Genomic DNA, 111980 nt, shown 5'->3' with positions numbered 1-111980 from the left:
CTGGCGCGGGAGTACGGTTCCCGGATGTCGATCGTCGCCATCTGCAGCAACGACAGCGTCAACTACCCCGACGACGACGCCACTCACCTGTCCGAGCAGGCGCATCGCGCGGGTTTCCCGTTCCCGTACCTGATGGACGAGACGCAGGAGGTCGCCAGGGCCTACCGGGCGGCCTGCACCCCGGACTTCTTCCTCTACGACGCCGACCTGAACCTCGCCTACCGCGGCCAGTTCGACGGCGCCCGGCCCGGGAACAAGATCCCGGTGACGGGCGAGTCGCTGCGCGCCGCGATCGACGCGGTGCTCGACGAGCGGCCGGTCGAGGGCGACCAGGTGCCGAGCGTGGGCTGCAGCATCAAGTGGAAGCCCGGAGGGTGAGGAGCAGCTCGTGCGGCTCGCCGCCCTGCCACGCCCGGATCAGCGAGAGCCCTGTCTCGCCGGGGTCGAAGGGCTCGTCGCCCAGCGGGCCGAAGCAACCGGCCCGCTCCAGCATGAGCACGAGCGGGTCGTCCTCTGGCAGGCTGCCGGCGTAGGCGGCGGCGTCGAGGAGCGCGAGCGCGCACCTCGCGTTGCGGCCCTCGTCGTTGGGCTCCACGCGGTCGAGACGGCGACGCGCCTGCGCGCGCAGGTAGTCGGCCAGCGATTCGGTCCTACTCACGGCAACCTTCTTCGATCACACACGATGGGCTACGACATCATCACGCAAAGTAATAGGTGATCGTGGGATCTTCGTGAACTCAACCCGCTGTCGGTGACCAAAAACCAATGCGGGATTATCAAGACATGACCGCTTTTGACGACGTACTCTCCGCCAACCTGGAGTACGCCAGCCAGTTTGGCGGCTCCGGCTTGACCGGCAGGGCCGGCCGCGGCCTCGCCGTGGTGACCTGCATGGACTCCCGCATCGACCCGCTCGGGCTGCTCGGGCTCAAGCCCGGCGACGCCAAGATCCTGCGTAACGCGGGTGCGAGAGTCACCGACGACGTCCTGCGCACGCTCGTGCTGGCCGTCTACCTGCTGGGCGTGGAAAGGGTCCTGATCATGCCGCACACCGACTGCGGCATGGCCAAGGTCACCGACTCCCAGGTCCACGACCTGACGTTCGGGAAGGGCGTCGACACCCGCAGCCTCGACTTCCAGACCGTCCCGGACCAGGGCGCCGCCCTGCGCCACGACCTCACCCGCGTCAGGACCTCACCCTTCCTCCCGCAGGGCATGCCCGTGGGCGGAGCCATCTACGACGTGCTCACCGGAAGGCTCGTCCGCGTGGATCTCTGATCGGGTACGGCGTGCCGTAACCAACCATCGGTTGCCCAATGCGATCGAATGGTGATTATGAGTTATATCCCGCACACTCCGGCGCCGGTCATCGTGGCACACCGGGGCGCGTCGGCGATCGCGCCGGAGAACACCATGGCCGCCTTCCGCGCGGCGGACGCGGCCGGCGCCGACCTCTACGAGCTCGACGTGCACCTGACCAAGGACGGCGAGATCGTCGTCCTGCACGACTCGTCGCTGGCCAGGACCACCAACGTCGAGGAGCTCTACCCCGACAGGAAGCCGTGGCGGGTGAGCGACTTCACCCTCGCCGAGATCGGCTCGCTGGACGCCGGGCGCTGGTTCAACGAGAAGTACACCGGCGAGCCGGTGCCGACGCTCTTCGACGTGATGACCGCGATGAAGAACGGGCCGGGGCTGGCGCTGGAGGTGAAGCGGTCCAGCGCCTCGCCCGACATGGCGTCCCGGCTGTCCGCGCTGCTGCCGTCCGCGCCCAGGGGGACGATCGTGCAGAGCTTCGACTCGGCGTTCATCAAGCTCCTGCACGTGCCGACCGACACCGGCGTGCTCGGCCCCACCCCTGCGAAGGCTCTGCCATCCCTGGCGAGGTATGCCGACTACGCCAGCGTCCCGCGGCGCGTGGTGAGCGCCTCCTACGTCAAGCAGGCACACGGCGCCGGGCTCAAGGTGATCACCTACAACGTGGAGAACATCAGGCAGCTCCTGCGCGCCCTGGACGCCGGGGTCGACGGCGTGATGACCAAGCGGCCCAAGGTGCTGCGCCGGTACATGGACATCGTGCTCAACCGCGACCTCCAGCTCGAGTACGCCCTGTCGCTGATGTCCGCTCGAACTGCCAGATGACCATCACCGGGACGTCGTGGTCGGCTGCGTGTACGGCCTCCGGCGCCAGGGCGGCCAGGTTCCACGGCCGCACGTCCCACGGCTCGATCGCCTCGGCGGTCGGCAGTTCCTCGCCGACGCCCGGTGACCGGCTCCCCGGCTCTTCGCACCGCCGTACCTGAAGGCCCGCCGCGAGGGCGGAGCGCACGTAGTGCCCGATGGCGTGCGGGTAGCTGGTGATCCGCCCCGGACGCCCGTCCTCCAGGCGTACCGACGGGTTCAGCCCGCGCGCCACCGAGTCCGGGTGGATGTCGGAGATCACGAGCTGCCCGCCGGGTCGCAGCACCCTGGCGAACTCGGCCATCACCGGCTCCAGAGCCCTGACGTGCGTCAGCGCCAGCGAGCACACGACCAGGTCGGCGACGCCGTCCGGGATCGGCAGGGCGGACAGGTCACCTGCGGTGAACTCCCCCTCGGGCACCCGCTTCCGCGCGAACGCCAGCATCTCCGGCGAGCCGTCCACCCCGATCACCCGATGCCCGCGCGCCGCCAGCAGAGCGGCCATCCGCCCTGTGCCGCAGGCGGCGTCCACGGCGACACCCGCGGGAACGGTGTCCAGGATCTCCCCGACGATCGGCTCGTCGAAGTCGAACGCCGTGTTGGGCAGGTCGTAGGTCCCCGACCAGATCCGGTACCCCTCGGCCGGATCGACGCGGGCGACCTCCACCCCCGACCCGGCCAGCAGGTCGTCGTCGAGCAACCGGCGGATCTCGGCGAGGCGCGCGTCGAAGAACGCCCGGTCGGACTCCCCCGCGTAGGACCGCATCAGCGCGATGCCCTCGATGCCCAGGAGATAGGCCAGCGGGTGCTCGAAACTCATGCCCGCGACGCTAACAACGGCCGCCATCGGGAGGCGATCGAATTTCCCTGTCACATTCCTCGCGCGCCGTACGTCAGGGCAGTGAAGGCAACGCGATGGGAGAGAATCATGAAGAACATCCTGGTCACCGGCGGCACAGGAACGCTCGGCCGCCTCGTCACCCCCCAGCTGCGGGACGCGGGCTGCAACGTGCGCGTGCTCAGCCGTACCAGCAAGCAGCCCCACGACGGCGTCGAGTACGTCAGCGCCGACCTGATCCAGGGCGACGGCCTGGACGCGGCCCTGGAGGGCATCGACGTCGTGCTGCACCTGGCGGGTGGCCCCAAGGGCGACGACGTCGCCGCGCGCAACCTGGTCGCGGCCGCGCAGCGGGCCGGGGTGAAGCACCTCGTCTACATCGGGGTGATCGCGGCGGACAAGATGCCCTTCGGGTACTTCAAGGCCAAGCTGGACGCCGAGCAGACCATCGCGAACTCGGGCATCCCCTACACCACGGTGCGGGTCGCCCAGTTCCACGACTTCGTGCTGAACGTCGCCAGGATGATGACGAAGCTCCCCGTCGTGCCGCTGCCCGGCGGTCTGCGCTTCCAGCCGGTGGACGCCCGCGACGTCGCCGACCGCATGGTCGAGCTCACCCTCGGCGCTCCCGCGGGCCGCGTTCCCGACCTGACCGGCCCCAAGGTGTACGGCATCGCCGAGCTGACCCGCGACTACCTCAAGGCGAACGGCAAGCGCCGCCTCAGCCTGCCGCTGCGGATGCCGGGAAAGGCCGGGCGCCTCTACCGCGCCGGGGAGAACCTGACCCTGGAGGGCGCGACCGTGGGCACCCGCACCTGGGAGGACTTCCTCGCCGCCCGCTAGGGGGCTTGGAGGTTGTCGATGATGCGCGCCGTCATCCGCAGGTAGATGGCGACCTCCGCGTCGGTGAAGCCCTTGGTCGCCGCGTCGTTCACCGCGCGGGCGGCGTTGACCAGGTCGTCCTGGATCGCCCGCGCGCGGTCGGTGAGGAAGACCCGGATCCTGCGCCGGTCGTGCGCGTCGGGAAGGCAGCGGACGAGACCGTCGCGTTCCATCCGTTTCAGGGTGTTGGCCATGGTCGCCTGCTCGATCCGCACCCGGTCGCACAGCTCGCGCTGGGACAGCCCGTCCTGCTCGAACAGGGCGAGGAGCTGCGCGAACTGGCCGGGAACGACGCCGTGCGGTCCGATGCCCGCGGCGAGGGCCTGCGCGAACAGCCGGGCCACGTGGTTGACCTGGTAGCCGAGCGACTCGTAGCGGGGCAGGCCGTCTGCGTGGTTCATGTCACTCAGTGTGGGTCACCCGCCTGCGTGCCCGCCGCCGGATCTTCGGCCACTGCCACATCAGGACCCCGGCGACGACCATGCCGGGCAGGATCACCCAGCGGATCGCCGTCTGGAAGACCGGGCTGGGGACGCCCGGCAGGTAGACGTAGACGATCAGTAGCGCGCCTGTCACCAGGTGGGCCAGGCGCTGCCGGTCTCGGACCTGCTTCCCGCTCATCCCTCGACCTCCCTCGGTTGTATAGCTAGCTATGAGTTTACATAGCAAGCTATGGAAGTCAAGCGCGAGACGCTTTGTTCATCCGGCCATGCATCAAGCTGCACGTGGGATGCAGCGATTACCACTCCTCCGCGATTCAGCACGCCTTTAGCATTTTGAAGCGCAAAGAAAGGAGTGTCCGATGGCGGTCACCACATTTGTCGAGCTGTTCTGGGCCTGGACCACGCTGATCGTTTCAGGTGCCCTCTTCGCCAGGCCGAGCGTCCTGCGCGAGCTGAAGGCGCTGGTAGTGCAGGACAGAGGGTTCGGGATCACCTACGGATTCCTGTCCATCTTCCTGGGGTTGGGCAGCACGCTGGTGCACAACATCTGGGAGCTGAACTGGCGCACGGTCATCACCCTTATCGGATGGTCTGCGCTACTCAAGGGAATCTACGTGATCGTATATCCGGAGCCCTCGAAGAAAACCAACTTCGAAATCCGGGTATTCACTACGAGAATCGCCCTTGCCGTCGTCAGCATTGGCTGCGTCGTGGTCCTCTTCGCCGTCTACGCGTAGACCTACCACCCGATCCGGGCGCCACCGCTGAGGAACACCCCGGTCGGGCCGTCGTCCGGGAGGGTGGCCGCGTTGGCGATGTCGACCGCGGCCTCCTCCGGCGTACGGCTCGCCATGGGCATCATCCTGGTCTTCGTCCGCCCGGGGTTCACCGCGTTGACCAGCACCCCGGTCCCCTTGGTGCAGGTGGCGAGCATGGTGGTCAGCCCGTTGACCGCGGCCTTGGACACGGAGTACGCAGGCGCCCCTGTCCACAGCCCGGAGGTGAACGACCCGGTGCCGCTGGAGACGAAGACCACGCGCCCCCACCCCCGCGACACCATCCCGGGAATGACCGCCTGCGCCACGCGCCACCCGCCGAGGAGGTTGACCGTCAGCGTACGCTCCACCACGTCCAGCGGCACCGACAGCGGGTCGTCGCCCGTGTCCAGCAGCACGCCCGCGTTGCAGACGAGCACGTCCACCTGCCCGAGCCCGGCCGCCGCGCCGACGCTGGCGGGATCGGTGACGTCGAGCCGCTGGGAACGGACGTCCTGGCCGATCCGCGCCGCCGCCTCCGCCGCGTCGTCCGCGTTCCGCGCGGTCACGACGACGCGGAAGCCCCGGCGATGCAGTTCGGCGGCGGTCGCGTACCCCAGCCCGCGGTTGGCGCCGGTGATCAGGGCGGTGCGTGGTTCGCTCACCCTCCAACGATGACGACTCCCGCTAGAGCCTCGATCGAGCCCGTGTCGCGCTGGATCGAGCCTCCAGGACGCGGTGGCATCCTCGTGCCGACGAGCCATCGAGGAGGCATCTATGCGTGTGGTGTTCACGACCTGGGCCTGGCCCTCGCATCTGTACGCGCTGGTCCCCCTGGCGCACGCCTGCCGCGCCGCCGGGCACGAGGTGGTGTTCGCCAGCCAGCCCGGCCTCACCGAGGAGATCATGCGGGCGGGCCTGTCCGCCGCCGTCGTGGGGACGGACGTCGACACGGCGGGCATGGTCAGGGACTACCTCATCCCCCTGAACCCCGTCCCAGCGCCGCAGCCCGGACGCCAGGGGAAGGGCCCCAGGGCGCTGGAGATGTTGCTGGCCCACACGGAGTCGATGGCCCCCGACCTGATCCGGCTGATCGAGGACTGGCGGGCCGACCTCGTGGTCTACGACCAGACCACCCTGGCCGCCCCGCTCGCCGCCGAGGTCACGGGCATCCCGGCCGTGCGCCTGCTCTACGGCGTCGACCTGCTGCAACGCGCCCGCGCCGTGCTCCCTGACGCGCTGGCGCCCCTGGCGGGCCGGTTCGGCGCCGGGACGGTGGATCCGTTCGGTACGGTGACCGTCGACCCGGTGCCGGCGAGCATGCAGATGCCGGGGGACCACCGGTTGATCCCGATGCGCTTCCAGCCCTACAACGGCCCCGAGCGCAAACCCTGGCGGCCTGCCGTACCGCGAAGGCGCCCCCGGCTGTGCGTGAGCTGGGGCCACACGATCGCCAAGGTCGACCCGTCCCGCTTCCTGGCCGGGCGGATCGCCACCGACCTCGCTCTCGCCGAGACGGACGCGGACGTAGTACTGGCGATCTCCGCCGCCCAGAAGGACCTCGTGGACGTGCCCGGCTCCGTGCGCGTCGTGGTGGACACTCCGCTGCGGGACGTATTACGCGACTGCGACGCCTTCATCGGCCATGGTGGGGCAAGCAGCATCCTGACCGCGCTCTCGTACGGCCTGCCCATGGCTCTGGTGCCGCAGCTCCCCGACCACGCAGGACACAGCGAGCGGACCGGCTCCCGGGGCGCGGCGTTGGTGCTCAGCCCGGCGGACCCGGTGCTGGAGGCCGCGGACAGCCTGCTGGCCGACCCGGGCCCCAGGAAGGCCGCCGAGGAGCTGCGCGAGGAGATGTACGGCCAGGCCACACCCGCCGAGGTGGTGGGCGCCCTGGCCGAGCTCTGAGCCTCTCGACCGAGGCTCGACGGGCGGACCAGCGGGTGCCTGCACGATGGACACCGCCTGGACAGGACGCATCGGGAGGCCACATGGACATCGGCGTCGGTTTGCCCACCACCATCCCCGGGACGACGGGGCAGGAGCTGACCGAGTTCGCCCGGCGGGCCGACCGGCTCGGCTTCAGCACGCTGGCCGCACTCGACCGGTTGGTCTACGACAGCTACGACGCCGTGGTGAGCCTGGCGGCTGCCGCGGCCGCGACCGAGCGCATCAAGCTGGCCGCCACGGTATTGCTGGCCGCCTACCAGCCGAGCGCCGCGCTCCTGGCCAAGCAGCTGGCCAGCGTGGACCGCCTGTCGAACGGACGGCTGGTGCTGGGCGTCGCCGCGGGCGGCCGGGAGGACGACTTCGTCGCGACCGGCGTGCCGTACGGCGAGCGGGGGCGTCGGCTGGACGCCATGCTGGACGAGATGCGGCAGGTGTGGGCGGGCGACAGCATCGGCCCCCGCCCCGTCCACGGCCAGATCCCGGTGTGGGTGGGCGGCAACTCGGCTGCCTCACTGAGACGAGCGGCGAAGTACGGCATCGGCTGGATCTCCGGCAGCACCCCTTTGCACATGTACGCCGACGCGGCCGCGTCGGTCCGCAAGGCCTGGACGGACGGGGGCCGCAGAGACCAGCCCAGACTCGGCGCCCTCGCCTACGTGGCCCCCGGTCCGGAACGCAAACAGGCAGGCGGGCGATATGTGCTCGACTATTACTCGTACATAGGCCGGAAGGCCCGCTTCCTGGCCGAAGCCCTGATCTCCGACGACGTACTTTTGCGAGAGACGATCGACGGGTTCGCGGCGGCGGGGTGCGACGAACTCATGCTGATCCCCAGCACCAGCGACCCCGACCAACTCGACCTCCTCGCCAAGGTCGCCTTCGGCTGACCCGTTCCGACGGGAGTGCGTCAGCGCTCCGCCACCGTCTCATCTGCGGGCGGCGGCTGGATATCGACCTTCATCCCCCAGGCCGACACCCGGAGGTCCTGGACGAAGGCCACGCTCTGCGGACGAGCTGATCAGGGCCGAACCTTCCAAGAGGCGTACTCCCCCGTCGGCCGGAAGCCGAGGGCGACGGCCATGTCCGGATTCGCCTTGTAGAGCTGCTCAAAGGTGATGGAACCCTCATAGAGCGAAGTACGCACACCGTCGTAGGCGCCGGCGGGCCGCTTGCGCTCAGTCGTGGCAAGCACGGCTCTGAGCGTCACAGGGTCGGTGAGGCTGACGTAGCCGGACTGCAGAGCGAGTCGGCACGTCCCTTCATAGGTCACCCAGGTCTTGTCCGGCGGGATCGGATCGTCAGGATCGGGCTTGAGATACGACTCGTAGCCCTGCTCGCCGATGCAGATGTTGCGGGTGCCGTTGAGCCCCAGGTTGGGGTTCTTCAGGTCCGTCGCCACGACCTTGCCCTTGCCGAACCCCACGACCCCGTATACCGGCTTGGCAGTGGACCAGCCACCGGACATGTACAGCCGGGCTCGCTGGACGATCTTCACTCCGTGACCCGGAACAAGCTGGCGCTGAATGGCACCGACCGGATCCACCCTCGCGTCGGCCCGCGCTGACGGCCCCACGGTCGCCATGGACGCGATCACACACATTGATGCCGCAGTGACCGGACCGAGACGCGTTACCACGATGATCGGCACGTGAAGGTGTATCCCAGGTTGGCGGCGATGACGGCTCTGATGGTCGTCATGCTCAGCGGAACCGCGCAAGCCGTCCAGACCACCGCATCCGACTCTCTGGATCCCGTGATCAATGCGATCAAGCAGCAGTTCGCGAAGAAACTCGGTGTGCGTTTCACCGCCAAGACGCGCGACAGGACCGTCGGCATCCTCAATACGATGACCAGCCACGGCACGTATCGTTTCTCAGCTTCCGGAGTGCACTCCTCAGACACCACAGAGATCAATCAGGGGGACGGCTCACGCTTCCGCTGGATCAACGTGGGCCGAGCCAGCTACACCCAGGACAGCAAATATGATTCGCTGCCCAAGGGCAAGGAATGGCGTTCGTGGCGCAACGCGACCGGTTTCCTGTGGAGCGACAAGCTCATCGACGGGATGAACCCCGGCTTTCTGACCCTTGCGGCATCTCAGGATCACGTGACGTCGGACGGCGGAATCATTCAAGGGACAACCACCGTCGCCGGACTCGAAGTGACCAAGGCCGGAGTGCGCTTCATCACTGAGAACGACGGCTTCACAGGAGGAACCATCGCATGGCGGCTATGGGTCGGCCCGGACCATTTGCCTCTGCGCTTCAACGCCACAATCACCTGGGACAACGAACCCGGCGGGCGCGATGAGGGCTTCGACTACGTGAAGACCAACAAGTTGTACCGTGAATGGGGATCCACATTCACGATCAAGGCCCCACCCAAGCGAACCACCGTCAACTAGAAGCGGCAGCGTCCGGTCAGGCGAGGATCCACGCAAAGAGGGTGAGCAGGTAGAGCCCGAGAAGCAGAACGCCGAACAAGGCGCGCCACGGCCAAAGGATTCGCGTCGCTGAAAGCAGGGCGGCCAGCGGGTAGGCAAGCGGGCCACTGACCACGATGAGAGCGAAGGCATCAAACCGCGGCACCCATGGAGCCTGAGCGAGTTGCCAGATCGCCGCGAGGAAGAGCGCCGCCAGGAGGGCGACAGGCCAGGCCGGCCGTACTCGCAAGAGGTGCAGCAGAGGCCAGGCGAGAACAACGGCAACCCAGCGCCCCACCTCCCACGCATCCACGAGGAACCCGAGACAACCGGTGTACTCCCCACACCGCGAAGAGTCGGGGAACAAGGTGGCCATCAGAAACGACCACCCCAGAAGGCCAGCGGGAAGAAGAACTCCCACCAGTCCCGCCAGGACCACCCGCCGGAAAGGCTTCTCGATCGGCGGAGGCACGGTCGTCGGTTGGATCACGTGCGAATAGTGACAGAGAACCCCGCTGCTCAGCCATAGCGAGAACAATCACCACGCCACGCGGCAAACGAGAGCATCCATGTCTCAGCCGAAGATCCAGAAGGCCTCTTCCGGGCCAAGGGAGCGGCCTTCTACCCTGCGACCCGACGAGAGAAATCGAACCCCTGACCTTCTGTGTACAAGAGCGCTCCGGCCGTCCACAGGCACTCATACGGGTTTCCGACCCCTGGCCATCGGATCGCCTCCAACGTCGGCCACGCCGACCCGGCGATCACCTTGCGCGTCTACGCCCACGTCATCATCGAGCAGACCGCCGCCGCCGGAATCTTCGCCGAAGCCATCAAAAAAACACAGCCAGAGCCAAGACGAGGAGCTCTCCAAAGCCAGGAGAGGCTTCTCAAGGGGAAGTGCACTCGCTGATGTCTGCCAGGCCCCTGATCTCGGGAGTCGGCACAGTCGTTGCTGAAGGCGCCCATGGGATGGTGCCCCAAATGCAATGAACGGCGGTTTAGGTGAGCGTCAACAGGCCCAAGCGCAGGATCGGATTCGGGGTCGTCCCTGTGGCGTATGCCGTCCTGGTCATCATCGTTGCCGCGGTCAGCTTCCCGACCTTCGTCCAGGCACGAGGTGGAGGCAACGGCCTTGAGTTCCTCTTCATAGGGCCCGCCACGTTCCCGCTTGGGTGGGTCGCCCTGCATTTCGGCGACTCAAGCGGACTCCTCCGCATCGTCCAAGAACCTTCGTGGCTGCAGCTCTCCATGCCGCTGATCGTTATGACAACCGGCGGCCTGTTGCAGGCCTGGATTGTCTGGCTTCTCTACCGACTCTTCCTCGCGCCTTAGAGGCCGAGCAGCGAGGTCGCAATTGCAAGGTCGAAGGGCCTAGCCGACTGGGCAGGGGCCCATCGGGTTGTCACCATGGCGGTCCTTGCGATACCGCTGGGCGCGATCGGCCCCCGCAGGTAGGCTCGCTTCCCCAGGGCAACCGAAGCCTCCTGTTACCAAGGGTGTTTGCAGAACTGCGGCATTCTTCCGACAAGGAAGAAAGCCCTGAACACACCACGTTCACGTGCTTCCCACGAAAGCCGCGAAGGAATCGAAAGCTCACTGCAATCCACGCACGGTCGGACACTGCCAGAGGTCGCACGCCACTGCGGGACCGAGGGCGGGCGGAGGGCGGGAAGCCCCTGAACTCACTGTGTCCAGGGCCCCGGCGTGCGAGAGCCCACGAGGGGAATCGAACCCCTGACCTTGCGCGAAGACGCCGAGGCTCAAGGTCGCCCCGGACGCGGCCCCACACCTTGGGGGGCTGGGCCCCCAAATGAGGGCAGTCTGGAGCTCAATACGCGCGAAGCGCGCCCCACCAGCGAAGGCCCATGCGGTTAAGCGTCGATGTGATCCCGGTCCACCTCAGCCGCACTGCTGACGATGAACTCCCGCCGAGGTGCCACATCGCTCCCCATCAGCAGGTCGAAAATGCGCTCCCCCGCCTCAGCGTCCTCAATGCGTACCCGCCGCAGGATGCGGTGCCGCGGGTCCATGGTCGTCTCGGCCAGCTGGTCAGCGTCCATCTCGCCCAGACCCTTGTACCGCTGCACCGGGTCCTTCCACCGCTTCCCGCGCCGCTCCAAGTCCCGCAGCACCTTGTGGAGCTCGGCGTCCGAGTAGCAGTAGATGTACTTGTCCTGCCCCTTGCCTGGGTTCGTCAGTTCGATGCGGTGCAAAGGGGGCACCGCGGCGAAGACGCGGCCGGCTTCTACCATCGGGCGCATGTAGCGGTGGAAAAGCGTCAGAAGGAGGCAGCGGATGTGGGCGCCGTCCACGTCGGCGTCCGCCATCAGGATGATCTTGCCGTACCGGGCGGCCTCCAGGTCGAAGGAGCGGCCGGATCCGGCCCCCACCACCTGGATGATCGCCGCGCACTCCGCGTTCTTGAGCATGTCGGCGACCGACGCCTTCTGCACGTTCAGGATCTTGCCGCGGATCGGCAGCAACGCCTGGAACTCCGAGTCACGCGCCAGCTTGGCCGTACCCAGAGCCGAGTCTCCCTCGACGATGAACAGCTCGCTGCGGTCCACGTCGTCGCTGCGGCAGTCGACCAGCTTCGCGGGCAGCGCCGAGTTTTCCAGCGCGGTCTTGCGCCGCTGGTTGTCGCGGTGTTCGCGGGCCGCGATGCGCGCCTTGGCGGCGGCGACGATCTTCTCGAGCATCGCGCGCAGCGGCTGCTTCATGCCGCGCGGCGGGGTGGTGAAGATCTCCTTGAGCTCGCGCGAGACCACGTGGGAGACGATGCGGGTGGCCGCCGAGGTGCCGAGGACCTCCTTGGTCTGGCCCTCGAACTGCGGCTCCGGCACGCGTACGGTGACCACGGCGGTCAGGCCTTCGAGGATGTCCTCCTTGGAGACCGGGTCGTCGCCGTTCTTCAGCAGGCGCGTCTCGCGGAGCTGCTCGTTGATGGTCTTCACCAGGGCGCGCTCGAACCCCGTCAGGTGGGTGCCGCCCTTGGGGGTGGCGATCACGTTGACGAAGGAGCGGATGGTGGAGTCGTAGCCCTTGCCCCAGCGCACGGCGACGTCGACGGTGAGCTCGCGCTGCACCTCGGTGGGCGTCATGTGGCCCTGGTCGTCGAGGACGGGCACGGTCTCGTGGAAGTGGCCGACGCCCTGCAGGCGGAGCACGTCGCAGACGGCCTCGTCGCGAGCGAGGAACTCGGTGAACTCCGAGATGCCGCCGTCGAAGCGGAACTCCTCGGTCTGGCCCTCGTGGATGAGCGCGAGGGTGAGGCCGGGCACGAGGAAGGCGGTCTGGCGCAGCCGTACGTGGATCTCGTCGATCGAGACCTCGGCCTCGGCCAGGAAGATCTGGCGGTCGGCCCAGAAGCGCACCCGGGTGCCGGTGACGCGCTTGCGCAGCTTGCCGCCGTCGCGCAGGCCGGACTTCTTCTTGAACTTGGCGTTGGGCCCGTCGCCGTCGAAGACGCCGGGGACGCCGCGGCGGAAGCTGATCAGGTGGATCTGCCCGTCGCGGTCGACCTCGACGTCGAGGCGCGAGGACAGGGCGTTGACCACGGAGGCGCCGACGCCGTGCAGGCCGCCAGAGGCGCCGTAGGAGCCGCCGCCGAACTTCCCGCCCGCGTGCAGCTTGGTGTAGACGAGCTCAACTCCGGCGAGGCCGCTCTTGGGCTCGACGTCGACGGGGATGCCGCGGCCGTCGTCGCGCACCTCGATCGAGCCGTCGTCGTAGAGCTCGACCTCGATGCGGGAGCAGTGGCCGGCCAGCGCCTCGTCCACGCCGTTGTCGACGATTTCCCACAGGCAGTGCATGAGCCCGCGGCTGTCGGTCGAGCCGATATACATGCCGGGGCGTTTGCGGACGGCCTCGAGGCCCTCAAGCACCGACAGGTGCCGAGCTGTGTAACCCGCCTCCACTACCGTCACTCCCGCTCCTCTGATCCGCCATCGAACACGTGTGCGTAGCCTATCGTTCTTCCCCGCTGTCCGCGCACAAGCTTGCCACGACGTTACCCACCGGTTGACCGGCATCACTTTCCGATACATTCTGCTCTCGGCGTAGCGAGGGGGTGATTGGGAACGTCAGCGTCGGGTTAGATGTTGTCTCAAGTGACTGACGCCAGATCCTCGCTTCGGCGGGGGTGACCCGAAAGGCGATACGTGACTGGAGCTCTCGCCCCCGTTAAGCCGCTGACGGCCCTCGACCGCTGCGACCGTTGCGGCGCCCAGGCATACATTCGTGCAACCCTGCCGGTAGGCGGGGAGCTGCTGTTCTGCGCCCACCATGGGCGTCAGCACGTGGCCGCGTTGCGCGATAAGGGCGCCGACATCCTGGACGAGTCCGCCCGTCTCAGCGAAACAACCGCCCAAAGCGACGAGCGCTGACCAGCTCCCGTCGTGTTGAGATAACCACATAGCGTTACCACCGGACGCGGCGCCGCCTGCATGGGGTGCCGCGTCCGCGTTATTTCACCCGGTAGTGATAAGCGCCGACCTCGTCGAAGCCCTCGCTCCGGTAGAAGGCTTGCGCACCCACGTTCTGCCTGGTCACGACCAGGTAGGCGCCGCCGTCCCCTGCCAGCGCACGCAGCACGCTGCGCGCGAGCCCCCTGCGCCGCGCCTGCGGCAGCGTCGCCATGCAGTAGATGCCCGTGACGTCCCCCTGCGGTACGGCCCGGCCCACGGCGAGCGCCACCCCGTCCTCCTCCACGGCCGCATACCTGGCCGGTACGCCGGTGGCGATGCGTCGCGCGGGTTCGTAGTCGTCGCCGAACCGCCCGTCGACGGCCCACCACGACTCCATCCACCCGTCCCAGGGCGCGTCCTCGACCCGCACCCGGTGCTCCGGGACACGGGCGTACGGCCCGGCCTTCATGATCGAGACCTCGTCGACCAGCCGGTATCCACGCTCGCCCAGCACCTCGTCGATCCCCGGCATGGACCGCGAGCCGATCGAGAAGACGCAGGGCAGTCCGCGGTCGGCGTAGAACTTCTCGGCCCGCTCGATCGCGCCCTCGAGGTCCTCGGGCACACCCCACGGCAGCACCGAGTTGGCCCGCTTGGTCACCCCGTCAGCCCAGCGCAGAATCCATCCGTCCGCGTCCTCCCGCTCGTAGGATGGCCACGCCTCGTCAAGCAACTGATCGAAATCCATGGGTTTCACCCTATTAAGATGCTCCGCGTGAGTGCCCCAGCCTGGAAGTGGTTCGCGGCCGCCGGAGCCGCCGTGCTGCTGCCGTTCGCCGTCGCCTGGCCCCTGGGCGGCCTGGAGGACGCGGGCGAGAACGCCGCGAAACCCATCACCATGGGCCAGCGGGTGAAGGGCCACCGGGTGGACGTCGTCCCCAGACGCGCGGGTTTCGTGGCCAAGGAGCGGCTGGTGACGCTCGACCTGGATGTCGCGAACGTGAGCCCGATGCCGGTGGATCTGACGACCGTCTTCCTCTCCTTCGACGTCAAGGTGGACGGCCGCGCGCTCGACCCGGTCATGGACCAGAAGGAAAACGTCATCCTGCGCGACAAGAGCGCGAAGTCCTTCCAGCCTGGCATGCCCGAGCAGGTGCGGTTCACCTGGCAGCTGCCCGAGGGCGTGGCCGACGCGCGGCGCATCAGCGTGGCCGTGCACGACGCGATCTACCAGCCGAGCTGGTCGTTGCTCGGCTACAGCTCGGGCACCTCGCTCTGGTACAAACAGGGCGTCGTGGCGACCCTGGAGACCGGGCTGGAGCGGGCATGAGGCGGGTCCTGGCCGGGGTGGCGCTCGTGGTGGCGATCGGCGTCGCGCAGCGGCTGATTCCCGACGCGGACCGCATCTACCAGCCGATCGCCTCCCATGGCGGGATGAAGGAGGACGTGGCGGCTCCGCCGTACACGTTGCGGGTGGACGGGGTGGAGCTCGGGCGGACGCTGACGGTCGGCGAGGAGCGCAAGACCACGCAGGGGGTCTGGGTCGTGCTGCGGATGACCGGGACGGCCACCCAGGAGGCCGTCCGCATCGGCGACGCCACGCTGGTGACCAGGGACGGCACCCGGTACGGAGCCTCCGACCGGCTGCTCGGCTTCGACTTCGCCCAGCTCGAACCGGGCATTCCGCGCTCGGGCTCGCTCGCCTTCGAGCTGCCCTGGGCGTCGGCTGAGGGCGCGGTGCTGCACGTCGACCAGGGGGTGATGGGCGCCCTCGGGCCCGCAGTCGACATCGACCTGGCCGTGACCGGCCTGCAGCCCAAGGACACCGTGATCGTGGAGCGGTCGGAATGAGGCACCTGAAATACGGGCTGGGGCTGGTGGCGGCCGTGTGCGCGCTGGTGGCCATCCAGGTCGGGCCGAAGCTGGAGCACACCGACTCCCCCGTCGAATCCGGCCGTTTCGCCGGGTCCACGTGGCGGTTGATCAGCCTGGAGCCCGCCACCAGCGACCGGCAGCTTCCGCCGGGAACGAAACCGCTGACCGCGGTGATCGGCGTGACCCCGGGCGACGCCGCGGCGAGCACGTCCATGGCCAAGGGCTGCGACGCCTCGGTGCGCGACGGCCGCGACCGGATCTGGGGCCCGGCCAGCGGGGTCACCGGGCGCGAAGCCGTCTCGACCCTGTGCACGAAGCTGGACAAGAAGTACAAGGCCGTGCTCGCCACGCCTGGCGTGGAGGTGACGTGGCAGGCGTCGTTCGTGGTGCCCGCCGACGCGGTCAGCTCGTTGCTGGTCGAGGTGCGGCTCGACGGCGTCCCCGACTTCGTACGGCTGGCGCCGCCTGCGCCAGCAGCTGGAATGCGGCCGCCAGCAGGCTGATGCGCAGCACCTCGTAGACGGCGGTCACGCCGAACTTGATCGGCCCGTGCCACACCGTCCACCAGTCGGCGTCGTGCGGCCCGGCCAGCCTGGTCACGCCGATGAACGCCCAGTCGCGGGCCACCGTGAGCACGACGTAGCACAGGCAGAAGCCGAGGAAGAAGATCGGCCCCGCGCGCAGCACCAGGCGCACGCCGTTGAGCATCGGCGTGTATTTGCCGCGAAGGTCGCGTGAGACGAACTCGGCGGCGTTCCGCACCGGGGCGGGAACGCCGTTCCACACCCGCTCGGCGCGGGCGCTGGAGACGGCCGCCGCGTCGCTGTCCATCTGCCTGCCGTACACGACCGCCGCGATGGTCAGCCAGATCAGCGGCATCAGCAACGCGTCCTTGGGCTCGGGCAGCACCAGGCCGACGGCGTCGCCGACCGGCCCGAGCACCGCCCCGACCGCGTCGCGCGCGCCCACCCAGGCGGCCCTGGAGGTCACCCAGTCGACGCGCGCGGAGATGAACACCTCCACGCTGACGACGGCGAAGAACATCCACATGGACTCGAACACCGTCGTGAGCAGGCCGAGCAGGGCCTTGCGCGTCCGCTCGTAGGCCTTCTCGAAAGCGACCCTCACTCCGAAGGCCGCGGCGGCGATCGCCGAGGTGACGACGAGCGGATCGAACTCGAGGTTCTTGATCTGCTGCACGCCGAAGAGCTCCTGCGCCAGGATGCTGTATTGCTGCACGTCGCCAGCGAACAGCCCCCACGCGCCGTAGAAGGCGATGAACGGCAGCAGCGTGTGCGCGATCACCGCGCCCAGCCGGTCACGCCCCTGCCCCTCAGCCGCGCCGTCCACGGTCTGCGGGGTGAGCACCCGCAACATCGCGACATAAGCGGCCAGCGTGGCCAGCACGGCCAGGCTCATCACCGCGAAACCGAGGTATTTCCTCGGCCCCGCCACATCTCCCACGTAAACCGCGCAGAGCAGGACGAGATCATGCACGACCCGGCCCGCCGTGTAGAAGAACGCCAGGGGCAACACGTTACGGGCCGCGAGCGAGAGGGTTCGCAACGGCAACATCACCGATGGATGCTACAGGTAGGCTCCGACATCGTGCTGATTCTGCTGCCGCCCTCGGAGGGCAAGGCGTCCGAGGGGAACGGTCCAACGCTCGGCGAGCTGTCCTTCCCCGCGCTGGACCGCTCGCGCAAGCGCACGGTGAGCGCACTGGTGAAGGCCTCGCGCCGGCGCGACGCGCTCGACGTGCTCGGGCTGTCGCCCGGACTGGCCCCCGAGCTGGCCAAGAACGTCGTGCTCAAGACGGCACCCACGCTGACCGCCGCCGAGCTCTACACCGGCGTCCTCTACGACAACCTGGGGTTGGCCACGCTCGACGACGAGGCGCTGAAGCGCGCCGAGGAGCGGCTGCTGATCTTCTCCGGGCTGTGGGGAGTGCTGCGGATCACCGACCGGGTCCCGCCGTACCGGCTGTCCATGGGCGTCACGCTGCCGCCGCTGGGCGGGCTGGCCGCCTTCTGGCGGCCGTCGATCACCAAGGAGCTGGACCGGCTGCCCGGTCTGGTGGTGGACATGCGGTCCGCCACCTATGCGGGGGCATGGAAGCCCGGCGACCGTTCCGTGTCGGTCCGGGTGTTCCAGAACGGCAAGGTCATCAGCCACATGGCCAAGGCGACGCGCGGCGAGCTCGCCCGCGCGCTGCTGGTCAGCGGCGCGACGCCCGCGACGGCTCCCGAACTGGCCGAGGCGCTGGCCGACCTGGGCTTCGCCGTACGGCTGGGCCAGCGGCCCGCGCCGGCGCGGCCGTGGACCCTCGACGTGGAGACCGGCCACTGACATCGTGGTGGCCATGACCACCCTCCAGAACCGGCCGAACACCGCGCTCCTGGTGCTCGACCTGCAGAACGGCGTCGTCGAGGGCGCCTACGAGCGCGACTCCGTGGTCGCCAACGTCGCGACTCTGGTCGAGCGGGCGCGGGGCGAGGGGGTGCCGGTCGTCTGGTTCCAGCACTCCAACGAGCACCTGGTCAAAGGGGGCGACGCCTGGCAGATCGTGCCCGAGCTCGTCCCCGGCGACGCGGAGCCGGTGCTCGGCAAGCTGTACAGCGACGCGTTCGAGGGGACGTCGCTGGAGTCCGTCCTGGCTGGGCTCGGTGTGGGGCGGCTCGTGGTCGTCGGCGCGCAGACCGACGAGTGCGTACGGTCGACGCTGCACGGGGCCATCGTGCGCGGTTACGACGCGACGCTCGTCAGCGACGCGCACACCACGGAGGACCAGACGGAGTGGGGCGGGCCGCCGCCCGCCGTCGTCATCGCGCACACGAACCTCTACTGGACCTACCACACGGCCCCCGGACGGAAGGGCGGCACGGCCGAGACCAAGAACGTCTCCTTCGACGCTTCCTAGTCAGGAATTCTTGTCAAGACGGGCGATGAGCCCGTCGATTCCGTCGAAGATGCGCTCCAGGCCGAACCTGCGGCCGTTGTCGTCGAGCACGTCGCCGGTCTCCGCCATCGCCTTCCTGAGGTGGGGGAAGCGCGCCCCGTGCCTGGCCATGAGGTCGCCGATGGTCGCGGCCACGCTGTCGTCCGCTGACCACGGCTGAGTGCCCGCCGCGGCGGTCGACTGCGTGTTGCGCACGTGCGCGAACACCAGGAACACCGACGCCATCCGCTCACCCCCCGTCAGAGGCGTCTCCGACAGCGCGCTGACGGCCGCGTCGGTCCAGCCGACCTCGTTGGGACCCATCACCCGGTTGCCCACCGTGACCATCGGCAGCCACGGGTGCCGCTCCCACGTCCCGGCCAGCAGCCTGGTGAACTCCTCCAGCTTCGGCCGCCATCCGCCAGAAACGCCGTCCAGTCTGGGCGGCTCCCCCACCGCCGTGTCGATCATCACGGCCATGAGCTCGGCCTTCGTGGCCACGTGGCGGTAGAGCGACATCTTGGTGAAACCGAGGTCGCCCGCGACGCGCTGCATGGACAGGGCGGGGATGCCGTCGGTGTCGGCGACCTCGATGGCGGCACGGGCGATCGCCTCCAAGCTCAGCGCGGGCCGCGCCTTCTTCGCCTGGTGCTCCTCACGGTCCCAGAGCAAACCTTCCGTCGCCATGCCGTCCTCCTCGGGGTTGCCAACCGGATCACGTTGTGTCTACCGTACACCTTGTGTCCGACGGACACTCAAGCGTCCCAGAGAGACAAGGCTGGAAATGGCTACCAAGATCTTCGTGAACCTGCACGTCAGCGACCTCGGCGCGGCCATCGACTTCTTCACCAAGCTGGGCTTCGCCTTCGACACGAACCTGACCGGGGAGGAGGCGGGCTGCATGATCATCGACGACGGCATCTACGCGCTGCTGGTCACGGAGCCCTTCTTCCGTACGGTCACCGGCAGGGAACCCGTCGACACCGCGACGGCGCAGGAGGTGGCGCTCGCGCTGGAGCTCGACAGCAGGGAGCGGGTGGACGAGCTGGCCGACGCCGCCGTCGCCGCCGGCGGGACGGTGGCGGGCGAGACGCAGGACGAGGACTTCATGTACTCGCGCGGCTTCCGCGACCTGGACGGACACCTGTGGAACGTCCTGCACATGCCCCTTTAGGGCACCTTAAACATTCCGTAAGCGCCCTCAGCGAGTCTTACGGCACATCAACGTTCCGAACTTTCCGAAGGAGAACGAAATGCGCAAGCTCAAGCTCCAGGTGCAGGTCAGCATCGACGGCTACATGGCAGGACCGAACGGCGAGATGGACTGGATGGCGTTCCCCTGGACCGACGACATCTCCGCCCACGTGGCCGGGCTCTGGGAGGACGTCGACTGCATCGTGCTGGGACGCAAGCTGGCCGAGGGCTTCATCCCCACGTGGGCGGCCGGGCCGGAGGGCGAGACGCAGGAGTCCATCGACAAGATGAACGGCACGCCCAAGGTCGTGATCTCCAACTCGCTGACCGAGTCGCCTTGGGAGAACACCGTGGTCGCGGGCGGCGACCTCACGGAGACGATCACCAAGTTGAAGGACCAGGAGGGCGGGGACCTCATGGTGTGCGGCGGAGGGACCTTGGTCGCCGACCTGATCGCGCGCGGGCTGATCGACGACCTCCACCTGTTCGTCAACCCGACCGCGATCGGGGCCGGGATGCCGGTGTTCCCCAGCACGGGCGCCAACCACCCGTTCCGCCTGGTCTCCACCACCCCCTTCACCTGCGGCATCACCGCCCTCCACTACACCCCCGCCACCTCCTGACCCCGGTGGGGCCTCAGGGAGCGATGAGCGCCGCGAAGGGGATGGTGAGGCGAATGGGAAGCTCCAGCACGAGCTCCTCCGTGTGCACCTCATGCAACCGGTACTCGGAGGCCACGGCATCCAGGTGAAACTCTCTGACCTCGAGGACCTGGTACTTCTCGTCGAGGATGAAGAGCAGGTAGAGCGGGATCGCGGCGGCGGCGTACTGGGCGCGCTTGTCAGTCAGATCCTCACGTACGGTGCCAGGCGACGAAACCTCGACGACCGCCAGCGTTTGCGAGGCGTCCGGCTTCTGCGCCGGATCGTCCTGGCACTTGTAGACCACCACGTCCGGGCGACGAAAGGTGAATCTGGGAACCCTCCAGAGCACCACGTCGATGTCGGTTTCAACACTCAGACAGGGCCCAGTCCTGGGACGCGCCGCTTCCAAGGCGTTGGCGACGCGTCGAGCGATGCGATGGTGTCGCGGAGCCGGCGACTCGCATTTGATGACATGACCATGTACGACTTCGATGCTTCTACCCACATCTTCTGGCAGCGCCCGGTATTCAGCCTCGCTCATGACGTCCGGGAACGAATCAAACCACGATGGTGTTGCCATGCCCCTCTCCCCGTATGAGTCGGAAGCCGTCTTCGGGCGCGTCAGTGACGGTTAACCCACTATCGGCCACGCCACAGACCCGCTGTACACATTCTCACCGCGCGTGACGCCTCGGGCGCGAAGAGCGCCGAAAGACAGTCCTTGCGGAGCGAGGGCCTCTTCCGAGGCGGAGCCCACGCCAAGAAACACAGCCCGGAGCCTATTCGTGCGGAGCACGTAAGAGCGAAGGCCCATGCGAAAGAGGCCCGCGCCCCGGAACCGGGGTGCGGGCCTCTTTCGTGGAAAACGTCAGTCCAGGTAGTCGCGCAGAACCTGCGACCGCGACGGGTGCCGGAGCTTGGACATCGTCTTCGACTCGATCTGCCGGATGCGCTCGCGCGTCACCCCGTAGACCTTGCCGATCTCGTCCAACGTCTTGGGCTGCCCATCGGTCAGGCCGAACCGCATCGACACGACGCCCGCCTCCCGCTCCGACAACGTGTCGAGAACGGAGTGCAGCTGCTCCTGCAACAACGTGAAGGAGACCGCGTCGGCCGGCACGATGGCCTCGGAGTCCTCGATGAGGTCTCCGAACTCGCTGTCGCCCTCCTCACCCAGCGGGGTGTGGAGAGAGATCGGCTCGCGACCGTACTTCTGGACCTCGACGACCTTCTCGGGCGTCATGTCCAGCTCGCGGGCCAGCTCTTCCGGCGTGGGCTCGCGGCCCAGGTCCTGCAGCATCTGCCGCTGGACGCGGGCCAGCTTGTTGATCACTTCGACCATGTGGACCGGGATGCGGATGGTCCGCGCCTGGTCGGCCATGGCCCGGGTGATCGCCTGCCGGATCCACCACGTGGCGTAGGTGGAGAACTTGTAGCCCTTGGTGTAGTCGAACTTCTCGACGGCGCGGATCAGACCGAGGTTGCCCTCCTGGATGAGGTCCAGGAAGAGCATGCCGCGGCCGGTGTAGCGCTTGGCCAGCGAGACCACCAGGCGGAGGTTGGCCTCCAGCAGGTGGTTCTTGGCCCTGCGGCCGTCCTCGGCGATCCACTCGAGCTCGGCCCGCACGTCGACGGGCAGCGCGTCGGAGTCGCCGCCGAGCTGCTCCTCGGCGAACAGACCCGCCTCGATGCGCTTGGCGAGCTCGACCTCCTGCTCGGCGTTGAGTAGGGGGACCTTGCCGATCTGCTTCAGGTAGTCCTTGACCGGGTCGGCCGTCGCACCGGCGGCGGCGACCTGCGCCACGGGGGCGTCATCGTCGTCGTCGGAGAGGATGAGGACTTCTTCCTCGGCGACCTTGGCGACCGCTTCCGGCTTCGGCTCCTCTTCGGAGTCGTCGTCGGTCTCGGTCTCCTCGACCACGACGTCCTCGACCACGACGTCTTCGACGTCGATGTCCTCGAGGTCTTCCAGCTCGACGTCGCCGTCGAGCTCGATGTCCTCGTCGTCGACCCCTTCAGGGGACTTGGGCTTGGTGTCGGCCGGGCCCGAGTTGTTCTCGGTTCCGGCCTTCTTTGCAGGAGCTGCCGCCTTCTTGGCCGCTGGCGCGGCCTTCTTGGCGGGGGCCGCCTTCTTGGCCGACTGCTCGGCCTCCGCTGCGCCGACGACCGCTGTCACGGTCTCCGGCTGCTGCTCCTTGGCGGCCGCTGCGGTCTTCGTCTTGACGGGGGCAGCGGTACGGCGCTTTGCTGGTCCTCGGGACTTCTTCGGTGCCGCCGAATCCGCGGCGGTCACCACCACGGTCACGCCCTCTTTACTGAGGTTCCGCAAAAATGCGGCGGCGTGCGACATCGGAATGTCCGCCTCCTCGAAGGCCTGGCGGACATCCTCAGACTCGAGGAAACCCTGCGAGCGCCCACGCTCGAGGAGCCGCTGAATGACGGGCTCGTTCAGCTCAGATGGCTTCGAGCGAGTCGAACTTGCAGGCGACACGAACACCTCTCGAACGAACGCGTGGCGACAATGGACCCAGATGCCCCGCTGGGGGGCAGTTGCCTCTCTTGGAGTGTGTGCAGACCGTGTCCAGCATTCTGACACGACCCAGCACTCCGTAAGGCCACCTCCCGGCGGTTGACCTCCACCCTAGGCCGACCCAGACAGTAGTGCGTACGGAAGCGCGGCACTGATACCCGAAAGCAACCCTTATGACTGTTTCATTCAGTCACTCTTCGTGGCAGGAGGAACGTGAATGGCGAGCGCCGTGACGTCGTCATCCTGCTCATATCCCGACAACATGCGGTCAACCAGGAAGTCCAGCAACATGTGCGGACTACTCACCACCTCAGGCGGCGCTTCGGTCACAACCGAGCAAAGTTCCGCGAGTCCGGCATCCAGCCCGCGCTTCCTGTTCTCCACGAGACCGTCGGAGTAGAGCACCGCGGTGTGACCGGGCGGGATCACGAACCGGAACTGCCGCCGCGAGGTCGGCCACCCCAGCGGGGTGCCCGGCTCGGTCTCGGCGAGCACGGCCGTGCCCTGAGGCGACACCAGGACGGGCGGCGGGTGACCGGCCAGCGCCAGCGTGCCCTCGCCGGTGCCCGGCTCGACCACCATGTACGCCAGGGTCGTGACCTGCTCCTCCTCCTCGGTCGCCTCGAAGACCCGGTCGAGACCGGTCAGCACGGCGGCTGGAGGCGGGTTGGTCAGCGCCAGGGCCCGCATGGCGTTGCGGATGCGGCCCATTCCGGCGGCCGCCTTGACGCCCTTGCCCATGACGTCGCCGACGACCGCGGCGACCCGCCCGTCCTGGAGGACGAACGCGTCGTACCAGTCGCCGCCGACCTGCACGTGACGGCTGCCCGAGCGGAAACGCTGGGCCAGCATGAGGCCCTTGACCACCGGCAGGCGGTCGGGCAGCAGGCTCCTCTGGAGCGTCTCCGCGGTCTTGTGCTCGCGCTCGAACAGCGTGGCTCGCTCCACGGCGAGCGCGCACTGCCCGGCCAGCGCCTCCAGGAAGACGCCGTCCTCGGGCGAGATCTTCTGCGGCCTGGTGAACGAGAACCGCAGCGCGCCGAGCGCACGGCCAGCCGCGAGCAGCGGCAGGCCCACCCAGGCCCGCTCGTCGCTGTGCTTGAGGAAGCTGGTGAGCGCCTCCTCGTCGCCGCCCACGTCGAGCAGCTGCGCCTTGAGCGAGTCAGAGGACTCGGCGAAGACCGGCCGCCGGCTGTTGACCGCCATCGTCATCACGCTGGCGTGCGAGAGCGGGATCTCCTCGCCGGACGCGCCGGGAATCTCCGGCATGGCGCCGCCGTTGACCACCTTCAGCGCCGCCCTGTCCTGGTCGAGCAGGGCGACGGCTGAGCGGTCCGCGGCCAGAGCCGTGCGGCCGACGTCGATGATGACCTGGACCACCTGCTCGACCGTCAGCGCCTCGGCCAGCTGGGCCGTGGCGCCCTGCAGGCGAGCCGTACGGAGGGCGGCGGCGCCGAGCTGGTCGGTCAGCCTGCCGCGCATCTCCTCGGCCTCGCGCTGCGGCGTGACGTCGGTGTTGGCGCCCACCCACTCGACCACCCGGCCATGCCTGATGATCGGTACGGCACGCACCTCGAAGTGGCGGTATCCGCTGGCTCTGGTGCGTACCCGGTAGTTCCACTCGAACATGGCGCGGCCGCGCAGCGCCTCGCGCCACACCTCCTCGGTGTGCTGCCGCTCGTCAGGATGGACGGCGTCCAGCCACCCGTGCGCCAGGTATTCCTCCAGCCCCTGGCCGGTGATCGCGCGCCACTGCGGCGCGTCCTCGACCACGGCGCCGGTGGGCGAGGTGATCCACACCAGCTGCGACTGGGCCTCGACCAGCGAGCGGTAACGCTCCTCGCTGCGGCGCAGGTCTTCCTCGGTCTGGCGGCTCTCCGTCACATCAGCACCCACGAGCGCGATCGCCAGCAGCTCGCCCTTGTCGCCATGGATCGGCGAGAACGACATCGACCAGTGCCTCGTGTCGCCCTCGGCGCCGCGCACACGTACGCGCCCCTCGGTGACCGGGCCGTCGCTCTCGATGACGGACTGCACCGCGTGCGTGACGACCTGGCTGAGGTCGGCGCCGAGCACGGCGTTGGGCAGATGCCCGGTGAGCCGTTCGGCGGACACGCCGACGACATCGGTGAAGACCTCGTTGGCCCGCTGGAAGCGGCCCTCCGGGTCGAAGAAAGCGAAGGCGAACTCTGCCTCCGACAACAGGCCCTTGAACAGGCCGGAGTCTGAGATGTCCACACCCGACTCCCGAGGACGGGGGACGGAGGTCTCGGCGCTCATGGTCGGCACCTCCGTCGCGTGCCTGGGTCTCCCACGCGGCACATCTCCATAACTATGTTTCGGCGTAGCGCAGCTCCGGGCGACCGGATTCTGCTGTACATCATCGGCGATGGGCATGCGCGGACGGAAGCCCCGGCCGCCATACGGTCAACGCATCCTGTCAAAATCGCTCCACTGTGCGCAGCAAGATCACGCTACTTGGCCTTCTTGGCCGCCTGTTTCGTCTCACGGACCTTGATCAGACTGCCCGCGTCGACGACGTCGGCGACGGAGCGGAAGGAACCTTCGTCCCCATATGCCCCCGCAGCCTCGCGCCATCCGGGAGGCTGGACACCAAGTTGCTTGCCGAGCAGGGCAACGAAGATCTGCGCCTTCTGCTTGCCGTACCCGGGAAGGTCCTGCAGCCTTTTGAACAGGTCTTTGCCGTCTTTCGCGTCCGACCAGATCTGCTCGGGCCGCCCGCCGTAATGCTCGACGAGGTAGGCGGCCAGTTGCTGCACGCGCCCGGCCATCGACTTCGGATAGCGGTGAACGGCAGGCTTCTCCGCCAGCAGCTCGGCGAACTTCTCCGGGTCGTAGGAGGCGATCTCCTCGGCCGTGAGGTCGTGTCCGAGCCGCTCCGAGATGGTGTAGGGGCCCGTGAACGCCCATTCCATCGGGATCTGCTGATCGAGCAGCATGCCGACGAGCAGGGCGAGCGGACTCCGGTCTAGCAAGTCGTCTGCCTCGGTCCGCTGGGCGAGCTGGATGCGCATGAAACCAGCTTCGCACGAAAGGCCTTCGGAAGAAGCGAACACAGACGGCAAGGAGGGTTGACACTCGCCCGAGAACCGATGGAATGAGAGCGCGAGTCTCCCATGCGTCCATTCCTGGGGGTTTGCCCTGGGTCACCAGAGGAATCTCTTACCTATGCTCGCTCTGGCCACACGCCTCAGCAGGGAGTCCGTCAGCCTCAGGCTGGCCGAGGAGTTCCTGACCGTCTCCGTGGACACGATCGACCGCTGCGTGGCCGACGTGTGCGCGTGCGCCGAGCATCTCGGCATCGATGCCACGCCAGGCATCGTCGAACGCATCGCCCGTGAGCACCTGCTCGCCATCGTGAACTCCGCGCCTCCGCCGCGGATTCCCCGATAACATCGGTCACCAGGCTGCGTTCTACGCACCAGTTTGGCCCCTAGCGCGGCTAAGCGGGCGCGACATCCAGATCAGCATGCGAGAGAGTGAGGGCGTGCGCCGACACCGACGAGATCCCCGGGAGAGCACCCCGCCAGACGACGTGTTCCAGGAAATGGTGCAGGCGGCGCGCGAACTCCTGGCAGTGCGCAGCCCGCTCGACGCCGAGCTGATGGTGTCCGACATGATCGGCGCCTGGTGGGGGCGGCGCGTCAGGGGCGGAGACGTGGAGCAGGTCCTCGGCGAGGGCCTGGTCGACTACGCGGCCAAGGCGGGCACGCCGGCGTCGTTGACGCTGCTCATCGCGCTGGCCTATCTCGGCACGGCCAGACAGGGGGCCAAGGCGGAGGGCGCGGCGCTGGCGCTCATGGAGTCCGGCGTGGCCAGGCCGGGCTGGGCCGACCGGGTGGGCGCGGTCAAGCCGACCGGCTGTTACGTCTCCCGCGACGCCTATGGCGACCAGGACACTGTTGTGTGCACGTTCGCCTATTCGGGGCTCGACCGGCACGCGCTGGTCATGGTGGTCGACTACAACATGCGCGGGATGGCGCGCGACGCCTGGGTGTCCTCGGAGGTCGAGAAGCTGCTGGAGCAGGCGCGCGCCGAGGCCGAGGCCAACCCGATGCTGCTGTTCGAGGAGATCGAGCCGCAGCAGGCCAGGGCGCTGCTGGAGTCGGCGATGAAGGCCACGGGCGAGCCGAAGACGCCGCCGCCGGTGAGCGACAGCTACAGCGCCTACCACGCGTTCGCCCGCTCGCGGCTCAAGGCGCTGCCGCCGGGGCGCAAGCGGCCCGCTCCCCTGCACATCGAGGCCCCCTACAGCCGGGAGCGGCGGGCGATGCTGGCGGCCGAGTTCCTGGCCTCCGACGCGGCCGAGCACCTGTCCGACCCGTCGGCCGCCTCGCGGTGCGCCGACCACATCATCGACTACGGCTGCGAGCAGGACTTCTCCCGGCCGCTGCGGGTCTCCCCCACCAAGTGCGAGACGTTCCTGCTCGACTGGCTGCCGCGCAAGGTCATGTTGTCGGCCGCCGAGCAGGAGGCGATGCCGCACGTGCTGTCGGCGTGGGTGCGGTTCGCTGCCCGCCGTACCGGGCTGCCGGAGCAGGGGCTCAAGGCGACGCTCGACGGGGTCTGGGAGGCTACGGCCAAGTTTCCTGAGGCTTATCACGATCCTGCCTCGCTGGGGCTGGACCAGGGGCTGCTGGACCGGCTGCTGCCGGACGGGGACCTGTCGGCGCTGGCCAGGCGGGTGTTCGCTTTTCCGTATCTGCAGGGGACGCATGGGGACATCGACCTCGATCTGCTGAACCCGGCTGACGAGGCGGACCGGCGGACGTTGCTGGAGATCGACCACGTGGTGGAGCACGGGCGGGCGGACTACGAGGAGCATCTGGCGTGGCATGAGGAGATCGCTTCGCGGTTGTGGGAGGGGGATCCGCCGCAGATGTGGGAGGCGGCGCAGCGGCTGCTCGACCTGGGGCATGATCGGCACGACGTGTTGCATGTGTTGATCGAGATCGCTGAGCGGATCGGGGACGATCCGGACGAGCTGGCGTCGGCGCTGGATGACATCGCTGACATTCCGGACGAGTTTTAGGGGGTACGGCGGGGCCGGGTTTCGCACCACTCGCCGTCGTCACTGCGGTCTGTCCGATCCACGGCATTCGGGCGTGCGGGCTGGGCGCCGTCACATCCCCGTGTCGCCCCTGGAACACCCGCCCTTCCGGCTGGTCGCCGTCCGCGGCCTCGGGCTGGTCGCCGCACACGTTGCGCCGAGCTCCGCCGTACCACCTCTCGCCGACCCGGCGCTTGGAAAAGCTCGGTGATCGAGAGGCTTGTGTTTGAAAGGCCTGTGATCGCTCCGCCGTACAAGGGGAAGTCCTACCCGTCATCATGGGGGGATGCAGATCGACCTCAATGCGGATCTGGGCGAGGGTTTCGGCGTCTGGCGGCTCGGTGACGACATGGCGTTGCTCGACATCGTCACCAGCGCCAACGTCGCCTGCGGGTTCCACGCCGGCGACCCCGTGACGATCCGCCGCACCTGCGCCGCCGCCGTGGACCGCGGGGTGGCGATCGGGGCCCAGGTGTCCTACCGCGACCTGGCGCACTTCGGGCGCAGGGAGATGGACGTCGAGCCCGAGGAGCTCTGCGCCGAGGTGCTCTACCAGCTCGCCGCCGTCGACGGCATCGCGCGCGCCATGGGCGGGCGCGTGGCCTACGTCAAGCCGCACGGCGCGCTCTACAACCGCATCGTCCGCGACCCCCTCCAGGCGCAGGCCGTGGTCGAGGCGGTCGCCGACTACGATCCCGCGCTGCCGCTGCTGACCCTGCCCGGCTCCGCCGTACACGCTGCGGCGGCCAGGGAGGGCGTCGAGACGGTTGCCGAGGCCTTCGCCGACCGCGCCTACACCCCGGCGGGCACGCTGGTCCCGCGGCGCGAGCCGGGCGCGGTGATCCACGATCCCGCCGCCGTGGCGGCGCGCGCGGTGCGCATGGCGGTCGAGGGTACGGTCACCGCCGTCGACGGCACCGAGGTGCCGGTGCGGGCGCGCTCGATCTGCGTGCACGGCGACACCCCTGACGCGGTACGGCTCGCGCAGGGGGTGCGCGACGGGCTCCTGGCCGCCGGCGTGGTCCTGCAGGCCTTCGCATGACCCGAAGCACGACCGGAGGCACGGCTGGGGGCACGACCATTCGGAGGACGGGCGAGCACGGGCTGCTGGTGGAGACCGGCGCCCTGGAGGTGTCGCACCGCCTGGACGCCCTCCTGCGCGCCGCGCGTCCCGAGGGGGTCGTCGAGATCGTCCCAGGCCCTTCGACGGTCCTGGTGGTGGCCCCTGGGGCCGACCCGGGCCGCCTGCGCGCCCACCTGGCCACCGCGCTGGAGTCCGCGATCCACCCGGTGACGTTCCAGGACAGTGCGGCCGCCCTGGTGACCGTGCCTGTGGTCTACGACGGCGCCGACCTGGCCGACGTGGCGGCCGAGACGGGGCTGTCCGTGGACGAGGTGGTCGCCAGGCACACCGGGTCCGAGCTGGTGGTGGGGTGGCTGGGGTTCGCGCCGGGCTTCGCCTACCTGACCGGGCTCGATCCCGTCCTGCACCTGCCGCGCCTCGACACCCCGCGCACGTCGGTGCCGGCGGGTTCCGTGGCGATCGCCGGGCCGCACGCCGCCGTCTACCCGACCGCCTCGCCCGGCGGGTGGCGGCTGCTGGGCCGTACCGACCTGCGGATCTGGGATGTCCGAGCGGATCCGCCGTCCTTGTTCCAGCCGGGCACCCGCGTGCGATTCGAGGTCGCATGATCGAGGTGCTCGCGCCCGGTCCTTACACGACCGTGCAGGATCTGGGCCGTCTCGGCTACGCCCACCTGGGGGTTCCGTGCTCCGGCGCCGCCGACGCGCCGAGCCTGCGGCTGGCCAACCGGCTCGTCGGCAACGCCGAGGGGGCCGCGGGGCTGGAGCTGACGTTCGGCGGCGCTGTGCTGCGCTTCGCGGACGCGGCGTGGGTGGCGCTGGCGGGCGCGGCCTGCCCGGTCTCGCTGGGCGGCATGAACGCGCCGTTCTGGGTGCCCGCCGGGTACGAGCTGCGGTTCGGCAACCCCCCGCACGGCCTGCGCACCTACCTCGCCGTGCGCGGCGGGATCGCGGTGGAGCCGGTGCTGGGCAGCAGGTCGACGGACTCGCTGTCCGGTCTCGGGCCGCCGCCGCTGCGCAAGGGAACGGTCCTTCCCGTGGGGACGGCCTCCCTTCCGATCACCGTGGACGTCGCGCCGGTCGCCGTGCCGGGGCCGCCGGTGCTGCGGGTGCTGGCCGGGCCGCGCGACGACTGGTTCGTCCCGGACGCGCTGGCCGCGCTCTGTGCGCGGCCGTACGAAGTGAGCCAGGACAGCAACCGCGTCGGCGTACGGCTGCGCGGCGCGCCGCTGGCGCGGGCCCGCGAGGACGAGTTGCAGAGCGAGGGCATGGTCGCCGGGGCGATCCAGGTGCCGCCGAGCGGGCAGCCGATCGTGTTCCTCGCCGACCATCCGCCCACGGGTGGCTATCCGGTCATCGCCGTGGTCTCGGTCGCGGACCTGCCGGTGGCCGCCCAGCTCAGGCCTGGGGACGAGGTGCGTTTTCGCCCAGCCTGAGCAGCGCCCTGTCGAGCTCCTTCGTGGGGACGTCCTCGAACAGGTCGAGGTCTCCCTTGGGTTCCCAGACTCCGGCCACGTGGCCGCGGTAGATCACCACGGGTGAGATCCAGCCTGCCGTACGGCTCACCTTGGGGCGGGCCTCGGGGGCGATGAGCGGTTCGAGCTTGCGTGGCGCGCCGAGGATGTACTGGTCGAAGCCGGGCAGCAGGTGGACGCGACCGTCGGGCTCGGCCGCCGCGAGGTCGTCGAGGTGTTCCTTGAGGGCCAGGAGCTTGGTGCCCTGGGCGTCGACCTCGGTGAGCTCGGGGGCCAGGCCGTTGAACCAGGCCTTGAGCACGCTCTTCTTGGCCACGCCGCCGAACAGCCAGGTGTCGAACATCTCCATCGTCGCGGGGCCGTGGGCGGCGAGGAACGCCCTCGCGACGCGGACGCCCGCCTCCTCGTGTGGGGGGAGCTCCTCCGGCCACCGCGGGAGCCAGTCGCGTGGGCTGGCGAAGGTGACCTTGCCGTCCCTCGGGGGGCCGTAGCAGAGCTCGCCGAGGCGGCTGAGGGGTTTGAGGAGGGCGCCCCAGCCCGAGGTGAGGGCGTCGCGCAGGTGCTCGTCGCCGGTGACCTCGACGACGGCGTCGACCAGCTCTTCCCTGGTGAGGTGGTTTTTGGAGAGTGCTTGGGGGACGGCTTCGATGATCGCGCCGATCTCGGCGGCGGTGACGCCGTGTCCGCGTTGCCAGGAGCCTTTCTCCCAGGCTCGCAGGGTGGCCAGGGCGGCGCAGTAGTCGGGGAGCTGGTCGGCGGGGAGGAGGTGGAGGGTGCCACGCATGAGCCACGTCTTGACCAGGGTGCGGTCGTGCCACAGGGGTGTTTCCGTGTCCGCGTCGGGGGTGCGCAGTGCGATGGCGTGCCTGGCCGACGAGGCCACCTGCGCCTGGACCCCGCACAGCCTGCGGGCCACCTCCACGGCGTTTGCACCGTCACCGGCGGTCACGAACTGGCGGTCCAGCCGCCAGGCGAATATCTGCTCCCACGTCACTTTCACGCAACCCTTCTACACCTTCCCTCCGACACTCCACGCGGCCCCTCCGGGGGGTGAGGTCCTTTGGGGGTGGGGGGTTGGGGCTCCTGGGCGTGGGGTGGTGGGGGTCGTGGGAGTCGTGGGGGTCGTGGGGGTCGTGGGGGTCGTGGGGGTCGCGGGGTGGTGAGGGTCGCGGGGTGGTGAGGGGCGTGGGGTGGTGAGGGGCGTGGGCGTGGGAAGGCCCCCGGACAGCCTCGTGTCCGGGGGCCTTCAGAAACGCGCTGGTCAGCCGGTGAAGCCGATGTCCTGGTACTTCAGGTCGTAGAAGCCGCGAGCCCCCACGTTCGCCAGCGTCTGCTTGGCGGCCACGTTCTGCGGCCGCTGGTACAACGGCAACACGTTGACCTCCTGCCAGATCAGCTTGTCCGCCGCGTTCGTGTCAGCGATCGCGCCCTTCGGGTCGAGGTTCGCCCCCGCCTTCTGCATGGCCGCGTCGATCGCCGCCGACCCCGTCCGGCCGAAGTTGGCGTTCCAGTTCTTCCCGTCAGGCGAGTTCGCGTAAATGCCGTAGCTGCTCGAAACCGGAAAAGGCGTCCCAATGTACGAAAAGGGCGTCATGTCGAAGTTGCCGGGAATGACGTACTTGGTGAAGAAGTCATCGCTGGGCACCGCCTGGATGGTGATCTTCACCCCCAGCGGGGTGAGCATGTTCTGCACCAGCTCCCCCTCCGACTTGCTCGCCTGCACCCCCGACGGCACCACGAACCGCAGGTTCAGGTCCTTGCCGTCCTTACGCCGCACCGCGCCGTTCATCTTCCACCCGGCGGCGTCCAGCATCTGCTTGGCCTTCTCGGCGTTGTACACCCCGAGCTCACCCGCGTTGTCCTGGTAGCCCTCCTGCGTGTTCATGAAGAAGTGATTGTTCAGCAGCGTGATCGGCCAGTTGAGCCCCTGCAGGTCGCTCTGCGCGATCGCCTGCCGGTTGATGCCCAGCTGGATCGCCTGCCGCACGTTCACGTCCTTCAACATGTCGCTCGACCCGTTGAAGGTGAAGTGCCGGAAGTCGGGCCCTGCCGCCTGCCGTACCTGACCACCCGCCGTGGCGTTGGCGCGCGCGTAGTCGGGCGCGGAGACGTTCAGGTCGACCAGGTCGAGCTCGCCGTTGGCGAACGCGCCGATCAGCGAGTCCTGCTCCGAGGCGCGGTAGATGATCTGGTCGAGCTTGGCCTTGTCCCCCCACCAGTTGTCGTCGCGGACGATCGTGATCGTCTTGGCCGTCTGGTCGAAGCCCTTGAACTTGAACGGCCCGGCCGTCACCGGGATCTTGTTCAGCCAGTCCTTGTTGAAGGTGTCCGGCGACTCGTTGGTGGACTTCGGCAGCAGCGGCCCGAACAGCGACTGCCAGTCGCCGAATGGCTTGGCGAAGGTGACCACGACCTCGTAGTCGTCCTTGCCCTTGGCCACGCTCTCGATGTCCTGGTAACCGGTGGTCGAGGCGACGTGGAAGTCGTTGTTCTTGCCGTTCAGCGCCTTCCACTGGGCCTCGTAGTCAGCCCAGGTGATCGCCTCGCCGTTGGACCACTTGCCCTTCGGGTTGAGCGTGTAGGTGACGACCTGCTTGGGCTCGGTGGCGGTGATCTTGCCGTCGACCAGGTAGTCGGGGTTGGCCGCGATCTCCGCCTTCTCGTTGGAGACGAACGGCTGCGGCAGCAGCGCGTTGCTGACGACGGCCGCCATGGCCAGGTTGCCGTCGACGTGGTTCCTGTTCCACTGGGTCGGGAACTCGTTGATCCCCCAGCGCAGCGTCCCGCCGTCCTTGACCTTGTCGCGCGGCTGCGGGTTGATGTCGTACGCCTTGCCGGCCGCGCCGCCGCCGCCGGAGCCGCCACCGCTGGTGCCCCCGCTGTCACCGCCGCCGCCACCGCAGCCCGCCAGGGCGAGCGAACCTGCCACGGCGACCGCCATGGCGAGACGGGATGCTTTCACAATTCCTCCTGCTTTAAGGGACGACTTCGAGCTTTCCGGCGTAGTGGCAGGCCACGCCGTGGTCGGTGTCGAGTTGCCGGATGTCGGGCTCGACGTCCACGCACGCGGCCTGCTCGCCGTCGGTGAGAGTCCTGAATTTCGGGCAGCGCGTGCGGAAGCGGCAGCCCGAGGGGGGATTGGCCGGGCTCGGGAGGTCGCCTTCGAGGAGGATGCGCTTCCTGGAACGTTCCTTCTCCGGGTCGGGGAGCGGGATCGCCGACAGCAGCGCCTGCGTGTAGGGGTGCATGGGCGCGTCGTAGACCTGGTCGACGTGGCCGATCTCGGCGATGCGGCCGAGGTACATGACGGCCACCCGGTCGGCGATGTAGCGGACCACGGCCAGGTCGTGCGCGACGAACAGGTACGACAGGCCGAGCCTGGCCTTCAGCGAGTCGAGCAGGTTGACCACGCCCGCCTGGATCGACACGTCGAGCGCGGACACCGGCTCGTCCAGCACCACCAGCTTGGGCTCCAGGGCCAGCGCGCGGGCGATGCCGATGCGCTGGCGCTGGCCGCCGGAGAAGTCCTGCGGGTAGCGGGCGGCGTGCGTGGCGTCCAGCCCGACCAGGCGCAGCAGCTCGGAGATGCGGCGGCCCGGCTTCCTGACGCCGTGGGTGCGCAGCGGCTCGGCGAGGATGTCGTAGACGGTCATGCGCGGGTCGAGCGAGGCGAGCGGGTCCTGGAACACGACCTGCATGTCGCGCCTGATCTCCATGCGCTGTGGCGGGCCGATCTTCGAGGTGTCGCGGCCGAGCACGACGATCGTGCCCTCCTGCGGCTTGACCAGCTCCAGGATCTCCATCAGCGTCGTGCTCTTGCCGCAGCCGGACTCGCCGACCAGCCCCAGCGTCTCGCCCTCGCGCACGTCGAAGCTGATCCCGGCGACCGCGTGCACGGTGCCGACCCTGCGCTTGAACACCGACCCCTTGAGCAGCGGATATTCCTTGACGAGCCCGTCCACCTCCAGCACGACCTGGCTGTCGGTACGGCTGCGCCGTTCCTGCCCCTGCGCCGGGGCCTCGTGCTTGCCCGGCACCCTCGGCCGCACGTCGGGCCAGCGGATGCAGGCCGCCTTGTGGCGCGGCCCGACCTCCTCCAGCACCGGCTCGACCTCGACGCACGCCTCGATCGCCATCGGGCAGCGCGGCTCGAACGGGCACCCGGGCGGCAGCGCGGCCGGCGAGGGCGGGTTGCCCTCGATCGGCGTGAGCGGCACCCGCTCGCCCTGGTCGAGCCGCGGGATGGAGCCGAGCAGACCCACGGTGTACGGCATGCGCATGCGGTAGTAGATGTCGTCGACGTCACCGACCTCGACCGGCCGCCCCGCGTACATGACCAGGACGCGGTCGACGAACCCGGCCACGACCCCCAGGTCGTGGGTGATCATGACGATGCCCGCGCCCGTCTCCCGCTGCGCGGTCTTGAGCACCTCCAGGACCTGCGCCTGGATCGTCACGTCCAGCGCGGTCGTCGGCTCGTCGCAGATGATCACGTCGGGGTCGTTGGCGATGGCCATCGCGATCACCGCGCGCTGGCGCATGCCGCCGGAGAACTCGTGCGGGAAGGCCTGCGCGCGCTGCCCCGGGTTGGGGATGCCGACCAGGTCGAGCAGCTCGACCGCCTTGACGGCCGCCTGCTCCTTGGTGACCTTCTGGTGGATGCGCACGGCCTCGGCGATCTGGTCGCCGACCCGGTAGACGGGCGTGAGCGCGGACAGTGGGTCCTGGAAGACCATGGAGATCGTCTTGCCGCGGAAGGCGGTCAGCGTCTTCTCCGGCGCGCCGATCAGCTCCTTGCCGTGCAGCTTGACCGACCCGGTGACCTCGGCGTTCTGCGGCAGCAGCCCCATGACGGCCGCCGAGGTGACCGACTTGCCCGACCCTGACTCGCCGACGATGCCGAGCACCTCGCCCGGCCGTACGGCATAGCTGACCCCGCGCACGGCGCGCACGGGACCGAAGGAGACGTTGAGGTCGGTGACCTCAAGAACCGGTTCTGTCATGAGACCTCCTTCGTCGGCCTCATGACAGAAAGGCCGTGCTTACTTGTGACCTCACTCCGTTCGGTCATGCGGAGGCCCTCTTGGCTGTCGGGTCGAACGCGTCGCGCAGCGCGTCGCCGATGAGGTTGACGGCGAGCACCGTGATGATCAGCAGTCCCGCGACGAACCAGAACGTCCAAGGCGCGTAGACCGCGGTCTTGGAGCCGTCGGCGATCAGCGTGCCGAACGAGACGTCAGGCGGCTGGATGCCGAAGCCGAAGTAGGACAGCGACGTCTCGGTCAGGATCGCCGCGCTGACGTTGAGCGTGGCGTCGACGACCAGCAGCGACGACAGGTTGGGGATCACGTGCCTGAAGATGATCCGCATCGGCGAGACGCCCATGAACCGCGCCGACTGGATGAACTCCCGCTGCTTCAGCGAGATCGTCATGCCTCGGACGATCTTCGAGGTGACCATCCACAGGAACGCGGCCAGCATGAGCACGAACAGCAGCCACTGCCCGTCGGCGAACAGCGGCGACATGATGGCCAGGATGAGGAACGCGGGCAGCACGAGCAGCAGGTCGACGCCCCAGCTCAGGCTGCGGTCGGTCCACTTTCCGAAATATCCGGCGAAGGCCCCGACGACCGCCGCGAGGGCGGTCGAGATGAGCGCCGCGAGCAGGCCGACCACGAGCGACTTCTGCATGCCGCGCAAGGTGACCGCGTAGACGTCGGCGCCGGTCTGCAGGGTGCCGAACCAGTGCGCGGACGACGGCGGCGACAGGAACGCGGCGAAGTCCTTGTCGGTGTAGGTCCACCGGCTGAACAGCGGGCCGACGAAGGCGAGCAGGAACATCAGCACCAGGATGGCGAACCCGATCTGCCCCTGGCGGGAGCGGAAGAACCGCCCGGTGACCACCCTGATCCTGGACGGCGCCTTGGGCTCGTCCTCGATCACGGTCAGCTCTTCCGCGAGCTGCTCCTCAGGCATGGTCATCGGGTCACCCCACTCTCACGCGCGGGTCGAGCGCGGCGTGCAGCACGTCGGAGGCCAGCGAGGCGACCAGGATGATCACCGCGGTCAGGAACGCGATGGCCGCGACGGTGTTGACGTCGTTCTTGAAGATCGAGTTGATCAGCTGCTCGCCCAGGCCGTGCCAGCCGAAGATCTTCTCGGTGAACGTGGCTCCGGTGAGCAACGAGCCGAAGGTGAAGGCGAAGTAGGTGACGATCGGGATCAGCGCGGTCCGCAACGCGTGCTTGATCAGCGCCTGCCGCTTGCTCAGTCCCTTGGCGATGGCCGTGCGGATGAAGTCGGCGCCCAGGACGTCGAGCATCATGTTGCGCTGGTAGCGGCTGTAGACGGCGACGAGGCCGACGGACAGCGAGATCGTCGGCAGGATGAGGTGCTGCAGCCGGTCGACCAGCGAGCTCCAGAAGCCGCCGTCGAAGCCCGCGCTGGTCTCGCCCTGCACGTAGACGAGGTCGAAGCCGATCGCCTGGTTGAGGTCGGTGCCCCAGAGGATGAGCATGTTGGCGAGCACGACGGTCGGGATGGCCAGGATGGCGAACGACATGCCCGTCGAGATCCGGTCGAACCAGCCGTACTGCCTGACCGCCGCGTAGGCGCCGATGAAGACGCCGCCGATGCTGCCGACGAACAGTCCGATGAAGATCAACCGCAGCGTGACGCCCGCGCGGCGCTTGAGGTCCTCGTTGACCGAGGTGCCGTCGACGGTCTTGCCGAAGTCGCCGTGCAGCACCCCGCCCGCCCAAGTCATGTAACGCTCGAACAGCGGGGTCTCGTCGTTGAGGTTGAGCGCTGAGAGCGTGGCGTTGACCACGGCAGGCGACGGCGGAGGGTTGCGCCCCGCGTAGTTGGACCGCGGGTCGAGCGCGCTGGCGGCGAGCATGTACGCCAGACTCGATGCGACGATGACCAGCACGACATAGTTGATCAGCCTGCGGACCAGGAACCCCGCCATCTACACCTCCCTCTCCAGGCACGAACTGTAGCCATAGTGCTACACCATGTAACCATCAGGGGATGGCGAAGCGTCAAAGCAGGGTCTTGATATGCCCGTGATCTTTAGTTTTGAACGTTCACAATGCCGCTGGACGAGATCGCTTTCGAGGAGGAGCATCGGAGCGTGATCCGTACCCTCGAAGCCGAGTTGTTCCAGGCCGCCGGAGCCCAGGTCGGCGAGGGGCCGGCGTGGGACGTCCGCCACGACTGCCTGGTGTGGGTGGACATCACCGCCGGGCTCGTCCACCTGACCGACGGCCGCTCCTACGACGCGGGCACCCACGTCGGCGCCGCGCTCCCCACCGAGGGCGACGGCTGGCTGCTGGCGACCGCAGAAGGCTTCGCCATGCTGGACGAGGACGGCACGGTCACGCCGCTGCTGGAGTTCGTCGAACCCGGCCTGAGGTGCAACGACGCCAAGTGCGACCCGTCCGGTAAGGCGTGGGTGGGGACGATGTCCTACACCGAGGCCCCTGGCGCGGGCAGCCTCTACCGGCTGGATCCCGGGCCGTCGGTCACGCCCTTCCTGTCCGGACTGACCATCAGCAACGGCATGGACTGGTCACCGGACGGCGCCACGATGTGGTTCACCGACTCGGTCACCCGGGTGGTGACGGGCTACGCCTACGCCGCGGGCGAGCTCGGGGCCGCGGTGTCCCGGCTGGAGATCGACCCTTCGTACGGCATGCCGGACGGCTTGTGCGTCGACGTGGACGGGTGCGTGTGGGTGGGGTTGTGGGGCGGGGGCAGGGTGCACCGCTACACGCCGGACGGGCGGCTGGACACGGTGGTGACCGTACCGGCCTCGCAGGTGACGAGCTGCGCGTTCGCCGGGTCCACGCTCTACATCACGAGCGCCGTGCACCGCCTTCGCGAGCCAGAGCCGCTGGCCGGAGGCCTGTTCACGATCGAGACCAGCACCCAGGGCCCACCGGCGACCCTCTGGAAACCCTTGCGCTGACGGCCCTGCGGGGCTCAAATATGAACGTTCATAATTGGGGTCTTCCGTTCCAGTGATGTCATGTGACACATTACTGGCGTTCACCTGCTCCACGCCAGCCATTCGCTCACCAGGACCCCTTTTGAACGTTCATATCGGCTATCTCGACTTCGCCAGGGTCGGTCCGATCGCGCCGGAGGTCGTCGCGACGCTCGCCGACGCCGCCGCCCTGCTGTCCCGCGACCCCGCCGCCGCCCTGGCGAGGCTGGAGCGGACCGCAGCCGGTGCGCGGCAGAGCGCGGCGCGCCTGCTCAGGTGCGCGGTGCACGAGGTGGCCTTCGCCTCCTCCACCAGCCACGGCCTGTTCGCCGCTGCGGCAGCGCTGCGCGCCGACGGCGTGGTCCTGGTACGGCGGGGCGAGTTCCCCGCCAACGTGGTGCCCTGGCTGCGCATGCAGGAGCTCGGCGGGCTGCGGGTGCGCTGGATCGACGCCGCGCACGTCACGCCCGACGTCGTGCGGGCGCATCTGGACGGCGAGGTGCGCGCGCTCACGGTGAGCGCGGTGGACGCGTTCACCGGGCACAGGCCCGCGCTGGGCGCCCTCAAGGACGTGCTCGGCCCGGACAGGACGCTGGTCGTCGACGCCATCCAGGGGCTGGGCGCCGTGCCGCTGGAGGTGGAGGCGGCCGACGTGCTGGCCAGCGGGGGCCAGAAGTGGCTGCGCGCCGGATGGGGCGCGGCACTGCTGATGGTCCGCGACCGCGCCGCCGACCGACTCCACCCCGCCCTCGGCGGCTGGTCCGGCCTCCGGAACCCCTTCAGCTCTCTTGAGGAGGCGCGAGGGGCTGTGGCACACACGATGACCAACCCCGACCTCCAAGCCGTCGCCGCCCTGGGAACCGCCATCGACCTGGTGCTCACCACGGGCGAGAAGACCATCGGCTCCCGCATCGCCGCCACCCTCGACGCGCTGCTCGAAGCGGCCGCGAGCGCGGGCGCGGAGGTGGCGGTCGCCGACGACCGGGCGGGGATCGCCCGGCTGCGCCACCGGGGCCGCGATCCGGCCCGCCTGCACGACGCCATGACCGCGGCCGGGCTCACCACCACCCTGCGCGACGGCTGGATCCGCCTCTCCCCGCACGCCACCACCCCGGCCACCGCAGCGGCCCTCCTGACCCAAGCACTGCACACCACAGACAAGGACACCCCATGATCAACCGTCGAGGAGCCCTCGCGCTCGGACTCTCCGCCGCCCTGGCGCTGACCGCCTGCGGAGCCAAGGAGAACGCCCAGCAGAGCGGTCCCGTGAAGATCACCGTCTGGAGCTGGAAGCCCGCCTCGGACGGCCTGGCCGCCATCGCCAAGGACTTCGAGAAGGCCAACCCGAACGTCAAGGTCAACGTCCAGGCGGTCGGCAACCCGGCCATCTGGGACAAGATCACCATCGGCATGGCGGCGGGCGGCAAGGGCCTGGGCGACGTGCTGCACATCGGCATCGACTACCTGCCCGGCTACATGGACAAGTTCCCCGGCGGCCTGGCCGACCTGCGCAAGCTCGGCGCCGACAAGTACAAGGACGCCTTCGCCAAGGGCCTGTGGCCGACGGTCACCGGCAAGGACGGCGGCGTCTACGCGATGCCGTGGGAGGTCAACCCGGCGGGCTTCTTCTTCCGCGAGGACCTGTTCAAGAAGGCAGGCGTCGACCCGGCGACCGTCCAGACCTGGGACGACGCCATCGAGGCGGGCAAGAAGATCAAGGAGAAGACGGGGGCCTTCCTGATCGGGCTGAACAAGTCCGCCGCCCGCGGCGCCGACATGGACTTCTACCAGTCGCTGCTCCAGCAGCAGGGCGCCTTCTACTTCGACCAGAAGGGCGACGTCACGCTCAACTCGGCGGCAGCCGTACAGGCCATGACGATCATCAAGAAGATGAACGACGCCGGGATCGTCGGCGACATCAGTGGCGAGGGCTCCTTCAAGCAGCTCGTGAGCAGCAACAAGCTCGCTGCGCTGCCGTGGCCGGCGTGGGCGGCCAGCTACATCCCGGAGATGCGCCCGGAGCAGAAGGGGTTGTGGCGGGTCATGCAGCCTCCTGCGGTGACGGCAGGCGGTAAGCGGACCGCGATCGTGAACTCCACCCACCTGGCGGTCTCGGGCACCAGCCCGCACCAGAAGGAGGCGTTCGCGTTCGTGGAGTACGCGCTGACCAGGCCCGAGGTGATCAACAAGGTCTTCAAGGAGGGCGGTGTGTTCCCCGCGCTGACCTCGGCGTACGCGGACCCGATGTTCACCGCGCCGACCGACTTCTACGGCGGGCAGCCCGCGCTGAAGACGTTCGTCGACTCGCTCACCGAGGGCGCCGACGCGACCTACTACTCGGGCGACTACGCCAGGGCGCTCAAGATCGCCAGTGACGCGCAGACCAAGGTGCTGATCAAGGGCGCGGACCCGGCCGGCGCGCTGACCGAGGCCGCCACCCTGCTGGCCCAGCAGACGAACAGGAAGCTCGCCGGATGAGCGTGGCCCTGCCCAGGCGGGGGCACAAAGCGGAAACACGGCGCTTCAGAGGGATCACCCGCCGCAACATCCCCTATTTCCTGATCCTGCCTGCCGTACTCGGGTTCGTGGTCTTCAAGGGCTATCCGATCCTGGCCGCGATGTACATCAGCCTGACCACGGGCGCGGGCGCGGCCACCGAGTTCGTCGGCCTGGACAACTACGTCAGGCTCGTCAACGACCCGCTGTTCTGGACCGCGTTGTGGAACACCGGCCTGATCCTGGTCGTCCAGGTGCCGATCATGCTGGTCCTGGCCCTGCTGCTGGCGCTCGGCCTCAACTCGGCCTTCGTACGGCTGCGCGCGGTCTGGCGGCTCGGCGTCTTCATGCCGAGCCTGACCGGGCTGGTCGCCTACGGCGTGATGTTCTCGGTGATCCTCAACAAGGACACCGGCCTGCTCAACTGGGCGCTCAGCCTCGTCGGGGTGGACGCCATCGACTGGCTTGGCTCGCCGTTCTGGGCGCGCATCGCCATCGTCATCGCCCTGACCTGGCACTACACCGGCTACACCGCGGTGATCTACCTGGCAGGGCTGCAGAGCATCGCCAAGGAGCTCTACGAGGCGGCCATGGTCGACGGCGCGGGCGCGGTGCGCAGGTTCCTGTCGATCACGGTCCCGCAGTTGCGGCCGATCCTGGCGCTGACCGTGGTGCTGTCCACGATCGGCACGCTGCAGCTGTTCGACGAGCCGTTCGTGCTGACCGGCGGCGGGCCGGACAACGCCACGCTGACGATCTCGCTCTACCTCTACCAGAACGGCTTCCGCTACTTCGACTTCGGTTACGCGGCCGCCATCGCCTACGCGCTGACGCTGATCGTGGCCGGGTTCGGCATCGCGCAGATGAGGATGCAGAAGAAATGAAGGGCTGGACGCTGACTTTCGTGCTGGCCGTGGTCTTCGGCCTGTCGGTAGGGCCGTTCTACTGGCTGGCGATGGCCGCCACGCACACCAACTCCGACATCTTCGGCTGGCCGCCGAAGTTCCTGCCCGGCGACCAGCTCGGGGTCAACACGGCCAAGCTGGAGGAGTCGATCGGCCTGGTGCAGGTGCTGGGCAACACGTTGTTCGTGGCGGTCGCGCAGACGGCCGGGGCGATCGTGGTGTCGCTGCTCGCCGGTTACGCCTTCGCCAAGTTCGAGTTCAAGGGGCGCAACGCGTTCTTCCTGCTGCTGCTGTCGACGCTGGTCATCCCGGGCGGCGTCACCATCATCCCGATCTTCCAGATGATGAACGACATCGGGCTGATCGACAGCTTCCCCGCGCTGATCCTGCCGAGCCTGTCGGTGCCGTTCGGGATCTTCCTGATGCGCCAGTCGCTGCTGGCCGTACCCGACGAGCTGCTGGACGCGGCGCGGGTGGACGGCGCCGGTGAGCTGCGGGTGCTGTGGCGGGTGGTCATCCCGGTGATGCGGCCGGTGATCGCGGCGCTGGCGGTCTTCCTGTTCCTCGGCGCGTGGAACGACTTCCTGTGGCCGCTCATCGCGCTGCGCTCGCCCGAGATGTACACGCTGCCGGTCGCGCTGGCCACGCTGCAGGGGCTGGCCAGGACCGACTTCGGCCAGGTCATGGTGGGCACGGCGATCTCGTCGCTGCCGATGATGGTCCTCTTCCTCGTCCTCCAGAGACAGTTCATCTCCGGCCTGCTGGCCGGTGCTACGAAGGGATAGACATGCAGGTGTGGGAGCCGTACGCGCTCGGTGAGAACGAGACGGCCGTACGGGCGGGGGTCCTCGACCTGAGAGTCGCGGGCGAGGCCCGCGTGATCGAGCTCGGCGACGACGTCTGGGTGGTCGACGCGCCGGAGGCGACGGCCGTGCAGTGGCGGGTGCCGTGCGTGGACGTCACCGCGTTCTGGACGCCGGGCAGCGGCACCGCGTGGGTGCCGCCGATCTGGAACGCGCCGATGACCGCCAGGCTGAGCGCGGGTTCTCCGGTGGTCAGCCTGGTCGGCACGGGCAGCGCCAACGTGTGCACGGTGGCGCTGGCCGAGTCTGTGGCGCCGGTGAGCTTCACCGGCGGGGTGATCGAGGAGACGGGCGAGTTCGTGTTCACCGCCCAGGGCGACGGGCTACGGCTGCGGCTCGACCTGTCGAGGCGGCCGTTCTCCACGGCGCTGGCCGACGTGGCCGCCTGGTGGGGGCTGGGCAGGCACCTGCCGCCGACGCCGCACAGGGCCAGGCTGCCGGTGTACTCGACGTGGTACAGCATGCACCAGGACGTCAGCGAGGCGTCGGTGGAGCTGCAGGCCGGGCTGTCGAGGGAGCTGGGCTGCGAGACGATCATCGTGGACGACGGCTGGCAGACCGCCGACCGGGCGCGTGGTTACGCGTTCTGCGGCGACTGGGAGCCGAACCAGGCAACATTCCCCGATATTTCGAAGCATGTGGCGAAGGTTCAGGGCATGGGGATGGCCTACATGCTCTGGTACGCCATCCCGTTCGTCGGCAAGCACAACGCCGCCTTCGAGCGGTTCGACGGCAAGTTCCTGCGCTACCTCGACCACATGGACGCCGCCGTCCTCGACCCGCGCTACCCCGAGGTCAGGCAGTTCCTCACCGACCGGCTCGCCCAGGCGGTAGAGGCGTGGGGCATGGACGGCCTGAAGATCGACTTCGTGGACCGCTTCGCCACGCCCGGCGGCGACCCGGCTCCGGCCGACGGCATGGACTGCGACGAGGTCGACGAGGGCGTGCGGCGGCTGCTGCACGACCTCGACGTACGGCTGCGCCGTACCAAGCCCGACGTCCTCATCGAGCACCGGCAGCCCTACACCGGCCCGGGGCTGTGGCCCTACGCGAACATGGTCAGGGCCATGGACTGCCCGCTCAGCCCGCAGGAGAACCGGCAGCGCACGGTCGACCTGCGGCTGGTCGCCGGGCCTGTCGCGGTGCACTCCGACATGATCCTGTGGCACCGCGACGAGCCAGCCGAGCAGGTCGCGGTGCACCTGATCAACGCGCTGTTCTCCGTACCGCAGATCTCGGTCGACCTGGCCGCGCAGACGCCCGAGCAGCTCGCGGCCGTCAGGTTCTGGCTGGGGTTCTTCCGCGAGCACCTGGACACGCTCCAGCTCGGCGCGCTGGAGGCGGTCCAGCCCGAGCACGGCTACCCCCTCGTGCGGGCCTACGATGAGCAGACCACGATCATCGCCAGGTTCGCCGCGATCCCGGTGGACGTCCCGGAGACGGGCGAGCTGCTGGTCGCCAACGCCGACCCGGACACCCGCGTGGTCCTGTTCGGGACGGGCGAGGTGCTGGTGGAGGTGTTCGACTGCGGCGGCGCGCCGGTCTCGGCCGGTAGCCTGCGGCTGGAGGGCGCCGGCGTGGCGGAGGTTCCCAGGGGCGGGCTGCTGAAGGTGGGGAGAGGCTGAGGTGTCGACACGCCTGACCATCGAGGACGTCGCCAGGGCGGCAGGCGTGTCGCGTCAGACGATCTCCAACGCGCTCAACGCGCCGCACCGGCTCAAGGCGGAGACGCTGGAGCGGGTCAGCGCGGTGATCGAGGAGCTCGGTTACCGCCCCGACCAGTCGGCGCGCAGCCTCAAGTCGGGCACCAGGCGGATCATCGCCTACCTGACGCCGGAGGACGATCCGGCCAACCCCAACCCGCTGATGGGCGGCTTCCTCGAAGCCGTCGTCGCGGCGGCGGGCGAGGTCGGCTACCGCATCCTGCTGCTGCGCCCCAGGCCGGGGCAGAGCCAGGAGCAGGCGATCGACGAGCTGGTCGCGGCGCGCACGGTGGACGGGTTCCTGCTGTCGGACATACTGCGCGACGACGCGCGGGTGGCGCACCTGGCCGCGCAGGGGGTGCCGTTCGCCGCCTTCGGCAGGACGGCGCCCGGCCACCCGCAGACCTGGGTGGACGTGGACAGCGTCCAGGCGGTGATCGACCTGGTCGGCCTGCTGGCGGCCAGGGGCCACCGGCGGGTCGCCTTCCTCGGCTCCAGCACCGGGCAGCCGTGGATGGACGACAGGCGCGAGGGGTTCCTGGCGGGCGTGCGCAGGCACGGCATGTCCGGCCAGGAGTTCTCGGTGCCCGGCGACGACCCGGCGGGGATAGTGACGGCGACGCGGGCGATGCTGACGGCGCGCAACCGGCCGACCGGGCTGGTCGCCGGGGGCGACTGGCTGGCGCTGGGCGTCTACGCGGCGGCCAGGGCAGAGGGGCTGGAGATCGGCAGGGACCTGGCGCTGGTGTCCTTCGACGACCTGCCGGTGACCGCCTTCCTGCAACCGGCACTGACGACCGTACGGCTGCCGCTGCGCCGGATCGCCGAGGCGCTGGTCAGCCGGTTGCTGCAGATCGTCGAGGAGGGCGTGACGCCGCAGGCCGGGCTGCTCCTGCCGGGCGAACCGGTGATCAGGGAGAGCCTCGGTTAACGGCCGGACAGCTCGCGGGCGGCTTTACCGGTCGGACAGCTCGTCGACGGCGGCGCGCACGTCGTCGCTGGTGATCGTGGTCAGCTCGGCGGAGCTCGCGGATCCGCCGAGCGCGGCCAGCCGCACGTCGCGCCGCATCGCCGCGCGTTCGAGGAGCGACCTGGCGAAGCGGCCGTTGCCGAGCCTGTCGATCCTGCGCGCCGCGCAGACCGCGACGAACTGGCTGTAGAGGGTGTCCACCGCCTCCTCGTCGAACCGGTCTCCCGAGAGGGCGGCCAGCTTGATCGCGATCTCCGTCAGCTCCTCGGCCGAGTAGGAGGGGAAGGCGATGCGCTGGTTGAACCGGCTGGCCAACCCGGGGTTGGTGGACAGGAACCCGTCCATCTCCCGCTCGTAGCCCGCGATCACCACGACGAGCCGGTCGCGCTCGTCCTCGGCGCGCTTCAGCAGCGTCTGCACCGCCTCGTTGCCGAACGCGTCGCCGCCCGAGTAGCCGGGGTTGACCAGGCTGTAGGCCTCGTCGATGAACAGCACCCCGCCCAGCGCCCGGTCGACCAGCTCGTTGGTCTTGATCGCGGTGGAGCCCAGGTGCTGGCCGACGAGGTCGGCGCGCTGGGCTTCGACGACGTCGGGCCTGGCCAGCAGGCCGAGGGCGGCGAAGATGCGGCCGATGACCCGGGCGACCGTGGTCTTGCCGGTTCCCGGCGGGCCGACGAAGACGAAGTGCCGCATCTGCGGCGGAGTGGGCAGGCCGCGCTCCTGGCGCATCCTGGCCACCTGGAGCTGCGCGGCGATGGCGTGCACCTGGCGCTTGACCGGCGCGAGGCCCGCCATCGCGTCGAGGTCGGCCAGCGCCTCCTCCAGCGTCGGCGTGGCCGCGTAGCCGCGGAAGCGCGCCGTGAGCTCGTTGAACGCCTTGGTCAGGTCGGCCGTCGTGGTCGTGACCAGGTCTTCCGTGGTCGGGGTGCCGCCCGCGCCGACGACGCGCACGTCGCGGGCCTGCGCTGCCGCCTCGACCAGGCTGCGGACGAACCGCGCGTTGCCCAGCTCGTCGACCAGGCCGCGGCGCTGCACGTCCTCGAACAGGCCGAGCAGCGCGGGCTTGGCGTCGGCGCCCATGCGGTCGCCGCGCCGCTTCTGCTGCAGGTCGGTGATCTCCAGCAGCTCGCCGGGCGAGTAGCTGGGGAACCGTACGCGGGTGGCGAACCGGCTGGACAGCCCCGGGTTGGAGGACAGGAACGCCGTCATCTCCTGCTCGTATCCGGCCAGGATGATGATGAGTCGCTCGCGGTCGTCCTCGGCCCGCTTCAACAAGGTCTGTACGGCTTCCGCCCCGAACCTGTCCGCCTGCCCGTCGGAGGTGTTGACCAGGCTGTAGGCCTCGTCGATGAACAGCACCCCGCCGATGGCCCGGTCGACCAGCTCGTTGGTCTTGATCGCGGTGGCGCCGAGGAACTCCCCCACCAGGTCGGCGCGCTGCGCCTCGACCACGTAGGGCGTTTCGAGCAGGCCGAACGCGTAGAAGATCTTGGCGACGGTACGGGCCACGCTGGTCTTGCCCGTGCCGGGCGGGCCGACGAACACGAAGTGCCTGGTGGGCCGGTCGGCGGTGTATCCCGCCTCGGCGCGCAGCCTGGAGGCCTCGATCGAGGCGGCGATGGAGCGCACCTGCTCCTTGACCGGCGCGAGGCCGATCATGCTCTCCAGCTCCGAGAGCGCGTCCTCCACCGAGATGGGCGGCGGCGGCCCCGACCGGTCGGGCGCGGACAGGTCGCGCTGTCCCTCCCGCACCCGGACCCTGACCTGCTCCTCGGCGCTCAGCTCCGCCTTGGCCCGGCGCGCGACGACGAACCGGTAGACGAGCGCGGCAGCGGCGGCGGCAGCCGCGCCCCAGAGCCCGGCGGCCGTGGAGACCGGCGTCAGCACTGCGGCCAGGACGCCGGCGGGCACGAGCGCCATCAGCGTGGTGAGCCACGGCGGCACCCAGCGGATCAGGTGGGCGGCCCCCGCCACGGCGATGCCGAGCAGCCCCATCAGCGTCAGCGACATGGCCTGCTGGACGGCGAGCGGCAGCAGAGCGCCGTACCCGGCCAGCACCAGCAGCGTCGCGGCGGCGCGCGGGAAGCGCAGCGCGAGGGCGACGAAGCAGAGCGACAAGAAGGTGATGAGGAAGGTCGGAACCAGATCCCAGCCGAGCGCGGCGCCCACGCCGACCGTGCCGACGAGCACCACGCCGAACATCACCCGGCGCATTACGGGTGGAAGGTGGAAATAGCGCAACCGCACCTGTTCGAACAGATCCCGCGCGGCGGCACGCGCCGCCGGCCGGGCCCTGTCAGAGTCCTGCATCACGCCTCCCCGGTCCGCCCCCGGTTATACCGTACGAGACAGGCGATTGGGCGTGCCTGACACGCTCATGAGGCGCGGATGAACGACGCGATGTGCCGGGCGAGTTCCGTTCCCGCATCTTCCTGAAGGAAATGTCCCGCGCCACTGATCACCGGGTGGGCCAGACCGCCCGCTCCCGCCATGGTCTTCATGAGGATCGGGGCCATGCCGCCGGTGATGGGGTCTCCGTCGGAGAAGGCGACGAGGAAGGGCAGCTCCAGCGTGGTGAGGATCTGCCAGGCAGCGCGGTTGGCCGGGGCGGACGGGTCGTCCGGCGTGTGCGGCACGAGGCTCGGCATCGCCCGCGGGCCCGCCTTGTAGCTCTCGTCGGGGAAGGGCGCGTCGTAGGCGGCGCGCACCTCGGGCGGCAGCTCCGTCTTGCACCCCGCCTGGACGAAGCGCGGGATGTCCACTTCTGGCGCGGAGAGCATCGCGTCCTTGAACCGGTGCCACACCTCGGGCATGGGAATGTCACCCGTCGGCAAGCCGGTGTTGGCCGCGACGACCCTGGCGAACCGCTCCGGGTGCTCGGCGACGAGCCTGAGGCCGATCAGCCCGCCCCAGTCCTGGCCCACCACGGTGATCCGGTCGAGCGCGAGGGCGTCGAGGAGCAGCGCGCGGGTCCACTCGACGTGCCTGGCGTAGGTGTGGTCGGCGATCTCGGCGGGTTTGTCGGAGCGGCCGAACCCGACGAGGTCGGGCGCGATCACCCGCAGGCCGGCCGAGGCCAGCTCCCTGATGACGGTGCGGTAGAGGAAGGACCAGGAGGGTTCGCCGTGCAGCAGCACCACCGGGCTGCCGTCCGGCCGGCCCGCCTCGACGTAGGCCATGCGCAGCGTCCCGCCCTCGCCGTCCGGCACGTCGGCGTAGCTGGGCGCGTAGGGGAAGTCGGGGAGATGGGCGAACCGCTCGTCCGGAGTACGAAGGATGCGCATAGAACAAGATTCTAACGACGCTGGTGCCGGCCCGGATATTCACCCACCACCACAGTTTTGGGGGTGACGCGCAGCATGTCGGCGTCGGCGACCGCGATCCCGCGCACCTCCACCCAGAACCGGCGCTGCAGCGGGTCGGCGGCGAAGACCGCCACCCTCGGGTCGCGTTCCACCGCCGCCCATGCCTCCTCCCCCGCGATGAGCCTGAGTTGGCCGTTGGAGCTGACCGAGGTGACCGCGCCGACGGCCATCGTCCTGGGGCCGAGGTCGTCGGCGTAGGCGAGCACGACGCCCCTGGCGTACGCGAAGGCCTGCCTGACCTCGGGGCTCAGCCCTGCTGGCGGTCTGAGGTCGCCGTCGCCGCCGTCCTCGACCATGGCCAGCGAGGGCCGCCAGGGTCCTGGCGCCCCGCGCCACCAGGCCCGTACGGCCCGCACCACGAACACCGCGCCCACCGCCGCCAGGGCGATCAGCCCGGCGCGCCAGGCGACAGCAAGCCCGAGCAGACCGCCCGCCGTACACGCCACGCAGGCGAGCACGAGCAGCAGCGCGGCGGCCACCAGCCACCGGTCCCCCACCGGACGCGCCCGTCGCCGCGCCCCCACCAGCAGGTACGGCACGCCGAGCGCCAGCACGGCCAGGCGCGGCCCGGCCAGGAACGCCACGCCCACGACGAGCACGAGGAGGGTCCAGGCGCGGCAGAGAACGATCCACAGCGTGACCCCGACGTCGCGCCGCGCCGTGCGCTCGCCGTACGCCCTGGTGAACTGGGTGAGCGCGGGCAGCGGCCGCCCGCGCCAGGTCTCGGCAAGCACCCGGACCCCGGCCAGCGCGGGCCAGCCGAACAGGACGATTCCCGCCAGCCCCGCCCAGAGCGGGTCGAGCACCGGCGTCAGGTCGCCCGGCGGCACGACGGGCAGCAACAACCACGCGACGTAGGCGACCAGCGCGACGACCGTGGAGGCCACGGCAGCGCCGAGCCACGGGTCGCGGCCGAGCATCGCGGGCACGAAGGACCACGAGCCCACCGCGCGCGCCTGACGGACGGTGACCCCGGCGAGCAGCAGGAGCGCGAGGAACCCGCCGAGCCTGGCCTCCATCCCCCGGTCGAGGACCAGCGTGGCGACGCCGACCAGGGCGGTGGCGAGGGCGGTGAGCAGGCGGGCCTGCCTGGTCCACACCTCCAGCGCGCGCCTGGCCCGCCCGGTCTCGCGCGGGTCGACGGGCCAGGCCGGGTCGTGGTGGGTCTTGGGCCGGTCCCAGCGCAGGCGGGTCAGCCCCAGGTTGACGCGGGCCGCCGGATGGTCGTCGCGCAGGGCGAGCGCGGCCAGGTAGGAGCGCTCGGCCGCGGCGTGGTCGCCGCGCAGCAGGGCCAGGTCGCCGGTCAGGACGTGCGGGTCCGGCTCCTCCGGCGCGTAGAGACCGGCGAGTTCCGCCTGCATGACCGCCTCGTCCCACTGTCCAGGCAGGCGGCGCAGGACCGAGGCGAGGCGCAGGCGGGCGTGCCAGGATCCGGGGGCCAGCCGTACGGCTTCGCGGGCGTCGGGAAGGGCGTCGAGGTCGCGGCCCAGGCGCTGGAGGGCGGCGCTGATGAGGCGGTGCGCCCACTCGCCGGCCGGATCGAGGCGCTCCGCGGCGCGTGCGGCGTCCAGTGCCGCCTCGGCCCGGTCGCCCGCGAGGTGTTCCAGGGCCAGGACGCACCAGTCACGGGGATTGTCGGGATCACCATCACTGGTCATTTTGTCCGCCCCCCACCACCTCCATGATCAGCGAGGGTGTGCGTAATTCCTAGATACCGACATATGGCTGTATCTCTCTAGAGAGGTGCAGCAAATATCGATCATCCGATAGTGCTGTAACACTCCTTCGGGATCGCCTAAGCTGCCTCGCATGCCGGAGCGGAGGAGCTCGGACCGAGAGAGCGAGGGACGAGCCAACGAGGGCCGAAGCGGCCGCGACCATAAGCACGGGCGGGCTCTCTCGTGACGCTCATGGAGGCGGCTCCTGCCGCACGTCGCGCCATCCGCGCCCACCTGGACAACCGGTGGGCCGTCCTGGTGCTGCTCTGCCTGAGCCTGCTGCTGATCACGGTCGACGCGACGGTCCTGCACATCGCGGTGCCCGCGCTGACCGCGGCGCTCGAGCCCTCCTCCGTGCAACTTCTGTGGATCATCGACGTCTACTCGCTGGTCGTCGCGCCCCTGCTGATCATGTTCGGCACGCTCGGCGACCGCTACGGCCGCAGGCGGCTCGTGCTCGCCGGGTTCGCCGTGTTCGGGGTGGCCTCGCTGGCCGCCGCCTTCTCGGTGACGCCCCTGGCGCTGATCGGGGCCAGGGCGCTGCTCGGCGTCGGCGGCGCGATGATCATGCCCGCGACCCTGTCGATCATCAGGCAGATCTTCACCGACCGGCGCGAGCGCGCCATCGCGCTGGGCATCTGGAGCGCGGTCGCCGCAGCGGGCGCCGCCGTCGGTCCGCTCATCGGCGGCGTGCTCGTCGGCATCTGGTGGGGTGCGGTGTTCCTCATCAACGTGCCGATCCTGCTGGTGCTGCTGCCCGCCGCGATCAAGTTGCTGCCCGACACCCCCAGGCGGGCGATGCGCCCCTGGGACGGGCTGAGTGCCGCCCTTTCCGTGCTGGGCATCCTGGCCGTGGCGTTCGGCCTGAAGGAGGCGGGGTCCGGCAGCCTGATGCCGCTCGGCGCGGCGCTGGCGATCCTGGCGGGTGGCGCGGGGCTGCTGGCCTGGTTCGTGCGCAGGCAACTGCGGCTGCCCAGCCCGCTCCTCGACGTCGCGCTGTTCAGGAGCCGCGCGTTCACCACCGGCGTCGTCGGTGTCTTGCTCGGCGTCTTCGCGCTGGTCGGGCTGCAGCTCATGCTGGCCCAATACCTGCAGCTGGTCCTCGGCGACAGCCCGCTGCTCGCCGCTGTCCGTATGCTGCCGCTGGTACTGTCGGCGATCTCCGGCGGGCTCGCCGCCGCGCACATCCTGCCCAAACTGGGGTTGCGCGCGACGATGAGCGGCGGGCTCGCGCTCGTGGCCATCTCGCTGGCGCCCACCCTGACCTGGGGGGTCGAGCAGCACGGGCTGATGCTGGCGATCTGCTTCGTCGGCATCGGGTTCGGCGTGCAGGTGGCGCTGCTCGCGGCGTCCGACACGATCATGTCCTCGGCGCCCGAGTCGCGCGCGGGTGGCGCTGCCGCGATCGAGGAGACCGCCTACGAGCTGGGCGCCGGGCTCGGCGTCGCGGTGCTCGGCACGATCACCACGGTCGTCTACGCCCCCGGGCTGCGTGCCGTACCAGGCGTGCCCGAGGAGTCGATGGACAGGGCCAGGCAGTCGCTCGCCGGAGCGGCACACGTGGCCTCCGAAGTGGGCGGCACGCCCGGTGTCGCGCTGCTCAACGCGGCCAGGTGGTCCTTCGTGCACGCGTTGCACACGACGATCGTCGTCAGCGTCGCGCTGCTGTCGATCACCGCACTGGCCGTGGCCATGCTGCTCCGACGGGACTGAGGTTTGGAATGACCCGATTAGGTCAGAAAACAACCGTGAAACGGGCCCTTCACGATCTTGCTTCGCTGGTCGCCCGCATCGGGGTGGGCGGCATCTTCTTCGCGAACGGCTGGCAGAAGCTCGAGGACGGGATCACCCAGACCGGGGCCAGGTTCGCCGAGCAGGGCGCCACCGCCCCCAACGCCTGGGCCACGGTCACCATGCTGACCGAGCTGATCGGCGGGGCGCTGCTGATCGCCGGGCTGGCCGTGTCCGTGGTCGGGCTGGTTCTGTTCGCCGAGGCGCTGGCCGTGTTCGTCGCCGCGCCGCCGATCAACCCGATCAGCCTCAACGAGCTCATCCTGCTGGGCGCCGCCTCCATCCTGCTGGCCGTCGTCGGCGCAGGGCGCGTCTCGGTCGACCAGATGGTGGTGATCCGGCGCAGGGAGGCGGAGGCCGCGGACGAGTTCGCGGCCGACAACGAGGCCGACCAGGTCATCGCCTCGTTCAGGGAGCCGGACGAGCTGGAGGACACCGCTCCGCACCCCGTTCCCGGGCCGCGCCAGGAGGAACCGGCGAGCGACGTGCTGGTCGCGGGGCGCAAGAAGCCGGCCCCGCGCTCGCGCAAGTCAGCCGACGTCGACGAGTGACCGCTTCTTCCGCTGGGTGAGCGCGATCGCCGCCAGGATGACGACCGCGCCGACCGGCTGGTTCCACGTCAGCGCCTCGCCGAGGATGACCACGCCGGAGATCGTGGCGAACACCGGCAGCAGGTAGGTCACCGTCGAGGTCGTCGTCACGCCGGCGCGCACCTGGACCCAGTAGAGCAGCAGGTAGGCCGCGCCCGTGCCGAGCCCGCCCAGCGCGAGCATGCTCCACCAGACCTCGGCGGGAGCCGTGGTGTCGATCAGCGGCACGCCCGCGACCAGCGTGACGACCCCGAGCTGTACGGCGCCGCTGAGCAGCTGGCTGGCCGCCAGGACCACGGCGGGCTCCGGACGGCGGCCGGTGATGAAGCGGCCCATGTACGCGCCGCCGAGCCCGTAGCAGGCCGCGGCGGCGAAGCAGGCGAGACTGCCGCCGAGCTGGCCGCCGTCCAAGGGCTGCCAGATGCCGAGGACGACCATCACGCCTGCGAAGCCCAGCCCGAGCCCGGCCACGCGGCCCGAGGTGGCCTTCTCGGTACGCAGCAGCAGGGTGAACGCGAGGGTGCACAGCGGGGTGGTGGCGTTCCAGATGGCGGCGACGACCGAGGAGACGTACTGCTCGCCGTACGCGAAGAGGGTGAACGGAAGCGTCGTCAGGACGATGGACGCGATCTGGAAGTGGCCCCAGAGGCGCGGGTCGGTGGGGAGCTTCTTGCGCCCGATGGCCAGGGCGAGCAGCAGGGCCGCCGCGCCGATGACCATGCGGCCGAAGGAGACCTGGAGGGGTTCCAGGTGGCCCACGGCGATCTTGATGAAGAAGAAGCTGTTGCCCCAGATCGCGGCCAGGAGCAGGAACGCGGGGAGCCAGCGCCCCACCTGATTGATCTGCACCGTCAGGAGCGTACCGGGGCTTTGTTGCTAACTCGTAGGGATATCTCCCTATTTTCGGGGCTTCCTTCGCTATATCGTTCGATATAGCATTCGAGGCATGATGCGACGATCAGCCCCAGGGCTGGGCCCCACCGGGCGCTTCTTCGGGCCGGGCGAGCTGCGCCTGGCGATCCTGGCGCTCGTGGCCGAGCAGCCCGCGCACGGCTACCAGGTGATGAGCCGCCTCGGCGAGCGGTTCAACGGCATGTACGAGCCCAGTGCGGGCTCCGTCTACCCCACCCTCCAGCTCCTGGAGGACGAGGGGCTCGTGCGGGTCGAGGCGGAGGACGGACGCAAGGTGCACCACGTCACCGACGAGGGCGCCCGGGTGGTGAGCGAGCAGGCCGACGCGATCGAGGCGATCTGGTCGCGGGCCAGCAGCAGGGGCGAGTGGGGCATGTTCCGCGACCCGGACGCCGCCGAGATCATCGGGCCCGCGCTGCGGCTGGTCAAGGCGGCGGTGAAGACGCTGGCCAAGTCGCACGGGGATCCGCGGGTCGTCGAGGAGATCCAGGCGATCTTCGTCGACGCGCGCCGGCGGATCGAGGACCTGCGCACGGGGAGGCGCTGATGATCGCCAAAGCCTTGCGCTCTCGGCTGTTCGCCTCGGGCGAGGTGCTGGACGTCACGCAGGTCACGCCGCGCATGCGGCGGGTGCGGATCGCCGGGGAGTCGCTGGCCGGGCTGTCGTGGACGCCGGGGCAGCACGTCAGGGTGCTGGTGGACGGGTTCCTCACCTTACGTACGTACTCGGTGTGGAACCACGATCCGAGCTGGGAGAGCCTGGAGCTCATCGCCTACGACCACGGGTCGGACGCTCCGGGCAACACCTGGATGCGGAACGTGCGCCCCGGCGTGGAGGTGTCCTTTACCAGGCCGGAGGGGCGGCTGGTGGTACGGCAGGACGCGCCGTACCACCTGTTCGCCGGGGACGAGACGGCGTCGGTCGCCTTCGGGCCGATGTTGCGCGCGCTGCCCGCCGGGGCGGGCGTCTACGGGGCCGTCGCGGCGGTGCACCCGGAGGACCATCTGGACCTGGACCCCGAGCTGGTGCGGGTCGTCCCCTCCGCGCTGCTGGAGACGGTCGGCTCGCTGGGCCTCCCCGACGAGCCCGGCGTCGCCTATCTCGCCGGGGAGGCGCGGACCGTGCAGGCGATCCGCGCCCACCTCGTCAACCAGCGCGGTTGGCCGCGCAGGAACGTGCTGACCAAGCCGTTCTGGGCCCCCGGCAAGCGCGGCCTCGACTGAGGGCTACACGAGGCTCTGACCTCCGTCGACGGTGATGACCTGGCCGGTGACGTAGGGGTTGGCCATCAGGAACAGCGCGGAAGCGGCGGCCTCGTCCGCCGTGCCGTACCGGCCGAGCGGGGCGCTCGACCCGGCCGCGGCGAACGCCTCGTCGGTGGTGAGGCCGGACAGGCCGCGCATCAGCGGGGTGTCGAAGCTGCCGTAGCGCACGGCGTTCACGCGCAGGCGGCGCGGCGCCAGCTCGACGGCCAGCGCGCCGGTGAACGTCTCCACCGCGCCCACCGCCGCCAGCGGGCCCGTCATGCCGGGCACCGGGCGGATCGTGTAGATGCCCGAGCTCAGCGTGATCGAGCCGCCGGCGGGCAGCCGGGTGGCCGCGACGCGGGCGGCGGCGAACGCGCCCCAGACCCGCGACTCGAACGCGGCGCGCACGTCGTCGGCGGACACCCCCGTGATGGGACCCGCGCCGCCGATGCCACCCGCGGTCACCAGGACGTGGTCCACCGATCCCGCCTGGTCGAACACGGCGGCCAGCGCGTCCTCGTCCGCGCCGTCCGCGGACACCCCCAGGCCTCCGACCTTCTCGATCGCGGCGTCCAGCCTCTTCTTGTCGCGGCCGACCAGGACCACGCGGGCGCCGACGTCGCGCAGCAACTCCCCTGCCGCCAGCCCGATGCCCGAGGTGCCGCCGACGATGACGACGGTGGCACCGGCGAGGCCGGTGGGCAGGGGCGAGCGCACGGGGATGGGCAGAGCGGTCATGGGAATTCTCCTGTCAGAAATAAACCATCCGGTTGTTTTAGAGCATGGCCGCCGTGCGGCACCCATGTCAACCGGATGGTTTAATTCACTTCATGACCTACGACGCGGAGGCCACCAGGAGGCGCATCTTCGAGGCGGCGGGCGCCGAGTTCGCCGAGCACGGGCTGGCCGGGGCGAGGGTCGAGCGCATCGCCGCCGCCGCCAAAGCCAACAAGCAGGCCCTCTACCTCTACTTCGGGGGCAAGGAGAAGCTGTTCGGCGCCGTCGTCCGCGCCAAGGTCGACGAGGTGTGCCACTCCGGCTCCCTCGACCCGGCCGCCGTCGGCGAGTCCGTCGGCCAGCTCTTCGACTGGTACCAGGAGCACCCCGACCTGGTCAGGCTCCTGCTGTGGGAGGCGCTGGAGACCGGGCCGGGCCCCGTGCAGGGCGAGGAGGAACGGCGGGCCGCCTACAGGGCGAACGTCCAGGACCTGGTCGACGCCGGGGTCGGGAGCACGCGGGCGGCCCAGGACTGGATGTTCACCCTGATCGGCCTGGTCGCATGGAACTTCGCCGTGCCCCAGCTCTGCCGCCTCGTGCTGGACGAGGACGACGAGCGGGCCGCGCTCGCCCGCCGCCGCGCCACCGTCGTGTCCACCGTCAGCGCGCTCACAGCTCGGCGGTGAGGCGCGCGATCACCCGCATCTTGTTCATGGCGTCCAGGGCGGCGACCTTGTAGGACTCCGCGAGCGTCGGATAGTTGAACACCGCGTTGACCAGGTAGTCGACCGTCCCGCCGCAGCCCATGACGGCCTGCCCGATGTGGACCAGCTCGGTGGCTCCCGTGCCGAACACGTGGACGCCGAGCAGCCGCCGGTCCTCGGAGGAGACGAGCAGCTTGAGCATCCCGTAGGAGTCGCCGATGATCTGCCCGCGCGCGAGCTCCCGGTACCGCGAGATGCCCACCTCGAACGGGATCTTGTCGCGGGTCAGTTCGTCCTCCGACTTCCCGACGAAGCTGATCTCCGGGATGGTGTAGATCCCGATCGGTGACAGCTCGTGCATCTCCGCCACCGGTTCGCCGCACGCGTGCTGGGCGGCCAGCCGTCCCTGCTCCATCGAGGTGGCGGCGAGGGCGGGGAAGCCGATCACGTCGCCGACCGCGTAGATGTGCGGGACCGAGGTGGCGTAGTTCTCGTCCACCTGGATCCGGCCCCGGTCGTCGGCGGCGAGCCCGGCGTTCTCCAGGCACAGCTCCGCCGTCTTGCCCTGCCGCCCGGCCGAGTACATGACGCAGTCGGCGGGGATCTTCTTACCGCTCTCCAGGATGGTCAGCGCGCCACGCGGCCGCCGCTCGACCGCGGCGACGCTCTCGCCGAACCGGAACGTCACGGCCAGGTCCCGCAGGTGGTACTTGAGCGCCTCCACGATCTCCAGGTCGCAGAACTCCAGCATCCGCTCGCGCCGCTCCACCACGGTGACCTTGGTGCCGAGCGCAGCGAACATCGAGGCGTACTCGATGCCGATCACCCCGGCCCCGACGACCACGAGGGTCTCGGGCACCCGGTCCAGATGCAGGATCGCGTCCGAGTCGATCACCATCTTGTCGTCGAACTCCACGGTGGAGGGACGGGCGGGCGAGGTGCCCGTGGCGATCACGATCTTCTCCGCCGTGACCTTCCGCTCCTCTTCCCCGGTGATGCCGATGGTGTTCGCGTCCAGGAACCGTCCTGTCCCCTGGAGGACCGTCACGTGGTTGCGTCCGAGCTGGCTGCGGATCACCTGGATCTCGCGGCCGATCACGTGCTGGGTGCGCATCCCGAGATCGGCGACCGTGATCTCCTCTTTCACCCGGTAGCTCGCGCCGTACAGCTCTCGCTGGTTGAGACCGGTCAGGTAGAGCACGGCTTCGCGCAGCGTCTTGGAGGGGATCGTCCCCGTGTTGATGCACACGCCGCCGAGCATGTGCTTCATCTCCACCACGGCGACGCGCTTGCCGAGCTTCGCTGCGGCGATCGCCGCCTTCTGCCCTCCGGGACCAGACCCAAAGACGAGGAGATCGAAGTCATAGGCCACAACGCCCACAGTACGGTCTACCGCCATCGGAGTCGACGGTCCACCGCGTGGTGCGTGGACCAGCACTTTTCCTAGCGTGGACGGCATGATCAGCCTGACCCACCTGAGCAAGAGGTACGGCGAGCGCCTGGCCGTCGACGATCTGACGCTGGAGCTGAAACCCGGCAGCGTGACGGGCTTTCTGGGGCCGAACGGCGCGGGAAAGTCCACCACGATGCGGATGATCCTCGGCCTCGACCGGCCCACCTCGGGCACCGCCCTCGTCAAGGGCGTGCCGTACCACGCGTTGAAGGACCCGCTCCGCACGGTCGGCGCGCTGCTGGACGCCCGCGCGGTCCACCCCGGCCGCAGTGCCCGCGCCCACCTGCTGGCCACGGCGCGCAGCAACGGCATCCCGGCGCGGCGGGTGGCCGAGGTGCTGCAGACCGTCGGGCTGAGCGAGGTGGCGGGCAGGCGCGCCGGGAGCATGTCGCTGGGCATGAGCCAGCGGCTCGGCATCGCGGGCGCGCTGCTCGGCGATCCCGAGGTGCTGATGTTCGACGAACCCGTCAACGGGCTCGACCCGGACGGCGTGCGCTGGGTGCGGCACCTCATGCGCTCGCTGGCCGACGAGGGGCGCACGGTCTTCGTGTCCAGCCACCTGATGAGCGAGATGCAGCTCACGGCCGACCACCTCGTGGTGATCGGCAAGGGCCGCCTGATCGTGGACGCGCCGCTGCGCGAGGTGCTGTCCAGCACGGCCGTGCTGGTCCGCACCCCGCACGCCGACGCCCTTTCCGTACGGCTGGCGGCGGCCGGAGTCCAGGTCGAGCGCCGGGGCGAGAACGAGCTGGTCGCCACGGGCGCGGCCATCGAGCGCGTCGGCGACCTCGCGCACGAGGCCGGGGTCAGGCTGCACGAGCTGAGCCGGCGCGAGGCCACGCTGGAACAGGCCTACCAGGAACTGACCGAGGGCAGCGTCGAGTACGGGAGCGCGCGATGAGACAGGCCGTGGCCGCGGAGTGGACCAAGCTCTGGTCGGTGCGTGCCACCTGGTGGTGCCTGGCGGGGGCGACCGCGCTCATGGCGCTGGCGGCGCTGACGCTCGGCACCGCGCGGGCGACGGAACATCCGGGCCAGTCGTTTCCGGTGACCGAGCCGGTGGTGTCCGCCTCGACGTTCACGCAGATCGCGCTGGTCGTGCTCGGCATCCTGGCGATCACGTCCGAGTACGCCTCGGGCTCGATCCGCGGCACCCTCCAGGCCACGCCGATCAGGGGCGCGATGCTGGCGGCCAAGGCGCTCGTGGTGGCTCCCGTCCTGTTCGCCGCCGGTGTGGTGTCCGGGGGGATCGGGGCCGCGCTGAGCTACCTGGTGTTGCGTACGGGGATCTTCGGCGCGTCCGGCACGCTTCCCTGGTCGGCTTTGTCCGACCTTCTGCGGTTGGGCGTGTCCAGCGCGCTGGTGTCCGTGATGGCGCTGGGGGTGGGCGCCGCGCTGCGCAGCGCCGCAGGGACGCTGACGGTGGTGTTCATGCTGCTCATGGGGTTGCCGCTGGTCCTCGTCATGACGGGCAGCCAGGCGCTGGTCGAGGTGTCGTTCCGGCTGCCGATGTTCGCCGGGCTGGCGTTCATGGAGAGTACGGACAACCTGACCGGCGGGCCGATCCCCTACTCCTCGGGCGAGGGGCTGGCGTGGCTCGTCTTCTGGGCCGCGCTCGCGCTGGCCTCCGGCTATGCGGTGCTTCGCCGCAGGGACGCCTAGACTGCCCGCCGTGGTGGCTAAGCGGCTCGTCGGAGTGCTGATCGGCTTCGCTACGGGTGTGGCGGAGCTGGTGCTGCTCGCCGTGGCCTGGCCGTACAGGCGCAGGTGGGCCGGGCGGATGGTCGCGGCCGAGCGGGCGCGGCTGCTGCGGTGGTTCGGTCACGAGACGGAGGCCTGGCGGGGCGGGCTCGGTTACCTGGGGCTGCGCGCGGTCGCCGGGGTGGTCGGCGGGTACGTGCTCGTGACGCTGCTCTTCCTGACGGCGCTCTTCGTCGGCGGCGGGCTGTGGGCGATGGTGTTCGGCGACGCGCGCCCCGCCTCGCTGGACCTGCCCGGCGTACGGCTGACCACCAGCGGGTGGGCGCTCGGGCTGACCTGCGGAGCCGTACTCGCCACGATGACCGTGTTGTGGTGCCTGGCCGTCGTGGCCGTCGAGCGGCGGCTGGCCGGGCACTTCCTCGGGCCGAGCGCGGGCGAGCGGATGCGTCGGCGCATCGCCGAACTCACCGACACCCGCTCGGGCATCGTGCGCGCGGTCGACGACGAGCGGCGGCGCATCGAGCGCGACCTGCACGACGGGGTGCAGCAGCGCGGCGTCGCCCTGGCCATGCTGCTCGGCAGGGCCAGGCACAAACCGGGCGACACCGACCTCGTCGACCAGGCCTACGCGGAGTCGCGGCAGCTCCTCGACGAGCTGCGCAGCGTGGCGTGGCGCGTCTACCCGACGGCGCTGGACGAGCTCGGGCTGCGGTCGGCGCTCGAAGGGGTCGCCGAGCGGTCGCCCGTCCCGGTGACCCTGCACTACCGCCTGACCGCGCGGCCAGGCTCGACGGTCGAGACGGCGCTCTACTTCGTGGCGCGCGAGGCGATCACCAACGCGGTCAAGCACGCGGGCGCGCGTGACATCCTGGTGGTCGTCTCCGAGCAGGACGGTGAGGTGAGCGTGGCGGTCTCCGACGACGGCACCGGCGGCGCCGACCCAGCGGGCGGCGGGCTGTCCGGGCTGGCCAGGCGGGTGCTGGCGCTCGACGGCGGGTTCGAGGTGGTCAGCCCTCCCGGCGGGCCGACGACGGTCACGGCGAGGCTGCCGTGCGGCTGATCCTGGCCGACGACGCGGTGCTGCTGCGGGCCGGGCTCACCCGGCTGCTCGAGGACGCTGGGCATTCCGTGGTGGCCGCGGTGGGCGACGCTCCCGCCCTGCTCGCGGCCGTCGCCGCCGACCGGCCGGACGTCGCGGTCGTGGACGTGCGGATGCCGCCCACCCACACCGACGAGGGCCTGCGTGCCGCGCTGGAGATCCGGGAGCGGTGGCCGTCGGTGGGCGTGCTGGTGTTGTCGCAGTACGTGGAGAAGACGTACGCGGCCAAGCTGCTGGCAGGCGCGAGCGAGGGGCTCGGGTACCTGCTGAAGGACCGGGTGTCTGAGGTGGCCGACTTCCTCGACGCCCTGGAGCGGGTGCGGTCCGGTGGCACGGCGCTCGATCCCGAGGTCGTCAGGCAGTTGCTGGCGCGCACCACGCATGTGGATCCGCTGGCGCTGCTGAGCTCGCGCGAGCGCCAGGTGCTGGAACACCTGGCGCAGGGGCTGAGCAATCCGGCGACAGCCGTACGGCTGCACGTGTCGTTGAGCACGGTCGAGAAGCACGTGAACGCCATCTTCGACAAGCTCGACATTCCGCAGGACGGGGACTACAACCGCCGCGTCCTGGCCATCCTGCGTTACCTGGACGGCTGAAGGGGCACTCCGGCCATTACGCGGTCCACGATCGCGGTCGCGCCCTCCTGGCGGGCGCAGTGGGCGCAGCAGAACCAGCGGCGGTCGACCTCGACGCCGTGGCCGATCACCTTCGCCCCGCAGTGCTCGCAGATCGGGGCCATCGCCTGGATCGCGCACTGGAAGGAGTCGAAGGTGTGGACCGCGCCCTGCGCGTGCACCTCGAAGGACATGTCGTAGTCGTTCCCACACACTTCACACATAGCCATGTGTGGGGAGGTACCCGATCAGCCGTATCGGGTTCCCCAACAAATCACCATTTTCAGGCTGATGCCCCGCCGTCGAGGACCATGTCCATGCCCACGGCGTACCCGGACTCCTCCGAGGCCAGGTAGAGGACGGCCGCCGCGACCTCCTCCAGCGACGCGACGCGGCCGATCGGGCTGGCCGACTTCATCCGCTCGTCACGCTCGCCGACCGTCTCCCCCGGCCGCATCGACATCGGGGTGTCGGCAGGGCCGGGGCTGACGGCGTTGATCCTTATCCCGTCGCCGATGTGGTCGAGCGCGGCGGCCCTGGTCAGCGCGCTGACGGCGGCCTTGGACGCCGCGTAGGCGCCGAGGCCGGGCAGGCGGCGGTGCGCGCCGATGTTGGAGGCGGTGTTCACGATGACCCCTCCCCCATGCCCCCGCATATGGGCGATCTCATGCTTCATCGACAGCCACACCCCGGTCACGTTGACCGCCATCAGCCGCTCCCAGTCGGCCGGGTCGAGCCCGTCCACGGTGCCTCCTGCGAAGATGCCCGCGTTGTTGAAGGCCACGTCGAGGCCGCCGTGCCGGTCAACCACGGTGCCGACCAGCCTGGCGACGTCCTGGTCGCTGGACACGTCGGCTCTCACCCAGCTCGCGCCGCCGCCGATGAGCGCGACAGTCTCGGCCAGCTGCTCCTCGCCGCGCCCGGCGACGACCACGGTGGCGCCCTCCTTGGCGAACGCCTGGGCGGCCGCCCGGCCGATGCCCGAGCTGCCTCCGGTGACCAGCACAACCTTGTTCTCAAAGCGCATTTCTAGACCAATCGTTCTAGTGCTTGCTCGGCCGCTTCCCTGATCCTGACCGGATCAGGTCCACCCTTGGCAAGGACCCTGATGCCCTGCAGCACCGTGAGCAGCAACCGGCCCAGCGCGTAAGGATCACGCCCGGCGGGCAGCTCGCCCTGGGCCGCCGCGCGGACCAGGGCCGAGATGATCGCCGTCTCCAGCCGGTCCCACGCCTGCTGTACGGCTCGCGCCGCCGCCCGGTCGTGCGGGGCGAGCTCGATCGCGGTGTTCACCACGAAGCAGCCGAGCTGCTCCACGTCGTTGGCGGCCTCTTCGGCATAGAGCCTGACCAGCGCGCGGACGGCGGGCAGCGCGGGGCCAGGCTGCGACAACATCGCCAGCGGGTCGGGCCGCGCGTCGAGGTAGCGCTGCAGGGCCTTCAGGTAGAGGTCGTGCTTGGAGCCGAAGGTGGCGTACATCGAGGCCTTGGCGACCCCCAGGTGCTCCACCAGATCCGCCATGGACGTCGCCTCGTAGCCGCGCGCCTGGAACAGCTCCAGCGCGGCCTGCAGGGCGGTGTCCGGATCGAACTCCTTCGTCCTTGCCATACCCGTCACGCTAGCACTAATGAGAACGATCGGTCCAATTTCCGTTGGGAGTGATGTAGCCCTTGGCGAACCAGGTCTTGAACTGCTTCAGCGCTCTACTGGCGCTGTCGGCGTACTCGATGGCGTTGGGGTTCCAGAGGCCGAGGTCCCGGTAGCGGCGGAGCTGGACGGCCGCCGGTTTGCGCGAGTGCACGTCGCCGTTGCGCAGGTCGATCCAGGCGCGGCCCTTGGCGGTCCAGGCGCCGTTCCTGCCGATGAGCTGGTAGCGGCAGTAGCTTCTGTGCTGCTTGGCCGCGATCTTGGCGTCGTCGGCGTACTCGACCTTGTTCGGGTCGTAGGCGCAGCGGCGGGTGGCGGCTCCGGCCTCGGCCGTGAAGGCGGCGGCCAGGGAGGCCGTGACCAGGGTGACGGTGAGAATCTTTCGCATGGCCACAAGCTCGCAGGCCAATCCCGCGACGACTTCTCAGCCGTGTAACAACCTTTTCTCGGCTTCGAGCATCTCTCCATGCATGAAGATCTTCGTCGTCGCTCTGAGTGTCCTGGCGTTATTCGCCACCCCCGCCTCCGCGTCCGCTGGGACGAGGTTCATGAACGGCGCCTCCGAGATGTGCCTCGCCGTCGGCAAGGGCGAGGTCAAGGCGGGCAAGCGGGTCATCCAGTGGCCGTGCATCGCCAGCAAGTCACAGAAGTGGATCTACCGGGATCCATCGGCTCGTCAACGCCAAGACCGGGATGTGCCTGGCCATCGCCCACGGGGAGGCGCGCAAGGGGAAGGCGGCCATCCAGTGGCCGTGCACGGACGGGGGGCTGGAGCAGGAGTGGGTCTACGACGATCTGCAGCGGTTCCAGAACAGGAAGACCGGAATGTGCCTGGCCATCGGACATGGAGAGGCTCGGGCCGGGAAGTACGCGATCCAGTGGCCGTGCAAGACGACGGCTGAGCAGGCGTGGCTGAGGGCGTAGAAATGCGTTGAACGCTGCGGAAAGGCCGGACTACGTTGCAACTGCGCGCCAAGTCGCCGTCAAGCGAGGCGGCGCACAGTGCAGTGGAGAGGGGGTGGACCGGATGAAGCGCATCAGGATCGTCAAGAAGCCGCTCAAGGGGCGGCCGGCGCAGGGTTCAGGGCTGGACCTGAGGTCGCCGTCGGGGCGGAAACTCCCGTACTGAAATACTGCTTACACAGATCTTACGGGGACATCTGTAGATAACATATGTAACAGAAACATCACGCCGGGGGCTCTAGGTGAAAAGGCTTGTGGTAGTGCCGCCACACATCGCACGGCACAAGGTCCGCGACATCCGATCCCGCGACCGCCACCGGCCAGCCGCATCGGATCCCAAGGTTGTGGATCTGCGGGCGTACAGCGGACGTAACGTGCTCCGCTTCCCCAGCGGCCCGACCCCAGCCGCCTGACATATCACGGTTCGACGCCCGCACCGCGCCGCGTCGTGCCACCTCCGTGTGGCCCGCCGCCCCTCACATGGCCCACCCTTCGTGCGGCCCACCGCCCCACACGTGGCCCACCCTTCGTGCGGCCCACCCTTTGCGTGGCCCGCCCATCGCCCCTCCTGTGGCCCAGCCCTTGGGTGGGCCGAGCGGCCGATGGTGGATCGCGGCTCCAGGCGCGAAGGTCGCCAGAGGGGGTGCGTCGTTAGACGCGCGTACGACCCGCCTACCGGCGCCGCTCCCCTCAACCAGCGCCACTCCCCTCCACTGGCACCGCTCCCCTCAACCAGCGCCACCTCCCTCGACCGGCGCGCCCACCCTCGACCGGGCACACCCACTTCCGCGCGCCACCCACAGGACGCCGCCCGGCCACCCACCCCACTCCTGCCCCCCACAGGACATGGCCCAGCCGCCCACTCCTGCGCGCCGCCGCCTTCAGACGTCGCCCAGCCCTCTGCCCTACCCGCGCCCGCTCTGCCGCTCCCCACAAGACCGTCCCACTCCCGCCATCCCCCGCGACCTACCCCTAAGGCCGGAAGACGTACGGCGTGGTAGTGGTCACAGACTCAAACCCCAACCTGGCCAAGATCGGCCGACTCTCATCCGAGGCATCGACCTGCAAGTACCGATACCCGCCCGCCCGGTTCGCCCGATCAACGACAGTCGCCCGATAGATCCCACGCCCTCGCCAAGCAGGCAACGTCGACCCACCCCACAACGACACGAAGTCAGTCCCCTGATGCAGCCGCATCCACGACGCACACACCACCTCGCCCCCCGCCTCAACCATGAGCATCACCACCGGATCACCCCCCGCCACCTTCTCCTCCCAAAGCCCCCGAAAGACCGCACCAAGCCCCAGCCCCCAGATCGACTCCTCAAAAGCCTGAACCCGAGCCCAGTCCTCAAGACTGACCGCCTCCCGCAACGCCACCCCCGCAGGCAGCACCACGTCACCGGCAAGCTTGGCAACCTCGCCGATCATCACGGTCTCCCGCTCCTCAGCCACGAACCCGGCCGCCTTGAGCCGATCACCAAGATCCTCAGGAAGATCGTGCCCATGCAGCTTCCACTCGACCTCCTCCCCGATCGCCGCGAAGTGGTCACACTCAGCGGCGATGAGCGCATCGAGAGCATCGCCATCCATGCCTGCCAGGTCGCGATAGGTGATGAAGCCGGAACCACTCAGCCTGGTAACACGTAGGAGAGGACCGACCTGCTCGAAGGTCCGCGGAGGAAGCACGCGGGTCCGGATCTGCTCGTCATAGGCCTGCAGCACGTCCATTCCCGGTATTCCACCAGCTTTCCCCCCATTCCGCACCCAAGATTCCCCCCCACCCCACCACCCCCGCACGGCCGCCTCCGGGTCGCCGCCCCCGCACGGCCGCCCCCGGGTCGCCGACCTCGAGTGGCCGACCCCGGTGTGCAACCCACCCTGCACCGAACCCGCGCGACCCCACGCGGTCCGCGCAACCCTGGCCGATCCGGTGCACAACCCGCCCCGCACCGAACCCACACAACCCCACGTAGTCCGCACGCCCCTAGCCGACCCGATGCACAACCCGCCCCGCACCGAACCCACACAACCCCTGACCAACCCGGCGTGCCCCGCAACCCGCCCTGCACCCGCCCCGCGCAGCTCGCACAACCCCTAGCCGACCCGGTGTTGCTCCCACCCGCCCTGCAAACCCCCGACCAGCCCGATGTTGCTCCAACCCGCCCTACACCCGCGCAGCCCCACGCAACCAGCCCGACCCCTGACTGACCTGGTGTGCTCCAACCGCCCGCACGGCCCCACCAACCCGTCACACCACCCGAGGCCGCAAACAGCTCCTCTCGAGGACGAGCCGTTGTGCGCCATAGCGGCGCGGAGTGGACGGCATGCCGAGGTACACACCATCGCGAGAAGCATGACGGCGTGACTGGTGGTGCGGGGTGTCAGGCGTTGTAGAGCTTGGATTCGTAATTGGAAGCCGAGTAATACCGCTCCAGGTCGTCGACGGACTCCTCGATCTCCTGCACGCTCTTCACCAGCTTGGCGTGCGAAGGCAGCGCGTCCGGATTCCACGACTCCGGCTTCCACAACCCCGACCGCATGAACGCCTTGGCGCAATGGAAGAAGATCTGCTCGACCTCCACCACCAGCGCCAACTGCGGCCGATGCCCCTTCACCACCATCGCGTCAAAGAACGGCGCCTCCCGCACCAGCCGCGCCCGCCCGTTGATACGCAACGTCTCCCCCCGCCCCGGGATCACATAGATCAACCCCACGTGCGGATTGGCGAGGATGTTGTGGAACCCGTCCGCACGCCGGTTCCCCGGCCGGTCGGGAATCGCGATGGTCGTGTCGTCGATGACGTACGTGAACCCAGCCGGATCCCCCTTCGGCGACACATCGCAGGTGCCGTCGGGCGCCGACGTGGCGATCAGGCAGAACGGCGAGGCTGCCAGCCAGTCACGATCGGGCTGCAGCAGCCGGGGCCGATCCTTGGTCGCCGCACGCGGCATGACCTCGCCGAGGAGTTCACGCAACTCGGCCTCAGAGTCAACTTCCACCCATGTCATGAGACCCATTCTTGACTATACGAGAATCAGCGCGAGCATCCGGTGGGGCCCGAAGAGCACGACACTCACCGGGCTGCAGCAGGGACGCTCGAGACCTCAGGCAATGCCGAGATCGTCACGAGCATCGGGAGCGACTCAAGAAGCACGACACTCACCCGGTCGTCGCAGGAGACTCGCGGCCCCAGGCCAACTGAGAGCACCGCGAGAATCCGGGGCGGCTCAAGAAGCGCGGCACTCACCTGGTCGTAGGGAGCACGCTAGAGGCTTCGGCTGTGCCCGAGCTCGACGTGAGCATCCGGTGGGCCGCGAAGCCCCCGGTCGTGGCGGGAAGGGTCAAAACCCTGGCTACACAGAAATCGGCGTGAGCATCCGATGGGGCTCAAGGAGCGCGAGACTCACCTGGTCATGACGGGAACGCTCAAGGCCCGGGCCAGGCCGTACCTCCACATCTCCGACCGGCACCTGCACCTGACACGTCGGGCAGCGGGAGGAGGGCTCGAGCACGGTCCCGCAGGCGGCATGAGTGAACACGCGTCGCGGACCGGCGGACGTGAGGTGGCGCTCACCCCAGTGCGACAGCGACAGGACAATGCCCCAGAGCTCACGCCCCATGGGCGTGAGGACATATTCGTCGCGCGGCGGCGATTCCTGATAGCGGCGGCGCTCAAGCACCCCGGCGTCGACGAGCGCGGCGAGACGCTGCGACAGGACCGCCCTGGGGATGTCGAGGTGCGCCTGAAAGTCACCGAAGCGCCGCACACCATACATCGCGTCACGGACAACGAGCAGGGTCCAGCGCTCGCCGATGATCTCCAGGGCTTTGGCCAGCGAACACTCCTGGCCGTCGTAGTTCTTACCGAGCGCCATAACCCCACCATAGTTCATTCACTGAACCATGACAGCCACCCGAAGCCGGTTCACTCACTGAACCGTCACAGCATTCGGATCCACGGTGACGCTCCGAGCCGCTTCATTCAGTGATTCATGGCGGCGTGCGGAGGCGCGGGGGCGCACGGATGTGTGGCGATGCACAGGCCCGTGGAGCGCGCGGGGTGCGGCGGCGCGGGCGCGGGGCGCAGGGGCGTGGAGCGCAGGAGCGTGCGGGGCGTGGCGACGTGCGAGGCGTGGCGACGTGCGAGGCGTGGCGACGTGCGAGGCGTGGCGACGTGCGAGGCGTGGCGACGTGCGAGGCGTGGCGATGCGCGGGCGCGCGGGCGCGGGGGCGCGCGGGGCGTGGAGCGCAGGAGCGTGCGGGGCGTGTCGGCGTGCTAGGCGTGGCGGCATGCGGGGCGTGGCGACGCGCGGGCGCGGGGGCGCGCGGAGGTGTGGCGACGCGCAGGCACGTGGAGCGCGGGAGCGCGGGAGCGCGGGGGCGTGCGGGGCGTGGCGGCATGCGGAGGTGTGGCGATGCGCGGGCGCATGGCGATGCGCGGGCACGTGGGGCGTGGGGGTGCGCGGGGTGTGGCGATGCGGGGGCGCGTGGGGTGCGGGGTGCGGGAGCGTGCGGGGATGGTTCGTTCACTGAACCGTGGTAGCGTGCGGGTCGGTTCATTGAACGAACTCTGGAGGAAACGTGCGGACGCTTGCGGTGACGTCGGCCGCTCCCCTGCTTGTGCTGGCCAACTACACGCTGCCGATGGTGACGTTGCCTGAGACGGCTCGGGCGCTGGGGGCTGGGCCATCCGGTCCTGTATGGATTCTGGGTGGGATCGCGCTTGGGCTGGCTGCGCTGCTCCTTATCGCGGGGGCGCTCGCTGATGACTACGGGCGTAGGCGGGTGCTGGTGGGTGGGGCGGTGGTGTTGGCGGCTGCCAGTGTGCTGGCGGCTGTCGCGGGGAATGTGCTGATGCTGGTTGTTGCGCGGGTCCTCCAAGGGGCTGCCAGTGCGGCGGTGTTGGCGTCGAGCCTTGGGATCGTTGGGCAGGTTTATCCGGCTGGGGCGGAGCGTGTGCGGGCGACTGCCCGCTATGGGGCGATGATCGGGCTGGGGACGATGGTGGGGCCGGTGGTCTCCGGGCTGCTGGCTGCTGTTTCCGGGTGGCGGGCCGCGTATTGGCTCGTGGCTGTCGCGGCGCTGGTGCTGGGGGTCGTCGCGGGGCGGGTGCTGGATGAGTCGCGGGCCGTACGGCGGCGTACGTTCGACGTTCCTGGGGTGGTTCTGCTCGGGTTGGGGCTGGCGGCGTTGGTCGCGGGGGTTACTGAGGGGCGGGCTGGGTGGGGGCGTCCTGTGGTGGTTGTGGCGTTTGTTGTGGCTGTGGTGTTGCTGGTGGCTTTCGTGGGTGTTGAGGTACGGCGGGCTGAGCCGTTGATTGATCTGGGGCTTTTTCGGCGGCCGTTGTTTCTTGTGGCCACGGGTGGGGCGTTGGTGGTGGGGGCTGCGGTTATTGGGTTGTTGAGTTATCTGCCTACGGTTTTGCAGCTTGCGCAGGGGATGTCGGCGTTGGGGACGGGGTTGTTGCTTGGGGTTTGGTCGGGGGTTTCGTTTGTGAGCTCGTTGTTGGCTCGGTATGTGCGGGTGCGTAGTGGGGGGCGGTTGGCGGTTGGGTTTCTGCTCAGTGCGGTGGGTTATCTGGGGTTGGTGACTGCTGGGGGTGCTGGGTTGTCGCTTGGGGTTTTGGTGGGTGGGTTGGTGGTCAGTGGGGCGGGGGCTGGGTTGATCAACTCGTCGATCACGCATTTGGCGATCGAGAGTGTGCCTGCGCATCGGGGGAGCATGGGGTCGGGGGCGAACAATACGGCGCGGTATGTGGGGTCGTCGTTGGGGGCTGCGGGGGTGGCGGCGGTGGTCGGGTCTGCGGGGGTGGGTGTGGGGACGATGGTCGCGGTGATTGGGTGCATGGCGCTTACGGGGGTTGCGGCTGTCGTGGTCCTTGTTGTTCGGGCGTGATGCGTTGTCGTCTCTTGGTGGCTTGGGTGGGGTGCTTCTCTTCGGAGGGGTTTCTGTCCTTCTGCGTGCGCGCCAGGTCTGTATGCGGGCGTCCCTTTAGAGGCAGAGAAGCAGGGTCTCCGGGCCTGCGAGGGGGCGAGGTGCCAGGGGGCAGCTCACGGTTGCGGAGGGGCGAAGGTCGCCAAGAGGCGAGGCCCCTGAGGGGTGAAGGTCCCTGAGGGGTGAAGGTCCCTGAGGGGTGAAGGTCCCTGAGGGGTGAAGGTCCCTGATGGGTGAAGGTCCCTGATGGGTGAAGGTCCCTGATGGGTGAAGGTCGCCATAGGGCGAGATGGCGAGGTCTCCTTGGGGCCAGGTCGCTGAGAGGCAAGGTCTCCCGAAGAGGTGAAGGCCACCGCAGGGCGGGGTCTCGAAGAGGTGAGGTCGCTGAAAAGGTGCGGTCGTAAAGGGAGAAGGGGTGGAGGTCGCCGAAAAGCGGCCTCCGGAGGGGTGGAGGCCGCTGAAAGGTTTTGGGGGCGATAGCAAGCAGGGGGTTACCAGGTGTGGGTGGTGTTCATGGCGGCCAGTAACGCGTCGCGCTCTTCGGTGAATGTTCGCGGGTCGAGGTGTTCGCGTTCGGTTCGCTGGTGGAGCATCGCCAGCTCCGTCGCCGCCTGCTGGAAGTCGGCCATCTGCCGTCCCACCCCCGCTCGCCGTGCCCACCGGCGGGCCTCCCTGCGGGAGCGCAGGGAACCCAGCATCGTGACGTCCTGGGGGGCTACGCCGTACCCAGGCAGGTAATGGCTGATGCGGGATACCAGCACCTGACGTTCCCGTACGGTCACCGCCACCAGGCAACCACCTGCCACGAGCACCACCACGTAAGACAGCGCCAGCCCGGGCAGTGAGTTGAGAAACGCCATCCCGTTCCAGAAGCCGTGCAGGAACACCGCCCCCGCATACCCCAGCGGGATCGCCACGAACCGCCAAGCCCCCCGCCGCGTCACCGCATAAGCGATGCCGATCCCCAGCATGCTCGTGTAGATCGGGTGCCCCAGCGGGTCGATCACCCCTCTGAGGAGGAACGTCTGCGCCGCCCCTCCGGCCCCGCCCGCCTGGAACGACTGCAGGTAATAGAGGACGTTCTCCATCGTGGCGAACCCGATGGCGGACATCGCCGCGTAGATGATCCCGTCGGTCAGCCCGTCGATCTCGGTGCGCCGCCGCAGCAGGAGGAGCAGGATCGCCCCCTTGAACGCCTCCTCGGTGAGCGGCGCCAGGACGATCATGCTCACCCCTTGGACGGCCTGCGTGCCGTACCCGAGCGACGCGAAGAACGCCCCGCCGATCAGCTGCCCCACGATGGCCAGCAGGACGGCGGCGCCCGCACCCCACACGAAGGTCACCACGAGGTTGAGCCGCGGCTCCGGCTCCAGCCGGTCGAGCGCGAGCACGCCGGCCAGGAGCACGGGCACCGGCGCGACGCCCAGCAGCGCCGACAGGCCGGCGCCCGCCAGGCTGCCGGACAGCACCACCCCGGCCAGCGTGAGCAGCGCGCACAGCCCCGACACGACCAGGACGATGATCAATGTGACACTAGGCCGCGGCGCAAGGACCTGCGGCCGAACCGTTGTTGCCATGCGCCCACTGTGCGCGCGCCGGGTTGACGCCCGCTTGAAGCCACTTGCGAAGCTACTCGCGGTAGTAGGGGTCGGCGACGTCGCCCTCGCCGGTGGCGTCGTTGAAGGTGTAGACCTCGCGGCCGTCGACGAACACGCGCAGGGCGCGGCTCATCACGTCGAGGGGGTCGCCGGACCAGATGACCACGTCGCCGTCGAGGCCTGGCTTGAGCGCGCCGACCCGGTCGTCCAGGCCCATGATCCTGGCCGGGTTGACGGTGATGGTGCGCAGCGCCTCGTCGCGGTCAAGGCCTTCCTTCACGGCCAGGGTGGCCTGGTGGACGAGGAAGTGGATGGGGATCACCGGGTGGTCGGTGGTGATGGCCAGCTCCACGCCCGCCCTGGCCAGGATGCCCGGGTTGCGGAGCGAGCGCTGGCGCAGCTCGACCTTCGACCGGGTGGTGAACAGCGGGCCGATGATCACCGGGATCTGGCGCTCGGCCAGGATGTCGGCGAGCAGGTGGCCCTCGGTGCCGTGGTTGATGATCACCTTGTAGCCGAACTCGTCGGCGAGGCGGAGGGCGGTGGCGATGTCGTCGGCGCGGTGGGTGTGCTGGCACCAGGGCAGCTCGCCGTCGAGCACCTTCACCAGGATTTCCAGCGTGCCGTCCCGATCGACCTGGTCGCCGCGAGCGATCTTGTCCTTGTAGTCCTGCGCCTTGCGGAACGCGTCGCGGATCACGGCGGCCACGCCCTGGCGGGTGGAGGGCAGCTTCTTCTGGTCACCGTACACACGCTTGGGGTTCTCGCCGAGCGCGCTCTTGACGCTGACCGGCTCCTTGAGCAGCATCTCCTCGACCGTCCTGCCCCAGCACTTGACGGCGACGGTCTGGCCGCCGATGGGGTTGCCCGAGCCGGGCTTGATGACGGCGGTGGTGACGCCGCCGGACAGCGCGTCGGTGAACCCCAGGTCGGCGGGGTTGATCGCGTCGAGGGCGCGCAGCCGGGCGCCGTTGGGGTCGGTCATCTCGTTGGTGTCCTGGCCGGCCCAGCCTTCGGCCTCCTCGTGCACGCCGAGGTGGCCGTGCGCCTCGACGAAGCCGGGCAGCACCCAGCCGCCCGCCGCGTCGACGACGTCCACACCCTCGGGCACCGCCACGTCGGCGCCGACTGCGACGATCTTCCCGTCCTGGATGAGTACGGTGCCGTTCTGGATCGGCTCGCCGTCGACGGGTACGACATATCCCCTGGTAATAGCGATATTCATCCCTTCAACCTATCGGTCAACGGAAAGAAGTCGTCTAGCGGAGATCGCGACCGGGGCGTACGATCCATCTAATTCTTAGGAAACCTTCTTAAAAGAAAGGCTTTCCACGTGCGCCGGCTAGTCACCCCCCTGGTCGCCATCCTCGTGATCATCGCCCTCGGCACCGTCCCGGCACAGGCAGCCTCGCGACTCCTCGCGACGTTCAGCCTGACCGGAACCACAGGAAAGTTCGTCGTCAGCAACCCCGGCACGGCAGCCGTGACGAGCTGGTCGCTCGTCTTCGAGCTCCCCGCCGGAGTCACCGCCTCGAACCCGCAGAACGCCACGATCCGCCAGACGGGCACGAAAGTGACCCTGACCCCCGCCTACTACATCGCCACCATCCAGGCGGGCCGCAACACCGAGCCCTACAGCCCGACCGTCACGCTCAGCTCGGCCGTACAGCCGACGTCGTGCACCATCAACGGCGCGAACTGCGACGGATCGGGCGGCGAGCCACCCCCGCCCGCCCCCTACACCGCCACCTACAACGTGAGCGGCACCAGCGCCTCGTTCGTGATCGCCAACAACACGGCGACCGCGCTCAACGGCTGGTCGGTCGTCTTCGACCTGCCCGCGGGCGTCACCGCCTCCAATGCCCAGAACGGCTCGCTCACCCAGAGCGGGCGGACCGTGACCCTGAGCCCGGTCCACTACAACACCACCGTGCGCGCCAACGGCACGACCGAGCCCTACTCCCCGTCCTTCACGGTGAGTACGGCAGGAGCAGAACCGACGAGCTGCCGCCTCAACGACGTGAACTGCGACGGCTCCCCCGACGCCCCGCCTGGAGCGCCGGGAAACCTGCGCTCACCGGTGAAGACCACCAAGACCGTCTCCCTGGCCTGGGACGCGGCCACCCCGGGCAGCCTGCCGATCACCGGCTACGTCCTGTCCAACGGCACCGAGGTCACCGGCACCACGGCCACGGTCACCGGCCTGACGCCGAACACCTCCTACACCTTCACCGTCAAGGCCAAGGACCGTAAGGGCACGCTGTCCCCCGCCTCCGCGCCGCTGACGGTCAAGACCAACAACCCGTCCGACGACACCCAGGCGCCGAGCGTTCCCGGCAATGTACGGAGCACCGCCAAGACCAGCTCCACCGTGACGCTGGCCTGGAACGCCTCGACCGACAACACCGGCATCGCCTCGTACGACGTATATAACGGCGCGACGCTGGCCGCGACAGTCACCGGCACGACCGCCACGGTCACCGGCCTGTCGCCCTCAACCGCGTACACCTTCACGGTGAAAGCTCGCGACCTCTACGACAACATGTCCGCCGCAAGCACCGCCGTCCAGGTCACCACGTCGGACATCGTGGAAACCGGCTACGCGCGCGTCGGATATTTCGTGCAGTGGGGCATCTACGGCCGCCAGTACTTCGTCAAGAACATGGACACGACGGGCGCGGCAGCCAAGCTCACCCACATCAACTACGCCTTCGCCAACATCGACCCGGTCAACCTGACCTGCCTGCAGGGTGTCACCAAGGGCACCACGTCCAACCCGCAGGACCCCAGCCAGGGCGACGGCGCCGGTGACGCCGAGGCCGACTACGGCAGGCCGTTCAGCGCGGGCCAGTCCGTGGACGGCGTGGCCGACAGCGGCTGGGACAAGCTGCAGGGCAACTACAACCAGCTCAAGAAGCTCAAGGCGAAGTACCCGAACCTCAAGGTGCTGATCTCGATCGGCGGCTGGACGTACTCCAAGTACTTCTCCGACGTGGCGGCCACCGACGCGGCGCGCAAGAAGTTCGTCAGCTCCTGCATCGACGTCTACATCAAGGGCAACCTGCCCGTCTACAACGGGTTCGGCGGTCCGGGCACCGCTGCCGGGATCTTCGACGGCATCGACCTCGACTGGGAGTGGCCGGGCGCCGAGGGGCACGCGGGCAACCACGTCAGCCCGGCGGACAAGGCCAACAACACCCTGCTCATGGCCGAGTTCCGCCGCCAGCTCGACGCGCTGACCGTCACCACGGGCAAGCGCTACCAGCTCACCGCGTTCACCCCGGCGGACCCCGCCAAGATCGCGGCCGGTTACGACCTTCCCGAAGTCGCGAAATATCTGGACATCTTTAATGTGCAGGGCTACGACTTCCACGGCGCCGGCAGCGACAACTCGTGGGAGCCCAACCGCACCGGCCACCAGGGCAACCTGTACGCCGACACGGATGATCCGTACAACTTCCACTTCAGCGTGGAGAACGCGATCAACGTCTACCTCCAGGCCGGCGTCAATCCGCGCAAGCTGACCATCGGCCTGGCCTACTACGGCCGCGGCTGGCAGGGCGTGGCTGACGGCGGCAAGTTCGGCGAGTGGCAGTCGGCCACCGGCGCCGCACCGGGCCAGTTCGCCGAGGAAGCGGGGACCAGGGGATACAGCAACCTGATCGCCTCCGTCCCCGGCTGCACGGTCAGGCACGACGAGCAGGCCGTGGCGACGTTCTGCTACACCGGCTCGCAGTGGTGGACCTTCGACGACGTGTGGTCCATCGGCAAGAAGACGGCCTGGCTGAAGAGCAAGGGCCTGCTCGGCGCGATGATCTGGGAGATGTCCGGCGATCCCGGCACCCTGACCACCGCGCTCGACGCAGGGCTGAAGTAGGACTACCGGTAGCTCGGGCCCGACTCCGCCGTCGTGGACGGCGGGGTCGGCGCCTGGCTCCTGGCCGGGATGACGACGAACCCGGTGGTGGTGTTCGGCGCGTGCACGTCCAGGGTCCCGCCGTACACTACGTTGCCTCGGAAGGTGTTCGGCGCGAAGGTGAACTTGTCCAGCGGCGCCGTCGTCTCCTGTACGGACGTGATGACCGCCGTCCCGCCCTCGGGCTTGTAGCTGAGGTTGCCGGTGAAGGTGTTCCGCTCGGGCAGCAGCACCATCTGGTAGCCGGGCCAGTGGTTCTTGTAGAACCAGCCGAGGTGCATGTCGGCCTTGGCGTTGTCGGCGAAGACGTTGCCGGTGAACGTGCTGTCGGTCACCTGGCCGTAGTGGAAGAGGTAGCCCCACGGCGTGAGCGGGTTCTTCTGCGGCACGAAGCCGGGCGTCAGGTAGTCGAGCTGGTGGTTGGCGTCGAACATGTGCTCGCCGCTGGTGACCTTGAGCCCGTAGCCGGACACTCCCGCGACGTAGTTGCCGCGGATGGTGTGGTGGTCGCCGCTGACGCGGATGCCCTCGCTGGCCGGGTAGCGCTCGCCCAGGATGACGTTGTACTCGACCGTGTTGTAGTTGCCGTAACGCAGCACCAGGCCGCCGCTCGACGCCTTGATCGTGTTGAAGCGCACCGTGTTGTGATTGGACTTCAGCGAGATGATCTCGTCGTCGCCGTCCACGTGCTCGAAGGTGTTGTGCTCGATGGTGAAGTAGGCGCCCTCTTCTGCGCCCTCCTCGGCCCACTGACCGTAACCCCAGATCCGCAGCGCCTCCATACCGTTGCGCCCGATGTTGGGGACGTTGGCGAAGCGGCTGTGGTCGACCGCGTTGTACTTGGCGGCCAGGCCGCGGTCGTTGCCGACCAGCGGCTCCTGGTGGCTCTTGCCTTCGAGCAGGCCGTGGTCGAAGCGGTTGTGGCCGCCCTTGAAGTAGACCCAGTAGTACGGCGTGGCCGGGTCGGCCGGGTTGAAGCCGACGACGGAGGTGTCGGTGACCCTGCCGTAGTCGCTGTTGAACGCGATCACCGAGCCCTTGCCAGCCGGCGCCTGCCCCTGCGTGAAGGTCAGGCCGCTCACCGTCAGGTTCGGGCTGTTCAGCGCCAGCGAGGACTGGCCGGTCAGCAGCACCTTGCCCGGGGTCTGCGCCCTGAGCGTCAGCGGGCCTGGAGCAGCGAGCTCGATGACGGTGTCCTGCCAGGTGCCGTCGGCCATCACGATCGTGTCGGCCGTACCGACCGCCGCGTTGAGCTCGGCCAGGTTCGTCACCAGCCGTTCGCCACCGGTGGAGACGAAGGCGGACAGCGGCAGGACGGCCGCCGCGATGAGGGCTGCTAATCGCTTCATAGGCGAAACGTAGGGAAAGCGCATTCCGAAGGGCATGGCCAAAACTCGGGCCATCCTAGGACGATCCTCAGGAGGCCCGGTGCAAGGCCCGGTAGCGGGTCGGCGTCAGCGAGGTCACCTGGCGGAAGACGCGCGAGAGGTAGGCGGCCTCCCACCCGACCGTCCCGGCGATCTCCTCGATCTTCAGCTCCGAGTGGATCAGCGCCTGCTTGACCCGCTCGACGCGCAACTGCCGGATGTACTGGTTGGGGGAAACCCCGAAGAGCTGGGCGAAGTAGGTGATGAAGTACGTCGGGTTGTAGTGGAAGACCTCGGCCAGCCGCCCGACCGTGAGCACCTCGCCCAGGTGCGCGTCGATGTACTCCAGGATCCGCCCCGGCCCCTCGCTCAGCGGCTTCAGCGAGCCGAGCGGCGCGTGGTCCACGAGGTAGGCGGTCAGCTCCATGAGGATCGCCCGCTGGCGCAGCGGCCCGGTGACCTGCGTGGCGCCCTTGCCCGCCGCCAGCAACCTCACGAACATCTCCTGTACGGCGGGCAGATCGTCCACCTCCACCACCCGCGGCAGGGTGACGAGGGAGGCCAGGTCGTGGTCGCCCACGGTGGCGGTGAAGTTCGCCCAGTACTTGCGCAGCGGGCGCTCCTTCGAGCTGGCGAAGGCCAGCGCGGACCCGGCGGGCAGGAAGTAGAGCTGGCCTGGCCCCGGCAGGTACTCCACGCCGTCCAGCGTGATCGTGCCCTCGCCGCCGAGGATCAGGTAGAGCCTGCTGTAGCCGTCGGTCCGCGCCGTACGGCCCCAGTCGGCGGGGACGGGGTCGGCGTGGCCGGCCATCAGCAGGTCGAGGTCGAGCCGCCTGAGATGCTCCCTGAGCGCCGGGTCCATGGCGTCACGCCCGCAGGTTCGCCTGGGCGGGGTCCACGGCGTGCTCGAACGGCTGACCGGCGGCCAGGCGGCCGACCTCGGCCAGGACCAGCTCGCCCATCCTGGCCCGCTCGGCGCCCATCGCGCCGGCCAGGTGCGGCGTCAGCACCACGTTCTGCAGGCCGTACAGCGGGGAGCCTGAGGGGGGCGGCTCCGGCCAGGTGACGTCGAGGACGGCGGTCAGGTCGGGCCGCGCGCGCAGGACCTCGACGACGGACGGCTCGTCGACGACGGCGCCGCGGGCGGTGTTGATCAGGGTGGCGCCGGTGCGCATGGTCTCCACCAGCGCGCCGTTCACCAGGCCCTCGGTCTGCGGCAGGAGCGGGGCGTGCAGGCTGACGACGTCGCAGGTCGCGAAGAGCTCGTCCAGGGATACGCCGCCGTCCGCGTACGGGTCGGACCAGACCACCTCCACGTCGAAGTTGCGCAGGTGGGCGGCCACCAGGCGGCCGATCTCGCCCAGGCCGAGCAAACCCACCCGCGCGCCGTAGGCCCCGGCGACCTGCGGCTCGTCGGGGTAGCGCCCCTGCTCCTTGATCTCGCGGGAGATCCGGTGGAACTGCTTCAGCGCCAGCAGGATCTGCGCCAGCGTGAACTCGGCCACCGGGATCGCGTTCGCCGAGGCGGCCGAGACGATCGGGATCTCCCTCGCCCAGAACTCCGGCGTGGTGATCGAGCGCACGGAACCGGCCGCGACCAGCACCGCGCGCAGCCGCGGGGCATGGCTCAGCAGGTGCTCGTCGAGCACGGGCGGACCCCACCCGGTGAGCAGGATCTCGACCTCGCCCAGCACGCCGGGATCGGCGGCCAGCTCCTCCCGCGTCAGCGGCGGTGACTGCCATTCGACCAGGTCAGCAAGCCTTTCAAGGACCGTCTCCGGGTAGACGTCCGCCCGGCGGCGCGCCTCCATGACCAACAGTGCGTTAAGCATCGCTCACTCATTTCATCCGATGTATGTCCGGCTATCCTGCCGCACTACAGAACAACCACATCGGTGATGTTTCAGTCATCGGAGCATTGACCTGTGTGCGCGACCAGCGTTACCGTCCCGGATCACGCCATCCAAATAGAGGGAGCCGTCCACATATGCGAACAACTTCCATACTTCTGGCGTCGCTGGTGGTGCTCACGGGGTGTTCCACGGGCGCAGCGACGAACGTCGAGCAGGACGCCAAGGCCCCGCTCGAGCTCTGGACCAGGACCACCCCCGGCGGGCCCGGCGACCAGGGCACCCAGAGGCTGGCCGCCGCGTTCGAGAAGGCGACCGGGTTCAAGATCAAGGTGACCGCGATCTTCGACGACTTCGAGACGAAGATGCAGCAGCGGGCGGCCCAGAAGGACCTGCCCGACATCGTCATGAACGACGTCGCGCAGCTGGGCACCATGCAGAGCCAGGGCCTGCTGCGGGAGATCGACCTCAGCAAGCTGGCCAGCGCCAAGGACCTCACCGAGCGCGGGCTCGCCTCGGGCAAGGCGGCCGACGGCAAGCAGTACGGCGTGCCGTACTCGGCCCAGGCCACCGCGTTGCTGATCCGCAAGGACTGGCGGGAGAAGCTGGGCCTGCAGACGCCGCAGAGCTGGGACGACATCGTCGCCATGGCCAAGGCGTTCACCGAGAAGGACCCGGACGGCAACGGCCAGGCAGACACCTACGGGCTGGCGGCGCCGCTGTCGACCAAGCGCGGCTACGCGTCCTGGTACTTCTCCAACTTCCTCTGGGCGGCGGGCGGCGACTTCGTCGCTGACGCGGGCGGCGGCAAGTTCAAGCCGGCCATGTCCACCCCGGAGTCCACCTCGGCCATGCAGTGGTTCCGCGACCTGGCCTGCAAGGACAAGGTCATCCAGCCCGGCGCGGTGACCATGGACACGCCGCCGACCAACGAGACGTTCGAGGCGGGCAAGACCGGCATGTACGTCGTCGGCCCGTACCTGATGCCGCGGTACGACAAATCGCTCGGCAAGGACAAGTACGAGGTCGTGCCCATGCCCAAGGGCGCCAAGAACTCCGACGTGCTGGCCGAGGGCGGCGCGATCTACCTGATGGCCGGGTCGCCGAACAACGCCGCGCAGGACGCCTTCGCCTCCTTCGCCACCTCGGCCGAGGGCCAGAAGGTCGGCATGGAGGGCGACACCGCCTACATCGTGCAGCTCCCGGTCAACAAGACCGTCGACATCGCCGCCGTGCGCCCCGACCCCCGGTGGAAGACCTTCGCCGACGTCTACGCCTCGTCCGGCCACTACGCGCCGTCGCTCCCCAACTGGACCCCGGTGCGCCAGACCGCGTCCGAGACCGTCAACGCCCTGGTCGCCGACTGCGGCCTGGACCTGAAGGCGGAGCTGCAGAAGCTGGACACGAAGCTCGCCGCGATCCTCGCGGAGCAGGGCGTCGCCGCGTCATGACCGTCACTCAGCTGAAGCCGGCCGACACCGGCTCCTCTGAACAGGCCCCGCCCAGGTTCTCTGGGCGGGGCGGGCGCTGGTGGGTCCCCTGGTTGTTCCTGTCCCCGGCGCTCGTGCTGTTCCTGTACTTCAAGTTCGTCCCCATGGGCCAGGCCCTGGTGATGTCGTTCCAGAACGTGCAGCCGTTCCTCGGCAGCACGTGGGTGGGCGGCGACAACTACGCCAAGGTCGTCAGCTCGGACGGCTTCCAGCAGGCCGCCTGGCACACCGTGCTCCTCGCGCTGTTCCAGACGGCCGGGTCGATGCTGCTCGGGCTGATCCTGGCGCTGCTGATGGAGGGGCAGAGCCGGCGGCTCAGCTTCATCCGCTCCGCCGCGTTCCTGCCGGTCGTGGTGCCGATGGCGGTCGTCGCGGAGCTGTGGCGGATCATGTACCACCCGACCGGCGACGGGATGCTGAACTCGCTGATCGGGCTGGTGGGGCTGGGGCCGTCCGGGTTCATCAACGACCCGCACACGTCCATGGCCTCGGTGATCGTGACCGGGGTCTGGCGCGGCGCTCCGTACGACATGATGATCTTCCTGGCCGGGCTGGCGGGAGTCAACAGGGATCTCTACGAGGCGGCGATCGTCGACGGGGCCTCGCGGTGGCGCAGGCTGCTGCACGTCACGCTGCCCGGACTGCGCTCGGTGTTCTCGATCCTGTTCATCCTGGCGGCCATCCGCGGCCTGCGCGTCTTCACCGAGGTCTACCTGCTGACGAACGGCGGGCCGAACGGGTCCACCGAAGTCGTGATGACGCTGATCACCAAGCTCGGACTGGAGCAGAACCGGCTCGGCGTCGCGTCGGCGGGAGCGGTCCTGCTGTTCCTGGCCACGTTGTTGCTGACCGTCGTGGTGTCCGTTCTGCGGCGAAGGGAGAACCCATGACCTCGGGCAGTGAGACCGCTCTCGGGCTCAAGGAGAGCAGGACGCCTCTCGCGCGCGTGCTGAAGGGCGTGCTGTACGCCGTGGTCCTGGTGGTGTTCGCCGGGCCGCTCCTCGCGCTGCTGGTGAGCGCCTTCAACCACGTGTCGGACCCGACCCAGCTGAGCGTCGTGCCGACCAGCCCGACGCTGGACAACTTCACCGTCGCCGTGGACCAGGGGGTGCTGAAGTACCTCCTGAACTCCTTCTTCGTGGTGGGGTTCGGGCTGCTGCTGCAGGTGGTCGTCTCGACGCTGGCGTCGTACGCGCTGGCGCGCAAGCGGTTCAGGTTCATGACGATCGTGTTCGTCGCGATCCTGGCCACGCTCATGCTGCCGGAGGAGATCCTGGCGATCCCGCTGTCGCTGATCCTGTCCGACCTGCCGGTGCTGCACATCAACCTGATCGGGACGCTGGCGGGCATGATCGTGCCGCTGGGGGCCTGGGCGTTCTCGATCCTGGTCATGACGGAGTTCATGAAGGACGTGCCGCGCGAGCTGGAGGAGGCGGCGCGGATCGACGGAGCCGGGGAGCTGCGGATCTTCGCGCAGATCATCCTGCCGATGTGCCGTCCGGCGCTGGGGGTCATCGGGGTGTTCGGGTTCACCATGATCTGGGACCAGTACCTGCTGCCGATGCTGGTGGCGAGCGACTCGTCCACGTACACGCTGCCGCTGGCGCTGCGGACCCTGCGGATCGACCCGATCGTCACGCCCGGGGTGGTGATGGCGGCGTCGTTGCTGGCGTTGCTTCCCTCGGTGATCGTCTTCCTGTTCTTCCAGCGTTCGTTCGTGCACGGGCTGTCGTCCGGCGCCCTCAAGGGATGATTTTTCATGAACTGGTTTGTGAACGATAGATTTGGGATGTTCGTGCATTGGGGGCTGTACTCGCTGGCGGCCCGGCATGAATGGGTACAGACGCGGGAGAAAATGGATTCTTCCGCATATCAGGTGTATTTTGATCACTTCGCGCCGGACCGGTATGACCCGGTTTCTTGGGCGCGGACCGCGGCGGCGGCTGGTATGCGGTATATCGTGCTGACGACGAAGCACCATGACGGTTTCTGCCTGTGGGACAGCGATCTGACCTCGTTCAAGTCGTCTCGCGACCTGGTCGAACCCTTCGTCGCCGCCTGCCGGGCCGAGGGCCTCAAGGTGGGTTTCTACCACTCGCTGATCGACTGGCACCACCCGTCCTTCCCCGTGGACGGGACCCACCCTTTGCGCGATTCCTCACCTATCCCTTCGCGGGATATTTCCGAATATCGCCGATATCTGCACGGCCAGGTTCGAGAGCTGCTGACCCGTTATGGAACGATCGATTATCTGTTCTTCGATTTCTCCTACGCCAACCGCACCGAATGGTGGGGCGGGAAGGGTCCTGCCGACTGGGGCTCCGCAGAACTGCTGGCGATGGTCCGTTCCCTGCAGCCCGACATCCTGGTCAACGACCGGTTGGGCATTCCCGGCGACTTCATCACGCCGGAGCAGTACCAGCCGTCCAAGCCGTTCGACGGGCTGTGGGAGGCGTGCCAGACGCTGAACGGAAGCTGGGGCTACGACCGGGACAACCTGGACTACAAGAGCCCCGAGATGCTCATCAGGATGCTCGTGGACGGCGTGTCGAAGGGCGGCAACCTGCTGCTCAACGTCGGCCCCACCGGCCGGGGCGACCTCGACCCCCGCGCCACCCCGATCCTGGCCGAGATCGGCGCCTGGATGGACCTCCACGCCCGCTCGATCCGCGGCTGCGGCCCCTCGGCGTTCACCGCACCCCCGGACTGCCGCCTGACCCAGAACGGCGACCGCCTGTACCTCCACCTGTTCAGCTGGCCCCTGCGCCACGTCCATCTGGAGGGATTGGCAGGCAAGGTCCGCTACGCCCAGCTACTCAACGACGCATCGGAGATCAAGCGAGTCGTCGTCGACCCCGGCGAGACCGCCCAGAACACCCGCATGGGCGGCCAGCCCCCCGGCACCCTGACCCTCCAGCTCCCGGTCCAACGCCCGGACACCCCGGTCCCGGTCATCGAACTGTTCCTGACATAGAAGAAGGGGCGAGCCCACCGGGCCCGCCCCTTCTTCTATGCAACTAGCTGCAGCCGCTGGTGGAGCCGCAGCCTTCGCAGACGTAGCAGCTACCGGCTGGGCGCATCTTGGTGCCGCAGGTCATGCAGAGCGGGGCGTCCGCCGTGAAGCGCTGGTGGCTCTCCAGCGTCAGCTCCTTGATCTCCTTGACCGGCTCCGGCCTCGTCGCCTCTATGGGAGCCGACTGGGCCAGGGCCTCGCGGTCGACGATCGGGGCCGGGTCCTCGCCGCGCTGCTGCGCCGCGCGCTCGGCCGCCGAGAAGATGCCCAGCGCCGCCCGCTCGTCGTACGGGAGGTGGTCCAGGGCCAACCTGCGGAAGATGTAGTCCATCACCGAGGTCGCCATGCGGATGTCCGGGTCGTCGGTCATCCCGGCGGGCTCGAAGCGCATGTTGACGAACTTGCTCATGTACGTCTCGAGCGGCACGCCGTACTGCAGGCCGATCGAGATCGCCACCGAGAAGGCGTCCATGACACCGGCCAGCGTGGAGCCCTGCTTGGACATCTTGAGGAAGACCTCGCCCAGACCGTCGTCCGGGTAGGACGAAGCGGTCATGTAACCCTTGGCGCCGCCCACGGTGAAGCGGGTGGTCATGCTGGGCCGCGAGTTGGGCATCCGGCGCCTGGTGGGCCGGTTGACCTCGATGACCTTGACCTCGGGCTCGGTCGCGACGACCTCTTCTGCCTTCTTGGAGCCCGTGCCCGCCGACAGCGGCTGGCCGACCTTGCAGTTGTCGCGGTAGACGGCCAGCGCCTTGAGGCCGAGCTTCCAGCCCTCCAGGTAGACCTGCTCGATGTCGTCGATCGTCGCCGACTCCGGCAGGTTGACCGTCTTGGAGATCGCACCGGACAGGAACGGCTGCGTGGCGGCCATCATCCGCACGTGGCCCATGGGCGCGATCGCCCGCTCGCCCATCGCGCAGTCGAACACCTCGTAGTGCTCGGGGCGCAGGCCGGGGGCGTCGACGACGTGGCTGTGCTCGCCGATGTACTCGACGATCGCCTCGACGGACTCCTCCTGGTAACCGAGCTGACGGAGCGCGCGCGGAATCGTCTGGTTGACGATCTGCATCGAGCCGCCGCCGACGAGCTTCTTGAACTTGACCAGCGCCAGGTCGGGCTCGATGCCGGTGGTGTCGCAGTCCATCATCAGGCCGATGGTGCCGGTCGGGGCGAGCAGCGACGCCTGGGCGTTGCGGTAGCCGTTCTTCTCGCCCTGCTTGAGGCACTCCGACCACTGCCTGGACGCCTCGGCGTGGATCTTGCCGTCCATCGAGCCGACCGTGCGCAGGTTGTCGTTGGCCGCGGCGTGCTTGCGCATGACGCGCTTGTGCGCGTCGGTGTTGCGGGCATAGCCGTCGTACGGTCCCACGACGCCGGCCAGCTCGGCGCTACGCCGGTAGGACACACCGGTCATCAGCGACGTGATGGCACCGGCGACCGCGCGGCCGCTGTCGGAGTCGTAGGCGTGGCCGGTCGCCATCAGCAGGGCGCCGAGGTTGGCGTAGCCGATGCCGAGCTGGCGGTAGGCGCGGGTGGTCTCGCCGATCTTCTCGGTCGGGAAGTCGGCGAACGTGATCGACACGTCCATCGCCGTGATGATCAGCTCGGTGAGCTTGACAAAGTTGGCGACGTCGAAGGAGTTGTCGTCCTTCAGGAACTTCAGCAGGTTGATGCTCGCCAGGTTGCAGGAGGAGTTGTCCAGGTGGACGTACTCGCTGCACGGGTTGGAGGCGGTGATGCGGCCGGTCTCCGGCGAGGTGTGCCAGTCGTTGATCGTGTCGTCGTACTGGATGCCCGGGTCGGCGCACTCCCACGCCGCCTTGGCCATCTTGCGGAACAGGTCCTTGGCGTCGACGTGCTCGATGACCTCGCCGGTCAGGCGGGCGCGCAGGCCGAACTTGTCGCCCTTCTCCACGGCGTTCATGAACTCGTCGGAGACGCGCACCGAGTTGTTGGCGTTCTGGTACTGCACGGACACGATGTCCTTGCCGCCCAGGTCCATGTCGAAACCGGCGTCACGCAGCGCGCGGACCTTGTCCTCTTCGCGGGCCTTGGTCTCGATGAACTCTTCGATGTCGGGGTGGTCGACGTCGAGCACGACCATCTTGGCCGCCCTGCGGGTCGCGCCGCCGGACTTGATGGTGCCCGCCGACGCGTCGGCGCCGCGCATGAAGGAGACCGGGCCGCTGGCCGTACCGCCGCTGGAAAGCAGTTCCTTGGAGGAGCGGATGCGGGACAGGTTGATCCCGGAGCCGGAACCGCCCTTGAAGATCACGCCCTCTTCCTTGTACCACTCGAGGATCGACTCCATCTGGTCGTCCACGGAGAGGATGAAACACGCCGACACCTGCTGCGGCGACTGCGTGCCCACGTTGAACCACACCGGCGAGTTGAAGGCGAAGACCTGGTGCGTCAGCGCGTATTTCAGCTCGTGGTCAAAGATCTCGGCGTCTTCGTCGGTGGCGAAGTAGCCCTCGGCGACGGCCGTCTTCGTGTACATGCCGACGACCCGGTCGACCAGCTGCTTCAGGCTCCACTCGCGCTGCGGGGTGCCCACGGCGCCGCGGAAGTATTTGGTCGTCACGATGTTGGCCGCGTTCACCGACCAGAACTCCGGGAACTCGACGCCGCGCTGCTCGAAGTTGATCGAGCCGTCGCGCCAGTTCGTCATCACGACATCGCGGCGCTCCCACGCGATGTCGTCATACGGGTGAATCCCCGGCTTGGTGAAGATGCGCTTCATCTTGAGCCCCTTGCGGGGCTTCTTCCCCCCGCGCGCCACCGAACCGCTGACCGTCTCTGTCATGACTCCCCCATCTCTTTGGCCCTGTCCGCCTTCAACTGTTCGATTTCGGATTCGAAGTCCGCCAGGCTCTCGAATCCGCGATATACCGATGCGAACCTCAGGTACGCCACCTCGTCCAGCTCGCGCAGCGGCCCCAGGATCGCCAGCCCGACCTCGTTGGACGGGAGCTCGGCCGCACCCTTGGCCCTGATCGCCTCTTCCACCCGCTGGCCGAGCTGGGCCAGCGAGTCCTCGCTGACCGGACGGCCCTGGCACGCTCGCCGCACGCCCGCGACGACCTTGTCCCGTGAGAACGCCTCCGTGACGCCGCTCCGCTTGGCCACCATCAGCAGGACCGTCTCCTGGGTGGTGAACCTTTTCCCGCATTCCGGGCAGGTACGGCGGCGCCTGATGGCCGCCCCGTCCTCGGTGGAGCGGCTGTCGATGACCCTGGTGTCTGGATGGCGACAGAACGGACAGTGCACGCTTCGCCTCCTCTACCGCGGTCACCACACGCCCATAGAGGGGTCACGTAAACACAAGGTGTGGTGAACTACATCGGTGTAACTACTAGATGTTGTGGTCCAACCGTAGAAGTGTCCGACCATGAACGCAAGTTGAGCGGCGGGTTCCAATCGAAGTCGCTGATCAGCACGGCGAGCCGTTTCCCGCCGGGCGTGTCGCGGCCTTTTTCGATCTTGTACGGCGGGGCGGGGGGTGGGCTTTCGGGTGACCACATATGCCCTGATCAGCGAAGATCACTTGGTGGGGCGCGGTCTATCGTTCCATGCCCTTGGGGTGTCTTGTCGTGGGGCCATCTCCATACAACAAACCGACACCAACCCACATTCCACCCAGAAGGGCCCTTCCGGTGCGGCGTTGCGAGGGCCGCGGCCCCACGCTTCGGCGGCAGGGAGCATCGAACCGGAGTCGGGCGTCGGGAGGTGGTACCCCCAGAGCGGGAGCACACCTACCCCAGGAGGGCGGAAACCTCCAAGGAGGCGGTAATCCAACGCCGAGGAGCGCCCAACGAAGCGGGCCCACTCCGGGGTCCGTCAGAACCTCCGGCCCGGAGCCCGAGAAGAGGTCAGGGGGCGGGAAGGTACAGCTTCGTGCCGGGGCGGATGAGGGAGTCGTCGAGATCATTCAGCCTGACGATCTCCGAGACCAGCTTTCCCGGGTCGCCGTCCACCGCGTAGGCGTCGGCGATCTTCCACAGCGTGTCGCCCCGGTCCACCACCACCCAGGGTTGACCGGTGTGATCCTTCGGCGCGCCGTCGTCGGCCCAGCTGGTCGCCTTCGCCCCCGCCCAGAAGGCGGCCAGCGAGAGAGCCGCGAGCACGGTGACCACGACAGCCCTCCCCCGTCGCGTCAACCGCACCGCTCCGCGCTGCCGGTCACGCCCCTTCCACCCCACCTTCCGAACGCCGCGCCCCACACGCCGATCGTCCCCGCCGGACCCCACACCCCGCCCGTCCGCACCGCGCCGCACACCCCGACCATCCGCGTCACACCCCGCACCCCGACCGTCGCCGCCGCGCCCCGCGCCCCGACCGTCGCCGCCGCGCCCCGCGCCCCGACCGTCGCCGCCGCGCCCCGCGCCCCGACCGTCGCCGCCGCGCCGCGCACCCTGACCATCGGCGCCGCGCCCCGGGACCCGGCCGTCCGGACGACGCCCGCGCGCCACACCTCGGCCGCCGACACCCAGCCCCCACTTGGCCCCGGCCTCACTCCCAACAGGCATGGTCCGAATCGGTCGCGTCGCATCCTGGGCGTCCGCGCCTCGCGCCGGACGGCGCTTCACCTCGCGGGTGTCCGCTTCGCCGATCGCCGACCTCCGAGCGCCACCCATCACCCGCTTACGGCCCGCCCTCCTGCCGGTGTCACTCGACTTCCGCCCGGCCACATCCCCGACGTTGTCGGACTTTCGACCCGACACACCTCCGGCGTCGCCCGACTTCCGGCCCGCCACACCCCCAGCGTCGCCCAGCTTCCGGCCCGCCACACCCCCGGCGCTGCCGGACTTCCGGCCCGCCACACTCTCGGCGTCGCTCGGTTTCCGCCCCGCCACACCCCCGGCGTCGCCGGGCTTGCGGCTCGACGCGCTCCGGGTGTCGCCCGGTTTCCGGCCTGCCACGCTCGTGGAGCTGACCGGCTTCCTGCCCCGTGTGCTGCTTCTGTCGTTCCCCACCTGTGCCGCCCCCCGGCCGCCCTGCCGTGCTGACTGTCCTGAGACCGGCCCGTCAGGACGCGATGGCCCCTGATCGCCGGTCACTGGTGCGGGCTCGTCGCCCGCGACCGTTTCCTCGCACTCACGCGGGCTCGGCACCAACCACAGGCGCCGGCCCCCGTCACCCCCAGCCCTCCCCCGCCGCGAGCCCCCACCCTCGGCGTCCGACCGCGAAAACCCAGCCGCCCCATCGGGGCGCGAATTGTCCTGATGTGGGGAGCCGCCACGGGAGGACACCTCCGGGCGCAGGGAACCGCCGCCCGAGGACACCCCCGGGGGCGGGGAACCGTCCCCAGCGCCGCCCTCCCGTCGCAAGACGCCTCGCGCGGGAGCTCCTTCGTTGCCGTCCTGTCGTGAGGTGGTGTTCGAATGCGGGCCCTCCCCTCGGACCCGCGCGAAACCCACCCCGTCGGGCGTGTCGCTGTGGCGTGGCGTCGCACCCGTGTTCGCCCTGCGTGGACGCCGCCTGGATGGGCGTTCCTCTCGCGTAAGGTCCGCGATGAGGGTCAGCTGCTGGGCGTCCTCGCCGGTCGCATGTGTGTTTGTGGTCGCCCCCACGATGGACCTCCCGCACGCTCCTGGCCTCGAAAAAGGCCGAACAAAGATCGGCGAATCGAACACGGTGTCGATCGAACTCCCGTACGATGTTGTACACCACGCTGCCGACAATTTCGAGGAACACTCGAACAATTGTTTGAAGATGATCTTCAAGGGCGGTACGGTCGCTGTGTGCGACATTGAGACCACGGACCGGATGGTTCGCCGGTGAGGCGGCCAGCCGGACTAGGAGGAACGGCATGAGCGAGCGCGATGACGAGAGCGGGGTCAGCGACCTCGCGGTGCGTCGGCGTGACTCCCTGGGCCTGACGCCCAGGCAGCGCAAGATCCTTGAGGTGATCCGCGATTCCGTGCAACAGCGCGGATACCCGCCGTCGATGCGCGAGATCGGCGAAGCCGTACAGCTGACGAGCACGTCCAGCGTGTCTCACCAGCTGACGGCGTTGCAGCGCAAGGGATACCTGCGCCGCGACCCGCACCGGCCGCGCGCGCTGGAGGTGCGGCTGCCCGGCGAGCCCGTGCTGTGGGTGGATCCCGACGCCAATGACGACGAGCCGGCGGTGAACAGGCCTACTGCGGCATATGTCCCGCTCGTGGGCCGTATCGCCGCTGGTGGCCCGATCCTGGCCGAGGAGAGCGTGGAGGACGTCTTCGCGCTGCCCAAGCAGCTCGTCGGCGAGGGCACGCTGTTCCTGCTGCAGGTCGCGGGTGACTCGATGATCGACGCGGCGATCGCCGACGGCGACTGGGTGGTCGTACGGCAGCAGCCGGTCGCGGAGAGCGGCGACATCGTGGCGGCGATGATCGACGGCGAGGCGACGGTGAAGACGTTCAAGCGCAAGGACGGGCACGTCTGGTTGGTGCCGCACAACACCAACTACGACCCGATCCCGGGTGACGAGGCGAGCGTCCTGGGCAAGGTGGTGGCGGTGCTCCGCCGCCTCTGACCAGGGCAGAAGCCGTCGCGGCGCGACCCCCCGAACGCGCCGCGACGGCCCCGCCGCGCCTCCCCTCACAACGAGGGGGGGACGGCGAAGCACGCGCACCCAAGGACCACGGGGTGTACGGCGCTGCAATGGGGCCAGCGCCGCGAAGGGGCGGCACTGTGAGGGATCCGGTGCTGTAGGGCGCATGGCGATGACGCATGCGCCATTTGTGCCAGCGCCACGAAGGGTGCGGCGCAGTGAGCCATGGGTGGGCCGATGCGAGGCCGCCGACGGGCCGGTGCAGGTCGCGAGCGGGCCATGGGCGGGCCAGGGCCGCGCGGTGTGAGGCGTGAGCGGGTCAGGGGCAGACCGGTGTGGGTCGCGGGTGGGCCCAGGGCCGGGCGGATACAGGTCATGGCTGGGCTTGGCTGAGGGTTGGCAAACTGGGGCATAGGGGATGATTGCTCGCGCTTTACAATGACGTGGTGAATGCCGCAAAGGACCTCAAAACCCTCCGAGACGGTGTGAAGTGGGCCAAAGCTGCCCCCGGCGTCATCCCAGCCTGGGTGGCGGACATGGACTACCCCGTAGCCCCCGTCATCCGTGAGGCCCTGGAAAAGCGCATCGTCACCGACCTCGGCTACCCCATGTGGGACGAGCAGTCCTCCCCTCCCCCGCTCGTCGAGGCCTTCGCCCACCGCATGGAGACCCGGTACCGCTGGCGTCCCGACCCCTCCCACGCCCGCGCCTTCACCGACCTCAACCAGGCCCTCCAGGTGCTCCTCCACCACCTCACCGAGCCAGGCGAGCCCATCGCCCTCCACACCCCCGCCTACGTCGCCTTCGTCGCCACGCTCGCCGAGATGAACCGCCCGATCCTCCCCATCCCCATGCTCCCCGACGGCGACTCCTGGCGTTTCGAGCTCCCCGACGTGACAGGCTGCCACATCCTCCTGCTGGTCAACCCGCACAACCCGACGGGCCGCGCCTTCACCAGAGCCGAGCTCACGGAGATCGCCGACCTCGCCGAGCGACACGACCTCCTGGTCATCTCCGACGAGATCCACGCGGACCTGACGTTCGCCCCGCACGAGCACATCCCGTTCGCCACCCTCCTCCCCGACCGCACCATCACCCTCACGTCGGCCAGTAAGGCCTTCAACCTCGGCGGCGTACGCTGCGCCGTCGCCCACATCGGCCCCGCCCACGTGCGCAAGCAACTGTCCGACATGCCAGGCATGCTGTACGGCGAAGCCAACGTGTTCGGCGTCGAGGCCACCATCGCCGCCTGGACCCACGGCGGCCCCTGGCTGGCCGAGACCATGAAGACCCTCGACGCGAACCGCCACACCCTCGCCGACCGCCTCCCCAAGACCATCGGCTACCGCCTCCCCGAGGCCACCTACCTGGCGTGGCTCGACTTCGGTCATCCCGACGCGGCCGAGAAGGTGGAACAGCGGGCCAAGGTCCTGCTGAGCCCCGGCAAGTCGTTCGGTCCCGGCGGCGACCACTACGCGAGGCTCAACTTCGCCACCCACCCGGAGATCCTGGAGGAGATCCTCGACCGGCTGAGCGCCGTCGCCGAGTAGAGCTCGAGGTGATCCTCGACAGGCTGAGCGCCGTCGCCGAGTAGAGCTTTCTGCTATCGAGGCCAACAGATCCGCACCGCCCGTGCAAGAACGCGACACCGCGGGCCCGGCCGTACTTCCCGATCTTGCTCCTTCCTGCCACTTCTCCTGTAGAGGCAGAACAGTCCCGCAGGAAGGAAGCAACCGGCATGGATTGGATCATTGTGGTGGCGGCCTGTGTCAACACCGCCGTCACCCTCGTGCAGGCGCGCTCCCAACGCCTGCTCGTGCGCGAGCTGAGGGCCGCGCCCAGGCAGGCGACGACCTCCGAGCGATGAGCGACAAGGAGCCAGAACCCGAACCCCTCCCGCAGGCCATGGCGGTGCGCAACACCTTCAGGGCGGCCTTCGAGGCTTTCGTGAGGGACGAGTACGTCCCCGTGCAACGGTTCGTCATCGCCGCCTGCGGCGCGTCGCGCGAGGAGAGCCAGGAGGTCGCCCAGGAGACGTTCGCCGAGGCCTGCCGGTTGTTCATGACCCAGCCGTCGCGCTGGGCGGCGATCGAGGACCACCGGGCGTACATCCGCGCTGTCGCGCGGCGGCTGCTGATCAGGCTCAGGGACCAGCCCCGCCGGAGGCGGTCCACGGTGCCGCTGGACCTGGACCAGCCGCAGCACGACACGCAGGCGAAGGAGTGGGCCGAGGACGTGGCCGTGGCGATGGACGTACGCAAGGCGCTCGACACGCTGCCCGCTGACCAGCGGCTGCTCCTGGCCTATCACCGCGACGGCTTCACCTACGCGGCCATCGGCACGTATCTGGGCCTGACCGAGCAGCAGGCCAGGGATCTGGGGAAGAAGGCGCGAGCCGCCATGAAGACCAGCCTGGCCGGGTATCGCGACAGCGGAAGGGACGCCGGTGACCGATCGAGATCCTGACCGCCCGCCGCAGCTGACCGACGAGGAGCTGGACCGGCTGCTGACGGTCGCGGACGACGCGCTCGAACGCCAGATCAGGGCGCGCAGCGACGTCGACGCGCTGCTGACCGGCCTGTTCGACGCCGTCCCCCCGGCCCCCGGCGCGAACGACTGGCCGTCGGTGGCCAGGGTCCGCCTGCGCAGCATCATCGCGGCGCTGTATCGCGCCGACATCCTCGCGGCCGAACTACACGCCGTCTACCCCGACAAGGCCCGCGCGCGCGGGCTCGCCGGTGGGGTGACGGACGCGTTCACCTGCGCGAGGGTGGACGACCTGGCCACCGTACCCGACCTGCTCCGGCTCCTCACCGTGGCCACGGCGCGGGCGCTGGCCACGTCGCTGTCACGCACGGTGACGACCGACCACCTCCTGGAGAGCTACCTCAGCGCGGTCATCGCGCGCCTGATCAGGACGCTGGGCCAGGCGCTGGCGGAGACCGGCGACCTGGCCGTGGAGCTGGACCGGCTGGCGGCTCCCGACGCCACCGCGACGATGGACCTGTGCGGGATGGATCTGTCGCGCCAGCGGGTCAGCCCCATCGACGTGCTGTTCGACTTCATCTGGGATGACGCGACCATCTGGCCCGCCGGGGTGAACGTGAACGTGCTGGAAAGCTCGGTCACGCTCGGCGACGGCCGGTACCGGATCATCACGAAGTCGGACCTGCGCCCGTGCGGCTAGGGAAGACCCGGCGCGTACGGCGCGCCGGGCCTTCACCACAGGTCAGGAGGGGATCGGCGGCAGGGGCGGCGGGGTCGCCGCCGGGGACTCGTCGAGCGCGGCCAGCGCCAGCTCGATGGCCTTGTCCAGCTGCGGATCCCGGCCTGCGACCCGGTCCTGCGGGGTGATGACGACCTCGATGTCGGGGTCGACGCCGTAGTTCTCGACGCCCCAGCCCTGGCCCTCCAGCCAGAACGAGTACCTCGGCTGCGTGACCACGGTCCCGTCGACGAGCGCGTAACGCATGTCGATGCCGATCACGCCGCCCCACGTCCGCGTCCCGATCAGCGGCCCGAGCTTCCTGTTCTTGATCCCGGCGCTGACGATGTCGCCGTCGGACCCGGCGAACTCGTCGGTGATCGCCACGATGGGCCCGCGCGGCGAGTCGACGGGGTAGCGCGCCGGCGCGTAGCCGCGCGCCAGCGCCCACCCGGAGACCTTGCGCGACAGCTTCTCCAGGACCAGCTCGGACAGGTGCCCGCCGCCGTTGCCGCGCACGTCCACGACGAGCCCGTCGTAGGCCATCTCGGTGCGCAGGTCGCGGTGGAGCTGCGCCCAGCCGCTGGCGACCATGTCCGGGACGTGCAGGTAGCCGAGCCGTCCTCCCGACGCTGTACGCACCTGCGCACGCCGGCTCTCCACCCAGTCGTGGTAGCGCAGCTGGGTGTCGTCGGCCAGCGGCGTCACGACGACCCGGCGCGTCTCGCCGCCGGCGGCCGGCCTGATGGTCAGCTCGACGGGCTGCCCGGCCGTACCGGCCAGGGAGGCCAGGGGGCCGCGCACGGGGTCGACGGGCCGGCCGCCGACCGCGACGATCGTGTCCCCGGCCCGTACGGCGACGCCGGGCGCGAGCAGCGGCGAGCGCGCCGCGTGGTCGGACGACTCGCCGGGCAGGATGCGGTCCACGACCCAGGCGCCGTCGGCGTTCACAGACAGGTCCGCGCCGAGCAGGCCCTGGCGGCGCTTGGGGTCGGTGTAGGCCCCGTTGGGCCGCGCGTAGGCGTGGGAGGTGCCGAGCTCGCCCTGCACCTCCCACAGCAGGTCGATCAGCTCGGAGTAGGTGCCCAGCCGGTCCACCAGCGGGGCGTAGCGCTCCAGCGCGCCCTGCCAGTCGACGCCGTTCATGTCGGCGCGCCAGAAGTGGTCGCGCATGAGCCGACCGGCCTCGTGGAAGCTCTGACGCCACTCGGCGACCGGGTCGATGGCGACGGTGACCCGGTCGAGGTCGATGGTGACGATCTCCTCGCCCTCGGCCGCCGAGCGGGTCTGCAGGCCGTTCTTGCCGTTGGCGACGATTCGGCTGCCGTCATTGCTGACCCTGAACGACGAGAACTCCTTGCCCAGCTCGCTCTTGGCGCGCTTCTTGAGGTCGTAGCGCTCCAGGACGACCTCGGGCGTCGACTCGCTGCCGTCGCCGAGCTCGCCGGCCGACGGGTGGCGCAGCCAGAGCAACGCGTCCTTAGCGGTGCTCAGGTTGCCGTAGCGGGCGGCCGGGACGGGAACGGGCACGATGCGCGAGGCGAGGCCCTCGGCGTCCACCTCGGTCGTCGGGGGCGCCTCTGACGACTCCTTGTCCTTCTTGTCCTTGTCCTCCTCGCCGTTGAAGCCGCGCCCCAGCAGGCTGGGGTCGAACGGCGACGGCGTGGTGGCCTGGAGGGGCACGATGTACGGCTTGCAGCCGCCGTGGAAGGACATGTCGAAGACGTGTACGTCGTATACCGGGTCGAAGGTCCTGGCGGACAGGAACGCCAGGTGCTTGCCGTCCTTGGTGAAGACCGGGCTGAAGTCGGCGAAGCGCTGCGGTGTGACGTCGATCGTGGAGGTGCCGTCGACCCGGCCCATCCTGATCTGCTGCAGCGGCTCGTGGTACGGGTGCGCCCAGGCCAGCCAGCCGGAGTCCGGCGAGAACGCCAGGTCCCTGATGTCGCCGTACTCGGTCCTGTCGAGCTCCTTGACCTCGCCGGACTCCAGGGTGACCACGAGCAGGCGGCCGTCGTGGGTGGCCAGCGCGACGTGCTTACCGTCGGGCGCCGCCTCCAGCTCCAGGACGCGGCCGATCTCACCGGCGGCGAGCGGCGTGATCGCGCCGCCGGGGCTGCCGATCTCCAGCGCGTCCTCGCCGGTCGCGTCGGAGACCCACACGGCCCTGCCCTCGGCGTCGAGCGGCTGCGGCAGCCGTACCCGGACGCCAGGCTCCGCGCGGAGCGCGCCCGCCGGGCCGTCGCGGTGGGTGACCCAGTGCGCGGTGCCGCGGATCTCGACGGTGCTCGCGCGGCCGGTCGCGTCGGGCGCATACCCGCCCACCTTGCTCGGCGCGGGTCGCTTGGCCCGTGCGGGCCTGGGTCCGCCCAGCGTGATGTCCAGCTTGTACGGCGAAGCGTCCAGGCTCTCCAGGAGCCACAGGTCGCCCGCGTGGCTGTAGATCACCCGCTCGCCGTCCGTGGCGGCGTGGCGCGCGTAGAACTCCGCGTGGTCGGTGTGCTTGCGCAGGTCGGAGCCGTCGGCCCGCGTCGAGTACACGTTGCCGACGCCGTCCGGGTCGGCCAGGAAGGCGAGCCGGTCGCCGATCCACATGACCGACCAGTACTGCGCGGTACTGTCGGCGAACAGCCGCGAGAACTCCCCGGTACCGTCGGCGTCGACCCAGATCTTGGCCGCCGTGCCGCCACGGTAACGCTTCCAGGCGGACGGCTCGCGCCACACCGGCGACGTCGTCGCCACCCGGCCGCCGGCGCCGAACGCGACCTCGCTCACCCAGCCGTACGGCAGGCGCGTGGCGGGCCCGCCGTCCAGCGGCACCGCGTACGCCCAGGTGTTGTCGCGCGAGGGCTGGCCGTACGCGCTGATCGCGAGCACCCGGCCGTCCGCCGTCCACCCGCGCACGCCGGTGGTCGCGCTGCCCAGGTGGGTCAGGCGGTCGCCCTCCGGGCCGTCGACCTCGGCCGCGAACACCTCGGGCGCGCCCTCCCTCGTGCTGGTCCAGGCGATCCTGGCGCCGTCGGGCGAGAACCTGGGGTGGGAAACGGGCGTCCGGTCGGCGGTGAACCGCCAGGCCCGGCCGCCGCCCAGCGGGGCGAGCCACACGTCGTCGTCGGCGACGAAGGTGACCTGGTCACCATGCAGGTGCGGATATCTCAGGTATGCGCCGTTTGTCACAGCTGCACATTAATGCGAGGTGACCATCCGGGGTCGCGCGATTTTTCCACACCGGGCCTGACATCAGGGGATATTGCGGGGAATGCGCTTAGAGCGAACCGCCCCGATGCAGCGGCGAGGACCACGTCCGACCGCGTGCCATGACGCGAGAACGGCCACCCACGTCGGCGGGTGGCCGTTCCCTTGCGAAGCCGTACAGACCCAAAGCCCCCACCAGCGCGCCCCCTCCTTGAGGGATCGCGAGGTTCTGTGCGCCCACAAGATGAGGGGTCATTCTGCTGAGCGCCCCGAGAGCCCCCAACGGGTCTCCCCCTCACCGCGGCCAGCGGGAGACCGGGGGTTCCAAGACCGGCTAGGGGACGATGTTGACCAGCTTGGGTGCGCGGACGATCACCTTGCGCGGGTCACCGTTCAGGAAGGCCTGGACCCGCTCCGAGGCCAGCGCCAGCTCGCGCAGGTCGCCCTCGGAGATGTCCGGCGCGACCTCCAGCCGGTCGCGGACCTTGCCCGCCACCTGCACCACGCACGTCACCGACTCCTCCACCAGCAGCGCCGGGTCGGCGACAGGCCACCCCGCCAGGGCCACCGAGCCGGTACGGCCCAGCCGCTCCCAGCCCTCCTCGGCCGTGTAGGGCGCGACCAGCGACAGCATGACCGCCAGCGCCTCAGCCGCCTCGCGCACCGCCGGGTCACCGGCGCCAGGACCGGAGTCGATCGCCTTGCGCGCCGCCGAGGTCAGCTCCATCATGCGCGCGATGGCGACGTTGAAGCGGTAGGACTCGACCAGCTTGGTGACCTCGTCGACGGTCTTGTGCGTGACCCGGCGCAGCGCCAGGTCGCCGCTGTCGAAGGAGACGCCGGGCTCGCTCGTGACCTCGTCCATGACGCGGAACGCGCGGGCCAGGTATTTCTGCGACGCGAACGGCGAGACGTCGGCCCAGTCGATGTCGTCCTCGGGCGGGCTGGCGAACAACATCGTCAGCCTGACCGCGTCGACGCCGAACTCGTCGATCTGCTTGCCCAGGTCGACGCCGTTGCCCAGCGACTTGGACATCGCCTTGCCGCCGTTGATGACCTGGCCCTGGCCCAGCTGGCGCATGAACGGCTCGGTGAAGTCGACCATGCCCATGTCGTGCAGGACCTTGGTGAAGAACCGCGAGTACAGCAGGTGCAGCACCGCGTGCTCGACGCCGCCGACGTACATGTCGATCGGCCCCCACTTGCGGACCTTCTCCACGTCGAACGGGCCGTCGGTGTAGTGCGGGTCGGTGTAGCGCAGGAAGTACCACGCCGAGTCGACGAACGTGTCCATCGTGTCGGTGTCGCGCTTGGCCGGGCCGCCGCACTTGGGGCACTCGACGTTGACCCAGTCGGTCGCGGACGCCAGGGGCGAGACGCCCTTGGGCGCCAGCGCCTCGCCGCGCAGGTCGGGCAGCGTGACCGGCAGCTGGTCGTCCGGCACAGGGACCTCGCCGCAGTCGGCGCAGTGGATGATCGGGATCGGCGTGCCCCAGAACCGCTGGCGCGACAGCAGCCAGTCGCGCAGGCGGAAGTTGACCGTGCCCCGGCCCAGCCCGGCCTGCTCCAGGTGGGAGATGATCGTGGAGATCGCCTCGACCTTGGACAGCCCGTCCAGCGGGCCCGAGTTGACCAGCTGGCCCTCGCCCGGCGTGGCGATGCCCGTCTCGCCCGGGTCGGCCATGCCGGTGTGCACGACGACCTGCACCGGCAGGCCGAACTTCCTGGCGAAGTCCAGGTCGCGCTGGTCGTGCGCGGGGACCGCCATGATGGCGCCGTGCCCGTAGTCGGACAGCACGTAGTCGGCCGCCCAGATCGGGATGCGCTCGCCGTTCACCGGGTTGATCGCGTAGCGGCCCAGGAAGACGCCGGTCTTGTCCTTGTCGGTGGACATGCGCTCGATGTCGCTCAGCTTGGCGACCTCGGCGCGGTAGGTCTCGAACTCGGCCCGGTGCTCGTCGTCGCAGATCTCGTCGGCCAGCGCGGCGTCGACGGCGACCACGAAGAACGTGGCGCCGAACAGCGTGTCGGGGCGCGTCGTGTAGACGGTGACCGGCTCGTCGCGGCCCTCGATCTGGAACTGGACGTCGGCGCCCTCGGAGCGGCCGATCCAGTTGCGCTGCATGGTCAGCACGCGCTCCGGCCAGCCGCCCTCCAGCTGGGACATGTCGTCCAGCAGCCGGTCGGCGTAGTCGGTGATCTTGAAGTACCACTGGGTCAGCTCGCGGCGGATGACGTCGGCGCCGCAGCGCTCGCACTTGCCCGCCACGACCTGCTCGTTGGCCAGCACGGTCTGGTCGTTGGGACACCAGTTGACCAGACCGCCCTTGCGGTAGGCCAGGCCGCGCTCGAAGAAGCGGATGAACAGCCACTGGTTCCAGCGGTAGTACTCGGGGTCGCTGGTGTGCAGGCGGCGCGACCAGTCGAAGGAGATCGCGTAACGCCGGAACGACTCGGCCTGGACCTCGATGTTGGCGTAGGTCCACTCGGCCGGGTGCGCGTTGCGCTTGATCGCGGCGTTCTCGGCGGGCAGGCCGAAGGAGTCCCACCCGATGGGGTGCAGGACGTTGTAGCCCTGCTGGAACCAGTAGCGCGCGACGACGTCGCCGATGGCGAACACCTCGCCGTGGCCCATGTGCAGGTCGCCCGACGGGTAGGGGAACATGTCGAGCATGTAGCGCCGCTCACGGGGGTCGGCGGCGTCCTCGCTCGCCCGGAACGGATCCTGTTCCTCCCAGCGCTGCTGCCACTTGATCTGCAGCGCCTGCGGGTCGTACTCACTCACGGCGGTTTCCTTCGGTTGGCTCAGACCCTTGGCATCTCGCCCATAAGAAAACCCCTCGTCGTCCACAACGAGGGGCAGCCGCGACGGCGAGGCGAGCTACGGCCGTCGCGGCCCGCTAAGAAGCAGGGTCGCGGAACGCATACACCAAGCCTAGCGCACCTCTTGCACCGAAAGCCGATATCCGCAAGGGTCGCGCGGGCAGAATGGACCCTTCGGATGCGCCGCAACCCGATGGTGACGTATCCGTTGTGACCTCTTATGTCCCATTAGATTACTCTCACCACTGTGGCGCACCCAGCTGAACCAGAGCGTTCGGAGGCCGACCTGCCGATGCAGGATCCGCCGACCGACCCCACTGGCCTGCTGTTTCGCGAAGGCTTCTCGCGTTTCGCTGCGGAACCCCCCGCCGAGCATGAGATCATGCCCGATGCGTCAAATCCGGACATAACCTCGGGAGGTACGGCAGCAATGGCAACGGAGAATTCCGGAGCACCACATCTGCCACCGTCCTGGCCGGAGGCGCCGCGCGCCGACGTCCCCACCTCGTGGCCGGAGCTGCCACCGCAGGAGGCGCCGCCGGGCTGGCCTGACACGTCGTCGTCGCGCCGGGAACCGCCCGCGTGGCCCGATCCTCCGCGGCAGGACCCCCTGCCCGCCTGGTCGGACGCCCAGAGCACCCAGGCAGGTCAACCGCCGTGGCCGGACACCCGCCCCTCAGGCACCCAGAACGGCCCCGCCGCAGGCGGGTGGCCCGAATCCCAGAACGGCCCCGCCTCGGGCGGGTGGCCCGAGACGCAGAACGGGCAGGGCTCGTGGTCCGACGCCCAGCAGGGGCCGGCGCCCGCGTGGCCCGAGGCCCAGGGAGCCGCGTGGCAGGACCCGCAGGGACCTTCCAGACATGACGGCCAGAACCCGCAGAACGGGCAAGGGGCTGGGTGGCAGGATCCGCAGAACGGGCAGGGGTCCAACAGTGCGTGGGCGAATCTGAGCAGCCCGGCGCCGTGGCCACCCCAGGCGGGACCGACTGGTGGGCACCCTGGCGCGCAGCCGCCCTCCGGTGCGCAGCCGTCCGGCGCATATCCGGCCGCTGGTCAGCCAGGTGGTGGATACCCGGGCGCAGGTGAGCCGGGTAGTGGATACCCGGGCGCCGGTCAGCCGGGTGGCGGGTTCCCGGGTGGGCAGCCGTCCGGGATGGATCCGCTCGACCCGTCCACCCCGTGGCCGCCGCAGGCTCCGGCGCAGGGCGATCCCCTTGAGCGCACCGTCTCCTACAACCAGGCCGCGGCCGCCGCAGAGGCTCCGCCGTACAACCCCCAGGCCGGGTCGCCGGAGGCGCAGCCCTTCGGCAACCAGGCGGGCGGGCCTGAGGCGCCGCCGTACAACCACCCGGACGCCCCCAGGCCCGGCGCCAACCTCAGCCGCGACCCCTCAGACCCCGACCGCCCGTTCGTGACGGCGGGGCAGATCAGCGGCTCGCGCACCCCGCCGCCCGAGCGCCAGCAGGAGCTCTGGAACACCGTCTTCGGCGACAACTACGAGGCCATCGGCGACGACCGCCGACTGGACGACGATGACGACGAGCCGAGCCGTCCCGTGTGGATCTACGCGCTGGCCGGGTCGGTGGCGATCGCGCTGGTCGCGGGTCTGGTGTGGGCGTTCTGGGCGGGGCCGCTGGCCAGCGAGGACCCGCCGAAGAGCGCGGCCCTCCCGACCGCCGCGCCGTCCTCGTCCCCCAAGACCAGCAGCACGACGCCGCCCAAGAACCAGATCCCCAGGCTGCCGAAGTTCCCTGGTACGGCGTCGCCGGTCGCCGGGGCGCTCGCCGACCCGAGCGCGGGGATCAGCGTCGCGCGGCTGGGCGGGCGGTGGCTGCTCGACCAGCGCGGGACGTTGATCAAGTCGACGTACGGATTCTCCACCAGGCAGTTCGTCAAGGTCGGCGCCGATGCCGCGGGGAACCCGATCTCGGCGCAGGTCATGACGGGGCCGCTGGCTCCGACGTTGACGAAGTACTACACCTCGCCGGACGACCTCGAGCCGGTGATCAAGGCTGTGGTGGTCAACGCGCGTAAGAAGCTCTTCCCTGAGGGGAACACGGTCAAGAAGACGGCGCAGCAGGCTCTCAAGGTGGGCGGGCTGCCTGCGCGGTTGATCGCTTACGAGGTGACTGCTGGGGATGCCAAGACGACGGTGGTCGTGGCGGCGGTCAGCACGGGTGGGGACGCGCCGTCGATCGTTTACATGTCGGTGCCGGGGATCAGCAAGAACCTGCTGCCTGATGTGAACACGGTCTTCAAGTCCATCAAGCCCACCACCGCTCAGGGCTGACGGTCCTTCCACAAACCCCCGGGTCCGCACACCCGGGGGTTTTGTACGCGCCCAGAGGTCCCGCACGGGTCGGGCTTCCTTCAGAAGCACGGCAGGGGTCCCGAGGGCTTTGGGCGCGCCCAGAGGTCCCGCACGGGCTGGGCTTCCTTTGGAAGCTCAGTGTTGGGGCTAGAAGGTGCATTGCATGTGTTTGATGCCGTTGATGAAGCTGGAGTGCAGGCGGTCCGGTTTTCCGCCCTCGATGTGCGGCAACCGGGTCAGCAGCTCGCGGAACAGCACCGTGATCTCCCTGCGGGCCAGGTGCGCGCCGAGGCAGAAATGCGGCCCGGGCCCGCCGTACCCCACATGGGGGTTCGGGTTGCGCAGGATGTCGAAGCTGTACGGCGAGGCGAACACGGACGGGTCGCGGTTGGCCGCCCAGTAGAAGAGCACCACCTTCTCCCCCTCCCGGTACAGGTTCCCGTTCATGGTGAAGTCGCGGGTCACCTTGCGGCGCATGAAGTTCACCGGCGACGCCAGCCGGACGATCTCCTCGACCGCCCCCGGCAGACGACCGTCCAGGTCCTCCAGGAGCAGGGCGCGCTGGGCGGGGTTGCGGGTCAGCAGGCGCAAGCCGTAGGAGATCGCGTTGCGGGTGGTCTCGTTGCCCGCGATGACCAGCAGGATGAAGAACGACCCCAGCTCCTGCATCGTCAGCCGCTCCCCGTCGATGTTCGCGTTGACCAACGCGGCGGTCAGCCCGCGCGGCTCGGCGGATGCCAACCGCTGCACCAGCTCCTGCAGCTCCATCCCCGCCGCCAGCAACCGCGTCGCGAGGTCCTCCAGGTTCCCCCCGGTGTACTCCGGGTCGAACCCGCCCAGGATGAAGTTGGACCGCTCGAAGACGAAGTCGTACGACTCCTCCCCGATCCCCATCATGTCGCAGATGATCTTCAGCGGCAGCCGCGACGCCGCCTTGAGCACGAAGTCGTCCCCAGACTGGAGCCCTGCGACGATCCGCGCCGCCTCGGCCTGCACGTCGAGCTCGAACTGCTTGATCATCTTGGGCGTGAAGGCGCGCGAGACGATCCGCCGCAGCCGCGCGTGCCGGGGATCGTCCATGTTGATCATCGACCCGAAGTACTCGGTGAACTCGGGCGGCATGTCCGGGATGTTGGTCGCCCCGCCCTGCCCCGACGAGAACACCTCGGGGTTGCGGCTGGCCTCCAGGATGTCGGCGTGCCGTACGAGCGCGTGGTAGCCGGGTCCGCGAGGCGCGAAGGAGATCTCCATCTCCTCGAAGAAGGCCGGCCGGTCGAGCGCGCGCAGCTGGTCGAAGGCCTCTTCCCGCTCGGCCATGGGCCTGGCCCAGAACGCCGGATCCGACAGATCAAGGGTCATGCGCCAATGATTCGCAAATCAACTACTTACGTCAACGCACCGAAGCAATCATGTTCTCGACTGATATTTCGCTCGAATTTGTAGCTGATCACCACACCGGCGAACGCCCACCACGTTTGGCAGCGTGGGGGGCATGAGCGAAGCGGTGATCACCGGTCTCGGCGCGACGACCCCGCTGGGCGGTGATGTCGAGTCCACGTGGGCCGGGCTGCTGGCCGGTCGCTCCGGCGTGGCGGCGCTCGACGAGCCGTGGGCCGCTGACCTGCCGGTGCGCATCGCCGCCACCCTGGCCGTCGAACCGGCCCCGCTCCTCGACCGCGCCCAGGCCAGGCGGCTCGACCGGGTGGAGCAGATCGCCCTGCTGGCGGCCAGGCAGGCGTGGGCGGACGCCGGACGGCCGATGGTGGCCCCGAACCGGCTCGCCGTCGTCGTCGGCACCGGCGTAGGCGGCCTGCTGACCGCGCTCGGCCAGGACGACGTCCTGGAGGCCAGGGGCGTGCGCAGGGTCTCGCCGCACACCCTTCCCATGCTCATGCCGAACGGCCCGGCCGCCTGGGTGAGCATCGAGCTCGGCGCGCGGGCGGGAGCGCACACCCCCGTCAGCGCGTGCGCGTCCGGAGCTGAGGCGATCGCGTACGGGCTCGACCTGATCAGGCTGGGCCGCGCCGACGTGGTGGTCGCGGGCGGCGCCGAGGCGTGCGTGCACCCGCTGACGCTGGCCGCCTTCTCGCAGGCCAAGGCGGTCTCGGCGACCGGGTCGCGCCCGTTCGACGTCTCCAGGGACGGGTTCGTGCTCGGCGAGGGAGCGGCGCTGGTCGTGCTGGAGCGGGCCTCGTTCGCCGCGGCGCGCGGCGCGCAGGTGCTGGCCTCGCTGGCGGGCGCGGGAGTGACCGCGAACGCCGACCACATCACCGCCTCGCAGCTCGACGGGCAGGTGCGGGCGATGCGGATGGCGCTGGCCGACGTGGACCCGCTGGACGTCACCCAGGTGCAGGCGCACGCCACCGCGACCCCGGCCGGCGACGTGGTGGAGGCCGAGGCGATCGCGTCGGCGATCGGCAGGCACCCGGCGGTGACGGCGATCAAGTCGATGACCGGGCACCTGTGCGGCGCGGCCGGGTCGCTGGCCGCGGTGGCCGCCGTCCAGTCGATCAGGGACGGCCGCATTCCGGGCACGGTCAACGTCACCCGGGTGGACCCGCAGGTGAAGCTGGACGTCGTCACCGGGACCCGGCCCTGGACGCCAGGACCGGTGCTCGTCAACGCCTTCGGCTTCGGCGGGCACAACGCCTCGCTCCTGATAACCCCTTGAAGGCCCCTGCTAGCCTGATCATGTGACGACGTTCTTCTTCCTGCGTTAGCGACCCGCCGGCGGGTCGCGGGCTGACCCCACCGCCGGCGATGCGGGGCCGCGCTTTCGCGCCGCCCCGGGTCGCGACGTGGGAGAAGGAACGTGCAACTGCTCGCCCGGACCATCCGGGGCATCGAGTCATTGGTCGGCGAGGAGATCCGCGAGTCAGGCGCCGTGCGCCGCACGCGCCACCGCGAGGTGTGGTTCGACTCCCCCCGGCTCCCCCACCTGCGGACCGCCGACGACGTCCTGCGCGTCGTGACGGTCCTGCCCGAGGTGGGCGCGGGCAGGCAGGCGCTGGTACGGCTGGCGAGGGCGGTGGCCGCGATCGACCTCGACGGTGTGGACGCTTCGGAAGGCATCGACGTGTCCGCCTCGTTCCTGGGCCGCCGCGCCTACAACCGCTACGACCTCGAAGACGCCGTAGGGGGCGCGCTCGCGGGCAGGTTGCGCGTGCCGTACCACTCGCGCAGGGGCGGGGTGGCGCCGCCGCCCGGCACCCGTGCGTGGCGGCTGACCGTCGAGGGTGAGGAGGCGGTGCTCGCGCTCAGGCCGGGCGAGCGCCCGGCGCACCGCAGGCCGTACAAGGTCGGGACGGTCCCGGGAACGCTGCACCCGCCGCTGGCCGCCGCGATGGCCCGGCTGGCCGGGCCGGTCGGCACGGTGCTCGACCCGTGTTGCGGCGCGGGCACGACGCTCATCGAGGCGCACGCGCTCAACCCGCGCGCCCGCTACGTCGGCGTCGACCACCGCTACGAAGCCGTGCGTGTCGCCGCGGCCAACGGGCCTGGCGTGGCCGCGTGGCTGACCGGTGACGCGGGACGGCTGCCGCTGCCCGGCGGCAGCGTCGACCGGGTGCTGGTCAACCCGCCCTGGGGACGGCAGGTCGGCGCGGCCGGGCTGCTGCGCGCCGACCGGGGCGCGCTGTGGCGCGAGATCGCCCGCGTCCTGGCGCCCGGCGGGCGGGTGGTCGCACTGCTGCACGAGGACGAGTGGCACGGGATGGTGGTCGAGCGCAGCTTCGCCGTGAGCCTGGCCGGGCTGCACCCGACGCTGGCCGTCCTCAGAAGTCGCAGGTCAGGTGCTTGATGCCGTTGATGAAGCTGGACAGCAGCCGGTCAGGCTCACCGACGGACCTGATCTGCGGGTGCCTGGTGAACAGCTCGCGGAACAGCACCGAGATCTCCCTGCGCGCCAGGTGCGCCCCCAGGCAGAAGTGCGGCCCAGGCCCGCCGAACCCGACGTGCGGGTTGGGGCTGCGCATGATGTCGAAGCTGTGCGGCGAGTCGAAGACGGCCTCGTCGCGGTTGGCCGCCCAGTAATACAGCAGCACCTTGTCGCCGGTGCGGTAGTCCATGCCGTTCATCGAGTAGTCGCGGGTGAGCGTGCGGCGCATCCACGCCACGGGCGAGGCGAGCCGCACGATCTCCTCGACAGCGCCAGGCAGCCTGCCGTCGAGGTCCTCCAGGAGCAGAGCCCGCTGGGAGGGGTTCTCGGTGAACAGGTGCAGGCCGTGCGAGATGGCGTTGCGCGTGGTCTCGTTGCCCGCGACGACCAGCAGGACGAAGAACGACCCCAGCTCCTGCAGCGTGAGCTGCTCGCCGTCGATGTTGGCGCTGGTCAGCGCGGCGATCAGGCCGGTCGGCCGCTCCTGGGCGAGCGTCTTGACCAGGTCCTGGAGCCGCTGGCCCGCGCCGAGGAGCAGCTCGGCGGCGTTGCTGCCGTCGCCGATGAACTCGGGGTCGCCGCCGGACAGGATGACGTTGGAGGCGTCGAAGACGGTCTGGTAGTCGGACTCGGGGATGCCCATCATGTCGCAGATGATCTTCAGCGGCAGCCGGGCCGCCGCCTTGAGCACGAAGTCGTCCCCAGGCTGGAGCCCGGAGACGATCTGCGCCGCCTCAGCCTGCACGTCGAGCTCGAACTGCTTGATCATCTTGGGCGTGAAGGCGCGCGAGACGATCCGGCGCAGGCGGGCGTGCCTGGGGTCGTCCATGTTGATCATCGAGCCGAAGTACTCGTTGAACTCGGTCGGCAGGTCGTGGATCGAGGTCGAGCTCTGCCCCGAGCAGAAGATCTCGGGGTTGCGGCTGGCCTCGACGATGTCGGCGTGCCGCACGAGCGCGTAGTAGCCGGGGCCGGCCGGGGCGAAGCTGATCTCCTCCTCGACGAACTTGACCGGTTTCGGCTGAGCCCGGAGAACGGCGAACGCCGCCTCCCTGTCGGCCATCGGGCGAGCCCAGAATTCCAGGTCCGACAGGTCGATGTCCCCGAGCGTCACGGCGGCCTCCAAGTAGAACGTGATTCTGTTTCTACATTAGGGGGCTGCGCCGATCCAGTCGAGGACGAGTTGACCGACCTCGCGCGGGCGCTCGAGGTGGAGGAAGTGCCCGGCGTCGGCGACCACCTCGGCCCGCGAGCCGTCCGGCAGGAAGGTGGTCACGTCCTTGGCCAGGTCGGCGCCGAGGCAGCCGTCCCGCTGGCCGTGCAGGTAGAGGACGGGCTCGCTCGCCTTGGGCGGGTCGGGGAAGCGACCGGAGGGCGGGGTGGCGCCGAGCATGGCGCGGTAGTAGCCGATGGCCGCGGCTAGGTTCTCGGGGCTGCCGATGCTCTGGCGGACGAACTCCAGGTCCTGGGCGGCGTCGTAGCCGGGCGACCAGTCGGCCCAGAGCGCGTCGAGGAAGCCGGGCGCGGAGGCGGCGGTCTCGGCGAGGCCGGTCTGGAAGAGGAAGATGTAGAAGGAGCGCTTGAGCTGTTCGTAGCCGAAGAAACCGGTGAGGAGCGCGTCGATGGGCGGTACGGCGAGCGCGACCGACCTGCGGAACCGCTCGGTCGTGCCGTACACGGGCAGCGCGCCCCAGTCGTGGCCGATCACCACCGCGTTCTCGTCGCCGCCCAGCTCCTCGTGCAGCGCCAGCACGTCGGCCACGAGCGCACCGCCCTCGTAGGCGCCGTCCGCCGGAACCTCGGTGGGCGCGTAGCCGCGCATGAACGGCGCAACGGCCCGGTATCCGCGCTCGGCCAGCTCCGGCATCAGGTGCCGCCACGTGTGGGCGGTGTCGGGGAAACCGTGCAGGCACAACGCCAGCGGGCCGACACCTAACGCCAGATAGGCGAACTCCACCCCATTGGCGTGAATAGTCCTGATCTCCATGGTGCGGAAACCTAGCATCGGCAGGGCTCCAGGAGCACTAAGGGACGACGGGGTTTCTTCGCGCTCAGTCGATCTCGGGCCAGTCCCAGCCGAGCTGGAAGAACAGGCCGAGCCGGTCGCTGACGCCGCGGATCTCGCCGATCTTGCCGTCCTTGACGGTGAAGACGAAGATCGCCTCGTTCTGGAAGCTCTTGCCGGTCGGCGTCGGCATCCTGGGGTGCGTGCCGCTGTGCGTGCCCGACATGGTCACCCTGGCGACGACCTTGTCGCCCTGCTCGATCAGCTCCTCGACCTCGATGCGGAAGGGGTCGAACGCCTCCAGCTGCATGCGGATGCCGTCGAACGCGGCGCCCGGCTCGTCGGGCTCGCCATGAATGATCTTGTTGTGGTCGACCACGTCCGCCGCCATGTAGTCGTGCAGGTCGTCGAGGCGGCGCTCGTTGATGGCGTCGAAGAAGCCCTTCACAGTGATTCCCTTCCCTGTTTCTTACGGTGTAAGAGAACGGTATCTTACGGTGTATGACGCTGTCCAGAGAGAGAATCCTCCAGGCCGCGCTGGCGCTGGCCGACAGGGACGGGATCGACGCGCTCTCGATGCGCAAGCTGGGCAAGGAGCTGGGCGTCGAGGCGATGACGCTCTACTACTACGTGCCGAACAAGGACGCGGTCCTCGACGGCCTGGTGGAGCTGGTGGTCGCCAGGGTCGACGTGCGTACGGAGGGTCCGTGGCGCGTGTGGGCCAGAAACTACGCGCTGTCGTTCCGCAGGGAGCTGCTCGCGCATCCCGCGCTGCTGCCGGTCGTGGCGGTGCGCCCGGTGGCCACGCCCGGCGGGCTGGCCACGGTCGAGCGGGCGGCTGCGGCGCTGGTCGCCGAGGGGTTCACGCCGACGGGGGCGCTGCACGTGATCACGTCGGTGTCGACGTTCGTGGTGGGCCAGACGCTGGCCGAGGTGCCCTCAGGCGAGTCCTCACCTGACTTTTCGGCGTATCCCACCCTGGCCGCCGCGGTCGCGGCCGGGCTCGGCACGCCGGAGGACCATCGCGACCGCTTCGCGTACGCCCTGGACGCGCTGCTGAGCGGGCTCAGCCCGCGCTGATCCCGTCGAGGATGGCGTCGAGCCCGAAGGCGAACTGCTCGGCGAAGCTCGGATCGCGCGCGTCCACGATCCGCCGGGCGAAGTGCGGATAGGCGCCGCTCTCGACGACCTGCCTGATGTAGGGGGCGACGCTCGCGCGCCACTCGTCCTCAGACTGCCCCGTACGGCGGTGCGCCTCGTTCTCCGCCAGCTCCCGCGACACGGCGCCGAGCACGTAGTCGCCGATGAGCCCGATCACGTTCGCGGCGCGCGTGGGGTCTCCGGTCAGCGACTCGGCCACGGCCAGGGCGTGGTCCAGGTGGCGCAGCGAGTGCGGGCCCAGCGCAGGGCGGGTGCTGAGCAGCGTGCCCAGCCACGGGTGGCGCAGCATGAGGTCACGCTGGCCGTACGCGACGGCGGCCAGGTCCGCGCGCCAGTCACCGCTTCGTGGAAGCACCTCGCGCTCGCCGCGGACCGCGTCGACCATCAGGTCGAGCAGCTCGTCGCGGTTCTTGACGTAGCGGTAGACCGAGGTGGTGCCCGAGCCGAGCTCGGCCGCGACCCTGCGCATCGACAGCGCGTCCAGGCCCTCCGCGTCGGCGAGCGCGACGGCCGCCCTGACCAGGCCGTCCACGCTGAGCGCCTGCCTTTTCGGGCTGTACGGCTCGCGGTTCCACACCAGTGACATGGACACATTCTACCGGTGTGGTTACAGTGTTCCCATGAACGGCAACAGTGTTCCCACAGAAGATGTCCTCATCGTCGGCGGCGGCACCGTCGGGCTCAGCGCCGCGGTCTTCCTCGCCCATCACGGCGTTCGCGCGACCGTCGTCGAGCGCGCCGACGGGCCTCAGGTCCACCCGCGCGCCACCGGGATCGGGCCACGCACCATGGAGTTCCTGCGCGAGGTCGGGCTGGCCGACGCGGTCAACGCGGTCGCCATCGACCACCACGGGCGCTCGCTCGGCAAGATCTCGGTGTCCACGCTGGCCTCGGCCGACTTCTCCGCCATGACGCCCAGCGCGCAGGTGTCCGCCACGCCTCCGGCGTACACGCCCGGGGTGTTGCGCGGCACCTGCCCGCAGGACCGGCTCGACGGGGTGCTGCTCGGGCGGGTCCCGGTCACCTACGGCACGACCCTCCTGGAGCTGCGCCAGGACGCCGACGGCGTCACGGCCATGCTGGAGGGCCCCGACGGGTGCCACGAGGTGCGCGCCCGCTACGTCATCGGCGCGGACGGCGTACGGAGCACCGTGCGCTCGGCGCTGGGCATCGGCACCTCCGGGCCTGGAGCGGTCGGCGAGAGCATCAACAACGTGCTCTTCCGCGCTGATCTGCGGGGGATCGTGGGCGACGCCCGGTTCGCGGTGTGCGACGTGACCACGCCGGACTCGCCGGGGATGCTCGTGACGATCGACGGGGAGAAGGAGTGGGTCTTCCACACCCAGGGCCACGCCGACGACGCCCGCGAGCTGGTGCTGGCGGCGATCGGCGACCCGTCGGTGGACGTCGAGATCGTCAGCGTGCTGCCGTGGAAGCCGCGCGCCCTGGTCGCCGACGCGTTCTCCGCCGGGCGGGTGTTCCTGGCCGGCGACGCGGCGCACGCGGTGCCGCCGCTGGGGGCGTTCGGGATGAACACCGGGGTCGCCGACGCGCACAACCTGGCGTGGAAGCTCGCCTACGTGTTGCGCGGCGAGGCGGGCCCCGGGCTCCTGGACACCTACGCGGCAGAGCGCCGCCCGGTGGCCGTGATGACCATGGAACAGGCGCTGCTGCGCCTGGCCGACCCCCGGCTGCACTGGGCGCCCGGCATGGCAGAGGAGCGCGCCCGCGTGGGAGCCGTCGCCGCGCACGTGGCGCACCTGGGCTACCGGTACGGCACGCCCATCCTGGAGCTGCCCTCCACCGAGGACGTCGAGCTGGACCTGGACGGCTCGGTCGGCTCCCGCGTCCCCCACGTGTGGGTCGCGCCGGGCGTGTCGTCGCTGGACCTCGTGGAGTCGCGCTTCACCGTGCTGGCCGCCACGGGCGACACCGCGTGGAAGGGCGCCAGGCACATCGACGGCTGGCCGTACGGTCCCCTGCTCGTCCGGCCCGACGGCGTCGTCGCCTGGCGGGGTACCGACCCGGCCGAGCTGCCCGCGGTCATGGCCGCGCAGCTCTACCAGGCGTAGTCGAGGTGTTTGACGCCGTTGATGAAGTTCGAGAGGAGGAAGTCGGGGTCGCCGGTGGCGCGGATATCGGGCACGCGGGTGAAGAGCTCGCGGAACATCACCGTCATCTCGCGCCTGGCCAGGTGGGCGCCGAGGCAATAGTGCGGGCCAGGACCGCCGAAGCCGACGTGGGGGTTGGGGTCGCGGGTGATGTCGAAGGTGTCCGGGTCCTTGAAGACGGTCTCGTCGCGGTTGGCGGAGTTGTAGAAGAGGAGGACCTTGTCGCCCGCCTTGTAGTCGACGTCGTTCATGGTGTGGTCGCGGGTCAGGGTGCGGCGGAACTGGATGACCGGGGTGGAGTAGCGGACGATCTCATCGCAGGCCTTCACGATGCGGGCGTCGAAGTCCTCCAGGAGGAGTGCCCGTTGTTCCGGATGGTCGGTGAAGAGCTTGAGCCCGTAGGCGATGGCGTTGCGTGTCGTCTCGCTGCCGGCGACCACCAGGAGGATGAAGAAGGAGCCGAGCTCCTGGGACGTCAGGGACTCCTCGCCGCCGACCAGAAGGCTGACCAGGTCGCCTGTGGGGTTCTTGCGTCGTTCGTCGCCGAGTTTGGCGGCCAGGCGGTTGAGTGAGTAGCCGGCGTGGAGGAGCTTTCCCAGGCCTCGGGCTACGTTCCAGCGGTTGGTGTAGTCGGGTTCTACGCCTGTGTACTCGGTGTCCGTGTTGCCGAGGATCAGGTTGGTACGGCGCAGCACCATGTCATGAAATTTCGCGGGAACGCCCATCATGTCGCAGATCACGCGGACGGGGAGTCTTGCGGCGATCTGCGTGACGAAGTCTTTGGGGCCTTCGCGCATGGCCTGGTCGACGATCTCGGCGGCTGCCTTGGCGAGGTCCTCCTCCATCTTGGCCAGCACCCGTGGGGTGAAGGCCCGGGACACGATCCTCCTCAGCCTGGCGTGGCGGGGGTCGTCCATGTTGATCATCGAGCCGAAGTAGACGGCCAGCCATCTGGGCATGTCGGGGATGCTGTTGGAGCAGGGTTCGCTGCTGAACACGGCGGCGTTGCGGCTGGCCTCGGTCACGTCGGCGTGCCGTACGAGGGCGTAGTAGCCCTGGCCGCCGCCTACGAAGGGGACGATGTTTTCCTTCACGAACATGGGGCGGTCGAGGGCGCGGAGCTCGCGGAAGGCGGCCATGCGCTCGGCCTGCGGGAGCGCCCAGAACGGGATCTCGGAGAGGTCCACCATCCTTCCAGAGTTGTGCAAGTGCCCACTTACGTCAAGACGGTCCCACCCCACACCTTGACGCCCTCAGACCCACCCCAAACCTCGAAAGCCCTTAAGAGAGGGCCACCCTCCTGTCAGGGTCACACCCAAGGAGGGACCAGCCCTCACTGGGCTTCCCCCCGCAGGGGGTCACCCCAAAAGAAGGAGTGACCCTCGCAGGAGGGTGACCCTTCTTTTGGGGTGACCCTCCTGCGAGGGGAGGTTGGGGTTTT

The 111980-nt window shown here is 69.4% G+C and carries 105 protein-coding genes (1 of these 105 running past the window's edge); 55 read left to right on the top strand and 50 right to left on the bottom strand.

The features are described from left to right. Positions 1-378, top strand: partial view of a thioredoxin family protein gene (locus tag ACIBG8_RS30515; RefSeq protein WP_397346466.1) — the 3' portion only. The gene continues 177 nt to the left of window position 1, outside the view; 378 of the gene's 555 nt are visible here — the last part of the coding sequence; its start codon lies off the left edge, out of view; the stop codon is at positions 376-378. Here the strand turns inward: ACIBG8_RS30515 and ACIBG8_RS30510 are convergent. Beyond that, on the bottom strand, positions 356-658 hold the full coding sequence (locus tag ACIBG8_RS30510) for a hypothetical protein (RefSeq protein ID WP_397346465.1): 303 nt from the start codon (positions 656-658) through the stop codon (positions 356-358). The two genes, ACIBG8_RS30515 and ACIBG8_RS30510, sit on opposite strands and share 23 nt — an antisense overlap. 125 nt (positions 659-783) lie before the next feature. On the opposite strand from ACIBG8_RS30510, the gene ACIBG8_RS30505 reads away from it, so the two are divergent. Both ACIBG8_RS30505 and ACIBG8_RS30500 read left to right on the top strand, forming a co-directional pair. Beyond that, positions 784-1278 carry a beta-class carbonic anhydrase gene (locus ACIBG8_RS30505; RefSeq protein WP_397346464.1) on the top strand — a complete coding sequence of 165 codons (495 nt, stop codon included), beginning with the start codon at positions 784-786 and terminating at the stop codon, positions 1276-1278. 57 nt (positions 1279-1335) lie between these two features. Continuing rightward, the gene (locus tag ACIBG8_RS30500) at positions 1336-2142 is read left to right on the top strand and encodes a glycerophosphodiester phosphodiesterase (RefSeq protein WP_397346462.1); all 807 of its coding nucleotides are present in this window, start codon (positions 1336-1338) and stop codon (positions 2140-2142) included. Here the strand turns inward: ACIBG8_RS30500 and ACIBG8_RS30495 are convergent. Beyond that, entirely contained in the window at positions 2081-3001 is a 921-nt protein-coding gene (locus tag ACIBG8_RS30495) for a class I SAM-dependent methyltransferase (protein ID WP_397346461.1), read from the bottom strand. The genes ACIBG8_RS30500 and ACIBG8_RS30495 overlap by 62 nt on opposite strands. Before the next feature lie 108 nt (positions 3002-3109). Between ACIBG8_RS30495 and ACIBG8_RS30490 the strand changes: the two genes are divergently transcribed. Then, a complete protein-coding gene (locus tag ACIBG8_RS30490) occupies positions 3110-3862 on the top strand; it encodes an SDR family oxidoreductase (protein WP_397346460.1) in 753 nt (250 codons plus the stop codon). Here ACIBG8_RS30490 and ACIBG8_RS30485 read toward each other — a convergent pair. Then, complete coding sequence (locus tag ACIBG8_RS30485; protein WP_397346459.1) at positions 3859-4302, bottom strand: MarR family winged helix-turn-helix transcriptional regulator; 444 nt, start codon at positions 4300-4302, stop codon at positions 3859-3861. The two genes, ACIBG8_RS30490 and ACIBG8_RS30485, sit on opposite strands and share 4 nt — an antisense overlap. A 1-nt stretch (position 4303) precedes the next feature. Next, complete coding sequence (locus ACIBG8_RS30480) at positions 4304-4522, bottom strand: hypothetical protein (RefSeq protein WP_397346458.1); 219 nt, start codon at positions 4520-4522, stop codon at positions 4304-4306. A 181-nt stretch (positions 4523-4703) separates the two neighbouring features. Between ACIBG8_RS30480 and ACIBG8_RS30475 the strand changes: the two genes are divergently transcribed. Then, positions 4704-5081 (top strand): hypothetical protein, encoded by a 378-nt coding sequence (locus ACIBG8_RS30475; RefSeq protein ID WP_397346457.1) that lies wholly within the window; start codon positions 4704-4706, stop codon positions 5079-5081. A gap of 2 nt (positions 5082-5083) precedes the next feature. Here ACIBG8_RS30475 and ACIBG8_RS30470 read toward each other — a convergent pair whose 3' ends face one another. Then, a complete protein-coding gene (locus ACIBG8_RS30470; protein ID WP_397346456.1) occupies positions 5084-5764 on the bottom strand; it encodes an SDR family NAD(P)-dependent oxidoreductase in 681 nt (226 codons plus the stop codon). A gap of 112 nt (positions 5765-5876) precedes the next feature. Here ACIBG8_RS30470 and ACIBG8_RS30465 point away from each other — a divergent pair, with 112 nt between their 5' ends. Next, positions 5877-7010, top strand: a complete 1134-nt coding sequence (locus ACIBG8_RS30465) for a nucleotide disphospho-sugar-binding domain-containing protein (RefSeq protein ID WP_397346455.1) — start codon at positions 5877-5879, stop codon at positions 7008-7010. A gap of 83 nt (positions 7011-7093) precedes the next feature. Further along, positions 7094-7939, top strand: a complete 846-nt coding sequence (locus ACIBG8_RS30460) for an LLM class flavin-dependent oxidoreductase (protein ID WP_397346454.1) — start codon at positions 7094-7096, stop codon at positions 7937-7939. Between the two features lie 131 nt (positions 7940-8070). Here the strand turns inward: ACIBG8_RS30460 and ACIBG8_RS30455 are convergent, their stop codons facing one another. Then, entirely contained in the window at positions 8071-8700 is a 630-nt protein-coding gene (locus ACIBG8_RS30455) for a hypothetical protein (protein ID WP_397346453.1), read from the bottom strand. Between ACIBG8_RS30455 and ACIBG8_RS30450 the strand changes: the two genes are divergently transcribed. Next, positions 8701-9456, top strand: coding sequence for a hypothetical protein (locus ACIBG8_RS30450; RefSeq protein WP_397346452.1), 756 nt, complete (start codon positions 8701-8703; stop codon positions 9454-9456). A 16-nt stretch (positions 9457-9472) separates the two neighbouring features. Here ACIBG8_RS30450 and ACIBG8_RS30445 read toward each other — a convergent pair whose 3' ends face one another. Continuing rightward, positions 9473-9964, bottom strand: a complete 492-nt coding sequence (locus ACIBG8_RS30445; protein WP_397346451.1) for a hypothetical protein — start codon at positions 9962-9964, stop codon at positions 9473-9475. 560 nt (positions 9965-10524) lie between these two features. On the opposite strand from ACIBG8_RS30445, the gene ACIBG8_RS30440 reads away from it, so the two are divergent. Beyond that, the gene (locus ACIBG8_RS30440) at positions 10525-10806 is read left to right on the top strand and encodes a hypothetical protein (protein WP_397346450.1); all 282 of its coding nucleotides are present in this window, start codon (positions 10525-10527) and stop codon (positions 10804-10806) included. A 539-nt stretch (positions 10807-11345) separates the two neighbouring features. Here the strand turns inward: ACIBG8_RS30440 and ACIBG8_RS30435 are convergent. Further along, positions 11346-13400 carry a type IIA DNA topoisomerase subunit B gene (locus tag ACIBG8_RS30435; protein WP_397346449.1) on the bottom strand — a complete coding sequence of 685 codons (2055 nt, stop codon included), beginning with the start codon at positions 13398-13400 and terminating at the stop codon, positions 11346-11348. 234 nt (positions 13401-13634) lie between these two features. On the opposite strand from ACIBG8_RS30435, the gene ACIBG8_RS30430 reads away from it, so the two are divergent. After that, on the top strand, positions 13635-13859 hold the full coding sequence (locus tag ACIBG8_RS30430) for a hypothetical protein (RefSeq protein WP_397346448.1): 225 nt from the start codon (positions 13635-13637) through the stop codon (positions 13857-13859). Positions 13860-13938: 79 nt separating this feature from the next. Here ACIBG8_RS30430 and ACIBG8_RS30425 read toward each other — a convergent pair whose 3' ends face one another. After that, entirely contained in the window at positions 13939-14628 is a 690-nt protein-coding gene (locus ACIBG8_RS30425) for a GNAT family N-acetyltransferase (protein ID WP_397346447.1), read from the bottom strand. Between the two features lie 27 nt (positions 14629-14655). Between ACIBG8_RS30425 and ACIBG8_RS30420 the strand changes: the two genes are divergently transcribed. Genes ACIBG8_RS30420 through ACIBG8_RS30410 form a run of 3 tightly spaced genes read left to right on the top strand, consistent with a single transcriptional unit; the run spans position 14656 to position 16258 of the window. After that, complete coding sequence (locus tag ACIBG8_RS30420) at positions 14656-15210, top strand: hypothetical protein (RefSeq protein WP_397346446.1); 555 nt, start codon at positions 14656-14658, stop codon at positions 15208-15210. Further along, positions 15207-15731: a hypothetical protein gene (locus ACIBG8_RS30415; RefSeq protein WP_397346445.1), complete on the top strand. Its 525-nt coding sequence runs from the start codon at positions 15207-15209 to the stop codon at positions 15729-15731. Before ACIBG8_RS30420 ends, ACIBG8_RS30415 begins: the two co-directional genes overlap by 4 nt. Further along, positions 15728-16258, top strand: coding sequence for a hypothetical protein (locus tag ACIBG8_RS30410; RefSeq protein WP_397346444.1), 531 nt, complete (start codon positions 15728-15730; stop codon positions 16256-16258). The genes ACIBG8_RS30415 and ACIBG8_RS30410 overlap by 4 nt, the downstream gene beginning before the upstream one ends. Here the strand turns inward: ACIBG8_RS30410 and ACIBG8_RS30405 are convergent. Continuing rightward, positions 16158-17330: a hypothetical protein gene (locus ACIBG8_RS30405; RefSeq protein ID WP_397346443.1), complete on the bottom strand. Its 1173-nt coding sequence runs from the start codon at positions 17328-17330 to the stop codon at positions 16158-16160. The two genes, ACIBG8_RS30410 and ACIBG8_RS30405, sit on opposite strands and share 101 nt — an antisense overlap. 33 nt (positions 17331-17363) lie before the next feature. On the opposite strand from ACIBG8_RS30405, the gene ACIBG8_RS30400 reads away from it, so the two are divergent. Both ACIBG8_RS30400 and ACIBG8_RS30395 read left to right on the top strand, forming a co-directional pair. After that, positions 17364-18104 carry a YaaA family protein gene (locus tag ACIBG8_RS30400; RefSeq protein WP_397346442.1) on the top strand — a complete coding sequence of 247 codons (741 nt, stop codon included), beginning with the start codon at positions 17364-17366 and terminating at the stop codon, positions 18102-18104. A 13-nt stretch (positions 18105-18117) separates the two neighbouring features. After that, complete coding sequence (locus ACIBG8_RS30395) at positions 18118-18675, top strand: isochorismatase family protein (RefSeq protein WP_397346441.1); 558 nt, start codon at positions 18118-18120, stop codon at positions 18673-18675. On the opposite strand, the gene ACIBG8_RS30390 is transcribed toward ACIBG8_RS30395, so the two are convergent. Further along, on the bottom strand, positions 18676-19380 hold the full coding sequence (locus ACIBG8_RS30390; RefSeq protein WP_397346440.1) for a TetR/AcrR family transcriptional regulator: 705 nt from the start codon (positions 19378-19380) through the stop codon (positions 18676-18678). Positions 19381-19477: 97 nt separating this feature from the next. Between ACIBG8_RS30390 and ACIBG8_RS30385 the strand changes: the two genes are divergently transcribed. Next, positions 19478-19867, top strand: coding sequence for a VOC family protein (locus tag ACIBG8_RS30385; protein ID WP_397346439.1), 390 nt, complete (start codon positions 19478-19480; stop codon positions 19865-19867). Positions 19868-19946: 79 nt separating this feature from the next. Beyond that, positions 19947-20510, top strand: a complete 564-nt coding sequence (locus ACIBG8_RS30380; RefSeq protein WP_397346438.1) for a dihydrofolate reductase family protein — start codon at positions 19947-19949, stop codon at positions 20508-20510. Between the two features lie 13 nt (positions 20511-20523). On the opposite strand, the gene ACIBG8_RS30375 is transcribed toward ACIBG8_RS30380, so the two are convergent. The 4 genes from ACIBG8_RS30375 to ACIBG8_RS30360 form a co-directional block, all read right to left on the bottom strand. Continuing rightward, on the bottom strand, positions 20524-21111 hold the full coding sequence (locus tag ACIBG8_RS30375; protein ID WP_397346437.1) for a Uma2 family endonuclease: 588 nt from the start codon (positions 21109-21111) through the stop codon (positions 20524-20526). Positions 21112-21399: 288 nt separating this feature from the next. Then, positions 21400-23022 carry an RNA polymerase sigma factor gene (locus tag ACIBG8_RS30370; RefSeq protein WP_397346435.1) on the bottom strand — a complete coding sequence of 541 codons (1623 nt, stop codon included), beginning with the start codon at positions 23020-23022 and terminating at the stop codon, positions 21400-21402. A gap of 225 nt (positions 23023-23247) precedes the next feature. After that, positions 23248-25341: a SpoIIE family protein phosphatase gene (locus tag ACIBG8_RS30365; RefSeq protein ID WP_397346434.1), complete on the bottom strand. Its 2094-nt coding sequence runs from the start codon at positions 25339-25341 to the stop codon at positions 23248-23250. Between the two features lie 194 nt (positions 25342-25535). Further along, positions 25536-26096, bottom strand: a complete 561-nt coding sequence (locus tag ACIBG8_RS30360; RefSeq protein ID WP_397346433.1) for an HhH-GPD-type base excision DNA repair protein — start codon at positions 26094-26096, stop codon at positions 25536-25538. Between the two features lie 154 nt (positions 26097-26250). On the opposite strand from ACIBG8_RS30360, the gene ACIBG8_RS30355 reads away from it, so the two are divergent. The 5 genes from ACIBG8_RS30355 to ACIBG8_RS30335 all read left to right on the top strand — a co-directional run bounded on the left by ACIBG8_RS30355 (position 26251) and on the right by ACIBG8_RS30335 (position 30651). Then, positions 26251-26475, top strand: coding sequence for a hypothetical protein (locus ACIBG8_RS30355; RefSeq protein WP_397346432.1), 225 nt, complete (start codon positions 26251-26253; stop codon positions 26473-26475). Between the two features lie 154 nt (positions 26476-26629). Then, entirely contained in the window at positions 26630-28114 is a 1485-nt protein-coding gene (locus tag ACIBG8_RS30350) for a hypothetical protein (RefSeq protein WP_397347802.1), read from the top strand. 304 nt (positions 28115-28418) lie between these two features. Continuing rightward, positions 28419-29174, top strand: coding sequence for a LamB/YcsF family protein (locus ACIBG8_RS30345; protein WP_397346431.1), 756 nt, complete (start codon positions 28419-28421; stop codon positions 29172-29174). Then, a complete protein-coding gene (locus ACIBG8_RS30340; protein WP_397346430.1) occupies positions 29171-29824 on the top strand; it encodes an allophanate hydrolase subunit 1 in 654 nt (217 codons plus the stop codon). Before ACIBG8_RS30345 ends, ACIBG8_RS30340 begins: the two co-directional genes overlap by 4 nt. Continuing rightward, complete coding sequence (locus tag ACIBG8_RS30335) at positions 29821-30651, top strand: biotin-dependent carboxyltransferase family protein (RefSeq protein WP_397346429.1); 831 nt, start codon at positions 29821-29823, stop codon at positions 30649-30651. Before ACIBG8_RS30340 ends, ACIBG8_RS30335 begins: the two co-directional genes overlap by 4 nt. On the opposite strand, the gene ACIBG8_RS30330 is transcribed toward ACIBG8_RS30335, so the two are convergent. From ACIBG8_RS30330 to ACIBG8_RS30310, 5 genes are all read right to left on the bottom strand, one after another. Further along, positions 30614-31690, bottom strand: a complete 1077-nt coding sequence (locus ACIBG8_RS30330) for a winged helix DNA-binding domain-containing protein (RefSeq protein ID WP_397346428.1) — start codon at positions 31688-31690, stop codon at positions 30614-30616. The two genes, ACIBG8_RS30335 and ACIBG8_RS30330, sit on opposite strands and share 38 nt — an antisense overlap. Before the next feature lie 261 nt (positions 31691-31951). After that, positions 31952-33652, bottom strand: coding sequence for an ABC transporter family substrate-binding protein (locus ACIBG8_RS30325; RefSeq protein WP_397346427.1), 1701 nt, complete (start codon positions 33650-33652; stop codon positions 31952-31954). 13 nt (positions 33653-33665) lie between these two features. Further along, the gene (locus ACIBG8_RS30320) at positions 33666-35693 is read right to left on the bottom strand and encodes a dipeptide ABC transporter ATP-binding protein (protein ID WP_397346426.1); all 2028 of its coding nucleotides are present in this window, start codon (positions 35691-35693) and stop codon (positions 33666-33668) included. Between the two features lie 64 nt (positions 35694-35757). Then, positions 35758-36672, bottom strand: coding sequence for an ABC transporter permease (locus tag ACIBG8_RS30315; protein ID WP_397346425.1), 915 nt, complete (start codon positions 36670-36672; stop codon positions 35758-35760). Between the two features lie 4 nt (positions 36673-36676). After that, complete coding sequence (locus ACIBG8_RS30310; RefSeq protein WP_397346423.1) at positions 36677-37660, bottom strand: ABC transporter permease; 984 nt, start codon at positions 37658-37660, stop codon at positions 36677-36679. Positions 37661-37825: 165 nt separating this feature from the next. Here ACIBG8_RS30310 and ACIBG8_RS30305 point away from each other — a divergent pair, with 165 nt between their 5' ends. The 7 genes from ACIBG8_RS30305 to ACIBG8_RS30275 all read left to right on the top strand — a co-directional run bounded on the left by ACIBG8_RS30305 (position 37826) and on the right by ACIBG8_RS30275 (position 45578). Then, on the top strand, positions 37826-38662 hold the full coding sequence (locus ACIBG8_RS30305) for an SMP-30/gluconolactonase/LRE family protein (protein ID WP_397346422.1): 837 nt from the start codon (positions 37826-37828) through the stop codon (positions 38660-38662). A 121-nt stretch (positions 38663-38783) separates the two neighbouring features. Continuing rightward, positions 38784-39854 (top strand): aminotransferase class V-fold PLP-dependent enzyme, encoded by a 1071-nt coding sequence (locus ACIBG8_RS30300; RefSeq protein WP_397346421.1) that lies wholly within the window; start codon positions 38784-38786, stop codon positions 39852-39854. Further along, the gene (locus tag ACIBG8_RS30295; RefSeq protein ID WP_397346420.1) at positions 39851-41158 is read left to right on the top strand and encodes an ABC transporter substrate-binding protein; all 1308 of its coding nucleotides are present in this window, start codon (positions 39851-39853) and stop codon (positions 41156-41158) included. The genes ACIBG8_RS30300 and ACIBG8_RS30295 overlap by 4 nt, the downstream gene beginning before the upstream one ends. Beyond that, complete coding sequence (locus tag ACIBG8_RS30290) at positions 41155-42060, top strand: carbohydrate ABC transporter permease (RefSeq protein ID WP_397346419.1); 906 nt, start codon at positions 41155-41157, stop codon at positions 42058-42060. Before ACIBG8_RS30295 ends, ACIBG8_RS30290 begins: the two co-directional genes overlap by 4 nt. Then, positions 42057-42866 (top strand): carbohydrate ABC transporter permease, encoded by an 810-nt coding sequence (locus ACIBG8_RS30285; protein WP_397346418.1) that lies wholly within the window; start codon positions 42057-42059, stop codon positions 42864-42866. The genes ACIBG8_RS30290 and ACIBG8_RS30285 overlap by 4 nt, the downstream gene beginning before the upstream one ends. Positions 42867-42868: 2 nt before the next feature. Beyond that, positions 42869-44569 carry a glycoside hydrolase family 36 protein gene (locus ACIBG8_RS30280; protein ID WP_397346417.1) on the top strand — a complete coding sequence of 567 codons (1701 nt, stop codon included), beginning with the start codon at positions 42869-42871 and terminating at the stop codon, positions 44567-44569. Between the two features lies 1 nt (position 44570). Beyond that, a complete protein-coding gene (locus ACIBG8_RS30275; RefSeq protein WP_397346416.1) occupies positions 44571-45578 on the top strand; it encodes a LacI family DNA-binding transcriptional regulator in 1008 nt (335 codons plus the stop codon). A gap of 24 nt (positions 45579-45602) precedes the next feature. Here the strand turns inward: ACIBG8_RS30275 and ACIBG8_RS30270 are convergent, their stop codons facing one another. The 3 genes from ACIBG8_RS30270 to ACIBG8_RS30260 all read right to left on the bottom strand — a co-directional run bounded on the left by ACIBG8_RS30270 (position 45603) and on the right by ACIBG8_RS30260 (position 50640). Next, positions 45603-47927 (bottom strand): AAA family ATPase, encoded by a 2325-nt coding sequence (locus ACIBG8_RS30270; RefSeq protein WP_397346415.1) that lies wholly within the window; start codon positions 47925-47927, stop codon positions 45603-45605. 65 nt (positions 47928-47992) lie between these two features. Continuing rightward, the gene (locus tag ACIBG8_RS30265; RefSeq protein WP_397346414.1) at positions 47993-48901 is read right to left on the bottom strand and encodes a haloalkane dehalogenase; all 909 of its coding nucleotides are present in this window, start codon (positions 48899-48901) and stop codon (positions 47993-47995) included. An 11-nt stretch (positions 48902-48912) separates the two neighbouring features. Then, complete coding sequence (locus tag ACIBG8_RS30260) at positions 48913-50640, bottom strand: tetratricopeptide repeat protein (protein ID WP_397346413.1); 1728 nt, start codon at positions 50638-50640, stop codon at positions 48913-48915. A gap of 252 nt (positions 50641-50892) precedes the next feature. On the opposite strand from ACIBG8_RS30260, the gene ACIBG8_RS30255 reads away from it, so the two are divergent. Together ACIBG8_RS30255 and ACIBG8_RS30250 are read left to right on the top strand one after the other, a co-directional pair. Beyond that, the gene (locus ACIBG8_RS30255; RefSeq protein ID WP_397346412.1) at positions 50893-52413 is read left to right on the top strand and encodes an MFS transporter; all 1521 of its coding nucleotides are present in this window, start codon (positions 50893-50895) and stop codon (positions 52411-52413) included. A 35-nt stretch (positions 52414-52448) separates the two neighbouring features. Then, on the top strand, positions 52449-53042 hold the full coding sequence (locus ACIBG8_RS30250; RefSeq protein ID WP_397346411.1) for a DoxX family protein: 594 nt from the start codon (positions 52449-52451) through the stop codon (positions 53040-53042). Here the strand turns inward: ACIBG8_RS30250 and ACIBG8_RS30245 are convergent. Next, positions 53022-53930, bottom strand: coding sequence for a DMT family transporter (locus ACIBG8_RS30245; protein WP_397346410.1), 909 nt, complete (start codon positions 53928-53930; stop codon positions 53022-53024). The genes ACIBG8_RS30250 and ACIBG8_RS30245 overlap by 21 nt on opposite strands. Before the next feature lie 97 nt (positions 53931-54027). Here ACIBG8_RS30245 and ACIBG8_RS30240 point away from each other — a divergent pair, with 97 nt between their 5' ends. Together ACIBG8_RS30240 and ACIBG8_RS30235 are read left to right on the top strand one after the other, a co-directional pair. Then, a complete protein-coding gene (locus tag ACIBG8_RS30240) occupies positions 54028-54540 on the top strand; it encodes a PadR family transcriptional regulator (RefSeq protein WP_397346409.1) in 513 nt (170 codons plus the stop codon). Then, a complete protein-coding gene (locus tag ACIBG8_RS30235; RefSeq protein ID WP_397346408.1) occupies positions 54540-55217 on the top strand; it encodes a siderophore-interacting protein in 678 nt (225 codons plus the stop codon). The genes ACIBG8_RS30240 and ACIBG8_RS30235 overlap by 1 nt, the downstream gene beginning before the upstream one ends. Before the next feature lie 3 nt (positions 55218-55220). Here the strand turns inward: ACIBG8_RS30235 and ACIBG8_RS30230 are convergent, their stop codons facing one another. Beyond that, a complete protein-coding gene (locus tag ACIBG8_RS30230; RefSeq protein WP_397346407.1) occupies positions 55221-55979 on the bottom strand; it encodes an SDR family oxidoreductase in 759 nt (252 codons plus the stop codon). A 92-nt stretch (positions 55980-56071) separates the two neighbouring features. On the opposite strand from ACIBG8_RS30230, the gene ACIBG8_RS30225 reads away from it, so the two are divergent. Then, entirely contained in the window at positions 56072-56644 is a 573-nt protein-coding gene (locus ACIBG8_RS30225; protein ID WP_397346406.1) for a TetR family transcriptional regulator, read from the top strand. On the opposite strand, the gene sthA is transcribed toward ACIBG8_RS30225, so the two are convergent. After that, a complete protein-coding gene (gene sthA / locus ACIBG8_RS30220; protein WP_397346405.1) occupies positions 56628-58034 on the bottom strand; it encodes a Si-specific NAD(P)(+) transhydrogenase in 1407 nt (468 codons plus the stop codon). The two genes, ACIBG8_RS30225 and sthA, sit on opposite strands and share 17 nt — an antisense overlap. 85 nt (positions 58035-58119) lie before the next feature. On the opposite strand from sthA, the gene ACIBG8_RS30215 reads away from it, so the two are divergent. Genes ACIBG8_RS30215 through ACIBG8_RS30200 form a run of 4 tightly spaced genes read left to right on the top strand, consistent with a single transcriptional unit; the run spans position 58120 to position 61511 of the window. Further along, positions 58120-59016, top strand: coding sequence for an ATP-binding cassette domain-containing protein (locus ACIBG8_RS30215; RefSeq protein WP_397346404.1), 897 nt, complete (start codon positions 58120-58122; stop codon positions 59014-59016). Then, positions 59013-59777, top strand: a complete 765-nt coding sequence (locus ACIBG8_RS30210; protein ID WP_397346403.1) for an ABC transporter permease — start codon at positions 59013-59015, stop codon at positions 59775-59777. Before ACIBG8_RS30215 ends, ACIBG8_RS30210 begins: the two co-directional genes overlap by 4 nt. Positions 59778-59787: 10 nt before the next feature. Then, complete coding sequence (locus tag ACIBG8_RS30205) at positions 59788-60876, top strand: sensor histidine kinase (protein ID WP_397346402.1); 1089 nt, start codon at positions 59788-59790, stop codon at positions 60874-60876. After that, a complete protein-coding gene (locus ACIBG8_RS30200) occupies positions 60867-61511 on the top strand; it encodes a response regulator (protein WP_397346401.1) in 645 nt (214 codons plus the stop codon). Before ACIBG8_RS30205 ends, ACIBG8_RS30200 begins: the two co-directional genes overlap by 10 nt. On the opposite strand, the gene ACIBG8_RS30195 is transcribed toward ACIBG8_RS30200, so the two are convergent. From ACIBG8_RS30195 to ACIBG8_RS30180, 4 genes are read right to left on the bottom strand one after another with little or no spacing between them, the layout of a single operon-like run. Further along, positions 61496-61759 (bottom strand): hypothetical protein, encoded by a 264-nt coding sequence (locus ACIBG8_RS30195; RefSeq protein WP_397346400.1) that lies wholly within the window; start codon positions 61757-61759, stop codon positions 61496-61498. The two genes, ACIBG8_RS30200 and ACIBG8_RS30195, sit on opposite strands and share 16 nt — an antisense overlap. Positions 61760-61812: 53 nt before the next feature. Then, a complete protein-coding gene (locus tag ACIBG8_RS30190) occupies positions 61813-62556 on the bottom strand; it encodes an SDR family NAD(P)-dependent oxidoreductase (RefSeq protein WP_397346399.1) in 744 nt (247 codons plus the stop codon). Between the two features lie 2 nt (positions 62557-62558). Next, entirely contained in the window at positions 62559-63137 is a 579-nt protein-coding gene (locus ACIBG8_RS30185; RefSeq protein WP_397346398.1) for a TetR/AcrR family transcriptional regulator, read from the bottom strand. Positions 63138-63153: 16 nt separating this feature from the next. Next, a complete protein-coding gene (locus ACIBG8_RS30180) occupies positions 63154-63564 on the bottom strand; it encodes a hypothetical protein (RefSeq protein ID WP_397346396.1) in 411 nt (136 codons plus the stop codon). Positions 63565-63839: 275 nt separating this feature from the next. On the opposite strand from ACIBG8_RS30180, the gene ACIBG8_RS30175 reads away from it, so the two are divergent. After that, on the top strand, positions 63840-64100 hold the full coding sequence (locus tag ACIBG8_RS30175) for an RICIN domain-containing protein (protein WP_397347801.1): 261 nt from the start codon (positions 63840-63842) through the stop codon (positions 64098-64100). Between the two features lie 1011 nt (positions 64101-65111). Here ACIBG8_RS30175 and ACIBG8_RS30170 read toward each other — a convergent pair. From ACIBG8_RS30170 to ACIBG8_RS30160, 3 genes are all read right to left on the bottom strand, one after another. Next, positions 65112-65870 carry a GNAT family N-acetyltransferase gene (locus tag ACIBG8_RS30170; protein WP_397346395.1) on the bottom strand — a complete coding sequence of 253 codons (759 nt, stop codon included), beginning with the start codon at positions 65868-65870 and terminating at the stop codon, positions 65112-65114. A 653-nt stretch (positions 65871-66523) separates the two neighbouring features. Then, positions 66524-67150, bottom strand: coding sequence for a pyridoxamine 5'-phosphate oxidase family protein (locus tag ACIBG8_RS30165; RefSeq protein ID WP_397346394.1), 627 nt, complete (start codon positions 67148-67150; stop codon positions 66524-66526). A gap of 345 nt (positions 67151-67495) precedes the next feature. Then, positions 67496-68017 (bottom strand): winged helix-turn-helix transcriptional regulator, encoded by a 522-nt coding sequence (locus tag ACIBG8_RS30160; protein WP_397346393.1) that lies wholly within the window; start codon positions 68015-68017, stop codon positions 67496-67498. A gap of 706 nt (positions 68018-68723) precedes the next feature. Between ACIBG8_RS30160 and ACIBG8_RS30155 the strand changes: the two genes are divergently transcribed. Further along, on the top strand, positions 68724-70037 hold the full coding sequence (locus ACIBG8_RS30155; protein WP_397346392.1) for an MFS transporter: 1314 nt from the start codon (positions 68724-68726) through the stop codon (positions 70035-70037). A 530-nt stretch (positions 70038-70567) separates the two neighbouring features. On the opposite strand, the gene ACIBG8_RS30150 is transcribed toward ACIBG8_RS30155, so the two are convergent. Together ACIBG8_RS30150 and ACIBG8_RS30145 are read right to left on the bottom strand one after the other, a co-directional pair. Beyond that, positions 70568-71602 carry a PrsW family intramembrane metalloprotease gene (locus ACIBG8_RS30150; protein WP_397346391.1) on the bottom strand — a complete coding sequence of 345 codons (1035 nt, stop codon included), beginning with the start codon at positions 71600-71602 and terminating at the stop codon, positions 70568-70570. 103 nt (positions 71603-71705) lie between these two features. Beyond that, positions 71706-72899 (bottom strand): amidohydrolase, encoded by a 1194-nt coding sequence (locus ACIBG8_RS30145; protein WP_397346390.1) that lies wholly within the window; start codon positions 72897-72899, stop codon positions 71706-71708. A 108-nt stretch (positions 72900-73007) separates the two neighbouring features. On the opposite strand from ACIBG8_RS30145, the gene ACIBG8_RS30140 reads away from it, so the two are divergent. Next, positions 73008-75551: a glycosyl hydrolase family 18 protein gene (locus ACIBG8_RS30140; RefSeq protein ID WP_397346389.1), complete on the top strand. Its 2544-nt coding sequence runs from the start codon at positions 73008-73010 to the stop codon at positions 75549-75551. A 2-nt stretch (positions 75552-75553) separates the two neighbouring features. On the opposite strand, the gene ACIBG8_RS30135 is transcribed toward ACIBG8_RS30140, so the two are convergent. From ACIBG8_RS30135 to ACIBG8_RS30125, 3 genes are all read right to left on the bottom strand, one after another. After that, positions 75554-76939, bottom strand: a complete 1386-nt coding sequence (locus ACIBG8_RS30135; RefSeq protein ID WP_397346388.1) for a polysaccharide lyase 6 family protein — start codon at positions 76937-76939, stop codon at positions 75554-75556. Between the two features lie 67 nt (positions 76940-77006). Further along, on the bottom strand, positions 77007-77819 hold the full coding sequence (locus tag ACIBG8_RS30130) for an AraC family transcriptional regulator (RefSeq protein WP_397346387.1): 813 nt from the start codon (positions 77817-77819) through the stop codon (positions 77007-77009). A gap of 4 nt (positions 77820-77823) precedes the next feature. Next, positions 77824-78789 (bottom strand): hydroxyacid dehydrogenase, encoded by a 966-nt coding sequence (locus tag ACIBG8_RS30125; protein WP_397346386.1) that lies wholly within the window; start codon positions 78787-78789, stop codon positions 77824-77826. Positions 78790-78944: 155 nt separating this feature from the next. Here ACIBG8_RS30125 and ACIBG8_RS30120 point away from each other — a divergent pair, with 155 nt between their 5' ends. The 4 genes from ACIBG8_RS30120 to ACIBG8_RS30105 are packed head-to-tail and all read left to right on the top strand — an operon-like array spanning position 78945 to position 83271. Beyond that, complete coding sequence (locus ACIBG8_RS30120) at positions 78945-80258, top strand: ABC transporter substrate-binding protein (RefSeq protein ID WP_397346385.1); 1314 nt, start codon at positions 78945-78947, stop codon at positions 80256-80258. Then, positions 80255-81187 (top strand): carbohydrate ABC transporter permease, encoded by a 933-nt coding sequence (locus tag ACIBG8_RS30115; RefSeq protein ID WP_397346384.1) that lies wholly within the window; start codon positions 80255-80257, stop codon positions 81185-81187. Before ACIBG8_RS30120 ends, ACIBG8_RS30115 begins: the two co-directional genes overlap by 4 nt. Beyond that, positions 81184-82050, top strand: coding sequence for a carbohydrate ABC transporter permease (locus tag ACIBG8_RS30110; protein WP_397346383.1), 867 nt, complete (start codon positions 81184-81186; stop codon positions 82048-82050). The genes ACIBG8_RS30115 and ACIBG8_RS30110 overlap by 4 nt, the downstream gene beginning before the upstream one ends. A 6-nt stretch (positions 82051-82056) precedes the next feature. After that, positions 82057-83271, top strand: a complete 1215-nt coding sequence (locus ACIBG8_RS30105; RefSeq protein ID WP_397346382.1) for an alpha-L-fucosidase — start codon at positions 82057-82059, stop codon at positions 83269-83271. Positions 83272-83314: 43 nt separating this feature from the next. On the opposite strand, the gene ACIBG8_RS30100 is transcribed toward ACIBG8_RS30105, so the two are convergent. The 4 genes from ACIBG8_RS30100 to ACIBG8_RS30085 form a co-directional block, all read right to left on the bottom strand. Then, positions 83315-86119 carry a vitamin B12-dependent ribonucleotide reductase gene (locus tag ACIBG8_RS30100; RefSeq protein WP_397346381.1) on the bottom strand — a complete coding sequence of 935 codons (2805 nt, stop codon included), beginning with the start codon at positions 86117-86119 and terminating at the stop codon, positions 83315-83317. Beyond that, on the bottom strand, positions 86116-86583 hold the full coding sequence (nrdR, locus tag ACIBG8_RS30095) for a transcriptional regulator NrdR (protein ID WP_397346380.1): 468 nt from the start codon (positions 86581-86583) through the stop codon (positions 86116-86118). The genes ACIBG8_RS30100 and nrdR overlap by 4 nt, the downstream gene beginning before the upstream one ends. A 602-nt stretch (positions 86584-87185) precedes the next feature. Further along, positions 87186-87449, bottom strand: a complete 264-nt coding sequence (locus ACIBG8_RS30090) for a LysM peptidoglycan-binding domain-containing protein (RefSeq protein WP_397346379.1) — start codon at positions 87447-87449, stop codon at positions 87186-87188. 20 nt (positions 87450-87469) lie between these two features. Next, the gene (locus ACIBG8_RS30085; protein ID WP_397346378.1) at positions 87470-87802 is read right to left on the bottom strand and encodes a hypothetical protein; all 333 of its coding nucleotides are present in this window, start codon (positions 87800-87802) and stop codon (positions 87470-87472) included. Between the two features lie 1323 nt (positions 87803-89125). Between ACIBG8_RS30085 and lexA the strand changes: the two genes are divergently transcribed. From lexA to ACIBG8_RS30060, 5 genes are all read left to right on the top strand, one after another. Continuing rightward, a complete protein-coding gene (lexA, locus tag ACIBG8_RS30080) occupies positions 89126-89833 on the top strand; it encodes a transcriptional repressor LexA (protein ID WP_397346377.1) in 708 nt (235 codons plus the stop codon). Positions 89834-90387: 554 nt separating this feature from the next. Then, positions 90388-91401, top strand: a complete 1014-nt coding sequence (locus ACIBG8_RS30075; protein ID WP_397346376.1) for a MalY/PatB family protein — start codon at positions 90388-90390, stop codon at positions 91399-91401. A 188-nt stretch (positions 91402-91589) separates the two neighbouring features. Beyond that, positions 91590-91718 carry a hypothetical protein gene (locus ACIBG8_RS30070; RefSeq protein ID WP_397346375.1) on the top strand — a complete coding sequence of 43 codons (129 nt, stop codon included), beginning with the start codon at positions 91590-91592 and terminating at the stop codon, positions 91716-91718. Beyond that, positions 91715-92317, top strand: coding sequence for a sigma-70 family RNA polymerase sigma factor (locus ACIBG8_RS30065; protein ID WP_397346374.1), 603 nt, complete (start codon positions 91715-91717; stop codon positions 92315-92317). Before ACIBG8_RS30070 ends, ACIBG8_RS30065 begins: the two co-directional genes overlap by 4 nt. Continuing rightward, the gene (locus ACIBG8_RS30060; RefSeq protein WP_397346373.1) at positions 92298-93038 is read left to right on the top strand and encodes a hypothetical protein; all 741 of its coding nucleotides are present in this window, start codon (positions 92298-92300) and stop codon (positions 93036-93038) included. The genes ACIBG8_RS30065 and ACIBG8_RS30060 overlap by 20 nt, the downstream gene beginning before the upstream one ends. Positions 93039-93080: 42 nt before the next feature. On the opposite strand, the gene ACIBG8_RS30055 is transcribed toward ACIBG8_RS30060, so the two are convergent. Further along, a complete protein-coding gene (locus ACIBG8_RS30055; protein ID WP_397346372.1) occupies positions 93081-96233 on the bottom strand; it encodes a S41 family peptidase in 3153 nt (1050 codons plus the stop codon). A gap of 352 nt (positions 96234-96585) precedes the next feature. After that, complete coding sequence (leuS, locus tag ACIBG8_RS30050; protein WP_397346371.1) at positions 96586-99036, bottom strand: leucine--tRNA ligase; 2451 nt, start codon at positions 99034-99036, stop codon at positions 96586-96588. 468 nt (positions 99037-99504) lie between these two features. On the opposite strand from leuS, the gene ACIBG8_RS30045 reads away from it, so the two are divergent. After that, positions 99505-101364 carry a hypothetical protein gene (locus ACIBG8_RS30045; RefSeq protein WP_397346370.1) on the top strand — a complete coding sequence of 620 codons (1860 nt, stop codon included), beginning with the start codon at positions 99505-99507 and terminating at the stop codon, positions 101362-101364. Positions 101365-101532: 168 nt separating this feature from the next. Here the strand turns inward: ACIBG8_RS30045 and ACIBG8_RS30040 are convergent, their stop codons facing one another. Beyond that, complete coding sequence (locus tag ACIBG8_RS30040; RefSeq protein WP_397346369.1) at positions 101533-102744, bottom strand: cytochrome P450; 1212 nt, start codon at positions 102742-102744, stop codon at positions 101533-101535. A gap of 133 nt (positions 102745-102877) precedes the next feature. Here ACIBG8_RS30040 and ACIBG8_RS30035 point away from each other — a divergent pair, with 133 nt between their 5' ends. Together ACIBG8_RS30035 and ACIBG8_RS30030 are read left to right on the top strand one after the other, a co-directional pair. Next, on the top strand, positions 102878-104056 hold the full coding sequence (locus ACIBG8_RS30035; protein ID WP_397346368.1) for a beta-ketoacyl-[acyl-carrier-protein] synthase family protein: 1179 nt from the start codon (positions 102878-102880) through the stop codon (positions 104054-104056). A 141-nt stretch (positions 104057-104197) separates the two neighbouring features. Further along, entirely contained in the window at positions 104198-105184 is a 987-nt protein-coding gene (locus ACIBG8_RS30030; RefSeq protein ID WP_397346367.1) for a methyltransferase domain-containing protein, read from the top strand. Here the strand turns inward: ACIBG8_RS30030 and ACIBG8_RS30025 are convergent. The 3 genes from ACIBG8_RS30025 to ACIBG8_RS30015 form a co-directional block, all read right to left on the bottom strand. Beyond that, on the bottom strand, positions 105159-106325 hold the full coding sequence (locus ACIBG8_RS30025) for a cytochrome P450 (RefSeq protein ID WP_397347800.1): 1167 nt from the start codon (positions 106323-106325) through the stop codon (positions 105159-105161). The genes ACIBG8_RS30030 and ACIBG8_RS30025 overlap by 26 nt on opposite strands. A gap of 87 nt (positions 106326-106412) precedes the next feature. Further along, positions 106413-107249 carry an alpha/beta fold hydrolase gene (locus ACIBG8_RS30020; protein WP_397346366.1) on the bottom strand — a complete coding sequence of 279 codons (837 nt, stop codon included), beginning with the start codon at positions 107247-107249 and terminating at the stop codon, positions 106413-106415. A 64-nt stretch (positions 107250-107313) separates the two neighbouring features. After that, positions 107314-107715 (bottom strand): ester cyclase, encoded by a 402-nt coding sequence (locus ACIBG8_RS30015; protein ID WP_397346365.1) that lies wholly within the window; start codon positions 107713-107715, stop codon positions 107314-107316. A 53-nt stretch (positions 107716-107768) separates the two neighbouring features. On the opposite strand from ACIBG8_RS30015, the gene ACIBG8_RS30010 reads away from it, so the two are divergent. Then, positions 107769-108347, top strand: a complete 579-nt coding sequence (locus tag ACIBG8_RS30010) for a TetR/AcrR family transcriptional regulator C-terminal domain-containing protein (RefSeq protein WP_397346364.1) — start codon at positions 107769-107771, stop codon at positions 108345-108347. Here the strand turns inward: ACIBG8_RS30010 and ACIBG8_RS30005 are convergent. Beyond that, positions 108334-109014: a TetR/AcrR family transcriptional regulator gene (locus ACIBG8_RS30005; protein WP_397346363.1), complete on the bottom strand. Its 681-nt coding sequence runs from the start codon at positions 109012-109014 to the stop codon at positions 108334-108336. The two genes, ACIBG8_RS30010 and ACIBG8_RS30005, sit on opposite strands and share 14 nt — an antisense overlap. 34 nt (positions 109015-109048) lie before the next feature. On the opposite strand from ACIBG8_RS30005, the gene ACIBG8_RS30000 reads away from it, so the two are divergent. Next, positions 109049-110500 (top strand): FAD-dependent oxidoreductase, encoded by a 1452-nt coding sequence (locus tag ACIBG8_RS30000; protein WP_397346362.1) that lies wholly within the window; start codon positions 109049-109051, stop codon positions 110498-110500. On the opposite strand, the gene ACIBG8_RS29995 is transcribed toward ACIBG8_RS30000, so the two are convergent. Continuing rightward, a complete protein-coding gene (locus ACIBG8_RS29995) occupies positions 110488-111729 on the bottom strand; it encodes a cytochrome P450 (protein ID WP_397346361.1) in 1242 nt (413 codons plus the stop codon). The two genes, ACIBG8_RS30000 and ACIBG8_RS29995, sit on opposite strands and share 13 nt — an antisense overlap. Positions 111730-111980 lie beyond the last annotated feature (251 nt).

The sequence above is a fragment of the Nonomuraea sp. NPDC050556 genome, assembly GCF_044457355.1.
GTDB lineage: Bacteria > Actinomycetota > Actinomycetes > Streptosporangiales > Streptosporangiaceae > Nonomuraea.
Note: the sequence above shows the minus strand (reverse complement) of the source record. Positions and strands in the feature narration are given on the sequence as shown.

Coding starts and splice junctions, on each gene's coding strand:
- ACIBG8_RS29995 (WP_397346361.1), bottom strand. CDS start 111,729: ATGGTGGACCTCTCCGAGATCCCGTTCTGGGCGCTCCCGCAGGCCGAG.
- ACIBG8_RS30485 (WP_397346459.1), bottom strand. CDS start 4,302: ATGAACCACGCAGACGGCCTGCCCCGCTACGAGTCGCTCGGCTACCAG.
- ACIBG8_RS30185 (WP_397346398.1), bottom strand. CDS start 63,137: ATGGCAAGGACGAAGGAGTTCGATCCGGACACCGCCCTGCAGGCCGCG.
- ACIBG8_RS30260 (WP_397346413.1), bottom strand. CDS start 50,640: ATGACCAGTGATGGTGATCCCGACAATCCCCGTGACTGGTGCGTCCTG.
- lexA (WP_397346377.1), top strand. CDS start 89,126: ATGAGCGAGCGCGATGACGAGAGCGGGGTCAGCGACCTCGCGGTGCGT.
- ACIBG8_RS30425 (WP_397346447.1), bottom strand. CDS start 14,628: ATGGATTTCGATCAGTTGCTTGACGAGGCGTGGCCATCCTACGAGCGG.
- ACIBG8_RS30265 (WP_397346414.1), bottom strand. CDS start 48,901: ATGCGCATCCTTCGTACTCCGGACGAGCGGTTCGCCCATCTCCCCGAC.
- ACIBG8_RS30225 (WP_397346406.1), top strand. CDS start 56,072: ATGACCTACGACGCGGAGGCCACCAGGAGGCGCATCTTCGAGGCGGCG.
- ACIBG8_RS30045 (WP_397346370.1), top strand. CDS start 99,505: ATGGCAACGGAGAATTCCGGAGCACCACATCTGCCACCGTCCTGGCCG.
- ACIBG8_RS30355 (WP_397346432.1), top strand. CDS start 26,251: ATGCTCGCTCTGGCCACACGCCTCAGCAGGGAGTCCGTCAGCCTCAGG.
- ACIBG8_RS30170 (WP_397346395.1), bottom strand. CDS start 65,870: ATGGACGTGCTGCAGGCCTATGACGAGCAGATCCGGACCCGCGTGCTT.
- ACIBG8_RS30385 (WP_397346439.1), top strand. CDS start 19,478: ATGGCTACCAAGATCTTCGTGAACCTGCACGTCAGCGACCTCGGCGCG.
- ACIBG8_RS30480 (WP_397346458.1), bottom strand. CDS start 4,522: ATGAGCGGGAAGCAGGTCCGAGACCGGCAGCGCCTGGCCCACCTGGTG.
- ACIBG8_RS30310 (WP_397346423.1), bottom strand. CDS start 37,660: ATGGCGGGGTTCCTGGTCCGCAGGCTGATCAACTATGTCGTGCTGGTC.
- ACIBG8_RS30340 (WP_397346430.1), top strand. CDS start 29,171: ATGACCCGAAGCACGACCGGAGGCACGGCTGGGGGCACGACCATTCGG.
- ACIBG8_RS30345 (WP_397346431.1), top strand. CDS start 28,419: ATGCAGATCGACCTCAATGCGGATCTGGGCGAGGGTTTCGGCGTCTGG.
- ACIBG8_RS30495 (WP_397346461.1), bottom strand. CDS start 3,001: ATGAGTTTCGAGCACCCGCTGGCCTATCTCCTGGGCATCGAGGGCATC.
- ACIBG8_RS30395 (WP_397346441.1), top strand. CDS start 18,118: ATGACCACCCTCCAGAACCGGCCGAACACCGCGCTCCTGGTGCTCGAC.
- ACIBG8_RS30235 (WP_397346408.1), top strand. CDS start 54,540: ATGATCGCCAAAGCCTTGCGCTCTCGGCTGTTCGCCTCGGGCGAGGTG.
- ACIBG8_RS30405 (WP_397346443.1), bottom strand. CDS start 17,330: ATGTTGCCGTTGCGAACCCTCTCGCTCGCGGCCCGTAACGTGTTGCCC.
- ACIBG8_RS30105 (WP_397346382.1), top strand. CDS start 82,057: ATGAACTGGTTTGTGAACGATAGATTTGGGATGTTCGTGCATTGGGGG.
- ACIBG8_RS30190 (WP_397346399.1), bottom strand. CDS start 62,556: ATGCGCTTTGAGAACAAGGTTGTGCTGGTCACCGGAGGCAGCTCGGGC.
- ACIBG8_RS30110 (WP_397346383.1), top strand. CDS start 81,184: ATGACCTCGGGCAGTGAGACCGCTCTCGGGCTCAAGGAGAGCAGGACG.
- ACIBG8_RS30410 (WP_397346444.1), top strand. CDS start 15,728: ATGAGGCACCTGAAATACGGGCTGGGGCTGGTGGCGGCCGTGTGCGCG.
- ACIBG8_RS30210 (WP_397346403.1), top strand. CDS start 59,013: ATGAGACAGGCCGTGGCCGCGGAGTGGACCAAGCTCTGGTCGGTGCGT.
- ACIBG8_RS30505 (WP_397346464.1), top strand. CDS start 784: ATGACCGCTTTTGACGACGTACTCTCCGCCAACCTGGAGTACGCCAGC.
- ACIBG8_RS30350 (WP_397347802.1), top strand. CDS start 26,630: ATGGTGCAGGCGGCGCGCGAACTCCTGGCAGTGCGCAGCCCGCTCGAC.
- ACIBG8_RS30230 (WP_397346407.1), bottom strand. CDS start 55,979: ATGACCGCTCTGCCCATCCCCGTGCGCTCGCCCCTGCCCACCGGCCTC.
- ACIBG8_RS30160 (WP_397346393.1), bottom strand. CDS start 68,017: ATGGCGCTCGGTAAGAACTACGACGGCCAGGAGTGTTCGCTGGCCAAA.
- ACIBG8_RS30070 (WP_397346375.1), top strand. CDS start 91,590: ATGGATTGGATCATTGTGGTGGCGGCCTGTGTCAACACCGCCGTCACC.
- ACIBG8_RS30065 (WP_397346374.1), top strand. CDS start 91,715: ATGAGCGACAAGGAGCCAGAACCCGAACCCCTCCCGCAGGCCATGGCG.
- ACIBG8_RS30075 (WP_397346376.1), top strand. CDS start 90,388: ATGGACTACCCCGTAGCCCCCGTCATCCGTGAGGCCCTGGAAAAGCGC.
- ACIBG8_RS30255 (WP_397346412.1), top strand. CDS start 50,893: ATGGAGGCGGCTCCTGCCGCACGTCGCGCCATCCGCGCCCACCTGGAC.
- ACIBG8_RS30360 (WP_397346433.1), bottom strand. CDS start 26,096: ATGCGCATCCAGCTCGCCCAGCGGACCGAGGCAGACGACTTGCTAGAC.
- ACIBG8_RS30295 (WP_397346420.1), top strand. CDS start 39,851: ATGATCAACCGTCGAGGAGCCCTCGCGCTCGGACTCTCCGCCGCCCTG.
- ACIBG8_RS30130 (WP_397346387.1), bottom strand. CDS start 77,819: ATGGACCCGGCGCTCAGGGAGCATCTCAGGCGGCTCGACCTCGACCTG.
- ACIBG8_RS30365 (WP_397346434.1), bottom strand. CDS start 25,341: ATGAGCGCCGAGACCTCCGTCCCCCGTCCTCGGGAGTCGGGTGTGGAC.
- ACIBG8_RS30145 (WP_397346390.1), bottom strand. CDS start 72,899: ATGAATATCGCTATTACCAGGGGATATGTCGTACCCGTCGACGGCGAG.
- ACIBG8_RS30100 (WP_397346381.1), bottom strand. CDS start 86,119: ATGACAGAGACGGTCAGCGGTTCGGTGGCGCGCGGGGGGAAGAAGCCC.
- ACIBG8_RS30165 (WP_397346394.1), bottom strand. CDS start 67,150: ATGACATGGGTGGAAGTTGACTCTGAGGCCGAGTTGCGTGAACTCCTC.
- ACIBG8_RS30460 (WP_397346454.1), top strand. CDS start 7,094: ATGGACATCGGCGTCGGTTTGCCCACCACCATCCCCGGGACGACGGGG.
- ACIBG8_RS30335 (WP_397346429.1), top strand. CDS start 29,821: ATGATCGAGGTGCTCGCGCCCGGTCCTTACACGACCGTGCAGGATCTG.
- ACIBG8_RS30280 (WP_397346417.1), top strand. CDS start 42,869: ATGCAGGTGTGGGAGCCGTACGCGCTCGGTGAGAACGAGACGGCCGTA.
- ACIBG8_RS30120 (WP_397346385.1), top strand. CDS start 78,945: ATGCGAACAACTTCCATACTTCTGGCGTCGCTGGTGGTGCTCACGGGG.
- ACIBG8_RS30290 (WP_397346419.1), top strand. CDS start 41,155: ATGAGCGTGGCCCTGCCCAGGCGGGGGCACAAAGCGGAAACACGGCGC.
- ACIBG8_RS30375 (WP_397346437.1), bottom strand. CDS start 21,111: ATGGCAACACCATCGTGGTTTGATTCGTTCCCGGACGTCATGAGCGAG.
- ACIBG8_RS30475 (WP_397346457.1), top strand. CDS start 4,704: ATGGCGGTCACCACATTTGTCGAGCTGTTCTGGGCCTGGACCACGCTG.
- ACIBG8_RS30285 (WP_397346418.1), top strand. CDS start 42,057: ATGAAGGGCTGGACGCTGACTTTCGTGCTGGCCGTGGTCTTCGGCCTG.
- ACIBG8_RS30195 (WP_397346400.1), bottom strand. CDS start 61,759: ATGGCTATGTGTGAAGTGTGTGGGAACGACTACGACATGTCCTTCGAG.
- ACIBG8_RS30390 (WP_397346440.1), bottom strand. CDS start 19,380: ATGGCGACGGAAGGTTTGCTCTGGGACCGTGAGGAGCACCAGGCGAAG.
- ACIBG8_RS30270 (WP_397346415.1), bottom strand. CDS start 47,927: ATGCAGGACTCTGACAGGGCCCGGCCGGCGGCGCGTGCCGCCGCGCGG.
- ACIBG8_RS30035 (WP_397346368.1), top strand. CDS start 102,878: ATGAGCGAAGCGGTGATCACCGGTCTCGGCGCGACGACCCCGCTGGGC.
- ACIBG8_RS30025 (WP_397347800.1), bottom strand. CDS start 106,325: ATGGCCGACAGGGAGGCGGCGTTCGCCGTTCTCCGGGCTCAGCCGAAA.
- ACIBG8_RS30315 (WP_397346425.1), bottom strand. CDS start 36,672: ATGACCATGCCTGAGGAGCAGCTCGCGGAAGAGCTGACCGTGATCGAG.
- ACIBG8_RS30215 (WP_397346404.1), top strand. CDS start 58,120: ATGATCAGCCTGACCCACCTGAGCAAGAGGTACGGCGAGCGCCTGGCC.
- ACIBG8_RS30040 (WP_397346369.1), bottom strand. CDS start 102,744: ATGACCCTTGATCTGTCGGATCCGGCGTTCTGGGCCAGGCCCATGGCC.
- ACIBG8_RS30240 (WP_397346409.1), top strand. CDS start 54,028: ATGATGCGACGATCAGCCCCAGGGCTGGGCCCCACCGGGCGCTTCTTC.
- ACIBG8_RS30500 (WP_397346462.1), top strand. CDS start 1,336: ATGAGTTATATCCCGCACACTCCGGCGCCGGTCATCGTGGCACACCGG.
- ACIBG8_RS30465 (WP_397346455.1), top strand. CDS start 5,877: ATGCGTGTGGTGTTCACGACCTGGGCCTGGCCCTCGCATCTGTACGCG.
- ACIBG8_RS30415 (WP_397346445.1), top strand. CDS start 15,207: ATGAGGCGGGTCCTGGCCGGGGTGGCGCTCGTGGTGGCGATCGGCGTC.
- ACIBG8_RS30490 (WP_397346460.1), top strand. CDS start 3,110: ATGAAGAACATCCTGGTCACCGGCGGCACAGGAACGCTCGGCCGCCTC.
- ACIBG8_RS30005 (WP_397346363.1), bottom strand. CDS start 109,014: ATGTCACTGGTGTGGAACCGCGAGCCGTACAGCCCGAAAAGGCAGGCG.
- ACIBG8_RS30020 (WP_397346366.1), bottom strand. CDS start 107,249: ATGGAGATCAGGACTATTCACGCCAATGGGGTGGAGTTCGCCTATCTG.
- ACIBG8_RS30010 (WP_397346364.1), top strand. CDS start 107,769: ATGACGCTGTCCAGAGAGAGAATCCTCCAGGCCGCGCTGGCGCTGGCC.
- ACIBG8_RS30380 (WP_397346438.1), top strand. CDS start 19,947: ATGCGCAAGCTCAAGCTCCAGGTGCAGGTCAGCATCGACGGCTACATG.
- ACIBG8_RS30000 (WP_397346362.1), top strand. CDS start 109,049: ATGAACGGCAACAGTGTTCCCACAGAAGATGTCCTCATCGTCGGCGGC.
- ACIBG8_RS30115 (WP_397346384.1), top strand. CDS start 80,255: ATGACCGTCACTCAGCTGAAGCCGGCCGACACCGGCTCCTCTGAACAG.
- ACIBG8_RS30320 (WP_397346426.1), bottom strand. CDS start 35,693: ATGACAGAACCGGTTCTTGAGGTCACCGACCTCAACGTCTCCTTCGGT.
- ACIBG8_RS30180 (WP_397346396.1), bottom strand. CDS start 63,564: ATGCGAAAGATTCTCACCGTCACCCTGGTCACGGCCTCCCTGGCCGCC.
- ACIBG8_RS30125 (WP_397346386.1), bottom strand. CDS start 78,789: ATGCTTAACGCACTGTTGGTCATGGAGGCGCGCCGCCGGGCGGACGTC.
- ACIBG8_RS30135 (WP_397346388.1), bottom strand. CDS start 76,939: ATGAAGCGATTAGCAGCCCTCATCGCGGCGGCCGTCCTGCCGCTGTCC.